The following is a 112093-nucleotide window of genomic DNA, read 5'->3' on the forward strand; positions in this document are numbered from 1 at the left end:
GAAGGAGCCGCGATGGATGCCGCGCAGTGGGACGAGCGATACCGCGCCTCGGCCGGGGGAGTGTGGGCCACCCAGCCGCCCGCCGCTGTGCGCGAGATCGCGGCGACGCTGCCGCCGGGAACCGCCATCGACGTCGCGACCGGCGACGGGCGCACGGCGCTGTGGCTCGCCGGGCGCGGCTGGACCTGCACGGGAGTCGACTTCTCGGGCGCCGGTCTCGCGCTCGCCGCGGCGCGGCCCGGGGGCGACGCGGTCACCTGGACGCGCGGAGACGTCCACGAGTGGGAGCCCGCGACTCCCGTCGACCTCGTGGTGTCGTGCTACCTGCACCTGCCCGACAGCGCCGTCGCCGTCGCACGGATCGCGGAGTGGGTCGCACCCGGGGGTTCGCTCGTCGTGATCGGTCACGATGTCGACAACATCGCCGCCGGTGGTCACGGACCGACCGACCCCGCGATCCTGTACACGCCCGAACTGCTGCGCAGCGCCCTCGACGAGAGGTTCCGCATCGAGCGCTGCGAGCGCATCACGCGCACGAGCGCCGATGCCGAGCTGCGGGGCGGGCACGCTTCCGCCGCGATCGACACCCTTCTGCACGCGGTGCGGGTGGGCTGACGAGCCGGGCCGACGGCCCCGACCTCGTGGAGTCCTCGCTCGCGGAGCCGTCGACGGGCGAGCCGCCGTGCTGCGCGGGGGAGCGAGGCGTCGGCGCGAGCGCTCGCCTCACAGCATGATGTCGTCGGCGCTGCGCAGCTCGCGCGCCGCGACCGGGCGCAGCCCCCGCCGCACGAACGTGTCGGCGGCCTGCAGCGGCCCCACGTCGACACCCGCCTCGGCCGCGATGTCGGCGATGGGCACCTGGAACGTGCGGAACGCCCCGAGCGGCGCCACCGTCAGAGCCTGCCGCGTGTCGACGAGCGCGCTCTGATCGAGCACGAAGCCCGCTGCCGCCAGGGCGTCGCCGTCGCGCCAGGCGGCGATCTTCCAGAACCGCAGGGGCACGCGGATGCCGCGATACGGCGGGTCGTCGGCGCCCCGCACCGGGGCGGTGAACACCGCAAGACGCCGGTCGGTCGTCTCGGCGTAGGCGAGCACGTGGTCTTCGAGGCCCAGCCAGAGCTCTTTCGATTGGTTGAAACCCGCAGCCTGGGGAGCGGCGTTCGTGTAGAAGAACGTCGCCTCGGTGGCAGCTCGAGCCTCGGACGCCGAGCCCCAGCCCGGATCGCGCCGCCGCACGAGATGGCCGCGGTCGAGGTCGTTGCGGCTGTAGACCTCGGGACCCGCCTGCGCGTCGGCGGAGACGCGCGGATCGAGCCGCCACTCGCCCGTGCGCGGCTGCTCGCGCAGCGTCGCCCCGTCGATGACCACGCCGGTGACGGCGGCGAACCGCCGCTCCTCGTCGAGGAGCACCGAGAACCGCGGGTAGTCGAGCCGGGTGACCGGCGTGGTGGGGGAGGGGAGGGGCAGGGGGATGCCGAGGAAGTCCGGGTCGTAGCCGTCGCTCATGCCCCCATGCTGCCCGGGGCCTCCGACATCGCGACAGACGCGTGCCGAGAACATCGTATGAAGACCCGGCCCGCGTCGGCGTTACGCCCGGGGTCCGGCATCCGCCGCCGACGATCAGCCCCGCGACGCCACCCGGCGCTTCGCGCGACGCGCCAGCACGAGATCGATCCCCACGCCGATCCCCACCGCCACGACGATCGACACGACCACCGCGACGACCGGCCCGCCCGGCACCACCGCGGCCACGATCGCGCCGATCACGGCCTGGTACGCCGCCCAGGCGAGCGCCGCGACCGCCGCCACCCCGAGGTAGCGCGCCGGAGCCACCCGCGCGGCGCCCGCGGCCAGGTTGACCGCGAGGCGAGCGAAGGGCACGAACCGCGCGGTGAACAGCACGACCGCGGCGTTGCGTTCCAGGCGTGCCCGCGCCCAGTCGAGGGCGGCGCGCACACGGGGGCGGCGCATCCACGCCCAGCGCTCGACGCCGACCCTGCGACCGACCAGGTAGCAGCAGGCGTCGCCCGCGAAGGCCGCGGCTGCGGCGACGAGCACGACCCCGAGGAGCGGCGGCGTGCCGTGCGACACCGCCAGTGCCCCGAAGGCGGTGACGGCCGCCTCGCCCGGGATGACGACGAGGAAGGCGTCGGCGAACACGAGGACCGCCATGCCGAGCAGGGCCCACGGGCTCGCGGCGATCGCCTGCAGCCACCCGTCGACACCGTCCATTCCGTCACTCTCCGCCGCCGATCGAGACGCCCCGCCCACGCGGCGGTGACGCCCAGCGGAGCATCGGGTGAACATCGCGAACCTGGCCCCGATCCGGCCCCCACCGGCCCGCCCGAGGTCTCACCCTGGAGACGTGAGAGTCGCGCTGCTGGCCGAATCCTTCCTCCCCCACATGAACGGGGTCACCGGTTCCGTTCTGCATGTGCTGCGCCATCTGGCCGAGGCGGGGCACGAGACCCTCGTCATCGCTCCGAAGTCGGGCGATGTCACCGCCGATCTGCACGGCGCGCGCACCGAGCTGCTGCGCTCGGTGCCGCTGCCGTCGTACCCCGAGGTGCGCGTGGTGTTCGCCCGGGCCGCCCGCCTCGGGGCCCTCCTGCGCGACTTCGATCCCGACGTGGTGCACCTGGCCTCCCCGTTCGTGCTCGGCTGGCAGGGGCTCGCCGCCGCCGACGCGCTGAGGATCCCCTCGGTCGCGGTGTACCAGACCGACGTCGTCGCCTACTCGCAGAAGTACGGCCTGCCCCACGCCACGGCGCTCGTCGCGGGGCACGTCGCCCGCCTGCACCGCCGCGCCACGCTCACCCTCGCCCCGTCGTCGGCGTCGACGCGCCAGCTCGAAGGTCTGGGCGTCGACCGCATCCGCCGCTGGGGTCGGGGAGTGGATGCCGTCCGCTTCGCGCCCGAGCACCGCGACGACGCGTGGCGGGCCGAGGTGGCCCCGAACGGTGAACGCATCGTGGGGTACGTCGGGCGCCTCGCCCCCGAGAAGCAGGTCGACGACCTGCGCGCGCTCGCCGACGTACCCGGCACGCGCCTGGTGATCGTCGGCGACGGCCCCTCGCGGCCCGCGCTCGAGAGGGCGATTCCGGATGCCGTCTTCACCGGGCACCTGTCGGGTGCGGCGTTGGCGCAGGCCATGGCCGGCTTCGACGTGTTCGTGCACCCGGGTGAGAGCGAGACGTTCGGCCAGACCATCCAGGAGGCCCTCGCCAGCGGTGTTCCCGTGGTGGCGACCGGCGTGGGCGGGCCGCTCGACCTGGTGCGCTCCAGCGTCGACGGCTGGCTGTACCGTCCCGGTGACCTCGACGACCTGCGCGCCCGCGTCGCCGATCTCGTCGGCGACGAGTCGAAGCGCCGCGCGTTCGCCCGCGCCGCGCGCGAGGCGGTACAGGGGCGCACCTGGCAGGCCCTCACCCGCGACCTGGTCGGGCACTACCAGGATGCCGTCGCCCTCCGCGCCGTCGACGACAGCATGCTGCTGCGCGGGGGAACGCGACCGGCCACCCTGTCGGCATCCCGCACCCGGGGGCGGTGGACGCGCTTCGTCGCGCTCGGCGACTCGCTGACCGAGGGCCTGTGCGACGCGTCGCGCATGCCGGCGGGGCAATACCGCGGGTGGGCGGATCGTCTGGCCGAGCTGCTGGCGCACACCAGCGACGCGGGGCCTTTCCGCTACGCCAACCTGGCCGTGCGCAGCCGTCGGGTGCGTCACCTGATCGACGAGCAGGTCCCCGCCGCGCTCGCTCTCGAGCCCGACCTCGTGTCGATCCTCATCGGCGCCAACGACCTCGTGGGACCGGCGCCCGTCATCCCGGCCATCGTCGCCGAGGTCGAGTCCGCCGTGCGCGCGATCCGCCGGACGGGCGCCGACGTGCTCCTGGTGACGACCTTCCTGCCCCGACGCGCGGCGGCCCGCATCTTCGCGCGACGCTTCGCGACGTACAACGTCGAGCTGCGGCGCATCGCGCAGGAGCAGGGTGCGATCCTGCTCGACCTCGAGGCCGTCGCCGACCTCGGCGAGCTGCCGCACTGGGCCGACGATCTGGTGCACCTGCGCTCGGCCGGGCATCGCCTGGTGGCGTATCGCGCGGCCGAGGCCCTGGGGGTACCCGACGCGTCGGCGCTGCTCGGACTCGACGAGGCGCTGCACGCCGACGACGACGCCCCGCACGGCGCCTGGCTCACGCGCGACGCCCTGCCGTGGGTGTGGCGCCGCGTCCGCGGACGCACCGCGGGCGACGGCATTCTGGCGAAGCACGCGGGCTACGTCGAGCTGCCCACCCGCGGCGATCGCGAGCGTACCCGCGCCGTCTGACGAGGGCCTTGTCGCGGACGTCGTGGTGGCGTCGTCGAGAGCACACGCCACGGCCCGTGCGTTCGCGAAGGACGGGTGGTCTCGTGAGCTAGCGGGCGGCGGGGCCGCGTCAGTACCAGCCGGTGCGTTCCGAGTGCGCCCAGGCGCCGCAGGGGCTGCCGTAGCGGTCGGCGATGTAGCGCAGGCCCCACGAGATCTGCGTCGCCGCGTTCGAGCGCCAGTCGAGACCCGCCGAGGCCATCTTCTCGCCGGGAAGGGCCTGGGGGATGCCGTAGGCACCGCTCCAGGGGTTCAGCGCGTCGGCCCGCCAGCCCGACTCGCGGTTCCACAGCGACACGAGGCACGAGAACTGGTCGTCACCCCAGCCGTAGCCGCTGATCGCTCCGCGCGCGTGGGTGCGCGCCTCGCTCGGGCTCATCACCGGGCCGGCGGGGGCCGTCGTGCCGCCGTCCGAGCCGCCGCCCGAGCCGTCGCCGTTTCCGCCGCTGCCGCCGCCGGAGTTCCCTCCGCCGCCGGAGTCCCCGCCGCCGCTGCCGGAGCCGCCGCCGTTCCCGCCGCCGGGATTCGACCCGCCCCCGGAGCCGCCGCCGTCGCCGGACCCGCCGCCGGGAGTGGACCCGCCGCCCGAGTCGCCGCCGCCGGAGTCCGAGCCGCCGCCGGACCCACCGCCCTCGCCCCCGGAGCCCGGACCGCCGCCGGTCGATCCGCCGGGCTCGGCGGCGTCGCGTTCGGCCTTCTCGCGCTCGCGCGCCGCGCGCTCCTGCTCGGCGGTCGTGCGCCGCAACTCGGCCAGCTGCGCGTACAGGTCGTTCAGCTGGGCCTGGGCGGCGGCGACGGTCGCCGTCTCGGTCGCGGCCTCGGCGGCGGCGGTGGCCGCCGTCGTCTGCGCCTCGGCCGCCAGGCGCGCGGCTTCGGCGCGGGCCTGCTCCGCCTGGGCGCGCAGAGACGTGGCGACGTCGGCCGCGCTGCGGGCTTGGCCGGCCGTGCGCGCCGCCACGGTCGCCATCCGATCCAGGATGCCCAGACGCGACAGCAGGGAGTCGGGATCGGCGCCCGTCAGCAGCTGCGCCACGAGGGGGCCGCTCCCGGTGGTGCGGTAGAGGCGTGAGGCGCTGGCGCCCGCCCGGGTGCGGGTGGACGAGAGGTGCGCGTCGGCGGCGGTGCTCTGCGCCGTCAGCGTCTCGGCGCGGGCGGCGGTGGACTCCGCGAGCAGTCGGGTGCGCTCGGCGGTCGCCGAGGTGTCGAGCGCGCGACGCGACGCCGACGCGGCGGACTGCTCCGCGGCATCCAGCGCCTGCTTCACCTGGGCGACGGCCGCCTCATCGACGGCGGCGGTCACGGCCCTCGTCGCGGAGGCGGGTGAGGCGGCGGCGGCCGACAGAGGGGCCATCGCCGCGCCGAGGAGCACGCACACGAGGAGCGTGTGACTGCTGCGACGGATGATGCCCATGAGGTCACGCTAAAGCACGAATCCGTGCGGTGACCACCCCGTTCCGCGCGGCGCTGGTAGGGTGAGGACGATGCCGTCTTGGCATCCGCTCAATTACACATGAGCTCACGGAGCAGGCCGGCAGACGCTGGTCCCCTGTGGTGGACTCCCCGTCGTTTGCCGGGTGGTCGTCTACTGGTGGCCAGTCGCCGGGATTTCCGGGCCGACACGTCGGCGCGCCCTTTCTGCCTGTTCCTGCTCCTTCGCATGCAGCTCGTCGCCCACACGGGGCGGCGAGCCTAAACAAAGAAGGAGGGACCTCTTGGAAGGTCCAGAAATCACCGCCGCTGAAGCCGTTCTCGACAACGGCCGTTTCGGCACCCGCACCATCCGCTTCGAGACCGGACGCCTCGCTCAGCAGGCCCAGGGCGCCGTTGCCGCCTACCTCGACGAAGAGACCATGCTCCTGTCGGCCACCAGCGCCGGCAAGCACCCGCGTGAAGGCTTCGACTTCTTCCCGCTGACCGTCGACGTCGAAGAGCGTTCGTACGCCGCGGGCAAGATCCCCGGCTCGTTCTTCCGCCGCGAGGGTCGCCCTTCGACCGAGGCCATTCTCGTCTGCCGCCTCATCGACCGCCCGCTGCGCCCCTCGTTCGTCGAGGGCCTGCGCAACGAGGTCCAGATCGTCGTCACCGTGCTGTCGATCGCGCCCGGCGAGTTCTACGACGCCCTCGCGATCAACGCCGCGTCGCTGTCGACCCAGATCTCGGGTCTGCCCTTCTCGGGTCCCATCGCGGGTGTGCGCCTCGCGCTCATCCCCGGCCACGGTGAGAACGCCGACCAGTGGGTCGCGTTCCCGACCGTCACGCAGCTCGAAGAGGCCGTCTTCGACCTCATCGTCGCGGGCCGCGTGCTCGACGACGGCGACGTCGCCATCATGATGGTGGAGGCCGAGGCCACCGAGGGCAGCTGGAACATGATCAAGGGCGGCGCCACCAAGCCCAACGAGCAGGTCGTGGCCGAAGGCCTCGAAGCGGCCAAGCCGTTCCTGCGCCAGCTGGTGGACGCGCAGAACGAGGTCGCCCGCACGGCGGCCAAGGAGATCCAGTCGTTCCCCGTCTTCCCGGCGTACAGCCAGCAGACGTACGACTTCGTCGCCGGTCGCGCCTACGACCGCCTCGTGCCGGTGTACCAGATCGCCGACAAGCAGGAGCGTCAGAACGCCGACGACGAGATCAAGACCTCGGTCAAGGCCGAGCTCATCGCCGCCGTCGAGTCGGGTGAGCTGCCCGCCGTCGCGACGCTCGAGTTCAGCGCCGCGTACAAGTCGGTCACCAAGACGATCGTCCGCGGTCGCATCCTCGCCGAGGGCGTCCGCATGGACGGCCGCGGTCTGGCCGACATCCGTCCGCTCGACGCCGAGGTGCAGGTCATCCCGCGCGTTCACGGCTCGGCGATCTTCCAGCGCGGCGAGACCCAGATCCTTGGCGTCACCACGCTGAACATGCTCAAGATGGAGCAGCAGATCGACTCGCTGTCGCCCATCACGAGCAAGCGCTACCTGCACCACTACAACTTCCCGCCGTACTCGACCGGTGAGACCGGTCGCGTGGGCAGCCCCAAGCGTCGCGAGATCGGGCATGGCTTCCTGGCCGAGCGCGCGCTCGTGCCCGTGCTGCCCAGCCGCGAGGAGTTCCCGTACGCGATCCGTCAGGTGTCCGAGGCCCTCGGGTCCAACGGCTCCACCTCGATGGGCTCCGTCTGCGCCTCGACCCTGTCGCTGCTGAACGCGGGTGTGCCGCTGCGCGCTCCCGTCGCCGGTATCGCCATGGGCCTGGTCACCGACCAGGTCGACGGACAGACGCGCTACGCCGCCCTGACCGACATCCTCGGCGCCGAAGACGCCCTCGGTGACATGGACTTCAAGGTCGCGGGTACGTCGGAGTTCATCACGGCGATCCAGCTCGACACCAAGCTCGACGGCATCCCGTCGTCGGTGCTCGCCGCTGCCCTCACCCAGGCGAAGGAGGCTCGTCTGACGATCCTCAACGTCCTGAACTCGGCCATCGACGCCCCCGACGAGATGGCGCCCACCGCGCCCCGCGTCATCAGCGTGCAGATTCCGGTCGACAAGATCGGTGAGCTCATCGGACCCAAGGGCAAGACGATCAACTCCATCCAGGACGAGACCGGCGCCCAGATCTCGATCGAAGACGACGGCACCGTGTACATCGGCGCGACCGACGGCCCCTCGGCCGAGGCTGCCCGTGCGCAGGTGAACGCGATCGCCAACCCGACCAACCCCGAGGTCGGCGAGCAGTTCCTGGGCACGGTCGTCAAGATCGCGACCTTCGGTGCGTTCGTGTCGCTCCTGCCCGGCAAGGACGGACTGCTGCACGTCAGCGAGGTCCGCAAGCTCGCCGGTGGCAAGCGCGTCGAGAACGTCGAAGACGTGCTGTCGGTCGGTCGCAAGATCCTCGTGCGCATCACGAAGATCGACGACCGCGGCAAGCTGTCGCTCGAGCCGGTCGTCGACGAGGCCGCTGACGCGACCGAGCCCGCCGACACGCAGAGCTCGGCCGCCGCGAGCGAGGGCCCCGAGGCTCCCGCCGAAGGCTGATCCTCTCGTCTGATCGGATGCCCGTCCCGCTTCTCGCGGGGCGGGCATCCGTCGTGTGACGGGTGTGACGCGTGGGGTGATCGGTGCACAAGCGTTACGCAATGTTTATCGCCGTGGCGGGCGAATCGGCGGCCCACCGCGGGCGAAGCTTTAGCCTCGAAGTACGTCGGGGGGCGTGCAGTTACGGGTTCGCCGTACCGTCGCCCGGCATCGAGGGGATTCACCATGAGCGGCCCGGGCGTCGACGAGACGGCCTCGCCACGCCTGCGTCGTGATCGCGCGTCGCACCCCTCTTCTCCGATCACCCTGCAGGGGCCCGGTCTGGGCTCCCACGTGCGGGTTCCGCTCGGTGAGACCGGCTTCGAGGTCTTCCCGCTCTTCCTCGGTGGGGGGGAGTTCGGCTGGAACGTCGACGCCGGCGCCAGCCACGACATCCTCGACGCCTACGCCGAGCTCGGTGGGAATGCGCTGCACACCGCCGACAGCTACGCGGCCGGCCGCAGCGAGTTCATCATCGGCGAGTGGCTGCGCACCCGGCGCATGCGCGACGAGGCCGTGGTCACCGTGCGCATCGGAGGACACCCCGACAACCCCGGGCTCGACTCCGTCAACCTCGTGCGTGCCGTCGAGGCGTCGCTCACGCGCCTGGGCACCGACCGTATCGACGTGCTGTCGCTCGACGCCGCCCGCGGCGACACGGCCCTGCTCGAAGACACGCTCGCCACCAGCGAGTGGCTCGTCGATTCGGGCAAGGTCCGGGCGATCGGTGCGCACGGGTACACCGCCGCGCAGCTCGTCGAGGCCCGCATCCTGTCGTCGGCGGGCTACCCGCGCATCTCGGTGCTCGACGTTCCCTACAACGTGCTGCGCCGGAACGAGTTCGACGGCGACCTGCGACTGATCGCGTCGGCGCAGGGGATGGCCGTGACGCCGTCGCACGCCCTGGCGCACGGTTTCCTCTCCGGCGAGACCCGCACGCGCGACCAGTCGTCGCAGTCGGTGCGGGGGTTCCAACTGGCCGCCAACTTGAACCGCCGGGGGACTCGTGTGCTGCGCGCCCTCGACACCGTCGGCACCGAGCTCGGCATCCCGGATGCCGCGGTGGCCGTCGCCTGGCTGCTCGCGCAGAAGATCGTCACCGCCCCCATCGTCAACGCCTTCGCGCCTCGTCACGTCGTCGAATGCATGCGCGCCGTGGGCGTGCGCCTCAGCCGGGCCCAACTGGCGGATATCGCACGCGCCGCCGAGTGACCGGTCCGCGCGCGAGAGCGTGACGTAGGCTGGAACACGGGGCCGGGGGACGGCAGATCGACGACGAGGTGAGCTGACGTGACGCACTACATCTATCTGGTGCGCCACGGCGAGCACCAGGATGCCGAGCACGGGCTCACCGACGGCCCCCTGTCTCCGCGTGGTCAGCGTCAGGCGGCCCTGCTCGCCGACCGGCTGTCGGGGCTTCCGCTCGACGCGGTGTGGCACTCTCCGCTCGAGCGTGCGGCGCAGACGGCGCGAGCCGTCGCCGAGCGTCTGCCGTCGGTGGCTCCGGAGTCGTCGGCCCTGCTGTTCGACTGCGTGCCCACGGGGATGACGCCCGAAACGCCCGCGGCATACGAGTCGTTCTTCGGGTCGGTCTCCGAGGCCGAGATCGAGGCCGGCCGCGCGCAGATGGCCGACGCCACCGCCGAGTTCCTCGCCCGCAAGGCGGGGGAGGTGCACGAGCTCGTCATCACCCACAACTTCGTCATCTCGTGGTTCGTCCGCGAGGTGCTGCAGGCCCCCGACTGGCGTTGGATGACGATCAATCAGGCCTACTGCGGCTTGACCGTCATCGCGCAGAAGAAGGGCCGGCCCTGGACGCTGCTCTCGCACAACGACCTGGCGCACCTGCCGGTCGAGCTGCGCACGGGGCTGATGGACCCGCTCCCGGTCTGACGGACCGCGCACCGTACATCTGTGGACAGCGCGTCGAACGTGTGCGCGCCGCCTAGGCTGGACGCATGACGACGCGTGTGGCCATCGTGGGCGGTACCGGCAAACTGGGCGGGGTGATCCGCGAGGTCGTCGAGGCCGAGGACGGGTACGAGGTCTCGGCGATCCTGACGTCCACCTCCGACCTCAGCGAACTCGACGGCGCCGACCTGGTCGTCGATGCCTCGACCCCCGCCGTCTCGATCGATGTCGTGCGCGCCGCGATCGAGCGCGGCATCAACGTGCTCGTCGGAACGTCGGGCTGGTCGAACGAGCGCATCGCCCTCGTCCGCTCGCTCGTCGAAGCCGGTGGCACGGGTGCCGTGTTCATCCCCAACTTCTCGCTCGGATCCGTCATCGGCAGCGCCCTGGCGGCCGCGGCCGCCCCGTTCTTCCCGTCGATCGAGATCGTCGAGGCCCACCGCGAGACCAAGATCGACTCGCCGAGTGGAACCGCCGTACGCACCGCCGAGCTCATCGCCGCGGCGCGCGCCGAGGTCGGTCCCGTCGACTCGCCGCACGTCGACCAGCGCGCACGGGGTCAGCGGGTGGCCTCCGTGCCGATCCACTCGCTGCGGCGACCGGGCGTGGTCGCTCGCCAAGAGACCGTGCTGTCGGGGGCCGGTGAGTCGCTCACGATCGTGCACGACACGGTGGAGCCCGCCACCGCCTATGCCCCCGGCATCCGCATCGCCCTCGCGGCGGCGCGCGAGGCGCGGGGCGTCATCGTCGGGCTCGACAGCTTCATCGACATCGGCGTGCGCACCCGCCCGATCGAGCCGGGGGCCCCGATCGCCGACGGCGACGTCTCGGGCCAGGTGGCGGGCGCCACCAGCGCATGAAAACGCGCATCGCCGTCGCCGTGATGACGGTGCTGCTTCTGCTGTACGTTGTCCTGGCCGGACAGCGGGCCATCGTGCTGCTCACGAGCGGCGACGGGGTCGGGATCGCGATGGGCGTCGCGCTCCTCGTGCTTCCGCTGCTGGCGCTCTGGGCCATCGGCCGGGAGCTGTGGTTCGGCGTGGGCGCGCAACGCCTGGGGGAGCGCCTCGATGCCGAGGGCGGGCTGCCCGACGAAGACCTGCCGGTGCGTCCCAGCGGGCGCATCGAGCGCGAAGACGGTGACGCCCTCTTTCCGCAGTACCGCGCCGACGTCGAGGCGCACCCCGAAGACTGGCGGGCCCGATACCGCCTGGCCCTCGCCTACGACGCGGCGGGTGATCGACGCCGTGCACGCGAGTCGGTGCGCACGGCGATCCGACTCGAGGGCGTGGAGCGCCGCGCGCGCTGAGTCGCAGCCGGGGCGCCGACGGCGCCGCGACCGCACCGCGCCGGGCGAGAAGCACTGCCCGGCGCGGGCGTCTCAGGCGGCGTCGTGGGCGGGGACGGCCGAGGCCACGGCCTCGTCGACCGTGCGGTGCGTGAAGGTGAAGCCGTCGTTCTCGAGGGCGGTCGGACGCACGTCGGCGTCAGAGGTCAGCAGCGCCTCGGTGGCGTCGGCGCCGAGAGCGAGCTTGACGCCCCAGATCGGGGCGCGCAGGGCGTAGGGCCGGTTCATGCGTCGGGCGAGGGCGAACCCCAGATCGTTGGCGGTCGCCCGCGTGGGACCGGTGAGGTTGACCGGACCGTCGAGGTCGGAGTCGATGACGTGCCGGATGGCGCGCACCTCGTCTTCGAGCGTGATCCACGGCCACACCTGGGTGCCGCGGCCGATGGGGCCCGAGATGCCGAGCTTGGTGAGCAGCAGCAGGGGCTTGAGCACCCCCTGCTCGTGCACGACGGGAGCCGTGCGCAGGAACGCGACGCGCGCCTTGTCGCCCGCCCCGCGCGCCGCGGCCTCCCATTCGACGCAGATGTCGACGAGCAGACCCCGACCCGAACGGGCCTCCTCGGTCAGTACGACGCCGGGCTGCGAGCCGTAGAACCCGGTGGCACTCGCGTTGATCAGGGCCGGAGCGTCGTCGCCCAACGCGCGTACGGCCGCGGCGAGGGTGCGCGTCGGCGTGACGCGCGACCACAGCAGCTGGCTCTTGTACGACGGCGTCCAGGGGAAGTGCCCGATCGATGCGCCGTTCAGGCACACGACCGCGTCGGCTCCGGCCAGCACGTCGGGATCGAGCGGAGCGGCGTTCTGGAGCCACTGCACCTCGTTCGCGTCGCGTGGCTCGTGTCGGACGAGAGCGGTGACCTCGACGCCGTCGGAGCGCAGCGAATCGGCCAGAGCGGAGCCGATGAGGCCCGACGCGCCGGCGATGACGACGCGTCGGGCCGAAGACTCAGGCAAGCGTGGCCTCGAGGGTGATGTCGATGCCCGCGAGCGCCTGCGACACGGGGCAGTTGGCCTTCGCATCGGCGGCGATCTTCTCGAACGTCGCGGCGTCGAGACCGGGCACGACGGCGTTGACGTTCAGGTGGCTGCCGGTGATGCCGGTGCCGGGCTTGAACGTGATCGACGCGGTGGCGTCGACCGACTCGGGAGGGGTGCCGTTCTCGGCGAGGGCGTTCGACAGCGCCATGCTGAAGCACGCCGAGTGCGCACCGGCGAGAAGCTCTTCGGGGGTCGTGACCGAGTTCGACCCCTCGCTGCGGGCCTTCCAGTTCACACCGAAGGTGCCGATGCCGGACGAGGTGAACGTCACCTCACCCGAACCTTCGAACAGGCTGCCCTTCCAGGCGGTGGCTGCTTCGCTCGTGACGGCCATGGGGACCTCCATCATCACGCGCGGTCCGGAGCGACCGCGACGCGGCCAGCCTAACGAGGGTCTGCCACACCGCTCGGGTCTTGACAGCCTCCGCGAAGGTGGCTGTCAGGCGGATGCCGTGCCCCGGCGCCCGATGAGGCCGACGCGCTGCAGAACGAGGTAGAGCTGGCATCCGAGGCACAGGCCGAACGCGGCGTTGAGGAAGGCGGCGACGAAGGCCATGGCGGCGGCGATCGGCAGGGCCCAGGGGACCCCGGCGAGGTGCAGGACGAGACCGACCGCGGTGACGAACAGGCCGACGCCCTGGGCGAACCGCGGGGGACGCGGGTCTTCGAACTCGGTCGGCGGCGACAGGCGCGGTCGGACGACCCGGCGGAAGAGCACACCCCAGGGGGCGGTGCGCGGGGAGGCGACCCCCCAGACGAAAAGCAGGGCGATGACGAGCAGCAGCAGGAAGCCCGGGTCGACGATCCGCGCGACGACCGAGACCTGCGGCAGCAGCCAGCCGTTGGGGGAGGACGTCTCGTGCGCCGTCGCGACGCCGATCAGGCTGAGCACCGTGGCGATCAGTAACAGGACGGCGGTGATCGACGCGGCGAATCGGGGGCCGCGGACGTCGATGCGGGCGTTCTCAGACATGCGGGGCCTCTTCGTGCAGACGATCGAGTTCGGTTTCGACGACGGCGCGGGTCGGTGCGCCGGCGATACGGGTGCGGATGGTGCCGGTGCGGTCGAGCACGAGGGTCGTAGGGGTCTGGAGCACGCGGAACCGCTGGGCGAGGTCGGGGCGATGGGTGAGATCGACGTCGAGGTGGCGGACACCGGTGCGCTCGTCGGCGACCGCCGACAACAGGCGATGGACGCCCGGGCAGCGCGAGCACAACTCGGTGCTGAACTGCAGAAGGGTCGCGTCCTCGCCCAGGGGGCCCGTGCCGAGCGTGCGCGGGTCGATCGACTCGGCGGAGTCGACGGCGCGGACGCGCCCCTGGCCGCGCCGCAGGAGCAGGCCCACCGCGGCGGTCGCCGCGAGAAGCGCGGCGGCGATCACGAGGGCGAGGGTCAGGTCCACGATCGTCAACGGTAGCCGCCGCCACCGACACCGGGGCGGATGAGTCGTCGCGTGACGGGAGGACCCCTCCTCCCCAGATGGCGGATGTCCGCGATGCCGTAGGGGCAGGGTCGTCGCGGGCCCCGCGCGGGTATCGTGAAGCGCGTGACCGCCGACATCCTCACCCCGTACGAAGACCTGCTGCGCGACGTGTTCGAGAACGGCACGCACAAGTCCGATCGCACCGGTACCGGCACCACGAGCGTCTTCGGCCGACAGATCCGGTTCGATCTCGCCGACGGGTTCCCTCTCATCACGACCAAGCGCGTGCACCTCAAGTCGATCGTGTACGAGCTGTTGTGGTTCCTGCGCGGTGAGTCCAACGTCGGCTGGCTGAAAGAGAACGGCGTCTCGATCTGGGACGAATGGGCCGACGCCGACGGCGAGCTCGGACCCGTGTACGGCGTGCAGTGGCGCTCCTGGCCCACCGCCGACGGCGGCACGATCGATCAGATCGCCCAGGTCGTCGAGCAGATCCGGCGCGACCCCGACTCCCGTCGCCTGATCGTGTCGGCGTGGAATCCCGCCGACATCCCCGACATGGCTCTCGCGCCGTGCCACGCGCTGTTCCAGTTCTCGGTCGCCGACGGCAAGCTGTCGTGCCAGCTGTACCAGCGCAGCGCCGACATGTTCCTGGGGGTGCCGTTCAACATCGCCTCCTACGCGCTGTTGACCCTGATGGTCGCTCAGCAGACCGGCCTGGAGCCCGGCGAGTTCATCTGGACGGGCGGCGACTGCCACGTCTACGACAACCACCGCGCGCAGGTGCAGGAGCAGCTCACGCGGGAGCCGTACGCCCTGCCCACGCTGCGATTCGCCCGCACGCCCGACTCGATCTTCGACTACCGCTACGACGACGTGATCGTCGAGGGCTACCAGCACCACCCCGCCATCAGGGGAGCCGTCGCGGTATGACCTCGATCGGGCTCGTGTGGGCCGAAGCCCACGGCGGCGTCATCGGCGCCGACGGCGGAATGCCGTGGCACGTCCCCGAAGACCTCGCGCACTTCCGCGAGGTCACCGGGTCGTCCGACGTCATCATGGGTCGGCGTACGTGGGAATCGCTCCCGCCGCGCTTCCGGCCGCTGCCCGGCCGGCGCAACATCGTGGTCACGCGCTCCGACGACTGGTCCGCCGAGGGTGCCGATCGCGCGGGGTCGCTCGACGCAGCACTCGACCGCACCGAGGGAGAGCGTGCGTGGGTCATCGGGGGCGGGCAGCTCTACGCCGAGGCGATCGGCTATGCCGACCGCGTCGAGCTCACCCGTCTCGACGTCGCCGTCGACGGGGACACCCACGCTCCGAGCCTCGACGGATGGTCGCTGGCCGCCGCCACCCCTGTCGAGGGATGGCACGTGTCGCGCAGCGGCATCCGGTACCGCTTCGAGACCTACGAGCGCCGGGGCGCCTGAGATGACGCGCAGCGCTCTCATCACGGGCGCGAGTTCCGGTCTGGGCGCGGAGTTCGCCCGCCAGCTCGCCGCGCGCGGCGCCGACGTCGTGCTCGTGGGCCGCAATTGCGAGGCACTCGAGGCCGTCGCCGCCGACGTGCGGGCCGCGCACGGCGTCGGGGTCGAGGTCGTCGTCGCCGACCTCCTCGACGACGATGCCGTGGCCCTCGTCGAGAGGCGGGTGGCCGCGGGCGTCGACATCCTCGTCAACAATGCCGGTTTCGGACTCGACCTCGCGTTCGACGAGAACGCCGTCGACGACGAGGTGCGTCACCTGCGTCTGCACGTCGAGGTCGCCCTGCGTCTCACGCACGCCGCGCTGCCGGCGATGCTCGCGCGGGGGAGTGGACGCATCGTCAACGTCGCCTCGGTGGCGGGTTTCGTGCCGCGCGGCACCTACGGCGCGGCGAAGGGGTGGCTGATCTCCTTCAGCCGCTGGGCCAACGTCGCCTACCGCAAGCGGGGCGTCAGCGTCACCGCGGTGTGCCCGGGGTTCGTGCACACGAACTTCCACGAGCGTCTGGGCCTGCCTCCAGGCGAAGAGGGGGTGCCGCCGGGAATGTGGTTGACGGCCACAGACGTCGTGCGCGAAGGACTCCGCGATGCCGCGCGCGGACGCGCGGTGTCGGTGCCGTCGCTGCGGTACAAGGCGCTGGTCGCCGCGTCGCGGCTGCTGCCCGACGGGCTGGTCGTGCGCGCCGCCGCCGGAGGGCGCTGAAACGCCCCTCGCCGCGGCCGGCTCGGGTCACCGCGACGGCCGGGTCGCTGCTCAGCGGAAGCGTCCCAGGTGGATGCCGGCGAACGCGAGGGCGGCGATCGTCTCGCCGTCCGAGACGGTGCCGTCGGCCACGAGGGCCAGCAGCTCCGCGAACGGGATCCATCGCACCTGGTCGATCCCCTCCTCGTGCTGGGACGTCGTGGCATCCGTCGTCTCGAGACCCCGCGCGAGGTACACGTGCTCCGGGGCGTCGGCGATGCCGTTGAGGGCGTTCATGCGGCCGAGGTAGTGCCACTCGGATGCCGTGACCCCGGTCTCCTCGAGGAGTTCCCGCTTCGCGGCCTCGAGCGGATCCTCGCCGTCGGAGCCGCCCGCGGGCACTTCGAGCGAACGCCCGGTCGTGTAGCGCTCGAGCTCGATGACGCACACGCGCTCGTCGTCGTCGAGGGCGATCACGAACACCGCCGGGTGCTGCACGCGGACGACCCCGTAGATGCCGTCGCCGTGGGGCCCCGTCACCTCGTCTTCGCGCACGTGGATCCAGCGGTTCTCGTAGACGGTGCGCGATGCGCGGGTGGTCCAGGCCATGAGGTCACCCTACGGCGCGGCTCGTGCCGGGGTTCAGATACAGGAGCGGGCTGGGCGCGACGGCTCCATTCGCCACATCTGTGCGCAGGCGCACCAGCGATCATGCATATCGACCGCGCGCGCCGCATGCCGGGCAGGCGGGGCAGGCGGGGCCGGCGGGCGGGCTGTTATCCACAGCCGCGCCGGAGGCGCGCGAGCGCGGATCGCGCTCGGGCACGCTGCACGAGTGCGCACATCCACCGCCATCGAACTCGTGGCGCGAGCCGGGGGCGTGATGCGGCGTGCCGACCTGATCCGCCGCGGTGCCACGCATGCCGACGTCCGCCGATTCGTGCGGGGCGAGGTGTTCGAACGCCTGCGCGACGGCGTGCTCGCTCTGCCCGAGACCGATCCGCTCGTCGCGACGGCGGCGATGCACGGCGGATCCGTCGCGTGCGCCTCCGCCCTCCGCCGGTACGGGGTCTGGTTGTGGGAGGACGATGCGCGCGTCCACGTGTGGCTGGGCACCTCGGGTCGCCGCCACGGTCATCCCGGATGCCGGTGCGTCAACCACCACGATGCCGGGACTGCCTCGTTCGGTGTCGTGTCGATCGTTCAGGCTCTCGTGCAAGTGGCGACCTGCCTCGGAGACGAGGTCTTCTTCGCCGCCTTCGAGTCCGCATGGCGCAAGGGGCTGATCGATCGTGCACAACGGGCCGAGGTGAGGGCGGGACTGCGCGCTGGACGACGATGGCTCGTCGACCTCGCGCGTCCCGATGCCGACAGCGGCCTCGAGTCGATCCTTCGGCTGCGGTTGAGTCGTCTCGGCATCCGCCTGGAGAGTCAGGTACGCATTCCCGGCGTCGGCGTGGTCGATTTCCTGCTCCACGGGCGGATCATCCTGGAGGTCGACGGCCGCGAGAACCATGACGGGGTGTCGCTGCGGCACAAAGATCTGCGTCGGGACGCGATTGCCGCGGCGCAGGGCTTCGAGACCTTGCGCTTCGACTATGCGATGGTGCTGCACGAATGGCATCTGGTGGAGGCGGCGGTCCTGGCGCGCCGCGCACACGCGCGCGGTGGTCGGTATGCATGACCGGCATCATGCAGCGGGGGCACTTCGACGCCCGATGTTCACTGCTGCCCCACCGATCATGCAGACGGACGCCGCGGAGAGCGGGCCGCGAACCGATATCCTGGGTGCATGACGCACTCCGGCAATCCCTTCGGTCAGGTGCTCGTCGCGCTCATCACCCCGATGACCGCCGACGGCGAAGTCGACTGGCCCGCCGTCGAGAAGCACATGGACGACGTCATCACCGCGGGCGCCGACGGCATCGTCGTCACCGGCACCACCGGTGAGACCTCCACCCTGACCGACCCCGAGAAGCTGCGTCTGGTCGAGGTCGGCAAAGACGTCTCGGCGGGCCGCGCGAAGATCCTCACGGGTGGCGGGTCCAACGAGACCGCGCACGCGATCGAGCTCTACAAGGCCAGTGAGAAGGCCGGCGCCGACGGCATCATGATCGTCACGCCGTACTACAACAAGCCCACCCAGGCCGGCATCCTGACGCACTTCCGTCTCGTCGCCGACGCGACCGACCTGCCGGTCATCCTGTACGACATCCCCGGCCGCACCGGTGTGCCCATCAAGTACGAGACGATCCTCCGACTGGCCAAGCACCCCAACATCCTCGCGATCAAAGACGCCAAGGGCGACTTCAGCGAGGTCAGCCGGGTGCTCAACCAGACCGACCTCATGTACTTCTCGGGCGACGACGCCAACGTGCTGCCGCACCTGTCGATCGGTGCGAGCGGGCTCATCGGCGTGACGGCCAACATCGCCGCCGCCCCGTACCGCACGATCGTGGATGCCGTGAACGCCGGCGATCTCGCCACGGCCACCGCCGCGCACAAGGGCCTCGAGCCGCTCGTGCGCGCCGTCATGACGCACGTGCCCGGCACGGTCGCCGCGAAGTACATCCTGCACGGCCTCGGGCGCATCGCCAGCCCGCGCGTGCGCCTGCCCCTGGTCGGCCCCGAAGAGTGGGAGGCCGCGGTGATCGAAGACGAGCTCGCCCTGGTCGCCGACGTCGCGGGTGCCGATTTCTCCAACTTCCGCCCCGACCGCAACGCGGCCGCCGGCGGTGCCCTGCCGAAGGTGCACGGCACCACGAGATAGACATGGGCGTCCGCCGATCCGCGGCCTGGGACGCCACACGAGGGGATGCCACGCGGTGGCATCCGAGGAGGCACTTATGCCCACGACTGTTTACGATCCCCCCGCACTCGCGCCCGGCACGCTGCGCGTGGTCCCGCTCGGCGGTCTCGGCGAGGTCGGACGCAACATGACCGTCTTCGAGTACGAGGGCAAGCTGCTCGTCGTCGACTGCGGCGTGCTGTTCCCCGAGGAGCACCAGCCCGGCGTCGACCTGATCCTGCCCGACTTCGAGCCGATCAGGCACCGTCTCGACGACATCGTCGGCGTCGTTCTGACGCACGGACACGAAGACCACATCGGCGCGGTTCCCTACCTGCTCAAGCTCAAGGGCGACATCCCCCTCATCGGGTCGGGGCTCACGCTGGCGCTGATCGAGGCGAAGCTCAAAGAGCACCGCATCCGCCCCTACACCCTGACGGTGAAAGAGGGGCAGCACGAGAAGGTCGGGCCCTTCGACCTCGAGTTCATCGCGGTGAACCACTCCATCCCCGACGCGCTCGCCGTGGCGATCCGCACGCCCGCCGGCCTCGTGCTCGCCACCGGCGACTTCAAGATGGATCAGCTTCCGCTCGACGGCCGCATCACCGACCTGCGCGCGTTCGCCCGCCTGGGTGAAGAGGGCGTCGACCTGTTCCTCGTCGATTCCACCAACGCCGACGTCCCCGGGTTCACGCCCACCGAGCGGGCCATCGGTCCGGTGCTCGATCAGGTCATCGCGCGCGCTCCGCGCCGCGTGGTCGTCGCCAGCTTCTCGAGCCACGTGCACCGCGTGCAGCAGGTGCTCGACGCCGCGCACGCGAACGGTCGGCGCGTGGCGCTGCTGGGTCGCAGCATGGTGCGCAACATGGGCATCGCCGCCGACCTCGGGTACCTCAACGTCCCCGACGGCGTGCTGATCGACTACAAGAAGGCCCGCGACCTGCCCGACGACAAGATCGTCTACATGTCGACCGGTTCGCAGGGCGAGCCCATGGCCGTGCTCAGCCGCATGGCCAACCTCGACCACGCGATCGAGCCGGGCGAGGGCGACACGATCATCCTGGCCTCCAGCCAGATCCCGGGGAACGAGAACGCGATCTACCGCGTGATCGACGGGCTGACCAAGCTCGGCGCGACCGTAGTGCACAAGGGCAACGCCAAGGTGCACGTGTCGGGTCACGCCGCCGCGGGCGAGCTGCTGTACTGCTACAACATCCTCAAGCCCAAGAACGTCCTGCCCGTGCACGGCGAGTACCGCCACCTCATGGCCAACGCGAAGCTCGCGCGCGAGACCGGGATCCCCGAAGAGAACACGATCCTCGGCGAGAACGGCACGGTCGTCGACCTGCGCGACGGTGTCGCCCGCGTGGTCGGTCAGATCGACATCGGCTTCGTCTACGTCGACGGCTCGTCGGTGGGCGAGATCACGGATGCCGACCTCAAGGACCGTCGCATCCTGGGCGAGGAGGGCTTCATCTCGGTGATCGTCGTCGTCGACTCGGCGACCGGCAAGATCATCTCGGGTCCCGAGATCCACGCCCGTGGTTTCGCCGAAGACGACAAGGTCTTCGACAGCGTCAAGCCCAAGATCGCCGCGGCCCTGGCCGAAGCGGCCAAGTCGGGTGTCCGCGACAACCACGCGTTGCAGCAGGTCGTGCGCCGCACGATCGGTCGCTGGGTCAACCAGTCGCTGCGCCGTCGGCCGATGATCGTGCCGATGGTCATCGAGGCCTGACCCGCATTCCGAAGCGCCGCCGGACGACCCTCGGGTTCGCCGGCGGCGCTTCGTCGATTCACCCGGCGCGGGAGCGGCGCGCCGCCGCTATCATTCGGGCATGCCCGGTCTCCCGATCCGCGCGGCCGTCGCCTCCGACGGCGCCTTCCTCGCCGACATGACGGTCGAGGCCGCCCTGTGGCGCGCGGGAGCGGCACGTGCTCGTCACGAGATCGTGAGCAGCCCCGAGTACCGCCGGTACATCGCGGGATGGATGCGTCCCGGAGACGCCGGCTTCATCGCCGAGTCGCCCGGGGGAGATGCCGTCGGCGCGGCCTGGTACCGGATGCTGCCGCGCGACGAACCCGGGTTCGGGTGGGTGGGTACCGGGGTGCCCGAGCTGATCATCGGCGTCCGGCCCGTCTGGCGTGCCCACGGCGTCGGGCGCGCGCTCCTGCAGCGCCTCGTCGATCATGCCCGTGCGCAGGGCTACGCCCGGATCAGCCTCAGCGTCGAGCGCGGGAACTACGCCGTCAGCCTGTACCGATCCGAGGGCTTCGCGGTCACGCGCCCCGGGATCGGACGCGACGTGATGGTGAAGCGCCTGGCCTGAACCCCGCGTCGGTGCGGGCGAATGTCGGGGGTCCCGCCTACCGTGGAGGCATGGCTCGCAGTTCGTCCCCCACCGGCGGTCGCGCCCCCGCGAAGGGGTCTCCGCGATCGAAAGCTTCGGCTCCGGCGCCGAAGCGCTACGTCGACGAGCCCGAGAAGCCCTCGGCCGCCGTCCGCGCCTGGATGGCGCTCGCCCACGGGGTGGGCGGGATGTTCCGCACCTTCGGCCCCGAGAACCTCGAGCGGGATCAGCGTCGAGACGGCTTCCCGTTCTTCCTCGTCGTGCTCGCCGTCGTCGGTGCCGTCGTGGAGTGGTTCTTCATCGGGACCGAGGCGGCGGCGCTGATCAGCGCGTACAGCTTCGGGCTCCTCTTCGGGCGGGTCGCCTTCGTGCTCCCCGTGCTGTTGCTGCTGCTCGCGGGATGGCTCTTCCGGCATCCCTCCTCCGTCCACGACAACGGCCGGGTCGGCATCGGCTTCGGCCTGTTCGTCGTCACCGTGTCGGGCTTCTGTCACGTCGCGGGCGGCCGACCAGCCCCCAACGAGGGCGGACCGCCGGTCCTCAGCCGCGCCGGGGGGGTCGCCGGCTGGATCGTCGGAGAACCGCTCACCCTGCTGACCGAGGTGGGCGCGTACATCGCCCTGTCCCTGCTGGCCGTGCTCAGCGTCCTCATCCTCACCAAGACGCCGCCCAACCGCATCGGCCGTCGCCTCGGCGACCTCTACGCCTGGATGTTCGGCGCCGAGCGCGTCGAGCGCGACGCGACCACCAAGGTCCTCCCCGTCGACGATCATGACGACGAGCCGGCCGAGAAGTCGCTGCCCTGGTGGCGGCGCAACAAGTCCGGTCGCGAAGAAGACACCGACGGCGCCCTGGGGTCGGACGACCTTACGACCCTGCTCAGCCCCGGCACCACGCAGGGCGGCTTCGAATCCGCGGTCGTGGCACCTGAGCCCGTCACCGCCCCCCTTCGTCCGCCGGTGCCGTCGACCCCCGCGCCCGATGCCCTCACCGAGGTGTTCGACGCGCGCGCCCTCGCCGGAGCCGCCGCCGGTCGGGGGCTGCACGACGACTCGCCCGTCGACGACGCACCCGACCACGAACTGCCCGGCATCTCGGGCCTCGGCGGCGACAATGCGGGGGCCCCGCCCGCGGCGAACTACCGTCTGCCGGCGGTCACGGCGTTGGCCGCCGGAACCCCGCCGAAGGCGCGTTCGGCCGCCAACGACGCGGTGGTCAAGGCCATCGAGAGCGTCCTCGAGCAGTTCAAGGTCGACGCCCGGGTGACGGGCTTCTCGCGCGGCCCCACGGTCACGCAGTACGAGATCGAGGTCGGACACGGCGTGAAGGTGGAGCGCATCACCGCGCTCACCAACAACATCGCCTACGCCGTCGCCTCGAACGAAGTGCGAATCCTCGCGCCCATCCCCGGCAAGAGCGCGATCGGCGTCGAGATCCCCAACGCCGACCGCGAGATCGTCACCCTCGGCGACATCCTGCGCTCCGATGCGGCCACGTCGTCCACGCACCCGATGACGATCGGCGTCGGCAAGGACGTCGGCGGGGGATTCGTCGTGGCGAATCTCGCGAAGATGCCCCACCTCCTGGTGGCCGGCTCCACCGGATCCGGAAAGTCGAGCTTCGTCAACTCGATGATCACGAGCCTGCTGATGCGGGCCAAGCCCTCCGACGTGCGCATGGTGCTCATCGACCCCAAGCGCGTCGAGCTGACGTCGTACGCCGGCGTTCCGCACCTCATCACTCCCATCATCACGAACCCCAAGAAGGCCGCCGAAGCGCTGCAGTGGGTCGTGAAAGAGATGGACATGCGTTACGACGACCTCGCGTCGTTCGGCTTCCGTCACATCGACGACTTCAACAAGGCCGTCGTCAACAACGAGATCACGCTGCCCGCGGGCAGCGAGCGGGTGCTCAAGCCGTACCCGTACCTGCTGGTGGTCGTCGACGAGCTCGCCGATCTCATGATGGTGGCGCCCCGTGACGTCGAGGACTCCATCGTGCGCATCACGCAGCTCGCCCGCGCGAGCGGCATCCACCTCGTCCTCGCCACGCAGCGTCCGTCGGTCGACGTGGTCACCGGTCTCATCAAGGCCAACGTGCCTTCGCGTCTCGCGTTCGCCGTGACGAGCGTTACCGACTCCCGCGTCATCCTCGACCAGCCGGGCGCCGACCGTCTCATCGGTCAGGGCGACGGGCTCTTCCTGCCGATGGGGGCCTCGAAGGCCGTCCGCGTGCAGGGGGCGTGGGTCAGCGAGCAAGAGATCGAGAAGGTCGTCGCGCACGTCACCCAGCAGGCGCGGCCCGAGTACCGGTCCGACGTGCAGGTGGCCGCCGAGAAGAAAGAGATCGACGCCGACATCGGCGACGACCTCGAGCTGCTGCTCGCTGCGGCGGAGCTCGTGGTCTCGACGCAGTTCGGGTCGACCTCGATGTTGCAGCGCAAGCTCCGCGTCGGCTTCGCGAAGGCCGGCCGCCTGATGGACCTGCTCGAATCCCGAGAGATCGTGGGACCGTCCGAGGGATCGAAGGCCCGCGACGTGCTCGTCACCAACGAGCAGCTTCCCGCGGTGATCGCTCGTCTGCGCGGCGACGACGCCCCGTCGGCACCCGCGCCGGCAGCGGCTCCGTCGGCGGCATCGGCCCTCGCCGATGATGACCGCTACGGTACCGATGCCATCGCGTCTCAGTACGATGGCCTCCCGGTCGTCGAGAGCGACGACGACGAAGGCTCGGAAGACGCCTGGCAGCTGACAGGACGCGACTGATGGCAGTGCACCCCCAACTCCCCAACGCGATCACCATCGCGCGCATCCTGTGCGCGCCGGTGTTCCTGTGGTTGCTGCTGGCCGATGACGGACGGGGCGGAGGACTCCGGTGGGCGGCCGCGGTCGTCTTCATCGTCGCGATCGCGACCGACGGCATCGACGGGTACATCGCCCGTCGGTACGACATCGTCAGCGATCTCGGCAAACTCCTCGATCCGATCGCCGACAAGGCTCTGACGGGCGTGGCGTTCGTCGGTCTGTCTCTGCTCGGCGAACTGCCCTGGTGGGTGACGATCATCGTGCTGATCCGAGAGATCGGCATCACGATCTACCGCTTCATCGTCGTCAGCGACCACGTGCTGGCGGCCGCTTGGATGGGCAAGCTGAAGACCGTGGCCCAGGCCGTGGCGCTCTCGATCGCGTTGGTTCCGTTCGCCGGTCTGTCCGACGCGAGCGCGTGGCAGAACACCGTCTGGTGGGTGAGCGTGATCACCATGACGATCGCGGTCGTGCTGACCATCGCCTCGGGCCTCGATTACGTCGTCACCGAGATCAGAGCGGCGCGCAAGGGCCGAGTCGCCCGATGATCGACGGCGTTCCCGAGGACTTCGACGAGACCTTCGTCCGAGACCCTCGTGAGAGTGCGGCGTCGTTGATCGAGCGGCTGGTGGAGCTGGGGTGGACCGTCGCGGTCGCCGAGTCGCTCACGGGTGGGCTCGTGGTGTCGTCGCTGGTCGATGTGCCGGGGGCGTCACGCGTCGTGCGGGGCGGAGTCGTCGCGTACGCGACCGATCTGAAGCACAGCGTGCTGGGCGTCGATGCGGCTCTGCTCGAGGCGCACGGGGCCGTGCATCCCCGCGTGGCGCGCCAGATGGCTCGCGGTGTCCGTGACGTGCTCGGCATCGATGGCGCGGCGGCTCAGGTGGGGATCGCGACCACCGGCGTCGCCGGTCCCGACGAGCAAGACGGACAACCGGTGGGTACCGTGCACATCGCCGTCTCCACGCCCCTGGGAACGCGAGTCGACTCGCTCGTGATCGCGGGAGATCGTGATCGCATCCGTCACGAGACGGCCCACCAGGCGATCCGACGGGCTCTGGCGGCGCTGTGACGGCGACTCGCGACCGGACGCCGAGACCGTCCGCGAGCCGTCGCGAGAACCCGCCCGAATTCGCGGGAACAAATGGTCGCACATCCCGGTTTCGTCTAGCGATTCCCATCCGGTGCACAGCGCGCGGCATTAGGGTGACACAGACGGTGTTTGCAGTTGTCCACCCGGACAGCGACGGAATCAGCAGTGAGGAGGGCCCGAAATGATCCTGGTTCGTCAAGAGATCGGCGAAGTCCTGCGTGACCTCCGCCAGCAGAAGGGTCGCACCCTCCGCCAGGTCGCGAGCCGCGCGAGCGTGGCCCTCGGCTACCTCAGCGAAGTCGAGCGTGGTCAGAAAGAGGCGTCGAGCGAGATCCTCGCCTCGGTGGCCGAGGCCCTCGACGTTCCCATCTCCACCATCATGCGCGAAGTCGGAGACCGACTTTCCGTCCTCGAGGGGCTCCAGACGTTCCCCGACGTCGTTCCCGACGAGCTCGTCGCATCGGTCGAACCCGAGCTCTCGCTGCGCTGAGCAGCCGACTCGTCGTCTTCCATGCGTCGTAGCGAGTTCGATCGCGCCGTGGCAGATGAATTCGGCGCACGCGGCGGCTCTCTGCTGACCGACCTCGTCCTGTCCGCGGTCGGCGGCCGCACGAGCGTCGACGCATTGGCGGCGGGAGTCGACCCGCGCGACGTCTGGCTGGCGTTGTGTGCCGAGACCGACGTGCCCGCCGACCGTCGGTACGGCGTCGGACGCCTCGAGCCGCGACGACACTGAGGTTTCGGGAGTCGGACACGCCGGGCGCGGCGGTCATCGAATCTTCGTTCGATTGTCGGTAGGCTTCTTCACAAGAGCGATTGCGACGCGTTCATCCCCATCGGGGAGGTTCTCCTCCGCCAATGTCGGAGGCCCTCCCTAACGTGGACAACGTCGAACGACACTCTGAACGCCTTGTCGGGCAGCCCCATCGTCGATGGGGAGCGCGACAGCCTATAGGCGACCGGAACGCGAGCAGAAAGAAGACGTCATGCCCTCACCCGCAGAGCGCGAAAAGGCCCTCGAGTCAGCCCTCGCCCAGATCGACCGGCAGTTCGGAAAAGGCTCGGTCATGCGCCTGGGCAGCGACGACCGTGCGCCCATCGCGACCATCTCCACCGGTTCCGTCGCCCTCGACGTCGCTCTGGGTATCGGCGGACTGCCCCGCGGCCGCATCATCGAGATCTACGGCCCGGAGTCCTCGGGTAAGACCACGCTGACCCTGCACGCGATCGCCAACGCGCAGCGCGCCGGCGGCATCGCCGCGTTCATCGACGCCGAGCACGCGCTCGACCCCGAGTACGCCAAGAAGCTCGGCGTCGACATCGACGCGCTGCTGGTCTCGCAGCCCGACACCGGTGAGCAGGCGCTCGAGATCGCCGACATGCTGATCCGTTCCGGAGCCATCGACCTCGTCGTCATCGACTCGGTCGCCGCTCTCGTGCCCGAGGCCGAGATCAAGGGCGAGATGGGCGACTCGCACGTCGGTCTGCAGGCCCGTCTGATGTCGCAGGCGCTGCGCAAGCTCACGGGTGGGCTCAACACCACCAACACGACCATGATCTTCATCAACCAGCTGCGCGAGAAGATCGGCGTGTTCTTCGGCTCGCCCGAGACGACCGCCGGGGGTAAGGCGCTGAAGTTCTACGCGTCGGTTCGCCTCGACATCCGTCGTATCGAGACGCTCAAGGACGGCACCGAAGCAGTCGGAAACCGCACGCGCGTCAAGGTCGTGAAGAACAAGATGGCTCCGCCGTTCAAGCAGGCGGAGTTCGACATCCTGTACGGCGTGGGCATCTCGCGAGAGGGCAGCTTGATCGACTTCGGTGTCGAGCACGGCATCGTCAAGAAGTCCGGGGCCTGGTACACCTACGACGGCGAGCAGCTGGGTCAGGGTAAAGAGAACGCCCGAAACTTCCTGATCAAGAACCCCGACATCGCCGGAGACATCGAGACGAAGATCAAGAACAAGACGGGCATCGGCGCACCTCCCGTTGTTGCCGAAGCTCCCGCTGACGACGAGCTGGCTGCCCGCCGCCCGGCCTGATGACGGAACACGAATCGGGTTCTGGTCTTCGTCCGTTCAGACGGGCGGGCGGCGACCAGAACCCCGACGATATCGACGACCGGGACCTGGGCGCCGTCGATTCGGGCTCCGTCGGTGAGGTCGCGTCGAGCGACGAGGCCGCGCTCGGCGTCGACGACGCACGGGGTGCGCGGCCCGCGCTGCGCGCCCTGGACGACGACACCCTCGCTCCCGTCATCCCGCTTTTCGGGAACGGCGAAGGGGCGCACCCCTCGCGAGGCGGATCGGGCGACGCTCCCGCCGGATCGTCGTCCTGGCGCGACCGGAACGAGCACCCGGCGCAACGCGGCTCACGAGGATCGAGACGAGGGTTCTCACGAGTCGACGGCCCCGGCGACGCCGACGAAGGTCTTGTCCCCGAAGAGGCTGCGCCGAGCCCCGAAGAGATCCGCGAGCGTGCCGAATCCGTGTTGCTGCGCAAGCTGAACTCCCGCTCGCTGTCGTTATCTGAGGCGCGAACGGTTCTGCGCGGTGTCGACGGCGTCGACGACGCGATCACGGCCGAGATCATCGATCATTTCCTCGACCTCCGCTATCTCGACGACGCATCGTTCGCCGAGCAGCTGGCCATGTCGGCGACCGAGCGCCGCGGGCAGGGTCGTCGTGCGGTGGCCGAGACTCTGCGCAAGCGCGGCATCTCGCGCGATGTCGCGGAGGCGACGATCGCCGAGATGCCCGACGACGACGCCGAGCGAGCGTTGGACTTCGCTCGATCGAAGGTGCGGTCGGTGGGCGGCAAAGACTTCGACACCGATCTGCGCCGCCTGGTCGGCCAGCTCGCGCGACGCGGCTACCCCTCGTCGGTGGCGTTGACGGCGGCGCGGACGGCGCTCGACGAGGCCGGACTGGGCCGCAGCCGTTCGACGTTCCGGTCTTCGCCGTCGACGAGCGTTCGTTTCACACCCGACGACTGAGTGTCGCGCGTCGCCCGACGGGTCGCGCACGCCAGACGTCGGCGGGCCCGCTCACCGCGGCCCGGGCGGCTCGCTCACCGTGGGTCCGTCCACCGCGGGTCCGCCCACCGCGGGCCCGCTCACCGCACGCCCGGCGGGTCCGCTCGCCGCACGCGCGGCGGGCCTGCTACCGCACCCCGGGCGGCACAGGCACCACACCGGCGGCCACCATACGGCCCAGATCGCGTCGACTCGCCGCCCCGACCTTCAAGCGCGCCTGGTACACGTGCGATTCGACCGTGCGTACCGACAGGAACAGTCGTGTCGCGATCTCTCGGTTCGTCAGGCCCTCGACGACCAGCACGGCGATCTCGTGCTCGCGTCGGGTCAGTTCTTCGCCCGAGGCCAGGGCAGGGGAGTGCGCGGGGAGCCGCTCGATCCCTCCCGGTTCCGTCCACCGCTCGCCGTGATCCGCGGTCCACAGGTTGTGCAAGCGCAGCTCGTCGACGGGAGTCGATTCCTCTTCCACCGAACGGGCCGACAACCGCCGCACCGCTTCGGTGGCGAGGGGGAGGTCTGTGGTGGCGGCGAGCTGGATGAGTTCGTCGGTCTCTTCCCGGGTGGCTGCTCCCAGGGTCGAAAGGCGGAAGAGGTCGCGGATCCGCAGCGCCGCAGCGGTCGTCCCGGCCGTCACTTCGGCCGCCGCGCGAGCTGTCGCCCGGGCCTCCTCGTCTCGCCCTTCGGCCGCGAGGATGGTCGTTTCGACGTACCGCATGCCGTGAACGAGCAGCGGGCTGGCTTCCAGGTCGAGACCCGCCAAAGAGGCGCGTGCCTCCTTCGTGCGCCCGCTCATCGCGAGTTCCTCGGCGACGCCCAGCTCGATCATCGCGGCATTCGAGTCCGTGACGGCGAGCGGCTGCCGCCCGAGCGCCGCTTCCAACTCCCGCTGCGACTCGACCGGTCGGCCCTCGCTGGCGAAGGCGATGCTGGCCGCAGCGCCCGCGAGCGTCAGCTCTGCTGCCCCGCCCTCGCGTGCCGCGGTGCGCAGCTCTTCGTCGAGCCGCTGGCACACGTCGCTGCCGTCGGCTCCCGCCACCTGATACCCGGCGAGCATGAACATCACGGCGGACAATCGGTCTTTGGCGGAGATCCCCGTGACCTTCTGTCGGGAGTCGAGGAGTCTTTCCGCGGCGCGGTAGTACCGGCATGCGGCGCTCCACCCGCCACGGAAGGCCGCCGATGTTCCGGCGGTGATGAGTGCGCGCAGACGTGCCTCGGGCGACGCGGCCTGCACCGCCACGGCTTGGGCCGCAAGGTCGGCAGCCGCAGCCCAGTCGAGGGCGTCGCCCGCCTGGCCGGATCGCACCAGCAAGACCTCGATCTGGGTGTCCGCGTCACCCTCGTCACGCGGGGCTGCGGAGTCAGCGGCTCCGTCGCGCGGTCGCGCGCGCAGCCGCGCGAGTCGCCGAAGGACGTCGCGATCAGACGCGTCGACCGCGTCGACTCCGGACTCGGAATCGTTCCACCCCCCGGAGGCGAGCACGGCCTCCAGCCGGAGGTCGGGATGATCGTGGGCGCGCAGGCCCCGCGCGGCGTGTGCGGCCGCGTGAGCGGAGTCGCCTCGATCGTTGGCGATCCGCGCCGCGTCGAGCGCGATCCGCGCGCGGACGAGGGGATCGATCTGCGGGGCGTCGGCCGACGAGGACCCATCCCGGTGCCACTTCTCGGCGATGTGGAGCGAGATCGGCAGGCTCCACCACTCGTCGGCCTCGGTCAGCATGCGGTCAGATGCGGCGTCGATGATCGCGCGCGCGCACGCCGACCCGAGCTGACGTTCGGCCTCACGCGCGATGAGCTCGTTCGCCGTGAGGCGCCGAGCCGCAGTGCCGTCGGCGTGCAGCAATCCGCTGGCCACCAGGCCGTCGACGGTGTCGGCCGGGAACAGGCGCGTGGCCACGCTGAGCTCGAGGTGCGGGAGTCGGTGGACGACGGAGAGGCAGACGAGGTCGTCGGGGGCGATGTCGGCGACGTGATGCTCGACAGCGACGGCCAGGCGGCTCTGCGGTGCGATGTTCTCGAGCGCGCGGAGGGGATCACGTCCCGCGGCCACGGCCGAGAGGGCCTCGAGAAGGAGGTGCCGCAGAAGCGTGCGGGAGCCGTCAGCGCGCCAGACGAGCCCCGCGCGGGTGGCACTGTCGAGAGCGTCGCTCCCGGGGAAGAGGGACACGAGCTCCTCGGCGTCGACGGCGATGAGCTCGCCGAGATCGATCCGCTTCGCGAAGCCGTCGTGCCAGAGCCCCAGGGCGAGGCGCTGCGCGTCGGATTCCGCGGTGGGGCGGGCTGCCCGTGCCCGCGCGGTGCGCACGCCGATGAGGACGGTGACCCGCCGCGCGGCCGCCGCGCGGACGATCGCGGTCGTGGAGGCGGTATCGAGCGCGTCGACGTCGTCGACGATCACGATGGTGCGGGCGGAGTCGGGTGGCGGGCCGTCCCGCAGAGCTGAGGCTCGCGGATCGTCGGTGGCGTCGATCGCGCCGAACGGGATGTCGCTCAGGAGGGTGGACGGCCGCAGCACCACGGGCGCGGAGCCCCAGCGTTCGAGCTCGGCGGCGACGGCGCGGAGCAGGTAGCTCCGTCCACTTCCTCGTGGCCCCGCCAGCACGAAAGAGGTGCCCTCTCGCAATCGGGATGCCAGCACGCCGGCGTTCCGGTCTGCCCCCACGAGGGCTTTCGCCCACTCCCGCGATCGTTCTTTCCGCATGCCCATCTCCCCCCGGAAAACCCGCAGGCGGACGGGTTATGGCTACGACCGCAAGGCTACCTACTGAGCGCAGCGTCTTCCGGCCTCTATCCGAAGCGTATTGCGCCTTTTGCGCCAAAGGTGGCACACAGGTAGTCCGCGGCTTTCGACCAGTAGTGCCCCTCAGTAGTCTCCGGTGACCACGGTCGCTCCGCGCCTGCCCGGGTGACGCCGAGTCCGGCCCGAGGCTCGTCCCGCCCCGGCGCTTAGACTTGCTCGCATCATGACGACCCCCGTTTCCTCCCCGACGCTCATCGCTCCCTCTCCCGCCGCACAGGGCGAGACGGGCGCTCGCACCTACGAGGTGCGCACCTTCGGATGCCAGATGAACGTCCACGATTCGGAGCGCCTGTCGGGATCGCTCGAGAGCGCGGGATACGTCCGCGCCGTTGCCGGGTCCGAGGCCGACGTCGTCGTGATCAACACGTGCGCCGTGCGCGACAACGCCGCCGGCAAGCTGTACGGGACGTTGGGGCACCTGAAGTCCCGCAAGGACGCCCGCGCGGGCATGCAGATCGCGGTCGGCGGGTGCCTGGCGCAGATGGACAAGGACGCCGTGCAGCAGAAGGCCCCGTGGGTCGACGTCGTCTTCGGCACGCACAACATGGGGTCGCTGCCCGGCATGCTGGAGCGCGCCCGACACAACGGCGAAGCCGAGCTCGAGATCCTCGAGTCGCTCGAGATCTTCCCCTCCACCCTGCCCACCAAACGCGATTCGGTGCACAGCGGGTGGGTGTCGATCTCGGTGGGATGCAACAACACCTGCACGTTCTGCATCGTGCCGAGCCTGCGCGGCAAAGAGAAGGACCGTCGCCCCGGCGACATCCTGAACGAGATCCGCCTGCTGGTCGACGACGGTGCCATCGAGGTCACTCTGCTGGGTCAGAACGTCAATTCCTACGGCGTCGAATTCGGCGATCGCCTCGCCTTCGGCAAGCTCCTGCGCGCGGCCGGCGAGATCGAGGGCCTCGAGCGCATCCGGTTCACGAGCCCGCACCCCGCCGCGTTCACCGACGACGTCATCGCGGCGATGGCCGAGACGCCCGCCGTCATGCCGCAGTTGCACATGCCGTTGCAGTCCGGTTCCGACCGCGTGCTCAAGGCGATGCGCCGGTCCTATCGGAGCGAGAAGTTCCTCGGCATCCTGGATCGGGTGCGCGAGCGCATGCCGCACGCGGCCATCACCACCGACATCATCGTGGGCTTCCCCGGCGAGACCGAGGAGGACTTCCTCGAGACGTTGCGGGTCGTCGAGGCATCGCGGTTCGCGACCGCCTTCACGTTCCAGTACTCCATCCGCGAGGGGACGCCGGCGGCCACCATGCCCGACCAGGTCCCGAAGGCCGTCGTGCAGGAGCGCTACGAGCGGCTCATGGCTCTGCAGGACCGCATTGCGGCCGAAGAGAACCAGAAGCAGCTCGGGCGCACGCTCGAGGTGCTCGTCTCGGCGGGTGAGGGCAAGAAGGACGCCGCGACACACCGCCTCACCGGTCGCTCCGAAGACAATCGTCTCGTGCACTTCGAGGTGCCGGCGGGCTCTCCCGTCCCGCGCCCCGGCGACGTGGTCTCGGTCACCGTGACGCGCGCCGCGCCCTTCCACCTGCTGGCCGACGCGCCCGATGCCGCGCCCCTGCGCATCCGCCGGACGCGCGCGGGAGATGCCTGGGACCGTTCGCAAGCGGAGTCCTGCGGCGTCCCGGCGCCGGTGGGCGACGCCGCGACCCCGCGCGCGGTCTCGCTCGGTCTGCCGTCCCTGCGCGTCGGAGTGTGAGTTCCGCCGCACCGCGCCTGTGGGCCGTCGTCGGGGCCACGGGCACCGGCAAGACGGGGCTCTCACTCGATCTCGCCGAGGCCCTCGCCGCCCGGGGACGCGCGGCCGAGATCGTGAACGCCGATGCCATGCAGCTGTACCGGGGCATGGACATCGGGACCGCGAAGCTCCCGGTCGGCGACCGCCGCGGCATCGCGCATCACCTCTTCGACGCCCTCGCCGTCACCGAAGAGGCGGCGGTGGCCTGGTATCAGGATGCCGCCCGCGCGGCGATCGCCGAGATCCACGGCCGCGGAGCCGACGCGATCCTCGTGGGCGGCTCCGGCCTGTACGTCTCGGGAGTGCTGTGGGACTTCCGGTTCCCCCCGCGCGACGAGGCCGTGCGGGCACGGCTCGAGGCGGAGCTCGACCGTCTCGGCGCGGGTGCGCTGTACGCGCGACTGCGCGAGGCCGATCCCGCCGCCGCCGAGCGCATCGATCCGCGCAACGGTCGCCGGGTGGTGCGGGCGCTCGAGGTGCTGGCACAGGGCGGCGAGACGCACGGCGGCGCCCTTCCCTCCGCGCCGGAGTTCTGGCATCCCGATACCCGGATCATCGCGACGACGGTCGACCGCGAACAGCTCGTGCCGCTCCTCGACGCCCGCGTCGAGGGCATGTGGGCGGCCGGGATGCTCGACGAGGTCGAGCGGCTGCGCGGTGACGGGCTCGAGCGCGGCGTCACCGCGGCACGGGCGATCGGGTACGCACAGGCCCTCGCTCAGCTCCGCGGCGACCTGACGCGCGACGACGCCGTGGCCGAGACGCAGGCCCTCACTCGCCGGTACGCGCGGCGACAGGTGTCGTGGTTCCGCCGCTACGCCCAGGCGCGATGGGTCGACGCCCGCACCGTGGATGCCACGACCCTGGTGTCCGCGGGGGAGGCGGGGGAGTGAGCGTCGTCGTGCGGAGCTTCGAGCTCGACGACGAGGACGCCGTCGTCGCCCTCTGGGAGGAGGCGGGCCTCACGCGACCGTGGAACGACCCCCGAGCCGACATCCGCCGCAAGCTCACGGTGCAGCCGGAGTTGTTCCTCGTGGCCGTCGACGGCGACACCGTGGTCGGCAGCGTCATGTCGGGCTACGACGGCCACCGCGGGTGGCTCTACTACCTGGCCGCGGCGGCGTCGCACCGTGGTCGGGGCGTCGGTCGCCTGCTCGTGGCCGAGGCGGAGCGGCTGCTCGAGGCGCTCGGCTGCCCGAAGGTGCAGCTCATGGTGCGTCCCGACAACACGGGCGCCCGGGGCTTCTACGACGCCCTGGGGTACGAACCGTTCGAGACGTGGGCCACCGGCAAGAGGCTCGTTGTCGACGGACCGGGCGGACCGCCGCCACCCGGCTGAGCGCGGCGGTCAGCTCTCCCGGCGCCGGCTTCACGCGTCGGGCTCACGGCCGATCGCCGACCCGCGCCCGCTCGTGTCAGTCCCGGACGGTGATGCCGCGGTCCGCGGCCAGGAGCGGGGCCAGCTGCTGCAGCTGCATCGACGAGATGGTCGCGCCCCGCAGCGCCGACAGACCCGCGAGGCCTTCCAGCTCGGCGCCGCGGAGGTCGGTGTGCTGCAGCGTCGCCTGCTCGACGATGAGCTGCGAGATCCGGGTGCCGTTCGCGGCGAAGCGGGTGACCCGGGACTGCCCCAGGTCGAGTTCGTCGATCGTGCAGTCGGTGAAGGCGACGTCTTGCAGGTGGGACCCGCGCAGGTTCACGAATCCGAGTCGGCAGTTGACGAAATGCACGCCGTTCCAGGTCGACTCGTAGGCCTCGAGCGATCCCGTACGCGACCCCTCGATCTCGACGTCGCGCCACGTGGTCCGCGCCGACCGGACGATCGGCACGTCCCAGCCCGACAGCGCGGATTCGGACAGGTGCGCATACCGCAGCGTGACCTCGGGCGCGCGGAGGCCCTCGATGCGGCACAGCGTCAGTTCCGCGCTCTCGAGGTCGAGACCGTCGACGCGGAGGTCGCGGAACGACAGCCCCTCCAGGGCCGCCCGGGGAGCGAGGGCCGCGGGCTCTCCCGGATCGAGATCGTCCAGCGGAGGGCGATCGAACGAGGGCGCGACCAGGGCGGGGGGCTTCGGCATGGGTCTCCTCGAACGGAAGGGCGGAGGGCTGGGACAGCCTAGCGACCGCCGCGAAGAGCGCGTGCCGTCACCCGCGCGGTGCCGTTTCGCAGACGCCCCGGGAAGCGACCCCGACGCCCGCTCCTAGACTGGTCGCATGGCGACTCTCGCGTTCACCAAAGGCCACGGCACCGGCAACGATTTCGTGGTCGTGGCCGACCCCGACGGCGAGCTCGACCTGTCCGCCGCGCAGATCGCCGCGCTCTGCGACCGCCACTTCGGCATCGGTGCCGACGGTCTGCTGCGCGTGGTGCGCTCCTCGGCGATCGACGAGGGGGCGGATGCCATGGCATCCGGCGCCGAGTGGTTCATGGACTATCGCAACGCCGACGGGTCCGCGGCAGAGATGTGCGGCAACGGCACACGCGTGTTCGCCCGCTACCTCACCGACACCGGCCTCGCCTCGATCGAGGGGGGCCTGCGCATCGGCACCCGCGCGGGGGTCAAGACCCTCACCCGCAGCGATCGCGGCTTCGAGGTCGATCTGGGGGCCTACGCGATCGAGGCGGAAGAGACCCTCGTCCGCGCGAAGGGGCTTCCGGTGGCGCGACCGGGCGTGGGCATCGACGTGGGCAACCCGCACGTCGTCGTCGCGCTGTCGTCCGAGGCCGAGCTCGACGGCCTCGAGCTCGCCTTCCAGCCGGTGCTCGATCCCGCGCCGCGGCACGGGGCGAACGTGGAGTTCGTCGTTCCCGCCGATCCGCTGGTGCGTGACGGCGTCGGCGCGATCCGCCTGCGCGTCTTCGAACGCGGAGTCGGCGAGACGCTCAGCTGCGGCACCGGCGTCGCGGCCGCCGCTCTGGCCGTGCGGCACTGGGCGGGCGCGGCTGCTCCCGACTCGTGGGTCGTGGACACCCCCGGCGGCACGCTCGGGGTGCGGGTCGCCGAGGGGCGCGTGTTCTTGTCGGGGCCGGCATCGCTGGTGTTCACCGGCGAGGTCGCACTGGCCTGAGCCCGTCGATGGGCCGCGGTCCGGCGCGCGTCGAGGGGTCGTGGGAACCCCGCTGGTGGCCGGGATCGTTCCGTGCGCCTGAACGACGGCGACTCAGGCGATGATGTCGATCGGCTCGCTCGGCGGCGAGCCGTGACGGCGCACCCGGAGCACACGGAAACCGCGCCCGGTGGCGGCGCGCTGCACGCTGTAGCCGTTCTCGAACGTCGTGGACAGCCAGCGCTGCAGCGAGTCGGAGCCGAGGTTGCGCTGCACGACGAACCACCCGTCGCTGCGCTCGGTGAGCCGAGGGACCCAGTGCTCGAGCATGCCGTGCAGTTCGCTCTTGCCCACGCGGATCGGCGGGTTCGACCGGATGGTCCGGAACGACACGTCGTCGGGAACATCTTCCGGTCGCACCGCGTTGATGTTGGTGAGGCCGAGGGACTGCGCGTTCCGCCTCACGAGATCGAGAGCACGTTCGTTGACGTCGACCGCCCAGATGGTCGCGTGCGGTGAGGCGAGCGCGAGCGACAACGAGATCGGACCCCACCCGCACCCCAGGTCGAGGAAGTCCCCGCCGGCGGGAGGGGGAGGGGTGTTGTGCAGCAGCACCGAGGTTCCGGCATCCACGTGATCGGGACTGAAGACGCCACCCGCCGTCACGGCCTCGAATTCGCGCCCCGCGAGTGTCACTCGGATACGGCGGAGCTGTTCGGGACTCGACGGCGACGCGCTGAAGTAGTGCTCGCTCCCCATCCCCACAGAATATCCGACCCGGCCGCGCGACGCCGCGGGCGGCTAAAGTGCGAGAACACCAGGAAAAACCGTGGGAACACCCGCGGACGGAAGGAACACATGACCGAACAGACCACACCCCCGAGCACGGACGCGACGCCGGTCGACCCGGTGGACCGCGTGCTGTCGCGCGCCGAAGCGCACCGCGGGGTCCGGGTCTTCGGTGCAGCGCAGGCGCTTCAAGACGCCTCCACGGCGTACGGCGGCGACGCCGACGGCGACCAGTGGGACCGCGAGGAACGCGCAGCGCTGCGCCGCGTGGCCGGTTTGTCGACCGAGCTCGAAGACGTCACCGAGGTCGAGTACCGCCAGCTGCGCCTCGAGAACGTCGTTCTCGTCGGCGTGCACCCGCAGGGCGAGCAGGCCGATGCCGAGAACTCCCTGCGCGAGCTGTCGGCGCTCGCCGAGACCGCGGGGGCCGTCGTGCTCGACGGCGTTCTGCAGCGTCGTCCCCATCCCGACCCGGCGACGTACGTCGGCCGCGGCAAGGCGGCGGAGCTGCGCGACATCGTCGCCGCCGTCGGCGCCGACACCGTCATCGCCGACACCGAGCTCGCCCCGAGCCAGCGTCGCGCGCTCGAGGACGTCGTGAAGGTGAAGGTGATCGACCGCACCACGGTGATCCTCGACATCTTCAGCCAGCACGCGAAGAGCCGCGAGGGCAAGGCGCAGGTCGAGCTCGCGCAGCTCGAATACCTGCTGCCGCGTCTGCGCGGCTGGGGTGACTCGATGTCGCGCCAGGCCGGTGGACAGGTCGGTGCCGGAGGCGCGGGCATGGGCTCGCGCGGTCCGGGTGAGACGAAGATCGAGCTCGATCGTCGTCGCATCCGCACGAAGATGGCTCTGCTGCGCAAGCAGCTGCGCGACTTCGCCCCGGCGCGCGAGGCCAAGCGTGCCGAGCGCAAGCGTCACACCATCCCGTCGGTCGCGATCGCCGGGTACACCAACGCCGGAAAGTCCAGCCTGCTCAACCGCCTCACCAGCGCGGGCGTGCTGGTCGAGAACGCGCTGTTCGCGACCCTGGATGCCACGGTCCGCCGTTCCGAGACGACCGACGGGCGCGTGTACACGCTGACCGACACGGTCGGCTTCGTGCGCAACCTGCCGCACCAGCTCGTCGAGGCGTTCCGCTCGACGTTGGAAGAGGTCGGCGACGCCGACGTCATCCTGCACGTCGTCGACGCGTCGCATCCCGATCCGGCCGCGCAGCTGATGACGGTGCGCGACGTGATGGGCGATGTCGACGCGAACTTCGGTCAGGAGATCGTCGTCTTCAACAAGGCCGACCTCGTGACCGAGGACGAACGCCTGGTGCTGCGCGGCCTCGCCCCGAACGCGAAGTTCGTCTCGTCGCGCACGGGCGAGGGGATCGAGGAGCTTCGCGCCGCCATCGAGGACGCTCTGCCCCTGCCCGCCGTCGAGGTGCAGGCGGTCGTCCCGTACGACCGTGGTGACCTCGTGTCGGCCGTGCACGAGAGCGGACTCATCGTGGCGCAGGAGCACCGCGACACGGGGACGTTCCTGCACGCTCACGTGGGGGCGCGCCTGGCGGCCGAGCTGGAGCAGTTCGCGGCCTGACGGCCGTCGCACGACGGGCCCCCTCCGATCGCGGTGGGGGCCCGTCGGCGTGCGGTTCGGGGGCGCGCACCGTGCACGCCGACCTCGCCCCCGACGCTGTCCCGACGCGCGCGCCGACGCCTCGGCTTCTTCCGCACCGAGAGCCTGCATCGCCCGCTTCAGCCGCGCGACAGCCTCAGCTCAGCTCGAGCGGCGGAATACCGGGGGTCTCGAAGCCGAAAACCGCCCCGAGGAAGCCCAGTTCGCGTCGCAGGGAGTCGACTACCGTCTCGGCGCGGCGGAAGCCGTGGCCCTCGCCCTCGTACAGGACGTACGCGTGGGGAATCTCGTGCGCCGCGAGGGCGTCACGGATCGCCTCGGCCTGCGACGGCGGCACGACCCGGTCCTCGCTTCCCTGCAGGATGAGCAGGGGAACGCGGAAGCGCTCGGGATGGCTCAGAGGCGAGCGCTCCACGTACACCGCTTCGGCCTCGGGCAGCGGTCCGATCAGGCCGTCGAGATACCGGGCCTCGAAGTCGTGAGTGTCTTCGGCGAGGGCACGGGCGTCGCCCACGCCGTAGCGCGAGATCCCGGCCGAGAACACGTCGGTGTTCGTCACGGCGGCGAGCACCGTCCATCCGCCGGCGGAGCCCCCGGCGATCGCCAGGCGCTCGCGGTCGGCCAGACCCGCTTCGGCGAGGGCGGAGGCCGCGGCGGCGACGTCATCGACATCGACCACGCCCCACTGACCCTTCAGCCGGTCACGGTAGTCGCGACCGTATCCGGTGGAACCGCCGTAGTTCACGTCGAGCACGCCGATGCCACGGCTCGTGAAGAACGCCGTCTTGGCTGACGGCGCCGGACCCACGTGCGAGGTGGGGCCACCGTGCACGAGCACGACGTAAGGCGGGCGCTCGTTCTCGGGCGCGGCGACGTCGGGGTTCGTGGGCGCGTAAGCGAAAGCGTGCACGGGTCCGTGCGGCCCCTCGGTCTCGAGGGCACGGGCCGTCGGCATCCATTCGTCGCCCCAGGCCCCGGATCCACCGGTCACCAGGTCGACGGTGCCGGCGTCGAGGTCGACCGCCCACAGCCCCGAGCGGCCGCCGGCGTCGGAGCCCGACACGAGCACGCGGTGCCCGCGCACGTCATCGATCGCCGCGCCGGCCACGACGGGCACGTCCACCGGGCGCACGCCGGACGGCGCGATCTCGACGATCTCGTCGGCACCGTCGGTGCGGACGGCGACGATGCGCCCGTCGTCGGTCGCTCCGAACCACCGCGTCCCGAGCACCCACAGCCCGCCGCCCGTGTCGGCGTCGACCGGCGACACCGGCTGCGGCTCGCCGTCGAGGGGACGGCGGAACAGGTTCCACCGGCCGTCGGGGTCGTCGGCGTACAACAGCTCGTCGTCGCCGAGCCACACGGGCTGGAGCGGGGCGCGGCGCGGGGTGTCGGCGATCTCGCGCACCTCGTCGGTGCCGATCTCGGTCACGCGCAGGGTCGTGGCGTCCCAGGGCATGTCGGGGTGGTTCCATGCCACCCACGCGAGAGACCGGCCGTCGGGCGACAGCGCGGGCTGCGCGACGAAGTCGCTGCCCTCGGCGAGCACGTCGACGGCGCCGTCGAGCGAGATGCGCACGATGGCGCGGGCGGGAACGCGGTCACTCCCGTGCGTCTCGCGGACGGCGAGCAGGGTGCCGTGCTCGAACCGCAACCCGCCGTGGCGCACCGTGTCGTCGGCCGGCGTCAGCGCGCGCGCCTCGCCGCCCGGGCGAAGGGCGTAGACGCGCTGGTCGGTCTTCTCGACGTAGAACAGCTCCCCGTCGTCGGAGGCGGTCCAGGCCCCGCCGCCGTATTCGTGAACGGCGGAACGGGCGTTGGCGGGTGCGGGCAGCACCGTCTCGACCGCACCGTCGGTGCGGCGCCGTTTCACCGCGACGCGACCCGCCTCGGCGGGCACGGATTCCGCCCACCACACCTCATCGCCGACGAACAGCGCGCCGTCGATGCGGGGGGAGGACTGCGCCACCGACTCGGGAGTGATCGGGGAGGGCCAGGAACCGTAGGGGAGGGTGTCTGCCATCACTCCAGCGTAGGCCGGGGCTCCGACATCCGTCGGGGGCGGGCACGCCGGACGAGCAGGACGCCCGCGATGCCCGCGACGAGGCCGATGCCCAGAACCGTGTTCGCGGTGCCCACGAGACCGGACGAGAGCTGCCGCACCACGGCGTCGATCCCCGCGGCGTCGAAGCCCCGCAGAACGGCGGTGCGGTGCGCCTGCGCCGCGCCCACGGCGACCGCCACGAGCACGGCGGCCGAGCCGACGGCGACCGCGATGCCGGCGCCGATCAGCGCGCGCCGTCGACGGGGAGCGACGACGACCCCGCCGACCAGGAGCACGCCCACGAGCAGGGGTGCCGCCACTCCCGCCGTGGTGGCGGCCGCGTACGCCGACCGCACGGCCTGCAGCGTCGTTCCGTCGCCGAGGACCACGACCCGGTCGATCGGGGGGACCAGCGCGGCCACGGGCGATCCCTGCAGGTCCAGCTCGGCGACGATCGCCGAGACCACCCCGCCGATCTGCACGCCCAGGCCGTCCGGGGTCTGCACGATGATGCCGCCACCGTCGGAGGTGGCTCCGAAGACGAAGGCGCGGTGCGCGGTGCGCACGACCCCCGACCAGACGTCGGAGAACCGGTCGGAGTGCACCACGTCGGTCACCGCCTGCTGCGTGATCGATCGCAGCGAGTCGGCCGACGGCTGTGCCACCAGGCCGAGGACGCGCGCCGCTTCCTGCGGCACGCCGAGGGCGACGAGACCGTCGACGCCCGCGCCCGCGATCGCCGAGAAGTCGACCGACGCCGAGATGGCGCTCGTCGTCTCGGCGATGACGAGGTCTTGCACGGCGGGGTCGGACGAGAGGGGCGCGAGCGTGGCGACGAAGGAGTCCTCATCGACGAGCTGCACGCGCACCCAGGAGGCGACGAGGGCCACCGGCGTCAGCAGGGCCACCACGATCAGCACCACGACGGATGCCGTGACGCGCACCACGGTTGACGGCTTCGCGACGCGTTTCGTCGAGGTCGATGCGGTCGAGGGCGGGCCGACGGTCATGGCGCCATTGTGGTGCGCCCGCCGCCGCGACGCACGGTTCACACCGCGCGCAGCACCGCCACGATGCGCCCGAGCACGACGGCCTCGTCGCCGAGGATGGGCTCGAACGCGCTGTTGCGGGGGAGCAGCCAGGTGTGGCCGTCACGGCGACGGAACGTCTTCACCGTTGCCTCGCCGTCGAGCATCGCGGCCACGATCTCGCCGTTCTCCGCATTCGCCTGCGAACGCACGACCACCCAGTCGCCGTCGCAGATCGCCGCGTCGATCATCGAGTCGCCCGAGACCTTGAGCATGAACAACTCGCCCTTGCCGACGAGCTGGCGGGGGAGGGGGAAGATCTCCTCCACGTGCTGGTCGGCGGTGATGGGCACGCCCGCCGCGATCCGGCCCACCAGGGGCACGAGGGCGGCGTCGCCCACCGCGGGGGCGGAGTCGGCGGGGTTCTCGGCGGCGGTGCCGGGAAGGTCGATCAGCACCTCCATGGCGCGGGTCTTACCCGGGTCGCGGCGCAGATAGCCGCTGAGCTCGAGCTGGTTCAGCTGGTGCGTGACGCTCGACAGCGACTTCAGGCCGACGGCGTCGCCGATCTCGCGCATGCTCGGCGGATAGCCGTGCCGCGCGATCGATCGCTGGATGACTTCGAGGATCGCGAGCTGCTTGTCGCTGAGGTTCTTGCGCCGTCGCGTCTGCGGTCGTTCGCGCCCTGCGGCGGTCGTCGCGTCGGTCATCTGTGCTCCCCTCGCGCCGCGGGAAGGGCGGCGGAAATTCGAATGTCGGAGGTTGGTGATGAGGTCTCCGTGTCGAAACCGTATCCGGTCGACGACACGAATGACACGGAGCCGCACGCGTGTCGCGTTCGATTCGTTTCCGACAACCGGTGTGTTGACACCGTCGCAGTATCGAAGATAGATTCGGAATACAGATTCGCACACCGCCCTCCCGGCCGAGGGCGGGGTGCGAATCTCTCCCCACCAAGGAGCACACCATGAGCAGCATCACCTCCACCGCCTCGACGACCCGCCTGCGTATCACCGCCCGCGGGCGCCGTGTCGTCGCCTTCGTCGTCGCCCTCCCGCTCGCCGTCGCCCTCGGCGTCGCCGCCGTCGGTGGGGGAGCAGCACTCGCCTCGGGCGACGCCGGCGCACCGGCCGGTTCGTTCACGGAGATCACGGTCATGAGCGGCGAGACCCTGTGGTCGATCGCCGAAGACATCGCCCCCGCGGCCGATCCGCGCGACGTCGTCGCCGAGATCACGCGTCTGAACGCCCTTCAGGGCGGCTCGCTCGCGGCCGGTCAGCGCATCGCGATCCCCACCGAGTACATCCAGGCCGGCTGACCTCCGCGGGTGCGCGATGAGCCGCTCCTCGGCACGCCGCCTACGATGGGTGGGGTGACCGTACGCCTCGATGACCTGCCTCTTCGCGACGATCTGCGGGGGATGACCCCCTACGGAGCCCCGCAGGCCGCCCTGCCCGTGGCTCTCAACGTGAATGAGAACACGCATCCGGTTCCGCCCGAGGTGGCCGATGACATCCTCGACGCCGTGGCTCGGGCCCTGCGCGACGTCAACCGGTATCCCGACCGCGAGTTCACCGCTCTCCGAGAGAGCTTCGCCGCATACCTCGGTCATGGCCTGACGCGCGAGCAGATCTGGGCGGCCAACGGCTCCAACGAGGTGCTCCAGCACATCCTGCAGGCCTTCGGTGGACCGGGCCGGACGGCCATGGGCTTCGCGCCCACCTACTCGATGTACCCGATCCTCACCCGCGCGACGGGCGCGCGATGGATCGCCGGGGAACGCGCGCACGACTTCTCGCTGAGCGCCGAGGCCGCCGCGGCCCAGGTGCGTGAGCACCGCCCCGACATCGTCTTCCTCTGCGCGCCGAACAATCCCACGGGTACCCCGCTGCGTCTCGATGTGATCGAGGCCGTGTACGCCGAGACCGACGGCATCGTGATCGTCGACGAGGCCTACCAGGAGTTCGCTCCGCGTGACGAGCCCTCGGCCGTGTCGCTGCTGCCCGGTCGCCCGCGTCTGGTGGTGTCGCGCACCATGAGCAAGGCCTTCGCCTTCGCCGGCGCACGCGTGGGGTACCTGGCCGCCGATCCTGCTCTGGTCGACGCGCTGCGACTCGTCCGTCTTCCGTACCACCTGAGCGCGCTCACGCAGGCCGCCGCGACGGCGGCCCTCGTGCACGCCGAGACGATGCTGTCGATGGTCGACGAGATCGTCGCGCAGCGCGACCGCATCTCGGCCACCGTGGCCGCCCTCGGGTACACCGCCCACGAGTCGTGGACGAACTTCGTGCTCTTCGGCGGCGTCGACGACCCCGCCGCCACGTGGAAGGCGCTGTACGACCGCGGTGTGCTCATCCGCGACGTCGGCATCGCGCACCACCTGCGTGTCACGGCCGGTACCGACGACGAGACCACCGCGTTCCTCGACGCCCTCGCCTCGGTAGGATCGCGGTCATGACCGGCCCCGCCATGCCCCGTACCGCCTTGATCACGCGCGAGACGAGCGAGTCGCGCATCGAACTCGAACTCGACCTCGACGGTCGCGGGGTCAGCGACATCCAGACCACGGTGCCGTTCTTTGACCACATGCTCACGGCCTTCGCCAAGCACTCGCTGACCGATCTGCGGGTGCGCGCGACGGGCGACACCCACATCGACGCCCACCACACGGTCGAGGACACCGCGATCGTGCTCGGTCAGGCGATTCGTCAGGCCCTGGGCGACAAGTCGGGGATCGCCCGCTACGGCGACGCGCTCGTTCCCCTCGACGAGGCGCTGGCGCAGGCGGTCGTCGACATCAGCGGTCGCCCGTACCTCGTGCACACCGGTGAGCCCGTGGGCTTCGAGCACCACCTCATCGGCGGACACTTCACCGGTTCGCTCGTGCGTCACACGTTCGAGGCCATCTCGATCCACGGCGGCCTCACCGTGCACGTGCGCGTTCTGGGTGGGCGCGACCCGCACCACATCGCCGAGGCCGAGTACAAGGCGTTCGCGCGCGCCTTCCGTCAGGCCAAGGCGCTCGACCCGCTGGTCGACGGCATCCCCAGCACCAAGGGTGCGTTGTGACGCGCAAGCCCGTCGTCGCGGTCCTCGACTACGGTTCCGGCAACGTCCACTCGGCCGTCAAGGCGCTCATCGAAGCCGGTGCCGACGCGCGACTGACCTCCGACCGCGCGCTGCTCCTCGACGCCGACGGGCTCCTCGTGCCCGGCGTGGGTGCCTACAGCGCGGTCATGGGCGCCTTGAACGCCAGCCGCGGGGGAGAGATCATCGACCGGCGGCTCGCCGGGGGTCGCCCGGTGCTCGGTATCTGCGTCGGCATGCAGGTGATGTTCGAGCGGGGTGTCGAGCGCGGTGCCGACACCCCCGGGCTCGGTGAGTGGCCGGGCACGGTGGGCGAGCTCGAAGCGCCCGTACTGCCGCACATGGGCTGGAACACCGTGGCGTCCGGAGACGGGTCGCGCCTGTTCCAGGGCATCGAGAAGGAGCGCTTCTACTTCGTGCACTCGTATGCGGCGCAGCAGTGGTCGCTCGAGGTCACGCCGCCGTTCCCGGAGCCCGTACTGACGTGGTGCACGTATGGCGCACCGTTTCTCGCGGCGGTCGAGAACGGTCCGCTGTCGGCGACGCAGTTCCACCCCGAGAAGTCGGGCGAAGCCGGCATCCGGCTCCTGGCCAATTGGATCGACGGGCTGCGCACGACTACTGTGTGACCTCGTGCCCAGGCTCGGCGAAGTGCGCTGACGGGTGCGAGGAGCCATGAACGATTTCGCGTCGACGCCCGAACTTGTCCTGCTTCCCGCGGTCGATGTGGCCGACGGCAAAGCCGTCCGCCTGACCCAGGGTGAGGCCGGCACCGAGACCAGCTACGGCGACCCCGTCGACGCCGCCGCGGACTTCGCACGCCAGGGCGCGCAGTGGATCCACCTCGTCGACCTCGACGCCGCCTTCGGTCGCGGCAACAACGCCGCCGTGATGCGCAAGGTCATCAAGCAGGTCAAGGGCGTGCAGGTCGAGCTGTCCGGCGGCATCCGCGACGACCGCTCCCTCGAGGCCGCCCTCGAGAGCGGCGCGAGCCGCATCAACCTCGGCACGGCCGCACTCGAGAACCCCGAGTGGGCCGCCGATGTCATCAACCGTTACGGCGAGGCGATCGCCGTCGGCCTCGACGTGCGCGGCACCACGCTCGCCGCGCGCGGCTGGACCCGCGACGGCGGCGACCTGTGGACCGTCCTCGACCGGCTCGAAGACGCCGGCTGCAGCCGCTACGTCGTCACCGACGTCACCAAAGACGGCACGCTCCGCGGCCCGAACATCGAACTGCTGCGCGAGATGACGCAGCGCACCCCGAAGCCGATCGTGGCGTCGGGCGGGGTGTCGAGCCTCGACGACATCGCGGCGCTGCGCGACCTGGTACCGCTCGGCGTCGAAGGCGCGATCGTGGGCAAGGCACTGTACGCGGGGCAGTTCACGCTCGCTGAGGCACTGGATGTCGCCGGACACTGACGGTCCGCACGGCCACGGCGCGCACGGGCACGACCAGCGTGCGCACGCTCCGCACACGGACGCCCTCCATTCGGATGCCGCGAACGCGGATTCCGCCGGCGTCCCGTGGGAGGGACGCAGCTTCCAGTCCAACCCGCACTCGGGTGACGACGGTTCTGCCGACCCCGCCCTACTCGCAGCTCTTCTGGCGTTCCGCGCCGGTGAGGGAGACGCGCGTGCGGTGGTCGACGCCTACCGCGAGGCGCGCCTGCTGATCCCGCTCGTCGCCGAGAAGGGCGACCACGGCATCGGCGCGCACGGCCTCGAGGTCGACAAGACGCAGGAGCTGTCGATCGTGACGGTCGCCGCTCCCGACGGCCGCAAGGTTCTGCCGGTGTTCACGTCGGTGACGGCGCTGCAGACCTGGGACGCCTTGGCCCGACCGGTTCCCGCCGACGGGCGTCGCACGGCCCTGGCCGCAGCCTCCGAGGACACCGAGCTCATCGTCGTCGATCCGGGGTCGGAGACGGAGTTCGTCATCCGCCGCCCCGCCGTCTGGGCGATCGCACAGAGCGAGGCGTGGGAGCCCGCGCACACGTCTCCCACGATCTTCACCGGCCTGCAGGAGAGCATCTCGGGCGAGCTGGCCGTGCTCGACCTGGCCGTCGAGGCGGGAGACCCGACCGGACGCCTGCGCGGTCCCGAGCTGGTGGTGCATCTGCAGCTGATGTCGGGTCTCGCGCAGGAGGAACTGGATGCCGTGCTCGCCCGCGTCGCCCGCCGCTGGGCCGCCGACGACCGCATCGCCGTGCTCGTCGACTCCCTGACGGTCAAGCTGCACCGCAGCACCGAGGCCTGAGTCCCGCGTTCTTCCGGGAGCCTGCCTGCCGGGAGTGGGCGGCGTCGTCGATCGGGGTGGGGGCCGCTGCCCCCCACCTCCCGGGTGTCACGGAGGAGTCGGCCTGCGGCACAGGGCGCAGGGATGCCATCCTCCCGGGTCAATCAGGGAAGGGACAACGCCTCATACCCCTACGGGTGTCACGGTGGAGTCGGCCTACGGCGCAGGGCGCAGGGATGCCATCCTCCCGAGGCAATCGGGGAAGGGGCCCCGTTCTTGCCTCGGGAGGATGGCATCCCGGAGCCCGGTACCCCCAGAACGAACGACCTACGTGACGGGCCCCGTCCACTTCTCGCCCGGCCCCTTACCGATGGGGTCGGGGATCACCGACGCCTCGCGGAACGCGAGCTGCAGGGAGCGGAGGCCGTCGCGCAGGGAGCGGGCGTGCATGTCGCTGATCTCGGGGGCTCCGGCGGTGATGAGGCCGGCGAGGGAGTTGATGAGCTTGCGGGCCTCGTCGAGGTCGAGCTGCTGCGCGGGGTTGTCGGCCAGGCCGGTCTTCACGGCGGCGGCGCTCATGAGGTGCACGGCGGCGGTGGTGATGACTTCGACGGCGGGGACGTCGGCGATGTCGCGGGTGGCGGAGGCGGAGGCGCGCTCCTGCTCTTCCCAGCGGGCGAGGCGCTCGTCTTCGGCTCCGTGGCGGTGTGCGGCGCTGTCGTCGGCGGGCTGGTCGGGGGGGATCGTGTCCACGTGAATCTCTCTGCTAGACTATGGCGGGCTTCGGAGTGCTTCACTCCGGACGAAAGAGGATGAAATCCCACCCGCGCTTGCCGCTCCAGGCTACCGGGTTCCCGCACTCCGCTCCGTTTCGCACGGGGTTGTCTGGGTGCAGAAGCCGGTGCTGGTAGCACTGTGCCGGGTGGCGTGTTTCTCCTCTTCGCCCGCGATTCCCGTGGATCGCGGCGGCCGTCATCCGTAGACAAGAGGAGTTCCGCATCAGCGATCCCCGCACCAACGAGCGCATCCGAGTCCCGGAGGTCCGTCTCGTCGGACCCAACGGCGAGCAGGTCGGCATCGTCCGCATCGAAGCTGCGCTGCGCCTGGCCCAGGAAGCGGACCTCGACCTGGTCGAGGTTGCGCCGAGCTCGAAGCCGCCCGTGGTCAAGATCATGGATTACGGCAAGTTCAAGTACGAGGCCGCTCAGAAGGCCAAAGAGACGCGCCGTAACCAGGCCAACACCGTGCTCAAAGAGGTTCGGTTCCGCCTGAAGATCGAAGCGCACGACTACATAACCAAGCTGAAGCGCGCCGAGGGCTTCCTCCAGGCGGGCGACAAGGTCAAGGCCATGATCCTGTTCCGCGGTCGCGAGCAGTCGCGTCCCGACCAGGGCGTGCGTCTGCTCCGCAAGTTCGCGGAAGACGTCGCCGAGTTCGGCACCGTGGAGTCCAGCCCCACGATCGACGGTCGCAACATGGTCATGGTGGTCGCGCCTCACAAGAACAAGTCCGAGGTCAAGACCGAGCAGAACGCGCAGCGCACGGCGAACCGTGAAGCAGCACGCAGCGCCGCCCGCGGCGACTCGGACTCCGAGGGTGAGCCCACCGCGGCTCCCGCAGACCAGCCCACCTCGGCCCCCGCCGAGTAAGGCCCCCCAGACTCCCGCCCGGCGGGAAACACAACGAAGGAAGAGACATGCCGAAGCAGAAGACCCACTCCGGTGCCAAGAAGCGTTTCAAGTTGACCGGCAGCGGCAAGCTCATGAAGCAGCAGGCCGGCATGCGGCACAACCTCGAGGGCAAGGCGTCCAAGCGCACCCGTCGCCTGAACCAGGAGCAGGTCCTGGCCAAGGGTGACGCCAAGGTCGCCAAGAAGCTCCTCGGCCTCTGAGCGCCGACGCACGTTAGGAAGAAGAAGAAATGGCTAGAGTCAAGCGGGCAGTAAACGCCCACAAGAAGCGTCGCGTCATCCTCGAGCGCGCGTCCGGTTACCGCGGTCAGCGTTCGCGCCTGTACCGCAAGGCCAAGGAGCAGGTCACCCACTCCCTCGTCTACGCGTACCGTGACCGTCGCAAGCGCAAGGGCGACTTCCGTCGTCTGTGGATCCAGCGCATCAACGCGGCGTCCCGCCAGAACGGCATGACGTACAACCGCTTCATCCAGGGCCTCGGCCTCGCGGGTGTGCAGGTCGACCGTCGTATGCTCGCTGAGCTCGCCGTGAACGAGCCGGCCGTGTTCGCCTCGCTCGTCGCGACCGCGAAGGCGGCGCTGCCCAGCGACGTCAACGCCGCGAAGACCGCGTAATACGCAGTTCCTCGTCGAACGGGCGTCCTCTTCGGAGGGCGCCCGTTCGTCGTTCCTGCGCGGCGTCCGGAGCGCATACCGCAGACGCCATACACTGAGGACGTGCTCGAGAACCCCCGTTCGCCCCGGGTGCGCGCCGTGGCAAAACTCAGCAAGCGCGCCGCCCGTCAAGAGACCGGTCTGTTCCTCCTCGAGGGACCGCAGGCGGCCCGCGAGGCGTTGGCGTGGGCACCAGAGACGGTGATCGAGATGTACGCGACCCCGACAGCCCTCGAAAAGCACGGCGATCTGCGCGAGGCCGCCGAGGCCGCGGGCGTCGACCTGCAGTACACGACCGAAGCGGTCCTGGATGCCATGGCCGACACCGTCACGCCGCAGGGCATCGTCGCCGTGGCCCGCCAGTCGCCGACCGCCCTGAAGGACGTTCTGGCAGCGGGCCCCCGCCTCATCGCCATCTGCGAGGAGGTGCGCGACCCCGGCAACCTCGGCACCATCATCCGCGCGGCCGACGCGGCGGGAGCCGACGCGGTGATCCTGACCGGTCGCACGGTCGACCCGTACAACCCCAAGGTGGTCCGCTCGACCACGGGGTCGCTCTTCCACCTGCCCGTCGCCGTCGACCTCGAGCTGGCCGACGTCGTCGCGCGGGTGCACGAGGCGGGGATGCGGGTGGTGGCCGCCGACGTCGAAGGCGGTGACTTCTTGGCATCCCGCGACATGCTCGCCGAACCCACGGCATGGCTGTTCGGGAACGAGGCGCGCGGTCTCGACGACGAGGCGTTGGCGCACGCCGACATCGCGTTGCGGCTGCCGATCTACGGGCGTGCCGAGTCGCTCAACCTCGCCACCGCGGCCAGCGTCTGCCTCTACGAGACGGCGTTCGCGCAGCGCGATCGCTGAACCCCTGCTGTTACAGATCGGTTAAGGCGCGCGCCGGAATGTGGTCGGGCGCCCAGCATCCTCATAGGGTGTTGACATGGCATCCGTTCCCCCGAAGACCGAGCCCCTGGTCGTCGTCAGCGACGTCCAGAAGCACTATGGACAGTTCCAGGCTCTGAAAGACATCGACCTCACCGTCGACCGCGGCGAGGTCGTCGTCGTCATCGGACCCTCGGGTTCGGGCAAGTCGACGCTGTGCCGCACCATCAATCGCCTCGAGACCATCACGAGCGGGACGATCACCATCGACGGCAAGGAGCTTCCCAAAGAGGGGAAGGGCCTGGCCGAGCTGCGCGCCGACGTCGGCATGGTGTTCCAGTCGTTCAACCTGTTCGCCCATCTCACGATCCTCGAGAACGTCACGCTCGGCCCCCTCAAGGTCCGCAAGATGAAGAAGGCGGATGCCGAGAAAGAGGCGCGCGCGCTCCTCGAACGCGTGGGCGTCGGTCACCAGGCCGACAAGCTCCCCGCCCAGCTCTCGGGCGGTCAGCAGCAGCGTGTCGCGATCGCCCGCGCCCTGGCCATGAAGCCCAAGGTCATGCTCTTCGACGAGCCCACCTCGGCGCTCGACCCCGAGATGATCAACGAGGTGCTCGACGTGATGGTCGGTCTCGCCAAAGACGGCATGACGATGATCGTCGTGACGCACGAGATGGGCTTCGCGCGCAAGGCCGCGAACCGCGTGGTGTTCATGGCCGACGGGCAGATCGTCGAGCAGGCGACGCCCGAACAGTTCTTCACGAAGCCCGAATCCGATCGGGCGAAGGACTTCCTGTCGAAGCTCATCACCCACTGACGCTCTTCCCCTTGACGGCGATGAACGAGGAGGTTCTCCCGCCGACCGCCTGGTTGCCGTTCCCCCCGGTCTATCTCGCGCGCCGTCACCGACGACCCTTATCCGCACAGCACACGTAACCAAGGAGACATCACATGCGTAAGACACGTTTTCTCGCCGGCGCGAGCATCGTCGCCGCCGGCCTTCTGGCCCTGACGGCCTGTAACAGCGGCACCCCGGGCGCGGCTCCCGGCGCCGACGGCGGCACCGAATCGACGCAGCTGTGGGAGGTCGCCTCCGACGTCTCGCTCGACGGCAGCCCCACCTACGACCGCATGGTCGCCGCCGACAAGGTCATCGTCGGTGTGAAGGAAGACCAGCCCGGTCTCGGCTTCAAGGACCCGGTCAGCAACGAGCGCGGCGGCTTCGACGTCGAGATCGCCCAGTGGATCGCGGCCTCGCTCGGCTTCGACGCGGACCAGATCGAGTACAAGACGATCCCCTCGGCCAACCGCGAGCAGGAGCTCGTGAACGGCAACGTCGACTACTACGTCGGCACCTACTCGATCACCGACAAGCGCAAGGCGCAGATCGACTTCGCCGGCCCCTACCTGATCACCGGTCAGGGCCTGCTCGTCGCCGCCGACAACGAAGACATCACCGGCCCCGACGACCTCGCCGGCAAGATCGTCTGCTCGGTCACCGGTTCGACGCCGCTGCAGCGCATCCGCGACGAGTACGCCCCCGGCGACACCGTCGAGTACGACACCTACACGCAGTGCCTCGAGCAGCTGCGCGCGGGTTCGGTCGACGCGGTGACCACCGACCAGGCGATCCTCGCCGGTTACGTCGCCCAGGAGCCCGACGCGTTCAAGATCGCTGGCGACACCTTCAGCGAGGAGCGCTACGGCGTCGGCCTGCCCAAGGGCGACACCGTCCTGAAGGACCACATCAACACCCTGTTCAACGACGGCGGCGACGTCTGGACGGCGCTGTTCGAGAAGAACCTCGCGCCCGCCGGTATCAAGGGCGACCAGCCCACCGCCGACGAGTGATCCGTTCGGGGGCGGTGCACCGCACCGCCCCCGAACCCCCGACCAAGATAAGGAGCACGCATGGGCGTCATCACCGACAACCTCGACGTGTGGAGCGAGGCGCTCGGCGGAACCCTTCTGCTGTTCTTCGCGGGCGGAGCGCTGGCCCTCGTGCTCGGCCTCATCGTGGGCGCCATGCGCGTCTCGCCCGTGCCGATCGCCCGCGGTGTCGGCACGTTCTATGTGAGCGCGATCCGCAACACCCCCCTCACGCTCGTCTTCTTCGCGTTCGTGTTCGCGCTGCCCCCGCTCCTGGGGCTGCGTCTGACGGGCGACGTCTCGCTGACGCTCGGGATCTGCGCCCTCGGCATCTACACGGCGACGTACGTCGCCGAGGCGATCCGGTCGGGCGTGAACACCGTCCCCGTCGGTCAGGCCGAGGCCGCTCGAGCGCTCGGCCTGGGCTTCGGCCAGGTCATGACGCTCGTCGTGCTGCCGCAGGCGTTCCGTTCCGTGATCCCCCCGATGATGAGCGTGTTCATCGCGCTGCTCAAGAACACGACCGTCGCCGCGGGCTTCTCGATCGTGAACCTGGGTTCGGTTCGCAACTACCTCAGTGAGCGCGGAGAGAACGCGTTCGTCGTCATCCTGTGGGTGATGGTCATCTTCGTCGCGCTCGTCCTGCTGCTGTCATGGCTGCAGCGAACGCTCGAGAACCGATGGAGGGTCGCACGATGAGCAGCGTCCTGTACGACGTCCCCGGTCCCAAGGCCGTCGCCCGCAACCGCGTCCTCGGTGTCGTCACGATCCTGGTCGTGCTCGGCATCATCGGATTCTTCGTCTGGCGTCTCGCCGACACCGGTCAGTTCACTGCCCAGAAGTGGTCGGCGTTCACCTACACGAACGTGTGGGCGCAGATCGGCGAGGCCACGATGCGTACCATCGCCGCCTTCGTCGTGGCCGCCCTCGGTGCGCTGGCCCTGGGCTTCGTGCTCGCGATCGGCCGCCTGTCCGATCACAAGTGGGTGCGCTGGCCGTTCACCGCCGTGATCGAGGTCTTCCGCGCGATCCCGGTGCTCGTGTTCATGTTCCTGCTCTACTACGGCTTCCCCGTCCTCGGCATCCGCATGGAGCCGTACTGGGCCGTCGTCATCGCCCTCATCTGCTACAACGGCTCGGTGCTCGCCGAGGTCATCCGCGCGGGTGTGGAGTCGCTGCCCAGCGGGCAGGCCGAGGCGGGCTACGCCGTGGGCCTGCGCAAGGCCGGGGTCATGCGCCTCGTGCTGCTGCCGCAGGCGATCCGCGCGATGATGCCCGTCATCATCGCCCAGCTCGTCGTGACCCTGAAGGACACGGCTCTCGGCTTCATCATCACGTACCCCGAGCTGCTGTTCTACGCGAAGTACATCGGTGCGCAGCCGAGCGTGGGCTCGCCCATCATCCCGGCGACGATCATCGTCGGTGCGATCTACATCGCCCTCTGCCTGCTGCTGTCTTACGTGGCGACCCTGGTCGAGAAGCGTCTGCGCCGGTCGCCGCGCGTCGGCCAGGTGGCCGCCCCCGTGCAGCCCCCGCAGCAGGGCGGCACCGACACGGCGCTCATCGTCGCCCAGCGCGGCGGTCGGGCGATCTGATCGAATCCGCCGACGGGCGGGGGAGTGTCCCCGCCCGTCGGTAGACTCTCATCTCGTGTCCGACGCACCCGAGATCACCCCCGAGGCCGTCGCCTCCGCCGTCGAAGCCGCACTCGCGGCCATCGCCGCGGCCGCGACCACGGCCGACCTGAAAGCCGCCCGCTCCGCGCACACGGGGGAGCAATCCTCCCTCGCGCGACTGAACGCCCAGATGCGCGCCGTCGCCCCCGAGCACAAGGCCGCCTTCGGCAAGCTCGTGGGTCAGGCCCGCGGCCAGGTCACTCAGGCGCTCGCCGCCCGCGAGGCGGAGCTTGCCGAAGCCGAGACCGCCGCCCAGCTCGAAGCCGAGCGCATCGACGTGACGGCGCTGCCGCAGCGCGCGCGCGTGGGGGCACGGCATCCGATCTCGCTCCTGCAGGAGCAGGTGTCGGACATCTTCGTCGGCATGGGATGGGAGATCGCCGAGGGGCCCGAGCTCGAGCACGAGTGGTTCAACTTCGACGCCCTCAACTTCGACGTCGACCACCCGGCGCGCCAGATGCAGGACACGTTCTTCGTCGACCCGGTCGCGCGGCACTTGGTGCTGCGCACGCACACGAGCCCCGTGCAGGTGCGCTCCATGCTCGAGCGCGATCTGCCGATCTACGTGCTGTGCCCCGGCCGCGTGTACCGCACCGATGAGTTCGACGCGACGCACCTGCCGGTGTTCACGCAGTTCGAGGGCCTCGTCATCGACAAGGGCATCACGATGGCCCACCTCAAGGGCACCCTCGACCACGCCGCGCGCGTGCTGTTCGGGCCCGAGGCCAAGACGCGTTTCCGCGCGAACTTCTTCCCGTTCACCGAGCCGAGCGCCGAGCTCGACCTGTGGCACCCCACCTTCAAGGGCGGGGCGCGCTGGATCGAGTGGGGCGGGTGCGGAATGGTGAACCCCAATGTGCTGCGCGCCGCCGGCATCGACCCCGAGGAGTACTCGGGCTTCGCCTTCGGCATGGGCATCGAGCGCACGCTCATGTTCCGCAGCGACGTGCAGGACATGCGCGACATGGCCGAGGGCGATGTGCGCTTCAGCGAGCAGTTCGGAATGGTGGTCTGATGCGCGTCCCTCTCTCCTGGTTGCGCGAGTACGTCGACGTACCCGCGACGGCCACGCCCGAAGACGTCCTCGCGGCGTTGGTCTCGGTCGGATTCGAAGAAGAAGACGTGCACCGCTTCGAGCTGTCGGGCCCGATCGTCGTCGGCGAGGTGAAGGAGTTCACCGCCGAACCGCAGTCCAACGGCAAGACCATCCGCTGGTGCCAGGTCGACGTCGGCGCCGACAACGGGGGAGTGCGCGGCGTCGTCTGCGGTGCCGGCAACTTCTTCGAGGGCGACAAGGTCGTGGTGACCCTGCCCGGTTCGGTGCTGCCCGGCCCGTTCCCCATCGCCGCGCGCAAGACCTACGGCCACGTCTCCGACGGCATGATCGCCTCGGCGAAGGAGCTGGGTCTCGGCAGCGAGCACTCCGGCATCCTGCGTCTGATCGACCTCGGCATCGACGCGCCCGTGGGAACGGATGCCATCGCGCTGCTGGGGCTCGACGACCTCGCGGTCGAGATCAACGTCACCCCCGACCGCGGCTACGCCCTGTCGCTGCGCGGGGTCGCCCGCGAGTACTCGCACGCCACGGGTGCCGACTTCCGTGACCCCGGTGCCGGTCACGACGAGGCCGTCTCACGCACGCCCTCGGGCTTCGCGATCACCGTCGACGATCAGGCGCCGATCCGCGGTCGTCACGGCGCCACCGAGTTCGTGGCCCGCATCGTGCGCGACGTCGACCCCTCGCGTCCGACTCCGCCGTGGATGATCACGCGGCTCTCGCTCGCCGGTATCCGCTCGCTCGGCGTGCTGGTCGACATCACGAACTACGTCATGCTCGAGCTCGGCCAGCCGATCCACGGCTACGACCTCGACCGCCTGCAGGGCGGCATCACGGTGCGACGCGCCACGGCGGGCGAGAAGCTCGAGACCCTCGACGGCCAGGTGCGCACCCTGAACGCCGAAGATCTGCTCATCACCGACGAGTCGGGCCCCATCGGCCTGGCCGGTGTCATGGGCGGTGGCCCCACCGAGATGAGCGACGCCACCCGCAACGTGCTGATCGAGGCGGCGACGTTCGACCAGGTCTCTATCGCGCGTACCGCGCGGCGGCACAAGCTGCCCTCCGAAGCGTCGCGGCGTTTCGAGCGCGGCGTCGACCCGCTCGTGCCCTACGTCGCCGCGGAGCGCGTCGCGTCGCTGATGGTGGAGCTCGCCGGCGGCACGCTCGACACCGAGCTCGGTGGGTCGCTCTCGTCGGCGTACCGTCGCGACGCGATCACCCTGCCGGCCGGGTTCGTCTCGGGCCTGATCGGCGTCGAGTACACCGACGACGAGATCGTCTCGGCGCTCCGGCTCATCGGATGCACCGTCGACGAGCGCGAGTCGGGCTGGTCGGTCGTCGCCCCCTCGTGGCGCCACGACCTCACCGACAAGTGGACGCTGGCCGAAGAGGTCGCCCGCATCGAGGGATACCACCGCATCCCCTCGGTGCTGCCGACGCCTCCCTCGGGCCGGGGCCTCACCGCCGCGCAGCAGGGTCGTCGTCGGGTGACGAACGCGCTGGCCGCGGCCGGTTTCGTCGAGACGCCGTCGTTCCCGTTCACCACCGACGAGCAGAACGCCCTGCACGGCTCCCCCTCGGGCGACGCGCTGCCGAGCGTGAAGCTCGCCAATGCGCTCGACGGTCTCGCGCCGTACCTGCGCCGATCGCTCGTGCCCGCGCTGCTGCAGGTCGCGCACCGCAACGTCTCGCGCGGCATCGTCGATCTCGCGCTGTTCGAGATGGGCACCGTCTTCCTGCCGAAGCCGGGCGTGCAGTACGGCACCGCGTCGGTTCCGCCGCTGGCCGTGCGACCGGATGCCGCGACCCTCACCGCTCTGGACGCCTCGATCCCGCCGCAGCGCCGACACGTCGCCGTGCTGCTGGCCGGAAACACGGTCGCCAAGCAGCCCGGGCAGCCGGCCGTCGCGGCCGACCTGGCCGATGCGGTCGACGCCGTGCGCGTGCTGGCCTCGGCGGCGGGCCTCGACATCGAGCTCGTGCAGGCCCAGCGCGCAGCCCTGCACCCCGGCCGCACCGCACGCGTCCTGGCCGCGGGGCAGGACATCGGCTACGTCGGCGAGCTGCTGCCCGCCGTCTCGGCCGACGCCGACCTGCCGGGCCGGGTGCTCGTGGCCGAACTCGATCTCGACGCGATGCTCGAGCTGGCGCAGGCGCGCGTGGTCGCGGCATCGCTCTCGGGCTTCCCGGCGGCGACGCAGGACGTCTCGCTGACGGTCCCGGTCGAGGTGTCGGCGGGATCGGTGCGTGCCGCCCTCATCGAGGGTGGAGCCCCGCTGCTCGAGGGGGCGCGTCTGGTCGACGACTACCGCGGCCCCGGGGTGACCGATGGCACGAAGAGCCTGACGTTTGCCCTGCGCTTCCGCGCCGACGACCGCACCCTGACCGCCGCCGAGGCGACGGAGGCCAAGCTCGCCGGCGTCGCGGTGGCCGCGGAGCGCTTCGGCGCGGCCATTCGCGACTGACGCCCTGATCGAACGGAGCGCCGCCGGCTCATGCCGCGCGGCGCTTCGTCGTCTCGGCGGGCGGGTCGGCGACACTGGCGCGCGCCGTGGCGATCGTGCGGCGCGCACGCGAGAGGACCGCGCGGCCCACGGCCTGCACGCGCAGCCACGACTGGTCGCGCACGAGCAGCAGATCGAGCGCGATCATCGCGAGCGAGAACGGCCACAAGCCGAGCAGCAGACCGATGCCGAAGTGCGTGAGGGCGAGGCCGGCGACGGCGATGTAGCGGGTGGGCTTCCACAGCAACGCCACCGGGAACGTCAACTGCACGACCACGGCGAACCAGGTGCCGAGCATGACGAACGGCGTCACCTGCCAGACCGCCTGCCCGAGCGCCGGGAGCACTTGGAACTCGGTGATTGACAGCGCGTAGTAGAGCGCTGTTCCCGCGATCCATTCCTCGCCCTGGAGCTTCAGGATCGACGAGACGAGGTAAACGAGCAGGATCTGGTAGCAGCACAGGATCAACGCGGTGTTGTGCAGCAGCGGCGACAACCACTCGGGCAGGCGTCGACGGATGCCGTCGAACCGACCCGCGCGATCACCCCGACGGCGTCGCAGCCAGGCGTCGACGGAGAGGTGGCGGCTGAGGTCGGCGACGAGCGCGAACACGAGCACGATCCGCATGAGGGTGTCGCCGCCGTTGGTCAGCAGCGTGGTGTTCGTCGACAGGCCGACCCAGAAGAGCAGCAGGACCGGTGTGACCCACCGGGTCTTGAACCCGACGAGGAAGAGCAGCGCGAGGGCGATGAGCACGAAATACGCCACGTCGAACAGCACCGGGTCGTTCTTCGAGAAGATCAGGCGGAATGGTTCCCACCACCCGCGCCGGCGCGCTTCGGGTTCGACCCACCATGAACCGGCGCCCCACAGGTAGTGCCGGTCCGCGAAGCTCGGGAGCAGCACCAGCAACATCGCCACGGCGAAGATGATGCGCAGCAGCGAGAAGCCGATGGTGGCGTGGGGCGCGGAGGTCAGCCACGACTGGAAGCCGTTCCACGCGCGCACCGGGCTGAGGCGCTCGCGCCAGCCGGCGCGTCGGGTGAACTGAAGGGTCATGGCCGCTCCTCGCCGGTGTAGCGCGTCTGCACGTCGGCGAAGACGTCGCGCACGGATGCGTCATCGGGTTGCTCGGCCTGACGCCACCCGAAAGTGAGCTGCGACAGCGGGAACTGCCGCTCGTCGTCGAAGCGATACAGGAACTCGTTGGGGCGGTCGAACTGCGCCTGCCACCGCACGCGTTCGACGTCGCGGCCGAAGTAGGCCTCGGTGAAGACCGTCGAGTAGCGGTTCATCATGTAGTCGTAGCGCACGAAGGGCACGGCCGCGCCGCTGTCATCCGCGTCGCCGAGTGACTCCAGATCGTCGAGCAGCTCGGCATCCGGAATCGCCGAGAAGCTCCCCTCGGCGGTGCGCTCGATGAACGAGTCCTGTACGCGTTCCTGCTGCGCGTCGGACAGTTCGTCGTAGCGCTCGATGTAGGAACTCAGCGCGTTGATGCTGTTCTTCGAGATACGAGAGGGGGCGGGGATGCCGCGGACGGCGGCCAGCTCCATGTCGGTGACGTCGACCCAGTCGCTGGTGACGAGTTCTCCGTCGTCGTCGCGCCACTGCGCCTGCACCTGGAGCGCGCTGTTGACGCGCAGGAGGTTGGGGGCGAAGACGTCCCACCGTTGCGAGAAGTACGGAGCGAAGCCGTCGCTGACGGCGGCGCGGGCGGGGGAGGGCGGCGCCGTGAACGCCGCACTCACGAACACGTAGGCCCCGACGACCGCCACGGCCGCGACCGTCGCGATCGTGGGCGCCAGGCGGCGCGGCGCCGCCTGCGATGAACCGGGGGCCGGGGCCGGCCGCGTGGTGCGGCCGACCCCTGTCTTCTTCGAGGTCATCTCAGCCGCTCAGCGATTCCGAGTCGGTCCCGTCCGCGGGACGTCCACCGTCACCGCGTCGGGGACTGTCTGGTCGGAGTCCCTCTCGGGCTCGGGATGCCGTCGGCGCCTGCGCTCGCGGCATCCCCCTCTCAGCGACTCGGTGCACGCGGCCGTCCGAGCGAGGCGTCGTCGCGGCGACGGCGGTCGGTGCCGAAGGTGCGGCGGCCGATGCCGACGACATCGCGGGGCGAGCCGAGGAACCACGTCGGCGAGCCGACATCAGCGCCAGGCCGGCGATCAGCAACGCACCGGCGAGGAGCGAGAACGACGCGGCGCTGGTTCCCGTGTCGGAACCCGTGATGGCGAGGTGCGAGCCGGTCGTGGGAGCAGCGTATCCCGCAGGGGTGCCGGAGCGGTTCGAGGAGTCGGTGGAGTCCGTGGCGTCGCGGGAGTCCGTGGAGTCCGTGGAGTCAGCCGAGTCGGTGGAGTCGGTGGCGTCGGCCGAGTCGGTCATGTCCTTGGAGTCGGTCGAGTCCTTGGCGTCCCAGGAGTCGGTGGAGTCCTTGGAGTCGGTGGAGTCGGTGGAGTCTTTCGAGTCGGTGGAGTCGGTGGAGTCGGTGGAGTCTTTCGAGTCCTTGGAGTCGGTGGAGTCCTTGGAGTCAGTCGAGTCCTTGGAGTCGGTCATGTCCTTGGAGTCGGTGGAGTCCTTGGAGTCAGTCGAGTCCTTGGAGTTCCTTGGAGTCAGTCGAGTCCTTGGAGTCGGTCATGTCCTTGGAGTCGGTGGAGTCCTTGGAGTCAGTCGAGTCCTTGGAGTCGGTCATGTCCTTGGAGTCAGTCGAGTCCTTGGAGTCGGTCATGTCCTTGGAGTCGGTGGAGTCGGTGGAGTCCTTGGAGTCAGTCGAGTCCTTGGAGTCGGTCATGTCCTTGGAGTCGGTGGAGTCCTTCGAGTCAGTCGAGTCCTTGGAGTCGGTCATGTCCTTGGAGTCTTTCGAGTCCTTGGAATCAGTCGAGTCCTTGGAGGTGGAGTCCTTCGAGTCAGTCGAGTCCTTGGAGTCGGTCATGTCCTTGGAGTCTTTCGAGTCCTTGGAATCAGTCGAGTCCTTGGAGTCGGTGGAGTCCTTGGAGTCGGTGGAGTCCTTGGAGTCGGTCATGTCCTTGGAGTCTTTCGAGTCCCAAGAGTCAGTCGAGTCCTTGGAGTCGGTCATGTCCTTGGAGTCTTTCGAGTCCCAAGAGTCAGTCGAGTCCTTGGAGTCGGTGGAGTCCTTGGAGTCGGTCATGTCCTTGGAGTCTTTCGAGTCCCAGGAGTCAGTCGAGTCCTTGGAGTCGGTGGAGTCCTTGGAGTCGGTGGAGTCCTTGGAGTCGGTGGCGTCGTGCGAGTCCTTGGAGTCTTTCGAGTCCTTGGAGTCAGTGGAGTCCCAGGAGTCGGTGGAGTCCCAGGAGTCGGTGGAGTCCTTGGAGTCGGTGGAGTCCCAGGAGTCGGTGGAGTCCCAGGAGTCGGTGGAGTCCTTGGAGTCRGTGGAGTCCCAGGAGTCGGTGGAGTCCTTGGAGTCGGTCATGTCCTTGGAGTCTTTCGAGTCCCAAGAGTCAGTCGAGTCCTTGGAGTCGGTGGAGTCCTCGGAGTCGGTCATGTCCTTGGAGTCGGTCATGTCCTTGGAGTCGGTGGAGTCCTTGGAGTCGGTTGCGTCGTGCGAGTCTTTCGAGTCCTTGGAGTCCCAGGAGTCAGTGGAGTCTTTCGAGTCCTTGGAGTCGGTGGAGTCCCAGGAGTCAGTGGAGTCTTTCGAGTCCTTGGAGTCAGTCGAGTCCCAAGAGTCAGTCGAGTCCTTGGAGTCGGTCATGTCCTGGGAGTCTTTCGAGTCCTTGGAGTCGGTGGAGTCCTTGGAGTCCTTGGAGTCGGTCACGTCATGCGAGTCCGTGGAATCCTTGCCGTCGACGCTCGTGTCCGTGTGGCCGTCGACGCTCGTGTCCGTGTGGCCGTCGGTGGTTCCGTCCACGTGACCGTCGGTCGTGCCGTCGGAGTGGCCGTCCGTGGTGCCGTCGGTCGTGCCGTCCACGTGACCGTCGGTCGTTCCGTCGGTCGTGCCGTCCACGTGACCGTCGGTCGTTCCGTCGGTCGTGCCGTCGGTGTGCCCGTCGGTCGTGCCGTCCACGTGACCGTCGGTCGTTCCGTCGGTCGTGCCGTCGGTGTGCCCGTCGGTCGTTCCATCGGTGTGCCCGTCGGTCGTTCCATCGGCGTGCCCGTCGGCCGTCCCGTCGGTGTGCCCGTCGGTCGTGCCGTCGGTCGTTCCGTCGGCCGTCCCGTCGGTGTGCCCATCGGTGGTGCCGTCGGTCGTGCCGTCGGTGTGCCCATCGGTGGTGCCGCCCGTTGTGCCGTCGGTGTGCGACCCGTCGGTGGTCTGCGGCTCGATCGTCGCCGCTGACGACTCCTCCGTGACCGATTCCCCGAGAGCCGAAGCGCTCAGCGGCGCTCCGAATGCTGCGAGTGCGCTCAGAGCGAGCACAGCTGTCGTCTTGATGATGGTCCGGCGCACTCGCATCGTGCGAGATGCGCGAACTCCGTGAAAGTTCGTGCGAAGCACAAGAATCCTCTGGTTACCTAGGCCCCCCTAAGCACCACGTGGTCGAAGCTAGAGAGCTTTATGGATCATGCGGGGGTGGTTGACTCCGCCGTCGGCACCCGTCATAGTTCGCGATTCGCGGGGCGAACGGTGCGTCGATCTCGTCCACCGGTGGGCGTGACGATGCCCCCATCGCCGGTAAGGGGAGCACGGGGAAGTGCACGGCGATGGGGGCAGCGCGGATCAGCGTAAGACCCCTGGCGGTGAAGGCCATGCCTTTGTGTGGCCGGTCATTCGCTGATATCACGCGGGCGTGGATACGGTCGCTGATTTGCCCTCGCCCGGGCGCGGCGGATAACCTCGCCACATGTCGTCGACCGTCGTGTGCACCGAGGAGCTCTCCGTGAGCCCCGTTGCCGTGCGTCGACGTCGGGTCGCACGCCGAGTTTCGGCGACCTCGTAACCCGCCGACGGTCGGGCATGCGGGCGTCGCCGCCCCGGTTATCGCTGAGTTCAGCACCAGCCCCGACTCCTAAGGTGGACACATGACCCTCTCGGTCGCCGTTTCCGGCGCTTCCGGCTACGCGGGCGGCGAGATCCTCCGTCTGCTGGCCGATCATCCCGACGTCCAGGTGCGAACGGTCACGGCGCACTCCAGTGCCGGCCAGCCCCTCGTCGCCCATCAGCCGCACCTGCGCTCTCTCGCGCATCTCGAACTGAAGCCGACGACACCCGAGGTGCTCGCCGGTCACGACGTCGTCTTCCTCGCCCTCCCGCACGGCCAGTCCGCGCAGTACACCGACGCGCTGGCCGACACCCCGCTCGTCATCGACGCGGGTGCCGACCACCGCCTGACCTCGCCGGACGACTGGGCGGAGTTCTATGGCGGAGCGCACCCCGAGCCGTGGGCCTACGGCGTTCCCGAGCTGCCCGTCGGGCGCCGCAAGCAGCGTGAGCTGCTGCGGGGCGCCGCACGTATCGCCGCTCCGGGATGCAATGCCTCGACCGTCGCCCTCTCGCTCGCGCCGGGGATCGCGGCGGGGGTCATCGAGCCCGGCGACATCGTCTCGGTGCTCGCGGTGGGCCCGAGCGGGGCAGGAAAGTCGGCCAAGACGAACCTCCTCGCGAGCGAGATCCTCGGGACCGCCAACCCATATGCCGTCGGCGGCACACATCGTCACATCCCCGAGATCCGCCAGGCGCTGGCCGCCGCGGGCACGCCTGCCGCCGGCATCCGCATCTCGTTCACCCCCGTCCTGGTTCCCATGGCGCGCGGGATCCTCGCGACGTCGTCGGCCCCGATCCGTGAGGGGGTCTCGGATGCCGAGATCCGCGCCGCGTGGGAGCAGGCCTATGCCGACGAGCCCTTCGTCGAGCTGCTTCCCGAGGGTGTGTTCCCGCGCACCGCCGACGTGCTCGGCGCCAACGTCGCCTCGCTGGGTCTCGCCATCGACCGCGCGGCGAACCGCGTGGTCGTGGTCGCCGCCGTCGACAACCTCGTCAAGGGCACCGCCGGTGCCGCCGTGCAATCCATGAACATCGCGCTGGGCCTCGCCGAGACCACCGCCCTCCCCTTGAACGGAGTCGCCCCGTGAGCGTGACCGTCCCCGCAGGATTCGAGGCAGCCGGAGTCGCTGTAGGCCTGAAGCCGACCGGTGCGCGCGATGTCGCCGTCGTCGTGAACCGCGGCCCTCTCAAGGTCGGTGCGGCCGTCTTCACGTCGAACCGTGCCAAGGCCAATCCGATCCTCTGGTCGGAGCAGGTCGTGAAGGACGGCGTCATCGAGGCCGTCGTGCTCAACTCGGGTGGGGCCAACTGCTTCACGGGCGCATTCGGGTTCCAGACGACGCACCAGACCGCCGAGCGTGCCGCCGAGCTGCTGGGTGTCGGCGCCGGAGACGTGGTGGTCTGCTCGACCGGGTTGATCGGCACGGGCGACGAGGTCTTCCGCGCCAAGGTGCTCGCCGGTGTCGACACGGGTATCGCCACTCTCTCGACCGACGGGGGAGAAGACGCGTCGCTGGCGATCATGACCACCGACTCCCGCCCCAAGCGCGCCGTGCACGTCGGCGACGGATGGAGCATCGGCGCGATGGCGAAGGGCGCCGGCATGCTGGCTCCGGGCCTCGCCACCATGCTCGTCGTCGTCACCACCGACGTCGTGCTCGACGCCGACGAAGCCGACGCGGCTCTGCGGGCGGCCACGCGCGTGAGCTTCGATCGTCTGGATTCCGACGGCTGCATGTCGACCAACGACCAGGTGACGCTGCTCGCCAGCGGGGCCAGTGGCATCCGTGTGCCCGCCGATCAGTTCGCCACGGCGCTGGCCGCGGTGTGCGACGACCTCGCCGCGCAGCTGCAGGGCGACGCCGAGGGGGCGAGTCACGACATCACGATCCGGGTGACCCAGGCCGCCTCCGAGGACGAGGCCGTCGAGGTGGGCCGCTCCATCGCGCGCAACAACCTGTTCAAGGCCGCCGTGTTCGGCAACGATCCCAACTGGGGGCGGGTCCTCGCGGCGATCGGCACGACCTCGGCCCGGTTCGACCCGTACGACGTCGACGTCTGGATGAACGGCGTGCGCGTGTGCACCGCGGGTGGCCCCGACCGCCCTCGCGAAGACGTCGACCTCACCCCGCGCGCGCTCGACCTCGTCGTCGACCTCCGTGCCGGCTCGGCCGAGGCCACGATCCGCACCAACGACCTGACGCACGATTACGTCCACGAGAACAGCGCCTACTCCTCATGACACACATCGACCTTCAAGACACCGATCCCGCCCAGGCCAGTGACCGGGCGGTCACGCTCGTCGAGTCGCTGCCGTGGGTGCGCAAGTACCGCGACCAGGTCGTGGTGGTGAAGTACGGCGGAAACGCGATGGTCAGCGACGAGCTGCAGGACGCTTTCGCGGCCGACATCGCCTACCTGCGTTACGTCGGGGTGAAGCCGGTCGTCGTGCACGGTGGCGGACCTCAGATCTCGTCGATGCTCGACCGCCTCGACATTCCGAGCGAGTTCCGCGGCGGCTACCGCGTGACCTCCACCGAGGCCATCGGCGTCGTGCGCATGGTGCTCACGGGACAGATCAACCCGCAGCTCGTCGCGAAGGTCAACGCCCACGGACCACTGGCCACCGGACTGAGCGGTGAGGATGCCGGCCTGTTCGGCGGTCGTCGTCGCGGTGTGGTCGTCGACGGCGTCGAGCACGACCTGGGCCGCGTGGGCGATGTCGTCACGGTCGACCCGCAGCCGGTGCTCGATCACCTCGCCGCGGGCCGCGTGCCCATCGTCTCGAGCATCGCGCCCGACCTCGACCACCCCGGCGCGTCGTTGAACGTGAACGCGGATGCCGCGGCCGCGGCGCTCGCGGTGGCGTTGAACGCCAAGAAGCTCGTGGTGCTGACCGACGTGCCCGGCCTCTACGCCGACTGGCCCAACCGCGACTCGCTCGTGTCGCACCTGACCTCGACCGAGCTGCGCGAGATGGTGCCGCGTCTGGAATCGGGCATGATCCCCAAGATGCAGGCCTGCCTCGACGCGGTCGACGGGGGAGTGCCCTCCGCGGCCATCATCGACGGTCGTGTGCCGCACTCGGTGCTCGTCGAACTGTTCACCAGCAAGGGAATCGGAACGGAGGTGGTGGCATGACCACCGCAACCTGGCAGGAAGACGCCGGACGCGACCTCGTCCGCAGCTTCGGCGACCGCATGGCACTGTTCGTGCGCGGCGAGGGGGCCTACGTCTGGGACGCCGACGACACGAAGTACCTCGACTTCCTGGCCGGAATCGCCGTCAATGCCCTCGGTCACGCGCACCCCACCTTCGTCGAGGCGCTGACCGCCCAGGCATCCACCCTGGCGCACGTGTCGAACTACTTCGCCACGCCGCCGCAGCTCGCGCTCGCCGCGCGTCTGAAGCGTCTCGCGGGCACGGGCGAATCGGGCCGGGTGTACTTCGGCAACTCGGGTGCCGAGGCGAACGAGGCGGCGCTCAAGCTCGCGCGTCTGCATGGTCGCGGCACCGAGCGCACTCGGATCCTGACGCTCAAGGGCGGCTTCCACGGGCGCACCATGGGCGCCCTCGCGCTCACCGGCAAGCCCGCGCTGCAGGCCGACTTCCTGCCCATGGTCCCGGGGGTCGAGCACATCGACGCCACGATCGAGGCGCTGGAGAGCGCTGTCGATGACCGTGTCGCAGCCCTGCTCGTCGAGCCCATCCAGGGCGAGGCCGGGGTCGTGGAGCTGCCCGAGGGCTACCTGCAGGCGGCCCGCGAGATCACCGCCCGCCACGGCGCGCTGCTGATCATCGACGAGATCCAGACGGGCGCCGGCCGCACCGGTGCCTGGTTCGGCTTCCAGCACTCCGGGATCGTGCCGGATGCCATCACCGTGGCCAAGGGCATCGGCGGCGGCTTCCCGATCGGCGCGCTCATCACCTTCGGGGCGGCCAGCGATCTGTTCTTCCCCGGTACGCACGGCTCGACCTTCGGCGGCAACGCGCTGGGGACCGCCGTCGGCGGCGCCGTGCTGCACGAGATCGAGTCGTCCGGCCTCGTCGAGAACGCCGCCCGCCGCGAGACCGAGCTGCGCGAGGGTATCGCCGGGCTGGGCTCGCCCCTGGTCGCCGGCGTCCGCGGGCGTGGCCTGTTGCTCGGCATCGGTCTCACCAGCCCCGTCGCGAAGGCCGTCGTCGCCGCTGCCCAGCAGCACGGGCTCATCATCAACGCGGCGAACGACGACACCATCCGCATCGCGCCGCCCCTCACGATCGGCGATGCCGAAGTGGCCGAGTTCCTCTCGCTCTTCGGCGCCGCGCTTGCCACCGTTTCTGACGCCCTCATCCTCGAAGGAGCCCCCGCGTGACCCGCCACCTGCTGCGCGACGACGACCTGAGCCCGGCCGAACAGGCCGAGATCCTCGACCTCGCCATCGAGCTGAAGAAGGACCGCTGGGCGCAGAAGCCGCTCGCCGGCCCTCAGACCGTCGCGGTGATCTTCGACAAGTCGTCGACCCGCACGCGCGTGTCGTTCGCCGTGGGCATCGCCGACCTGGGCGGCTCGCCGCTCATCATCTCGACGGCCAACAGCCAGCTCGGCGGCAAGGAGACCCCCTCCGACACCGCCCGCGTGCTGGAGCGGCAGGTCGCGGCGATCGTCTGGCGCACGTACGCGCAGGCGGGCCTCGAAGAGATGGCGCGCGGCACGCGCGTTCCCGTCGTCAACGCGCTGAGCGACGATTTCCACCCGTGCCAGCTGCTCGCCGACCTGCTGACGATCCGTGAGCACAAGGGCGAGCTCGCGGGGCTGACGCTGTCGTTCTTCGGCGACGGGCAGAGCAACATGGCCCACTCGTACGTGCTCGCCGGCGTCACGGCCGGAATGCACGTCCGTGTCGCAGCTCCCGCCGACTACGCGCCCCGCGCCGACGTCATCGCCGATGCCGAGCGCATCGCCGCCACCACCGGCGGATCGGTGACTCTCACCAGCGACCCCGAGGCCGCGGCATCCGGAGCCGACGTCGTCGTCACCGACACGTGGGTGTCGATGGGCAAAGAAGAAGAGAAGCTCGCGCGCATCCGCGACCTGGGCGACTTCAAGGTCACGAGCGAGCTCATGACGCGCGCCGACGAGGGGGCGATCTTCATCCACTGCCTGCCCGCCGACCGCGGCTACGAAGTCGACGCCGAGGTCATCGACGGTCGCCAGAGCGTGGTGTGGGACGAGGCCGAGAATCGGCTCCACGCCCAGAAGGCGTTGCTGGTGTGGCTTCTGCGCCAGGGCTGACCACGCGGATCGGCCGCACCTGGACCCGCTTCGACGGGCCGGGGCGGCTGATCGGTGTCGACCTGGCCCGGGGCCTCGCGGTCCTGGGCATGCTGGCCGCGCACCTGCTCGACACCGAGGACTTCGTCGCGCGCGACCCGTCGTCGTGGCTCGACGTGGTCAACGGGCGCTCGTCCATCCTCTTCGCGGTGCTGGCGGGCGTGTCGATCGCGCTGGTGACCGGCGGTCCCCGTCCGCTCGAGGGACCCCGGCGCGCTCGCGCGGCCGCGCGGTTGGCGCTGCGCGGGGCGCTGCTGTGGGTGATCGGCATGCTGCTGGTGTTCACCGGGGTGCCGGTGTACGTGATCCTTCCCGCGTACGCGCTGCTGTTCGCGCTGTCGCTGCCGTTTCTGGGAATGCGTCCGCGCGGGCTGTTCCTCACGGCGGGGGCCGTCGCCCTCGTCATGCCGTGGATCCAACCCGTGCTCGATGCGGCCCCCCTCTGGAGCGGCCGGTTCGGCGAAGAGATCTCCGCCGCGCTCGGCTGGAACTACCCGTTCCCGGTGTGGATCGCGTTCCTGCTGGCGGGCATGGGGCTCGGACGCCTCGACCTGCGTCTGCTGCCCGAGCAGACCCTGATGCTGCTGTCGGGTGGTGCCCTCATGCTCGCGGGTTACGGCCTGGCCCTGGTGACGGAACCCGCCGTCGCCGGCGATCGGTACCTGTCCACCGTCCTCACCGCCGAGGACCACTCGGCGGGGCTGTGGGAGGTCATCGGATCGGGCGGTTTCGCGATCGCGACGATCGGGCTGTGCCTGCTGCTGTGCCGGACGCCGGTGCGGTGGCTCGCGATCCCGCTCCGCGCCGTCGGTTCCATGCCGCTCACGGCCTACGTGCTGCAGCTGATCGTGTGGGCGTTCGTCGCGCTCGCGGTGCTGGGCGACACGTCGGACCTGTGGGGGATCCGCGCCCTGGGCCTCTTCGGGCCGCTGACCCTCGGCCTGGTCGTCGGCTGCACCGCGTGGGCGCTGACGGTGGGGCGCGGGCCTCTCGAGGCGCTGATCGACGCCGTGGTGCGCTTCGTCGTGGGCCGGGATGCCGCGACCCCGGCCGCGGTTCGCTGAGACGCCTCGGTAGGCTGGGGGCATGAGTCACGAGAGCGGTCAGTCGACGAACGAGGGCGCCCTGTGGGGGGCCCGTTTCTCGGGCGGCCCCTCTCCCGAGCTGGCGGCCCTCAGCCGTTCCACGCACTTCGACTGGGACCTCGCCCTGTACGACATCGCGGGCTCGCACGCGCACACCGCCGCCCTCGAGGCGGCGGGCTACCTCGACGCCGATGAGGCCGCGGCCATGCACGCCGGTCTCGACGACCTGGCGGCGCGCCTGCGCGCGGGCACCTTGGTCGCCGCTCCCGGCGACGAAGACGTGCACGGCGCCCTCGAACGCGTGCTGATCGAGACCGTGGGTCCCGCGCTCGGGGGCAAGCTCCGCGCCGGACGCAGCCGTAACGACCAGATCGCCACCCTCGTGCGGCTGTACCTGCTCGATCACGCACGCACGATCACCCGCGAGGTGCTGCGCCTCATCGACGCGCTCGTCGCCCAGGCCGAGGCGCACGACACCGCGATCATGCCGGGCCGCACCCACCTGCAGCACGCGCAGCCGGTGCTGCTGGCCCACCACCTGCAGGCCTACGGTTGGGCCTTCACACGCGGCATCGAACGCCTCCGCGACTGGTCGGTGCGCGCGTCGGTGTCGCCCTACGGCGGCGGGGCGCTCGCCGGGGCGACCCTGGGCCTCGACCCGCAGCTGGTCGCCGATCACCTGGGCCTGGCCCGACCTGCCGAGAACTCCCTCGACGGCACCGCGTCGCGCGACGTCGTGGCCGAGTTCGCGTTCATCACCGCCATGATCGGCGTCGACCTGTCGCGCCTGTCCGAAGACGTCATCCTGTGGAACACGCGCGAGTTCGGCTTCGTCACGCTCGACGACGCCTACTCGACGGGCTCGAGCATCATGCCGCAGAAGAAGAACCCCGACATCGCCGAACTCGCGCGCGGCAAGGCCGGCCGCATGATCGGCAACCTGTCGGGCCTGCTGGCCACTCTCAAGGGTCTTCCGCTCGCGTACAACCGCGACCTTCAAGAAGACAAGGAGCCCGTGTTCGACTCGGTGCGCACGCTCGAGCTCGTGCTGCCGGCCTTCTCGGGCATGATCGCGACGCTGCGGTTCCACACCGAGCGCATGGCCGAGCTCGCCCCCCAGGGGTTCTCGCTCGCGACCGACGTGGCCGAGTGGCTCGTGCGTCAGGGCGTGGCCTTCCGCGACGCGCATGAGATCTCGGGGGAGCTCGTGCGCGCCTGCGAGGAGCGCGAGATCGGCCTCGAAGACGCCGATGACGCTCTGCTGGCCTCGGTCTCTCCCCGTCTCACTCCGGCGGTGCGCGAGGTGCTCTCGATCGAGGGGTCGGTGTCGAGCCGCACGGGCGTGGGGGGAACGGCGCCCGCACGCGTGAGCGAGCAGCGTCACGAGCTCGTCTCGCGCGCGCAGGCCGCCGCTCGCACACTCATCGAATAAGTATCAGCTTTTCGCTTATCAAACCGTAAAGATAAGCGATACGCTTATGTCATGAGTATCGCCGTGATCGCCGACATCGTCGCCTCGAGGCAGCTCGTCGACCGCGCCGCCGCACAGCGACGCATCGCACGGGTCGTCGGCGACGCCGACCGCGATCTGCCGGTCGCGAAGCAGCCCCTCGCGGCCGTCGTGGGCGATGAACTGCAGGGCGAGTACGACCGACTCGGCGACGCGCTCGCGTCGCTGCTGCTCGTGCGTCTGGCGCTCCCCGACGGGATCGACTGCCGCTTCGGTGTGGGTGTCGGCGCGGTACGACCCATCGAGCTCGACGGACGCACCGTGCCCGAGGGGCCGGCCTGGTGGGCGGCCCGCGCCGCGATCGAGAGAACCGCGCGACTGCAGCAACGCGCCGCGCCGTTCGCGCGCACGTGGATCGAGGCCGCCGAGGGAGAGGATGCCGCCATGGTCGACACCATCTCGCTCGCCAACGCCTACGCGCTCAGCCGCGACCAACTGGTCTCGACGATGAGCGAACGCACGCGCCGCCTCACCTACGGCCGGTGCCTGGGTCGCTCGCAGCGGGAACTTGCCGAGACCGAGGGCGTCAGCCAGTCGGCCGTCTCGCAGGCCCTGGCCTCCGCCGGCTCCGCCGCGATCGTCGAGGGCTTCGCCGCCCTCACCCGCGGAGCGCGCTCGTGATCGCCGCGGGACTCCTGCTGCTGGCCGTCGGGTCGGTCGACCTGCTGCGCCAGATGATCCGATCCCGCCGCTGGATCGCCTTCGCTGCGGCGGCGGTGGCGCTCGTCGTGGTGTCGGCGGGACTGGATGCCGTGATCGCGGGCCTGCTCGCCGTCGCCGTCGCCGCGATCTGGACGTGGGTCGTGCCCGAGCACGGTCCCGCGCGCGCGGGCCTCTGGCCCGTGGCCCTGCTGGCGCTCGCCGCGGCGGCCTGCGTGGTCATCGCCCCGGGCCGCGTCCGCCCCGGCATGCTGGGCGAGATGTGGACCACCTACCGACCGGCCGACGCCGTGTCGGTCGACGTGATCGTGCTGGTCGTCGGGTGCCTGGTGTTCCTGCTCGAGTCCGGCAACGCGGTCGTGCGCATCGCGCTCCGCTCCGAGATGGGTGGCCGCGTCGCCCCCGACGAGACGGCGACGCCGACGCTCAAGGGTGGACGCCTCATCGGACCGCTGGAGCGCATCCTGGTCTTCGTGCTGACGCTCGCCGGGGCGTACACGCTCATCGCCGCGGTGCTCGCCGCGAAGGGCATCGTGCGCTTCCCCGAGATCTCGCGCGACGGCGACGGGGGAGACCGCGCGGAGTACTTCCTGATCGGCAGCCTCGTGAGCTGGGTGACGTCGTTGGCGGCGGCGTTCCTCGTGTGGTGGGGCGTGCACGCGGGCTGACGGCAGTGTGCGGCCGCGCGTGCGGCCGAGCGGCAGGGGGCGATCGCGCGGCACGCGGGGCGAGCGCGTCGGCGGCGGGGTCTCGGCATCCGGAGGCCCACGACCCCGCTGATACCCTGGGCCGGTGTCTGCACCGATCGACGCGGCGCCCGTGAGCGCCCTCACCCCCGCCAACGACCCGACCTTCGACAACGTCTGGGACGAGCTGGTCTATCGGGGGCTGATCCACGTGTCGACCGACGAGGGCGAGCTGCGCGAACTGCTCGGCGGAGCCCCGATCGTGTTCTACTGCGGCTTCGACCCGACCGCGCCGAGCCTGCACCTGGGCAACCTCGTGCAGCTGCTCACGATGCGTCGCCTGCAGCTCGCCGGCCACCGCCCGCTGGGCCTCGTCGGCGGCTCCACCGGTCTGGTGGGCGACCCGCGCCCCACGGCTGAGCGCACGCTCAACACGCGCGAGACCGTCGCCGAGTGGGTCGCCAGCCTGCGGGCGCAGGTCGAGCGCTTCCTGAGCTTCGAGGGCGACAGCGCCGCCCGCATCGTGAACAACCTCGACTGGACGGCGCCGCTGAGCGCCATCGACTTCCTGCGCGAGATCGGCAAGTACTTCCGCGTCGGCACGATGCTCAAGAAAGACGCGGTGAGCGCGCGCCTGAACTCCGAGGCGGGCATCAGCTACACCGAGTTCAGCTACCAGATCCTGCAGGGGCTCGACTACCTCGAGCTGTACCGCGCCTACGGCTGCGTGCTGCAGACCGGCGGCAGCGACCAGTGGGGAAACCTCACCAGCGGCACCGACCTGGTGCGGCGCGCCGAGGGCGCCTCGGTGCACGCGATCGGCACGCCGCTGATCACCAACAGCGACGGCACGAAGTTCGGCAAGAGCGAGGGCAACGCCATCTGGCTGGATGCCGAGATGTGCAGCCCGTGGGCGATGTACCAGTTCTGGCTCAACACCGACGACCGCGACGTGCTCGAGCGCCTCAAGGTGTTCACGTTCCTCACGCGTGCCGAGATCGAGGAGTACGCCGGCCAGGTGGAGGCCGAGCCCTTCCGGCGCGCGGCGCAGAAGCGTCTCGCCCGCGAGGTCGTCACGACCGTGCACGGCGCCGAGGCGACCGAGGCCGTCATCGCCGCCACCGAGGCCCTGTTCGGTCAGGGCGACGTGACGGCCCTCGACGCCGCCGTGCTGCGCACCGCGCTCGAGGAGCTGCCACACGCGACCGTCGCCCGGGGCACGACCGTGGTCGAGGCGCTCACCGCCACCGAGCTGTCGGGCAGCCTCAGCGAGGCCCGCCGCGCGATCGCGCAGGGCGGGGTGTCGCTCGACGGCCAGAAGGTGACCTCCGACGACGCGGTCGTCGAGGGGGCCCTCCCGGGTGGAGTGTCGGTGCTGCGCCGCGGCAAGAAGACGCTCGCCGGCCTGTTCCTCGACTGACATGCCGTTCACGGTCAGTCACGCCGTCGTCGCGCTGCCGTTCCTGCGCACACCGCTCGTGCCGGCGGCCATCGCGATCGGCGCGATGACGCCCGACCTTCCGCTGTTCCTGCGCGGGATCGTGCCCCCGTACGCGGTGACGCACGATCTCGCGTGGCTACCGGTGACGGTGGTCATGGCGTTCGTGCTGCTGCTGGTGTGGAGGTGCGTCCTGCGCCCCGCGACGCGGGAGCTGACTCCCCGCGTCGTCGCGGACCGTCTTCCCGACGGGTGGGATGCCGGGGCTCGCGCCGCCGCCCGCGAGACGCTGAGCGGGGGAGTGCGCGGCATCGTGTGGCTCGTGCTCTCGCTCACGATCGGTGTGGTCACGCACGTCGTCTGGGACTTCTTCACGCACGAGGGACGGGCGGGCGAGGGGCTGCTGCCCGTGCTGGAGCAGCAGTGGGGGCCGCTGCTCGGCGTGAAGTGGCTGCAGTACGGCTCGGGGGTGTTCGGGCTGGCGGGTCTTGCGGCGTTCGGGCTGTGGTGGTGGTCGCGGCGCGCGGCGACGCCCGTGCGCCGCGTGCTTCCGGATGCCGTGCGCGTCGCGTGGTGGCTGTCGCTGCCGGCCGCCCTGGTCGTCGCGTCCATCGTTGCGCTCGCTGTCGCGGGCGGCTTCGACGCGGGCTACACCCCGACCCACCTCATCTACGGTGTGCTGGTGAAGGTCGCCGCCGCCTGGGGAGCGGCGACGCTGGTGCTCGCGCTCGCCGTGCAGGCCCGCGGCGCCGCGGTGCGTCGCAGCCGCTGACCCGCGCCCGGCGACCCCGCGCCCACGCGCCCGGCACCGCCCGGCGCCGAGACCGCATGCGATTGTCGAGGCCGCACGGCTTCGACGCCCATCCCGTGCGTCCTCGTCAATCGCGTGCGTCTCCGGGGGCTTCGCCCGCGTCCGGCGGCACGCCCCCCGCCCGACGGTCGCCCCCTGCGGCCTCCCAGCGGTCTCGGCACCGACCGGGCCGGCGTCCGGCGCGTGCACCGGGCGGGGGAGCGGGCGGCGGTTAGACTCGGGGGCGTTATGACGAAGGCGGGAGACTCGGTGTCGGCGAGCACGAAGGGCAAGAAGACGGTCGCGGACGAGGTCATCCTCGGACCCACCGGTCGCCCCTACCAAGGGTTCCCCACCCCGGCCGCCCTCGACAGCCACGGTCCGGCGCGCATCATCGCGCTGTGCAACCAGAAGGGTGGCGTCGGTAAGACGACCACCACCATCAACCTGGCCGCCGCCCTCGCGGGGTACGGGCGCCGCGTGCTCGCCATCGACTTCGACCCCCAGGGTGCGCTGTCGGCGGGTCTCGGCATCCAGACCCACGACGTGCCGACCATCTACGACCTGCTGCTCGACACCAAGCGCGACCCGCGCGAGGTCATCGTGGCGACGCGCGTCGAGGGCCTCGACATCCTGCCGGCCAACATCGACCTGTCGGCGGCCGAGGTGCACCTCGTCAACGAGGTCGCCCGCGAGACGATCCTGGCGCGCGTGCTGCGCAAGGTCGCGGCCGACTACGACGTCATCCTCATCGACTGCCAGCCCTCGCTCGGCCTGCTGACCGTCAACGCGCTGACCGCGGCGCACGGCGTGCTGATCCCGCTCGAGTGCGAGTTCTTCGCCCTGCGCGGCGTCGCACTGCTGGTCGAGACGATCGACAAGGTGCGCGACCGCCTCAACCCGGCGATCGAGCTCGACGGTGTGCTGGCGACGATGTACGACCCCCGCACGCTGCACTCGCGCGAGGTGCTCGAGCGCGTGGTCGAGGCATTCGGCAACGATGTGCTCGAGACGGTCATCGGGCGCACGGTCAAGTTCCCCGACGCCTCGGTGTCGGGCATGCCGATCACGGAGTTCGCGCCCGAGCACGCCGCAGCCCAGGCCTACCTGCGGTTGGCGCGGGAACTGGTCGCCCGTGGCGCCGTCGCCTGACGACACCGCCTCCGCCGCGCCGCATGACGGCGCCCCCGCCGCGACGCTCGATGCTCCGGCCTCGGACTCCCGGCCGGCGTCGGTGCCCGAGCCCGCGCCGGTGACCGAGCCCGCCTCGGCCCCCGAGCCCGCGGGCTTCCGCGTCACCCTCCCCGATTTCGACGGTCCCTTCGACCTGCTGCTCACGCTCATCTCGCGGGCCGAGCTCGACATCACCGAGGTCGCCCTCAGCCGCGTGACCGACGAGTTCATCGCCTACCTGCGCGCGATGGGGCCCGACGGCGATCTCGATGAGGCGTCGGAGTTCCTGGTGGTCGCCGCGACCCTGCTCGACATGAAGATCGCGGGTCTGCTGCCGCAGGGCGAGCTGGTGGATGCCGAGTCCGTGGCGCTGTTGGAGGCACGCGACCTGCTGTTCGCCCGCCTGCTGCAGTACCGGGCGTTCAAAGAGGTGTCGGCGTGGTTCGCCCGCTGCCTGCAGCGTGAGGACCGCCGCCATACGCGTGCCGTGCGCCTCGACGAGAAGTACCGCAGCGCCGTGCCGGAGCTGAAGTGGACGCTGAACGCCGCGGACTTCGCGGCGCTGGCGGTCGTGGCGCTCGCCCCGAAGCAGATCCCCACCGTCGGCCTCGATCACCTGCACGCCCCGCTCGTGAGCATCCGCGAGCAGGCCGCCATCGTCGTGACCCTGCTGCGCTCCGCCGGTACCCTGAACTTCCGCGACCTCGTGGCCGGGGTCACCGAGACCGGGGTCGTCGTGGCACGCTTCCTGTCGATCCTCGAGCTGTACCGCCACGCCGCCCTGTCGTTCGAGCAGCTCGAACCCCTGGGAGAATTGACGCTGCGCTGGACCGCCGAACGGTGGTCGGAAGAGAACCTCGCCGCCCTCGGAGCCGACTATGACCGTTGATCCCCCCGCCGTCGCCGTCGACGCCGCGGCGACCCCCGTCGACGCCGTCGCGCCCGCAGAGCACCCGGTGCCCGCGCCGGCCGCCCGCCCGACCGATCCGGCATCCGTCGCCCGTCGCCTCGAGGCGATCCTGCTCGTGCTCGACGAGCCGCAGAGCCTCGTGAGTCTGGCCGCCGCGGTCGCCGCTCCCGTGCCCGCGGTGCGCCAGGCCGTCGCGGGCCTCGTCGCCGACTACGACGGACAGACGGGCGGACCCGTGCGCGGCTTCGAACTGCGCGAGGTCGGCGGGGGATGGCGGTTGTACGTGCGCGAGGAGTACGACGACGTCGTCGGCGAGTTCGTCAACACCCAGGCGCCCTCGCGCCTGTCGCAGGCGGCGCTCGAGACCCTGGCCGTCATCGCGTACAAGCAGCCCGTCACGCGCGGGCAGGTGGCATCCATCCGCGCGGTGAACGTCGACTCGGTCGTTCGCACCCTGCTGTCGCGGGGGCTGATCGCCGAGGTCTTCACCGACCCCGACACGGGCGCCATCCACTATGGGACCACCGACCAGCTGCTGGTCAACCTCGGCATCAACTCGCTCGACGAGCTGCCGCACATCTCGCCGTTGCTCGACGACGGCGCCGACGGATTCGACGGAGAGGTACTGAAATGAGCGACGCTTCGACAGGCGCAGCGACCGGGGGCGCGGGCTCCGCGAGCGACGAGGGCATCCGCCTGCAGAAGGTGCTCGCCAACGCGGGCGTGGCCTCGCGGCGCGTGGCCGAGAACATGATCGTCGAGGGCCGCGTGCGCGTGAACGGCGAGACCGTCACCGAGCTGGGCTCGCGCATCCACCCCGAGACCGACCTCGTCGACGTCGACGGCGTCGCCATCCAGCTCGACGAGTCCAAGCGCTACGTGGTGCTGAACAAGCCGACCGGTGTCGTCAGCTCGATGAACGACGACCGCGGTCGCCCCGACCTGCGGGAGTGGGCCGACGAGTGGGAGGAACGCCTCTACAACGTCGGACGACTGGATGCCGACACGAGCGGCCTGCTCGTGCTGACCAACGACGGCGACCTCGCCCACGTGCTCGCCCACCCCTCGTTCGGGGTGACGAAGGTGTACATCGCCAAGGTCGAGGGGCTCGTCACGCCGCAGACCATCGCGAAGCTGACCCGGGGCGTCGACCTCGAGGACGGGCGGATCGCCGCCGACAAGGCACGCCTGCTCGACGCGTCGCGGGGCGAGAGCCTGGTCGAGCTCACGCTGCACTCGGGGAAGAACCGCATCGTGCGGCGCATGATGGACGAGGTCGGACACCCGGTCATCGAACTCGTGCGGCGGCAGTTCGGTCCCCTCCACCTGGGAACTCTCCCGGTGGGCAAGGCACGCGAGTTGACTACAGTAGAACGCGGCGCCCTTCTCACGCTGTCTCGTCGAGACGGCGACACCTCGGCCGATCCGGCTGAGTGACGTGCGGCGCGTCTCGCGGTGCGAGCGGCGCCGCCCAGGGCAGCAGGAGACCCGATGACCGAACCGAAGGAAACGTCCGCGCGCGCGGCCGGGCCTTTGGCGACCCGCACGAGCGGCACCGTCCGCATCGTCGGCTCCGGACTCCTCGGCGCGAGCATCGGTCACGCGCTCACGGCCCGCGGCGTCGACGTCGTGCTCGTCGACGCGTCTCCGTCGCAGCTGCGTCTGGCCATCGACTACGGCGCCGGCCGCGCCGAGCGCGCCGATGACGCGCCCTCGCTCATCGTCGTCGCCACGCCTCCCGACGTCGTCGCCGACGTCGTGCAGCGCGAGCTCGCGGCGTTCCCCGATGCCGTGATCACCGACGTCGCGAGCGTGAAGCTCGAGCCGCTGCGCACCCTGCGCGAGCGCGGCGTCGACCTCACGCACTACATCGGCTCGCACCCCATGGCCGGGCGCGAGCGCGGGGGAGCCATCTCGGCCCGCGCCGACATCTTCGTGGGGCGTCCGTGGGTGGTCTGCCGCGACGGCGAGACCTCGGCTCACGACCTGTCGCTCGTCGAAGGGCTCGCGCTCGACCTCGGCGCGACGCTCATCGAGATGACGCCCGAAGAGCACGACGAGTCCGTCGCGCTCATGTCGCACGTGCCGCAGCTGGTGGCGAGCCTGCTCGCCGGGCGGTTCATCGAGGCCCCCGACGGCTCGCTGCGGCTCGCGGGCCAGGGCGTGCGCGACACGACACGCATCGCGGCGTCGGCCCCCGAGCTGTGGGTGCAGATCCTCGGCGCGAACGCCGCCCCCGTGGTCGAGGTGCTCGATCAGCTCGCCGCCGACCTCGGCGACGTCGCCGACGCCCTGCGCGACCCCGACGTGCCGGGAGCCCGCCGCACGGTCGCCGACACGATCCGCCGCGGCAACGAGGGCGTCGAACGCCTGCCCGGCAAGCACGGCCAGAACCGCCGTTTCGATACTTTTGTCGTCATGGTCGACGACACCTCCGGCCAGCTGGGTCGCCTGTTCGGCGAACTCGGTGACCTCGACGTCAACGTCGAAGACCTACGCCTCGAGCACTCGCCCGGTGCCCCCTTCGGCTTGGCCGAGATCAGCGTCGTCCCCGACGCGGTCCGCCGGGCCGTCGACGGACTCCAGCAGCGCGGATGGCGGATTGCGAGCACCACCCATGACTGACTCCACCCCCTCGCTGACCACGACGCCCGCGGGAGCAGCAGCTCCCGTCGTCGTGGCCGTCGACGGCCCGGCCGGCAGCGGGAAGTCGAGCGTGTCGAAGGCCACCGCGACCCGCCTCGGGTACGGCTTCCTCGACACCGGCGCCGCCTACCGCGCGCTCGCCTGGCACGCGCTGCAGCACGGGATCGACACCTCCGACGCCACGGCCGTGGTCGAGGTGTTCGGCGACTTCGACTACGCGATCTCGCTCGACGCGTCCGACCGCTGGGTGCGCGTCGGTGGCACCGACGTGACCGCCGCGATCCGCGAACCCCGCGTGACCGACGCCGTCAGCGGCGTCGCGCGGGTGGCCACCGTGCGGCACGCGGTGAACGAGCTGTTCCGCCGGCTCGTGGCATCCGCGGGTCTTCGCGGCGTCGTCGTCGAGGGCCGCGACATCACCACGGTCGTGTTCCCCGACGCGCCCGTGCGCATTCTTCTGACCGCGGCGCCCGAGGTGCGCGCCGCGCGTCGCAGCGCCGAGCTGACAGGGCACGACGCCGCCAAGGTCGCCGCAGCTCTGTACCAGCGCGACGCCGCAGATTCCACGGTCGTCGACTTCCTCACCGCCGCCCCCGGCGTGCAGGTCGTCGATTCGACCCACCTCGATTTCGAACAGACCGTCGACGCCGTGCTGAGCGTCGTCGACTCCACGATGGGAGCCCGCGATGGGCGTTGAAGACGAGTACGAAGGCGGGCCCGACCAGCTCGCCGAAAAGATGGAGCAGCTCGACGAGGTGCTCGCCGAACAGCGGGCCGAAGCGTTGCGCGCGGGACTCGAGGATTTCGACCTCGACGAAGAGGATGCCGCGCTGCTCGCGGGCCTCGCGTCGGGCGAAGGAGCCATCGAGTTCCTGCCGGCGCTGCCGGTCGTCGCGATCGTCGGCCGGCCGAACGTCGGCAAGTCGGCGTTGGTGAACCGCATCCTCGGGCGCCGGGAGGCGGTCGTCGAGGACACTCCCGGTGTCACCCGCGACCGCGTCACCTACAAGGCCGAGTGGCTCGACCGGCGGTTCTCGCTCGTCGACACCGGCGGGTGGGAGCCCGACGCGCGCGGCATCGACCGTTCGGTGGCAGCTCAGGCCGAGGTCGCGATCGACCTCGCCGACATCGTGCTGTTCGTGGTGGATGCCACGGTGGGGGCGACTTCGACCGACGAGCACGTCGTGAAGCTGCTGCGCAAGAGCGGCAAGCCGGTGTTCCTCATCGCGAACAAGGTCGACGACGCCCGCCACGAGCCCGAGGCCGCCGCCCTCTGGAACCTCGGCCTGGGCGAGCCGCACCCCGTCTCGGCCATTCACGGCCGCGGCGTGGCCGACCTGCTCGACGAGATCATGAAGGTGCTTCCCGAGGTCTCGGCCGTGGCACGGTACGAGATCGGCGGCCCGCGTCGCGTCGCGATCCTCGGACGCCCCAACGTCGGCAAGTCCTCGCTGCTCAACAAGGCGGCGGGCGAAGAGCGCGTCGTCGTCAACGAGCTCGCGGGCACCACTCGCGACCCCGTCGACGAGGTCGTCGAGCTCGGCGGCAAGCTCTGGACGCTGGTCGACACCGCCGGCATCCGTCGTCGCGTGCACCTTCAGCAGGGTGCCGACTTCTACGCGTCGCTGCGCACCTCGACGGCGCTGGAGAAGTCGGAGGTCGCGGTCGTCGTGATCGACGTCTCGCAGCCGATCAGCGTGCAGGACCTGAACATCATCGACCTGGTGCTCGAATCGGGCCGCGCGCTCGTGCTGGCGTTCAACAAGTGGGACCGTCTGAACGACGACGACATGGAGAACCAGGACCGTCGTCGGTACCTCGAGCGCGAGATCGAGCAGGACCTCGCGCACGTCGCGTGGGCCCCGCGCGTGAACATCTCGGCCCGCACCGGCCGCCACCTCGACAAGCTGGTGCCGGCGCTCGAGACGGCGCTGGAATCGTGGGACACCCGCATTCCGACCGGCAAGTTCAACGCGTTCCTGTCGGAGCTCGTGGCCGAGCACCCGCACCCGCTGCGCGGCGGCAAGCAGCCCCGCATCCTGTTCGGCACCCAGGCGGCGACGCGTCCGCCGACATTCGTGCTGTTCACGACCGGATTCCTCGACCCGGGCTACCGCCGCTTCATCCAGCGTCGCCTGCGCGAGATCTACGGCTTCGACGGCACCCCGATCGTGCTGAACATGCGTATCCGCGAGAAGCGCCAGCGCTGACGCGCGTGTCGAATGCCCCGGTCCCCGCGAGGGATCGGGGCATTCGTCGTCTGCGGGCATGGCCTGGGCACACGGGAGAGGCATACAGCACACATGTGTCGTGTGCACAGCCAACACTCAGGTTCGATAAGGTTCATTCGCGGCGGTGCAATACCCGCCCGCACCGTCGTGATCGAAACTTCAGCCTGGGGGAACCATGAGCAATTCCACGATCGAGCCGCCTCTGGCTCAGCCGTACTACGGGGCGCCGATCGGCGCCGCCGTCAAGCGCTTCTTCAAGAAGTACGCCACCTTCTCGGGCCGCGCCAGCCGCAGCGAGTTCTGGTGGTGGGTGCTGGTTATGTTCATCGTCGGCGGCGTCCTGAACGTGCTCGCCGCGGCCACCGGCGGCGCCGGCACGGTCGACGAGTACGGAATGATGGCCACTCCCTCGGGCGTCGGCCTCGTCTTCTACATCGTCTACATCATCTGGTCGCTCGCGACGATCGTGCCGTACCTGGCCCTGGTCGTGCGTCGCCTGCACGACTCCGACAAGAGCGGCTTCTGGATCTTCATCGGTCTGGTTCCGCTGGTCGGTGGCATCGTGCTCTTCGTGTTCATGCTGATGGGCCCGAAGCCCGAGGGTGCGCGCTTCGACCGCTGATCCTCGCTCTCATCGCGCCCCGGTTCCCTCGTGGAGCCGGGGCGCGTGGCGTTTGCGGAGGAACGCCGGCCGATGACGGCGCCGTATGACGACCGAGGGTCCACGCGCGGCCGGGGTGTGTCAGGCTGGGGAGGATGACGATCCAGCCTCCCGCCCCGGGCGAACCGCGGCGCCCGCATGGGCCCCGCGACCCCGGCGATGCCTGGGTGGTCGCCCCGACGGGCGAGAAGTACTGGGGTCGTTTCGGCGCGGCGGGTCTGCTTGCGCTCGATCCGCGGCGGGGCGTGCTGCTGCAGCACCGGGTCTCGTGGAGTCACTTCGGCGACACCTGGGCTCTGCCCGGGGGTGCGCGCCACGAGAACGAATCGGCCCTCGACGGCGCCCTGCGCGAGTCGGGCGAAGAGGCCGGAGTGCCGGCGGATGCCGTGCGGGCACGTTTCGAGAGCGTCCTCGACCTCGGGATCTGGTCGTACTCGACCCTCGTCGCCGACGTCACGGTGCCGTTCGAGCCCGTGATCAGCGACCCCGAGAGCGTGGCCCTCGAGTGGGTCGCCGTCGACCGGGTCGACGCGCTGCCCCTGCATCCGGGCTTCGCCTCGGCGTGGCCCGCGCTGCGCACCGCGCTGTCGACGCGCCCCGCGGTGGTCGTCGACGTCGCCAACGTCGTCGGGTCGGTGCCCGACGGCTGGTGGAAGAATCGCGCGGGAGCAGCATCGCGACTGCTCGCGCGCGTCTCGGCGAGGGCTGTGGCGGGAATGGATGCCGACACCCTCGGCCTCTCGGCGACGCGCTGGTTCCCGCCGGTCACCGCGGTGCTGGAGGGTCAGGCGCGCTCCGCCACCGTCGACGAGGCGGGGGTCTCGGTGCGTATCGCCGAAGGCTCCGGCGACGATGAGATCGTCGCCGTCACACGCGAGCTGGTCGCGCTGCACAGCCCGGTGATCGTCGTGACGAGCGATCGGGGCCTCGCGGCGCGGGTGCAGGAGATTGGCGCCGTCGTACAGGGCACGCGGTGGCTGCTGGAGCAGTTGGACTGAGCTCGCGCGTGCGTCGGGCTCGTTTTCGGCGCTGCGGGGTTGTCGCTGGGGTCGTGGCGCGGCGCACGCTCAGCGATGCGCGCAACCTCTGTGCGATTCAGGGGTGGGTGGCTGAGGTTGTGCGCATCGCGGAGGTTGTGCGCGGGGTTGCGACCGCCGGGTCGTGTGTGTGGCTGGTTCGGTGCGGCGCGGCGGTGGGGTCGTGGCGCGGCGCACGCTCAGCGATGCGCGCAACCTCTGTGCGATTCAGGCGTGGGTGGCGGAAGTTGTGCGCATCGCGGAGGATGTGCGCGGGGTTGCGACCGCCGGGTCGTGGCGGCTGATGCCTCACTCGCCGTCTCGGCCGCGCAGTTTCTCGATGTCGCGACGATCACGCTTGGTCGGCCGACCGGCTCCCCGGTCGCGGACGGGAACGAACGGCACGCTCTCGCGCGGGGGCGGTGGGGGAGTGCGGTCGTCGACCGACTCGGCGACGAGGGCTGCTCCCACGCGCTTGGCGATGGTCTTCTTCACCACCAGGATGCGGTCGAAGCCCTGAACGCGCACGCGCAACTCGTCGCCCGGACGCACCGGCTGCGCCGCCTTGGCTCGGTCGCCGTTGACGCGCACGTGACCCGCGCGGCAGGCGGACGTCGCGGCCGACCGGGTCTTATAGACGCGCACCGCCCACAGCCACGCGTCGACGCGGGCGCTGGTGGGGGCGTCGGTCATGTCGGGTCTCTCGTCGGGGGAACTCCCATCGTAAGTGGGGTGCTGCGGGTGGGCGTCTCGGGCGCCGTTACCGACACGGGTCGGTGCTGCTGGCGTACGGCGCGGGGGCTCACACGGGCTCGGGCCGTGGCGTGACCGCGCGGGTCAGTCCCGCAGGGTGAGCGAGACGAGCGCGCGGTCGGGCTTCGGCCGGTCGACGATGGTGAACCCCGCGTCTTCGAACACCGACACCGTGCCGCGGAAGAGCTGGTTCGACGAGCGCTTCGCCGCTTTCGGGTCGAGGGGATACCCCTCGACCACCCGGGCGCCGGCTTCTCGGGCGGTGGAGATCGCGGCATCCAGCAGCTTCGCCGCGAGGCCCCGCCCGCGGTGCTGCGTGCGCACGACGAAGCACGAGACCGCCCAGACGTCATCGGCGTCGAAGGGCTCGGCGGTCGACGAGGTCACGTCGCGCGTGCGCAGCAGACGGGGCTGCGCGACACGGGGGCCGACGCGCACCCATCCCGCGGGCTCGCCGTCGACGTAGGCGATGAGGCCCGGCGGGCGCGGCCCGTCGAGCTCGGCGCGAAACAGCTCGGTGCGCTGCTCGACGGACGCCTCTTTCCAGGGGCCGTTCGGCAGCAGCCACCACTGGCATTGGCACTCGGGGCCGTCACCGCTGTCGAGTGCCGTCTCGGCGTCGTCGAAGCGGTCGCCGGTCGCGGGGAGGATCTCGATGGTCATGACGCGACGGTAGCGAGGGGCTCCAACATCGACAATCCTTCGCGCGCAAGAACGGGCCGCCGAGCCCCACACGCCCGGGGCGTGCGCTGGTTCGCGGCGGGGTCGGGGAGGGGCTAATATAGGGGAGTTGCCCGCTCGCGGGTAACGGGATGTGGCGCAGCTTGGTAGCGCACTTGACTGGGGGTCAAGGGGTCGCAGGTTCAAATCCTGTCATCCCGACCATATTGAGAATGTTCCAACCTTTAGGCAAAGGGACCTTCTCGGAGGTCGAAAGAGAATCCCTCGCAGAAATGCGAGGGATTCTCTTTTTTGTTGGCGCCTCAGTCCGCGGGTCAGTGATCTGGCGCTGCGCGTTCCAGGCGTGGAGGGCACCGTTCACTTCGGTGCGTTCGTCATCGATGACAAGGGCGTCGTCGTCAACTTGCACGACGAGCTGAGTGAACATCGCGCCGAGCAGATCGCGACGGACATGGTCCGGCACTCGGTTGTAAAGCTCGATCGGGTTCGCCAGCATGTCGACGTAGGCGAGGACTAGCTCGGCGCCGTAGTTGAGTCGCTCCTGCGTCTGCACAAGCTTCTCCTCGATGACTCCCTTCTTCAGAGAGACCTGCTCGAGCCGTTCGCGCAACTTGTCGATTGCCATCGCGCCGTCCGCAGCGAGTTCGATCAGGCGGTCGGGCGTAAGGAACGGATCGGTGACAACTGATCGTTAGTGCTGGTAGGCGCTGGCGGGGAGGATGTCATCATGCCCGGTCCTTATCCCAGAGAGTTCCGTGAAGACGTTGTCGCGGTTGCTCGTCGCCGCGAGAGCGGCGTCACCATCAAACAGATCGCCACTGATTTCGGGATCAGCGAAGCGACGCTGCAGAACTGGCTCCGCCAAGCCGACGTCGAAGACGGCAACCGTCCCGGTCAGACCGCAGCCGATGCCGCCGAGGCGCGGGAGCTGAAGAAACGGATCCGCCTGCTCGAGCAGGAGAACGAGGTCCTTCGCCGTGCGGCGGCGTATCTGTCGTAGGCGAACCTGAAACTCGGTGGCTCCCCAAAATGACGTACCCGCTCGTTGCTGAGCTCGCCGATGCGGGGATTCCCGTGACGGTGTCGTGCCGGGTTCTCAAGCTCGCCCGCCAGCCCTACTACCGGTGGCGCAACAACCCCGTCCGTGACGCGGACGTGTTGCGTGCGTATCGGACAAATGCGCTGCATGACGCGCATCACGACGACCCGACGTTCGGTTACCGATACCTCGCCGACGAGGCTCGCCGGGCGGGGTGGCGGATGAGCCGGCGGACGGCGTGGAAGCTGTGCTCGCAATCCGGAATCCTGTCGTCCGCGCAACGCCGGCGCCGCGGGAAGGGCAAGAAGGCCGGCCCGCCCGTGTTCGACGACCACGTGCAACGCGTGTTCCGCGCTGACGCCCCGAACCGGCTCTGGCTCACGGACATCACGGAGCACTGGACGAGCGAAGGCAAGCTCTACTGCTGCCCGATCAAGGACGTGTTCTCCAACCGCATCGTCGGCTACTCGATCTCGGATCGGATGACCGCGAAGCTCGCCGTCAACGCCGTCCGAAACGCCATCGCGCGCCGCGGTGAGGTCGCCGGGTGCATCCTGCACGCCGATAGGGGCAGCCAGTTTCGGAGCAGGGCGATGGCCCGTGAGTTGCGCCGCCACGACATGGTCGGATCGATGGGAAGAGTCGGCGCAGCAGGCGACAACGCCGCCATGGAGTCGTTCCGGTCCCTGTTGCAGACGAACGTACTCAACCAGCACCGGTGGGCCACACGGAAGGAGCTGCGGCTCGCAATCGTCGTATGGATCGAGCGGAAGTATCACCGACAGCGAGCACAGGACACCCTCGGCGGCTTGACGCCCACCGAGTTCGAAGCCAAGCTGACCGAGCCGCTCACACTCGCGGCCTAAACCGAACCTGTCACCAGTTCGTTCCTCACGCCCCTGTCATCCCGACAGAAAGACCCGGTGAGAAGTTATTTTCTCGCCGGGGCGTCATCGTCGGAGTTCACGAGGTCACGCGCACGCGTGCCGTCTGAGGCGCGTTGTGTCGCGAGGTTGCAGCCGGAGGGCTGTCACGCACCGCAACACAGTCGGGACGCCGCGCCCGGTTCGACGCTCCCGATGCGGAAGAGCGGGGAGCGGAGGCATCGGCGTCCCAGCATGCCCGCGTGTGTCCCATTCTCGGTTCGCTGAGCTGGCCTGCTCGGCGCAGCGACCGCCGCGCTCGATGTCGAACATGAGCCTTGACAGATTCTTCCTCGGTCCAATAACATCCAGTCATACGATTAACCGGTCACGAGGAAGTGATGAGATGGCGGGCAGGAAGCGACAGACGGCCACGATGTGGCAGGTTGCTGAGCGTGCGGGCGTCTCGCAAGCCACGGTCTCTCTCGTGCTGAACAACGTCGGCGGAAGTCGCGTCAATGACGCCACTCGCGAGCGGGTGATGAACGCGGTCGTCGAACTCGGCTATCGCACCAACGCGTTCGCGAAGTCACTGCGAAGCGGCGAGTCGGGCATGATCGGTTTCATCTCCGACGAGGTGGCGAGCTCGCCGTTCGCCGGCCGCCTCTTGAAGGGCGCCCAGCTTCGAGCGTGGGAGTCGGGGAACGTCATCCTGAGCGTGGATACGTTCAACGACCCCAACCTGGAAGCGGCTGCGATCGACATGATGCTGTCGTATCGGGTCAAGGGAGTCGTCTACGCGTCGATGTACCACCGCGCCGTCGACGTCCCCGCCGAGCTGCAGGCGATCCCGACCGTGGTCGTCAACGCGCAGGATCGCGCCGGTGGCGTGCCGAGCGTCTTCCCCGACGAAGAGGGCGGTGGCTATGCGGCGACCCGCCACCTCATCGACGCGGGGCACACCCGCATCGCGATGATCAACATCCAACCCCCCGAGAGCGACCTTCCGGCCGGTATCGGTCGTCTCGCGGGCTACCGTCGCGCGCTCGCCGCGGCGGGTATCGCCGATGACCCCCGCCTGATCCGAAGCGGGACGGGCGTCGTCGAAGACGGGTTCTCCTTCACTCTCGATCTCCTCGCAGAGGCAGATCCCCCCACGGCGATCTTCTGCGGCAACGACCGCACCGCGTGGGGCGCGTATCGCGCGCTGGAATCTCGAGGTATGCGGGTCGGCGAGGACTGCTCGATCGTCGGGTTCGACAATCACGACATGCTGGCCCCGTTCCTCGACCCCGGATTGACCACCGTCGAGCTGCCCTACGAGCAGATGGCGCGGCAAGCCCTCGGCATCCTCCTCAGCGATGCCCCCGACAACCCCCCTCACACGTCCGTCGAATGCTCACTGATCCTGCGCGGGTCTGTGACGAGTGCAAAGGTGCGCGCATGACCATCGAATCCCCACCCCAGGCCGAGGCGGCGAAGATCACGCCACCGCAGAAGAAGGGCCGGCTCCGTCTCGCGGCTCGCCGCGCCCTCCACTCTTGGCAGTTATACGTACTACTTGCGCCGGCCGTGCTCTACATCGTGATCTTCAAGTACTGGCCGATGTACGGAGCACAGATCGCCTTCCGCGACTACAACCCCGCACTCGGCTTCGGCGGCAGCCCATGGGTCGGGCTCGAGCACTTCGTCCGCTTCATCGGCTCGTTCCAGTTCGAACGCCTGATCGTGAACACCCTGACGGTGAACTCGCTCGGACTGCTCATCGCGTTCCCCGTGCCGATCATCCTGGCTCTCGTGGTCAACCAACTGCAGAGCGCGCGATTCAAGAAGTTCACGCAGACGGTGCTGTATGCGCCCTCGTTCATCTCGGTCGTCGTCGTCGTCGGAATGATCTTCCTTCTCTTCTCGCCGCGGTCGGGCATCGTGAACAACGCCATCGTCGCCTTCGGCGGCGAACCGGTCTTCTTCATGGGCTCGCCCGATTGGTTCCGACCGCTGTACATCGGCTCGGACATCTGGCAGACGGCCGGGTTCTCGATGATCGTGTACCTCGCGGCGCTCACCGCGATCGATCCTTCGCTGCACGAGGCCGCACGCGTCGACGGGGCGAACAAGTGGCAGCGCATCCGTCACATCGACATCCCCGGCATCATGCCGGTGATCACGATCCTGTTCATCCTCGCCATCGGCAATCTCTTCAACCTCGGATTCGAGAAGGTGCTGCTCATGCAGACCGACCTGAACCTCCCGACCTCCGAAGTCATCCAGACCTACGTCTACAAGATCGGACTGCAGCAAGCGCAGTTCAGCTACTCCGCCGCAATCGGCCTGTTCAACTCCCTGATCAACCTCGTCCTGCTGCTGACCTTCAACTGGATCGCCAAGCGGGCCGGACAATCGACCCTTTGGTGATGACGCCATGACACACACGATTCCCGCCTCGAAGACCGCGGCATCCGTGCCTTCCTCCGACGGCTCGCCACGGCGCTCGCGTCGTCCATTGCCCCGCAGCGGCCGCTGGCGCGACCGCGCCGCCGACCCGATCTTCAACGTCGTGGCGATCGGGATGCTGCTCCTGGCCATCGTCGTCATCCTCTACCCGCTGTACTTCATCGTGATCGCGTCGGTCAGCGAGCCCTCCGAGATCCTCAACGGCAACGTCTGGCTGTGGCCGCAGGGATTCACGCTCGAGGGGTACGCGCGGATCTTCTCCGACTCGACGATCATCCGGGCCTTCGGCAACTCCGTGTTGTACACGGTTCTCGGCACGGGGATCAGCGTGGTCGCCATCCTCTGCGCCGCCTATGCGCTCTCACGCAAGGATCTCTACGGCCGAACGTTCTTCATGCTGCTGTTCATCATCACGATGTTCATCGACGGCGGCCTCATCGCCCGCTACCTGGTCGTTCGAGACCTGGGCATGCTCGACACCATCTGGGCGATCGTGCTGCCCGGGGCCATCGGCGTCTGGAACCTCATCATCGCCCGGGCGTTCTTCGAGAACAATGTGCCGGCCGAGCTGCGGGAGGCGGCGCAGCTCGACGGCGCCAACGACTTCCGGTTCTTCCTTCAGATCGTGCTTCCGCTCTCCAAGCCCCTGATCTTCCTGATGATCATGATCCACCTCGTCGCCAACTGGAACGCGTTCTTCGACGCGCTGATCTTCCTCAACGACGAGAGCAAGTACCCGCTCCAGCTGGTGCTGCGCAACGTACTGATCCAGTCGGAGGTGAACTCCGCCGGTGGCACAGGGGCTCTGGACTCGTATGCCGCAGCTCAGCGCCTGGGGGAGCTGATCAAGTACGGAATGATCGTCGTCTCCACGATCCCCCTCCTGATCGTCCTCCCCTTCATGCAGAAGCACTTCACCAAGGGCGCCCTCCTCGGCGCGGTGAAGAGCTGATCGTGTCCCGCTCGCTTACCGCTGCCCGCCGTCCCTTCACACCGTTCCCTCACCCGACAAGGAAGAACACCATGAGACACCGTCGTTTCCTCACCGCATCCGCCTTCGCCCTCACCGGCGCCGTTCTCCTCGCCGGCTGCTCCGCCGGGGGAGCCGACACCGAGATCGTCGACAAGTCCGCCGACTTCGGCTTCAACGAGGAGGGGCTCCCCATCGTCGACGACACCCTCTCGCTCACCTTCGGCGGCAGCAAGACGCCGCTGGCGCCCGACTACTCCGAGATGGAACTCGTGCAGCAGTGGGAGGCCGACACCAACATCGCGATCGAATGGGAGAACCTTCCCGATCAGGTGTACGCCGAGAAGAAGAACCTGATGCTGGCCAGCGGTGACCTTCCCGACGTCCTGTTCAACTCGGGACTCTCGGATGCCGAGATCGTGCAGAACGGCAGCAACGGCACGCTCCTTCCGTTGGAAGACCTCATCGCCGAGTACGCCCCGACCCTCACCGGCATCCTCGACGCGCGACCTGACATCCGCGCGGCGATCACCGCGTCAGACGGGCACATCTACACGCTCCCGTCCGTCGAAGAGCTCGGGCTCGTGCAGTACCCGAACTTCCTCTACATCAACACCGCGTGGCTGCGCGCGCTCGGATTGCCGATGCCGACCACGATCGAGGAGTACCACGCCGCGCTCGAGGCCTTCAAGACGCAGGATCCGAACGGCAACGGCGCCGCAGACGAGATTCCCCTCTCGTTTCGCACGGACTCGTTCTGCGCCAACCCCAACGACCTGATCGCCGCTCTCGGCGGGCAGCCGGAGAACAACGATCACCGCATCGTGCGTGATGACGAGGTGCAGTTCACGGCCAACACCGACGGCTACAAGGACGGCGTGAACGCGCTCGGCGACTGGTACGCCGACGGGCTCATCGATCCCGAGTCGTTCTCGCAGGACGACGTCGCGTACCTCTCCAAGGGGAAGTCGGGCACGCCGATCCTCGGGTCGTTCTTCTGGTGGGAGGCGAAGGAGATGGTCGGTGAAGACCGGGTCGGCGACTACGCTCTCCTCGGCATCCTCGAGGGCGTGGACGGGCAGAAGCTTGCGAGCGTCGCCAACAACCAGGAGATCGCCCGCGGGGCGATGGCCATCACCAGCGCCAACGAGTACCCGGCGGCGACCGTCCGCTGGGCGGATCGGCTCTTCGAGCCCGCGATGTCGGCCCAGTCGAACTGGGGTCCCATCGGCGTCACGCTCGAGGAGGACGCGAACGGCATCCTGGTGCAGATCCCGGCCGGAGCGGGCGAGTCCGAGGGAGAACGACGTCAGCGCGTCGCCCCCGGCGGACCCAAGATCACGACCGCGGAGGACTTCGTGAGCGTCGTCGCGCCGGAGCCGCGAGCGAAGGAACGTCAGGATCTCGTCGCCGAGTTCTACGCACCGTTCCAGGCGAACGAGGCCTACCCGCCCGTCATGCTCTCGAACGAGGAGCTCGACCAGGTCTCTCTCGCGAACACGGACATCAACACACTCGTCAAGGAGAAGTTCGCTTCATGGATCGTGAACGGCACGATCGACGGTGAGTGGGACGCATACGTCTCGCAGCTGCAGACACTCGGCGTCGACGATGTCGTCGCCACGTACCAGCAGGCCTACGACCGGTTCCAGCAGGGCGGCAAGTAACCGTCTCTCGCGCGGGCGGGCCCCGAAATCCGCCCGCCCGCGCGATTCATCCCGACCGGCCGCCGCATCGCCTCGACCACGCCAGGAGCACCCCCGTGACCACGTCCTCGACCACCACACCCGACAGCCTCTCCGTGCGGCCCACGGCGCACTTCACCGCGGAGAGCTCGTGGCTGAACGACCCGAACGGCCTTCTGTTCCACGAAGGGCAGTACCACCTGTTCTTCCAGAACAACCCGCACGGGAGCACCTGGGGGAACATCTCCTGGGGGCACGCGACCTCGCTCGACCTCGTGACCTGGGAAGAGCACGGTATCGCTATCCCGGCCACGGCCGATGAGATGGCGTTCTCCGGAAGTGCCGTGGTGGATGAGCGCAACACGGCGGGGTTCGCAGGACCGGGTCAGTGCGCCCTGGTGGCTGTCTACACGAGTGCCCGTCCGCCGCGGGGCGACGCACCGGCATCCCAAGCCCAGTCCCTCGCCTTCAGCCTCGATGACGGAGCGACCTGGACGCGGTACGCGGGCAATCCGGTACTCGACATCGGATCCGCCGAGTTCCGTGACCCGAAGGTGTTCTGGCACGGGGGCGACGACGGTCATTGGGTGATGGTCGCCGTCGAGGCTGTCGAGCGGCGCGTGGTGCTCTACACGTCTCCCGACCTCATCACGTGGACGTACGCATCGCACTTCGGGCCTGCGCACGCGGTCGGAGGCGTGTGGGAGTGCCCCGACCTCTTCCCGTTGAGGATCGGCGAGAGCGACGAGACACGGTGGGTGCTCGTGGTCAGCATGAACCCCGGCGGCATCGCGGGCGGTTCGGGAACCCAGTACTTCGTCGGGGACTTCGACGGGTTCACCTTCACGGCGGACGGAGTGACCGACTCGACCGACCCCAAGGACTACGACTGGCTCGACTACGGGCGCGACTACTACGCCGCCGTATCGTTCAACAACGTGCCAGACGGTCGACGGCTCATGATCGGCTGGGCGAGCAACTGGGACTACGCGAACGAGACTCCGACGCATCCGTGGCGCTCTGCGATGTCGCTCGTGCGAGAGGTGACGCTCGTCCGGACCGCTGAGGGCAGGCTCCGACTCGTCCAGCGGCCGGTGCTGCCACTCGATCAGGCGGGGCTCACGGACTTCGCGCTGAGCGTGCCGTGCGCACCGGGTGACCGAAACGCCGTCGTACTCTCCAGCGAGGCGGGCGATCGACTCGTGATCACCGTCGACGGCGAAGACCGCAGCATCACCTGCGACCGGACGCAGAGCGGCGCGACCGACTTCCACGCCGAGTACCCATCGGTCGACTGGGCTCCGATTCCCGCCGCATTCGACACTGTCCTGGATCTGAGGATCATCGTCGATGCGATGATCGTCGAGATCTATGCGGGGGATGGTCTGGTCACCTTCACTGAGCAGGTGTTTCCCGCCTCTCCGCTCGATTCCATCCGTGTCGAATCGCGCGACTCGGACGGCTGAGCGGATGGAACCCCCTTTCGACCTCGAGGTTCTCGTGATCGGTGAGGCTCTCATCGACATCGTCGACACGGGCACCGAGGTAACCGAGCACGTGGGCGGCAGCCCCGCTAACGTCGCGCTCGGGCTCGGCCGGCTGGGGGTGTCAGTGGGTCTGCTCACCCACCTCGCTGATGATGCGCGAGGACGAAAGATCGTCGGTCACCTGACCGCCTCCGGCGTGCACACGCTTCCCGAGTCCTACTCGGCGCGGGCGACGTCCACGGCGATTGCGAAGATCGCGTCGGACGGGCATGCGGACTACGAGTTCGACCTGGCCTGGGAGGCCGCCGCCGGTCCGCTCCTGGACTCGCCGCCGCGCATCGTGCACACCGGGTCTGTAGCCGCATTCATGGAGCCCGGCGCGACCGCCGTCCGAGAGTTTCTGCGACGCTCGTCGGCGCAGGAGATCACGTTCGACCCGAATATCCGGCCCGCCTTGGTCGGATCGCACGCGACCGCACTCGCGGTGTTTGAGGCTGTCGCACGGATTGCGACCGTCGTGAAGATGAGCGACGAAGACGCAGCGTGGCTCTACCCGGCGACCTCCGCCGACGAGGTGCTCCGTTCTGTTCTCCAGCTCGGCCCCCGTCTCGTGGCGATCACGCTCGGGGCGGAAGGCGCACTGGTCGCCAATGCCGACAACGTCGCGCACATACCCGCAGTGAAGGTCGACGCTGTCGACACCATCGGAGCCGGTGACACGTTCATGGCATCCCTCATCCTCGATGTCCTGACCTTCGGCAGTCAGGGGCTCGACGACGAATCTCTGGAGCGCTTCGGCCGCAATGCGGTGCAGTCAGCGGCGATGACCGTGTCGCGCAAAGGTGCCGACCTTCCTTGGCTCGACGACCTTCCTGGTCGCCGATGACGCTCGGTGAGGCGATGTTCTTGCGCTCCGAGCTTCACGAGCGCGGCTCGCTGCTGCGCGGGCAATCGGAGTCTCCATTCCGGTTATAGTGAGTAAGCGGAGTATCCACTCCTCTTGATCACGGGAGACCCATGTCGTCATCCACCAAGCGCACCCACCACCAGGTGACGTTCCTCGTTCTCGCACTGGGCGTCGCGGCGTTCGCACTGCTTCAGTCGCTCGTCATACCGGCGCTGCCGACGATGGGCGAGGCCTTGGGTGTCACGCAGAGTGATGTGACGTGGGTACTGACGGCGTATCTGCTGTCGGCGTCGATCTTCACGCCGATCATGGGTCGTCTGGGGGACATGTCGGGCAAGAAGCGGGTGTTCGTGATCGCGCTGATCGCCCTCGCCCTCGGCTCGCTGCTGGCCGCATTGGCGCCGTCTCTCTGGGTGATGATCGTGGGCCGGGTGATCCAGGGTGTGGGAGGCGGGGTGCTCCCGCTCGCGTTCGGGATCATTCGGGACGAGTTTCCCGGTGAGAAGGTCGGGGGAGCGGTCGGTCTGATCGCGGCGCTCTCGGCCATCGGCGCCGGGTTCGGCATCGTCCTCGCTGGCCCTATCGTGTCGGCCTTCAGCTACCACTGGCTGTTCTGGTTCCCGATGATGATGGTTGTCATCGCGGCCCTCGCGGCCGTGTTCTTCGTCCCCGAGAGTGCGGAGCGAAGCCCGGGCCGGATCAACTGGGGAGCCGCTGCATTGATGTCGGGCTGGCTGGTCGCACTCCTCGTCGCTGTCAGCCAGGTGCCCGTCCAGGGTTGGGTCTCAGTCCCGGTCCTCGGCCTTCTCGCCCTGGCCGTCGTTATCGGAGTCGTCTGGGTGATTGTCGAAAAGCGCAGCGCGAATCCCCTGATCGACATGAGGATGATGTCGATTCGCTCCGTGTGGACCACGAACCTCGTCGCCTTCCTGTTCGGCGTCGCGATGTATGCGATGCTCGGCTTCCTGCCCACTTTCCTGCAGACCCCGTCGAGCATCGGCTACGGATTCGGGGCGACTGTCACCCTCTCGGGCGTGATGCTGCTGCCCAACGCGCTGATGATGTTCCTGGTCGGCCTGGTCGCAGGGCGACTGGCCCAGCGGTTCGGCTCACGCTTCGTGCTCGTCTGCGGAACCGTCGTGTCCCTCGCAGGCCTGCTGATGCTGGCGCTCGCGCACACGGAGGTGTGGGAGATCATCGTCGCGACCACGATGACGGGGATCGGCTTCGGGCTGGCCTTCGCGTCGATGTCGAACATCATCGTCAACGCCGTCCCCCGCGAGCAGACCGGAGTCGCGAGCGGCATGAACGCCAACATCCGCACTATCGGCGGCTCCCTCGGTGCGGCGGTGATGGCGAGCATCGTCACCTCCGGTGGCGCGTCTCGGGGATTCCCCGAGGAATCCGGCTACACCGCCGGTTTCCTGGTTCTTGCCGGCGCGATGCTCCTCGCCGGAGTCGCCGGCATGTTCATCCCCCGAATCACGCGCCACGTCGTCGGCTCGCACCGGGAGGAACCCGCCGTGCCCCTGCGGCACGGCGAGATGGCGATGGTCGCGGGCGGTACCGTCGTCGGCGACAAGTCCGAGTAGCGACGCGGAGCGCGTCGCTCCACCCCCCACCGTGACGGAGACTGAAATGACCATTTCGACCGAATCCGGCGAGCCGCACGAGCAGAAGACACCCCGCGCGTTGCGGCGCGACGCGGCCGAGAACCGCCGACGCCTCCTCGATGCCGCCCGGGAGGTGTTCGCCGAACACGGGCTCGAGGCCGGAGTCGAGGAAGTCGCCCAGGTCGCGGGGGTGGGGGTGGGCACCCTGTACCGACGGTTCCTCACGAAGGACGCGTTGATCGCAGAACTCGTCCGCGAGTTCATGGAGCAGGTGCTCGCCCTGGTTCGTGAGGCGACGACGGTCTCCGACGGCCGAGGGCTCGAGCAGTTCGTCTTCGCGCTCGGAGACGTCCAGTCGGCCAACCGTGGGTGCCTCGCCCGGATCTGGACCGATGAGCACAGCACCGCGCTGCGGCAGCAGTATCGGATTCATCTCGCGGAAGTCCTCGAAGACGCCAAGGCTCACGGAGTCGTCCGAACGGATGCCGCCATGACGGATCTCGATCTGCTGTTCTGGGCGTTGCGCGGCATCATCGAAACGACGGGCGCGCTCGCTCCGGGGGCGTGGAGGCGGCACGCGGCGATCCACCTCGCAGGCCTCCGTCCCTCCGCCAGTGAACTCTCGCACCCGCCCGTCGGTGAGGACGTCGTCGCCCGGTCCCGCGATTCCCTGCTGCAGCAGAGCGGCGCCCCCGTCAACCGAACTGAAAGAGAACGATGACCACCCGCACGCAGATGATCCTCGGGATGCACCTCGGCAACGGATACGGGTCCCAGACATCCGCCTGGCGCGCCCCCGGCGTGGACCCGGCGAACTACACCAGCTTCGACGCCCAGGTGCGCTACGCCCGGGCCGCCGAGCGGGGCAAGTTCGCCTTCCTCTTCCTCCCCGATTTCCTCGGCGAGCACCGCGACCTCGACCGGGAGTCCCTCATGATCACTCTCGATCCGATGTTGACCCTGGCCGCCATCGCGCGCGAGACAACGCACATCGGGCTCGTCGCAACCGGGTCGACCACCTTCAACGAGCCCTTCAACCTCGCCCGCCAGTTCAAAGCCCTCGACATCATGAGCCACGGCCGCGTCGGGTGGAACGCCGTCACCACGAGTGATCCCGCCGCCGCCGCGAACTACGGTCGGACGATCGCCCCGCGGCCCGAGCGGTACCAGCGCGCGCACGAGACGATCCAGATCGTCCAGGCCCTCTGGGGCAGCTGGGAACAGGACGCGTGGGTGAAGGACACCGCCTCGGGTCGTTGGGCGGACTCCACGAAGATCCGGCCGATCAATCTGCGGGGTGAGTACGTCGCCTCGCGCGGACCCCTGCCCCTTCCCCCGTCTGAGCAGGGGCAGCCCGTGATCTTCTCAGCCGGCGGCGGCGCGAACGGCGCCGAGATCGCTGGACGCTACGCGAGCGGCGTCATCGGAGCCGTCTTCACCATCGACGACGCCCGAGAACAGCGCGAAGCCCTGCGCGACGCCGCGCGGCGGGCCGGCCGCAACCCCGACGAGGTGAAGTTCTTCGCGGGAGTAATGCCCGCGATCGGCTCCACGAAGCGCGAAGCGCTTGACCGTCGTGTCGCCCTGGGCGAACTGACCGCCGCCGACCGCGTCCCCTACCTCAGCGCCATGCTCAGCCTGCCCGCCGCCCTGACGGCAGAGCAGCTCGACCGCCCGCTCACCGCTGCCCAGCTCGCCTCCGCGAGCGCGAACCCCTTGGACCCGAGGTCAGCACGAGCCCTCGAGGTGGCCCGCGAAGGATGGAGCATCCGCGACATCCTCGCCCACGGCGTCATCGACTATCACCCGACCCCGGTCGGGCCCGCATCCGCCACCGCGGACCACATGCAGGAATGGTTCGAAGCCGGAGCCTGCGACGGTTTCTGGGTCTCGATCGACGTGAACGAGGACGGCATCGACACCTTCGTCGACGAGGTCATCCCGATCCTGCAAAGACGAGGGCTCTACCACGCCGATTACGAAGGCAGCACACTACGAGAGAACCTCGGAGTGCCGGCCCAGTACGGCCTCGACCCGCGCGTGACCGTCACCGGCGAATAGTGCGCCGCCGCGCTTCACGCCCAGCCGGCGGAGCGCCTGACGCCGGCACACCGCGCCCGTCCGCTGTGCTCTCCGGCGCCCCGACGGCGAGCCGTGAAGCGTACCCGCCGTCGCCCGCGATAGCGAGGGGGGAGCGTCGCTCCCCGATGCTGCGGACACTTCGAGGACCATTCCCCCTCGGAGGCGCCATGTATTTCCACCTGCAGGAATTCATCAACGAAATCGCCCAGGACGAGCCCGATCCGGCGGCGGCCAATGCCCTCCAAGAGGGCTTGGGCGGCCAGTTCGGCGAAATGCGCACGATGATGCAGTACCTCTTCCAGAGCATCAACTTCCGCGGCCCGTCCGGCAAGGCGTACAAGGATCTGATCCAGGGCATCGGAACCGAGGAGATCAGCCATGTCGAACTCATCGGCACGACGATCGCCCGCCTTCTGGACGGCTCTCCCGCTTATCAGGGCAAGCCGGGCGATCCGGTGGATCAGCCGGGAGCCGGCGGCGCGACTCCGCTGAGCATCGCGGTGGATCACAGCAACATCCACCACTACCTCGTGGGTGCTCAGGGTGCGCTGCCCGTGGATGCGGCGGGCAACCCGTGGTCGGGAAGCTACGTGTACAACTCGGGCAATCTCGTGCTGGATCTGCTGTACAACCTGATGCTCGAATCGACCGGGCGGCTGCAGAAGTGCCGTCTGTACGAGATGACCGACAACAAGATGGCGCGCAGCACCATCGCGTACCTGATCGTGCGCGACCAGGCCCATGAGAACGCGTACGCCAAAGCCCTCGAGACGCTCGGGGTGAACTGGCGGACCTCGCTGCCGATTCCGAAGACGAACGCCGAGCAGTTCCCCGAGGTGAAGCGACTGCTCGACCTCGGCCTGCAGAGCAAGCAGTACTCCTTCGACCTCGGCAACCAGTCCGAGGCGGGCAAGATCTTCCAGGGCGCCTCGCCCTCTCACGACGGAACCCAACTCGACGCCAGCGAGCAGGCACCCGTCGGCACCCCGATGACCGTGGCGCCCGAACGTCTCGAGGAGTTCTCTCCCGGAGCGGATGCCGAACTGCGCGAGCTGATCGAGGCGACGGCCGCGATGGAGATGGCCGACATCGATGCGACCTTCGGACGTATGAAGTAAGGCGTCCCGCCGAAGCGCCGCATCCCGGATCGTGGGGGTGCGGCGCTTCGCGTCTGCACACGTCGATGGCATCGTCGACGAAGTGCGACGTGAAGGCACCCCCACCACAACGGTCGTGATGTCAAGTGCCCCGCGTCGCGGCGGGTGCCGACGCCCCGCCGGGTACCGTGAGGTGTACACGCGCAGAAGCGCCGCGAAACGAACTGAATCGATATGACGAACGAATCCTCCCCTGTCGTTGACGCGCTGAACCGGTATCTCGTGGAACGGGCGCGGTGTCTCGCTGAGGCCCGCCGCATTCTGGGCTTGAACGAGGTCGACGTCGTCGCCGTCCTGCACATCACCCGCAATCCCGGCATCCGCCCCTCGGAACTGCGGCAGCACCTCGGGGTGACGTCGGCGGGAGTGACCACGATCGTCGACCGCCTCGTGCGCCGAGACATCCTGCGCCGCGAGGTCGACCTCGACGACCGGCGCGCGAACCACATCTTCGCCCAGGTCGATCTGAGCGTCGAACCGTGGGACTGCCTCACCCGCTTCGATGACGCCTTCTCGGCCGCCCTCTCGGGGGTCGACGCGAAACAGCAAGAAGCGGTGGCATCGCTGCTGGATAGCGCGACGGCGGCTGCGGCGCTCGACTAGAACGGGTGCCGCGGCTCCTTCGGCCTGACCGAGGTGCCCGGCTGCACCGCATCGCCCCCGGTCCCGGGGTTCAGGCGTGGAAGACGGCGCCCTTGACGATGCGGTCCACGGCGTTGCGCGGACCGCGCACGGCGATGCCCACCAGATCGAGGTCGGCGGCGGCGACGCCGGCGACGGCGGCCCGATTGGCGGCGTCGTGCGAGGTCGTGAACAGTTCGCGCGTGTAGATCGCCAGGGCGATGTCGTCGCGCGCGGCCGCTTTGGCCCGCGCGCGGCCGAGGAGGCCCGCGTCGGCGGTGAGCACCATCACGGGCTGGCGGAGCATCGGCAGGTAGTCGGTGCCGTCGGCGTCGCGGTAGGGCTCGCCGACGAGGTCGGGCGCACTGGTGGCGATTCCGGAGGCGAGGAACGCGGTGACGTTGAGCTCCTGCCAGGCGGTGAGGTCGTCGGCGAGCACCACGACGACCTTCGTGTCGAACAGCGGGGCGGGGGAGGCGGTGTCGTCGGTCATCCCTCCAGCATCACGACCGGGCGCCGCGGCGTCTTGTACGTTTCTTGCATGGAGAACCGGGTGCGCGCGTGGCACCCGGACGTGCCGATGCTGCGCGAGGTCTACCACGCGAGCTTCGCGCACAGCTACCCGATGCACACGCACGAGGACTGGGCCGTCATGCTCGTCGACCGCGGCGCGGTGACGTACGCCCTCGACCGCGCGGAGCACCGGGCATCGCCCGCCGCGGTGACCCTGCTGCCCCCGGGCGTCGCCCACGACGGGCGCCCGGCCGTCACCGGGTCGGGGTACCGCAAGCAGGTGCTCTACCTTCGGCGCGACTGGCTCCCCGACGAGCTGACGGGCCGGATCGCGCACCGGCCCACCGTCACGGCGCCGCCCGCGCACGCGGCCGCGCGGAGGGTGCACGCGGCTCTGGCGCACCCGGGTGACGAGATGGCGGCCGAGCACTGGCTGCTGGCCGTGCGCGATTCCGTGTACCGCCACGCCGGAACGGCCCGCCCGGCGACGCGCGACGTGCCCCTCGCGCGCCGGCTTCGCGTGCTGCTCGACTCCCGCTACACCGAGTCGTTCACGATCGCGGCAGCCGCCGCCGAGCTCGGCGCCCACCCGAGCCACGCGGTGCGGGTGTTCTCCGAGACGTACGGGATCGCCCCGCACCGGTACCTCGTGGGGCGACGGGTCGACGCCGCGCGGCGGCTGCTGGGGAACGGATGCCGTCCGGCCGACGCCGCCGCGCAGACGGGCTTCCACGATCAGGCACACCTGACCCGGCACTTCCGCCGCGTCTGGGGTGTGACGCCCGGCGCGTTCGCGACGCGGTCGTGAGACCCGAGCCCGCTCAGCGCGTGGACAGCAGCGACGCGACGAAGTCGAGCTTGTCGAGCACGCGGTCGGGCAGGGCGAACGGGTAGAGGTCGTTCTTGCCCATGGAGCGGTTGACCATGTTGAGGGCCACGGACAGCGGCATCCACACCTCGGTGACGAACTCGCGGAAGCGCGGGACCTCCCCGGGGCCCGACACGTTCGTCAGCCCGAACGTGGAGGCCGTCTCGATCGTGTCGGTGATGTGCAGGACGTGCGCCCACGTCTCGGCGAAGTCCTCGTAGGGGTGCATGCTCGCGTAGGTCGAGATGTACCGCTCCGCCCAGTCGCTCGGCGGGCCCTCGGAGTAGTGGCGATCGATTTCGGCCTGGTAGTCGGCGGTCTCGTCGCCGAACAGCGCGCGCGCCTCGGTGATGCGGTCGGTGCCCTCGACGAAGACCCACTCGACGTAGTGCCCGACCTCGTGGCGGAAGTGGCCGAGCATCGTGCGATAGGGCTCACCGAGCTGCCTCTGCACGCGGACGCGGTGCGCGTCGTCGCTCTCGGCCAGATCGATCGTGATCACGCCGTCGGCGTGACCGATGGTGACGTTCTCGGCCACGCTCGACAGCAGGTCGAAACAGAGGCCGCGGTCGGGGTCTTCGGCCTTGCTCGCGATCGGGATGCCGAGGCGGTCGAGGTCGACGAGCAGCCACCGCTTCGCGCGTTCGGCGACCGGGTACTGCGACAGACCCCGGGCGTCGGCGTCGTTCGGCCGCACGCGGGTCAGCTCGCAGGCCGAGCACTGGCCACCCTCGAAGCGGGAGAGCCACGTGCAGCCCGACAGGTTGAGGTTGCGGCAGACGTGCCAGATGAGTCCGGCGGCGTCGACGTACCGGCCCCGGGCATCGACCGGCACGATCTCGGCCTCTTCGCGCGAGTAACCGAGGCCGGTGCCGCACGAGAGGCAGACCGAGTTCTCGAAGAACAGGTGATTTCCGCAGACGCGGCAACGGAACGACTTCACTGCCCGAGCATGACAGACGATCAGTCCACCGCCGTCGGGGTTGCGCGGGGCGGCGCGGTGGTCGTAGCGAGATCGCCGCGCGCGAGCGGCGGGCCGGGGCATCGGCATGATCCGCCGCCGCCCCGGCCCGCCGCTCGGCGCACCGCCGTCACTCGTATCGCAGCGACTCCACGGGGTCGGCCCGCGCGGCGCGCGCGGCCGGGAGCGTCCCCGCGAGGAACGCGATCCCCATCACCGCGAGCACGGTCAGCAGAATCGACACCGGGTCGAAGGCGATCAGCTGCAGTCCGGGCAGATCGCTGAACAGGCTCGCCGCGAGCTGCGCGCTGACGGCGGTGCCGACACCGATGGCGATGACGGCGCCGAGAGCGCTGCCCAGCAGACCGATGAAGATCGCCTCGAGGCTGAACAGGGTGAAGACGCGCCCGCTGCCCATTCCCATGGCCTTCATCAGACCGATCTCGCGGGTGCGCTCCTGCACTGACATGAGCAGGGTGTTGACGATGCCGAAGCTCGCCGCCAGGAGGGCGATGACCGCGAACGCGTTGAGCACCAGCACGATGCCGTCGATCACCGACTCGAACGTGCCGAGCTGATCGGCGACGGTGGTTCCGGTGTACCCCGCGTCGGTCAGCGCGGCCTTGACCTCGTCGATCTGCGCCGTCGTCGCCGACGATGACACGGTCGCGCTCGCCGAGGCGTAGCGGTCGAGCTGGTCGGCGGGCACGCCGGTGTTCTGCAGGCTGAACAAGGTCTTCTCGAGCGCGGAGTTGGTCGTCAGCGAGGTCGTCCCGCCGAAGGCCGCCTCGGTCACTCCGCTCACGGTCGCCTCGACGAGGTGCTGCGTGCGCACCGGGTCGGTGACGGCGATCGTCACGGTCGAGCCCACCGCGTCGTTCGCGTCGGCGAACCCCAGGGGTGCGACCAGCGCGTCGGGGAGCGCGACCTGCAGCGCGTCGGAGGCATCGTCGGGCGCCGCCCCTTCGGCGATCTGCGGCGTCTGCCCGGCGACGAGACTGCCCACCTGCGCCGTGTAGGGATCCCCGCCCGGGGCCTCGACGTAGTCGATCGACACCGAGGTCACCGGAACGACCTTCTCCACGCCGGGGAGCTGCGAGACGGTCGCGATGTCCTGATCGGTGAGCGCCGTCACTTCACCCGTGGCGCCGGGGCGGCCCCCCGTCTGCTGCGCCGAGGCGACGGCATCCGGATCGTACTTCTGCGGCCCGGTCGAGGTCGCCGACGTCGTCTTGGTCACCGTGAGCACGTCGGAGGCCCCCATCGAGGCGACCGTCTTGTCGATGAACGCATTGATGCCCGTACCGAGGCCGTTCGTGATGGTCAGGGTGAAGGCACCCACGAAGATCGCCAGCACGGTGAGGATCGTGCGCGTCTTGGAGCGGAAGGTGTTCGCGACGGCGGTCGAGACGAGATCGACGGTTCTCATGCGGCGTTCCGTTCGTCGGCGACGATGAGACCGTCGCGGATCTGCACGCGCCGGTCGCAGCGCGCGGCGAGGTCTTCGTCGTGCGTGACGACGATCAGGGTGATGCCGTGCTCGCGGTTGAGCCGGAACAGGATGTCTTCGACGACGGCCCCGGTGGCCGTGTCGAGGTTGCCGGTGGGCTCGTCGGCGAAGATCACCTGCGGGTCGTTCACCAGGGCCCGCGCGATCACCGCACGCTGCTTCTGTCCCCCCGAGAGCGCGGTGGCCTTGTTGCGCGCCTTGTCGTCCATGTCGAGCTCGGCGAGAGCGGCCCGCCCCCGTCGGCTCCGCTCGGCGCGCCCGACGCCCGCGATCTTCAGCGGCAGCACGACGTTGTCGAACACCGAGGCGCTGGGCGTGAGGAAGAACTGCTGGAACACGAAGCCGAACGTCTGATTGCGGGTGCGGTTGAGCTGACGTCCGCGGAGGGTCGTGGCATCCACCCCGTCGAGGCGCACCGTGCCCCGGGTCGGGGCGTCCATCAGGGCGAGCAGGTGCATGAGCGTCGACTTGCCCGAGCCGCTCTTGCCGATGATCGCGATGCTCTCACCGCGATGGATGTCGAGGTTCACCCCGCGCAGGGCGTCGAAGCGGGCGGAACCGCGACCGTACGACTTGTGCAGATCGGTGATCGAGAAGAGCGGGGGAGGAGGGTCGGATGCCATGACCTCAGCCTCGTTCGCGGCGGAGCCACGCGCGTCCCACCGCCGGGTCGGTCGTCTACCCCCGGTGGGGGATTCGCGAATGCCCCCGCCAGGCGATGGCCGGGGGCCGAAGGACGCGGGAGACTGGAGCCGTGAGGCCCGACGAGACGAACGAGCCGGCGCCGCGCTCGCCGTGGGCCGGTCGGCCCTGGATGATCGACGTCGTGCTGATCGTGCTCGTCGCGGTCCCGGCCCTCGCGCCCGTGCCCTTCGCCGAGATGCGGCCGTCGCACCCGTTCGTGCTCGTGCTCGTGCTGCTGCCCGCCCTGGCGCTGCCGTTCCGTCGCCGGGCGCCGCGGGTCGTGCTGGCCGTGAGCGTCGCCGTCTGGATCGCCGCCCTCGCCCTCGGCACGCTCTCGCCGGGCGGGGCGATCGCGATGGTCGTGGCCACCTACGGCATCGCCCACCGCGCGCAGCGGCGCACGTCGGTGCCGGCGACCCTGGCCGCCGTGGGGGCCGTGGTGTCGGCGGGGGTGATCGTCGCCCTCGTCACCGGCATGGACACCCGTGTGCTGCAGGTGGCCCTCTCGCTCGCGCTCGCGGGAGCCGTCGGCGACGCCGCCCGCTCGCGTCGTGCCTACCTCGAGGCGGTGGTCGAGCGCGCCCGTCGCGCCGAGCAGACGCGCGAGGCCGAGGCGAGCCGCCGCGTCACCGAGGAACGCCTGCGCATCGCGCGCGACCTGCACGATGCCGTCGCCCACCGCATCTCGGTCATCAGCCTGAACGCCGGGGTCGCCTCGTCGACGCTCGAGAACCGCCCCGACCGCGCACGCGAGGCCCTCGCCACCATCCGCACCGCCTCGCGCGACGTGCTCGGCGAGATCGGCACCATGATGAGCCTGCTCCGCGCGCCCGACGACGCCGCCGTGCGCGCGCAGCCCGGGCTCGCGCGCGTGCCCGAGGTGGTCGAGTCGGTGCGGGTCGCCGGGTGGGACGTCGTGGTGCGCGACGAGATCGGAACGGATGCCGAAGCCGCCGGCATCCCGTGGGGGATCGACATCGTGGCCTACCGCGTCGTGCAGGAAGGGCTGACGAACGCCCTCAAGCACGGCAGCACCCGCCGCGCCCACGTGCTGCTGCGTCGCGACGGCGATGACCTGGAGGTGGTCGTGACCAATCCGATCGAGCGCGTGCCCGAGGCCGCCGAGTCGGCATTGCCGTCGTCGGGCTTCGGTCTGGTGGGGCTGCGGGAGCGCGTCGACGCGGTGCGCGGCGACCTCGCGGCGGGTCTCGCCCCCGGCGGTTACCGCCTGGCCGCTCGCCTGCCCCTGCCCGCGCGTGCGGGGGAGTCGGGCTCGTGACCACCGCGATCGTCGTCGACGACCAGTCGCTGATCCGCTCGGCCGTGCGCGACCTCCTCGACGCCGCCGACGGGATCTCGGTGGTGGGCGAGGCCGCCGACGGTGAGACGGGTGTCGCGCTCGCGCGCAGGCTCCGCCCCGACGTCGTGGTGTCGGACATCCGCATGCCACGCATGGACGGCATCGAGGCGACCGCGGCGATCTGCGCCGACCCCGCGCTGGCCGACACGCGCGTGCTGATCCTGACGACCTTCGAGGAAGACGATTACGTCGTCGCGGCCCTGCGCGCCGGGGCGAGCGGTTTCATCGGAAAGGGCGCCGAACCCGACGACATCGTGCGGGCCGTGCTGTCGGTGCACGAGGGCGGCGCGCTGCTCTCTCCCGCCGCGACCCGCGCGCTCATCGAGCGGTACGTGCGGGCCACGGGCGCCGCCGACGTGCCGGCGCCCGCCTCGCTCGACGCGCTCACCGATCGCGAGCGCGAGGTGCTGCTGCACGTGGCCCGTGGTCGCTCGAACGACGAGATCGCGGCGCTGTTGTACATCTCGCCGCACACGGCGAAGACGCACGTGAAGAACACGATGATCAAGCTCGGCGCGCACGATCGGGCGCAGCTGGTGATCGCGGCGTACGAGAGCGGCTTGCTGGCACCCGGGCGGTGAGGCGCGCCGTCGTCCGGTCAGGCCGGCGTGGGCGGCCGGGTCGATGCGCGGGGCGGATACTCGCGGAGCGAGAGCTCGCGGATGTCGAACATCCCGCGTCGCGCTCGCACCATCGTCACCCCCTGGTGGCGCAGGTCGTCGGCGTGGTCGACGGTCAGCGGTTCGTGGTGGGCTCTGCGCCATCCGCCGTCGAGCGTGTAGGTGTGGGTCACGGTGCGTGGTCGAGTCATGCTCACCCCCTTGCGGGGAACGGTAGTCCTCTTTCTCCGGTACTACCGAGATGTTCCCTCTCCGTAACGTAAGGGTTCGCAATGAGGTCTTTTCGGGCGCTGTTCGTTCGGAAAACGAGCCTCGGAGGAGAAACTGGGACGCATGACCACCGCGCGTATCGTCGTTCTCTTCGCCCTCGCCGCGGTCGCCGAGATCGGCGGGGCCTGGCTCATCTGGCAGGCGGTGCGCGAGAATCGCGGGTGGTGGCTCGCGCTTCTCGGCATCCTGGCCCTCGGCGCCTACGGCTTCGTCGCGGCTCTGCAGCCTGACGCGCACTTCGGACGGGTGCTGGCCGCCTATGGCGGGGTGTTCGTGGCCGGCTCGCTCGCGTGGGGGATCGTCGTCGACGGGTTCCGCCCCACCTCGTGGGACTACATCGGTTCGGCGGTGGCGCTCGTGGGGGCGGGCATCATCATGCTCGGGCCGACGGCGACGACGGCGGACTGAGGCTGAATACTTGGCAGGCGAGTAGTTAGCTAGATGAAGTAAAGCTGAATGTCAACCGACGTCGATCTCGGGGTCCGGTCGGTCACACTCGGGGAATGCACAACGAGAACACGCCCCACGAGGGCCTTGCCGACGACTTCGCCACCACCGACGCCTCGCGCCCCTTCGGTGCCTACCTGTCGGTCATCAACGGCGGCAACTGAGGTCGTCCACGTGCGGGCCTCGGGCTCGTCGCGAGAGGGTCGGATGCCGTCAGGCTCCGGCCCTTCGTCGTGAGAATCGAGAAGAGGGAGACGCCATGAGCCCGCTCACCTTGCGCCTCGAGGGATCGCGCGTCGACGGCATCGCCTCGCTCTACCGCGAACTGGGTCGCGTGCTCATGCCCGACGAGCCGTGGACGCTGGGGGAGAGCCTCGACGCGCTCGACGACCTGCTGTACGGCGGGTTCGGTGTGCTCGACGGGGCGGCCCCGGCCCGCGTGACCTGGGTCGACCACGCCGCGTCACGCGCGGCGCTGGGGGTCGAGGCGACTCGGGCGTACTACCGCGCGAAGCTCGAGAGGCCCGAGGTGTACGCCGCGGGACCGGCGCAGAGAGCGCTCGACGCCCTCGACGCGGGAGCGGGCGAGACGTACTTCGACCTCGTGCTGCGCGTGTTCGCCGACCACGAGAACATCGAGCTCGTGCTGGCCTGACGCGGAATCGTCCGCCTGGCGTCGGGGCGTCATCGCGCCAGCGCACGCCGGAGAATCCGTGCGTGACCACCGGCTCCGCGTCGCCGCGTGGAGGTGAGCCCGGTCGAGCCGTCGGGTGCCGCCCGCTCAGTCGTTCGACTTGTCGATCCCGCGCGCGCGGATCTCGTCGAGATCGAGCCCGGCGAGGATCTTGCGCGCGACGAGGTCGTCGATCGTCCCCTCGCGGCGCAGCCGCAGCAGCACCTCGCGCTTGCGGTCGAGCACCGCCAGGCGCAGCCGCACGGCCTCTTTGTGGCGCAGCAGCGGAGAACGCTGCGTCACATCGATGTCGTCGCTGACGGCGATCATCTCGAGCGGGCCGGCGGCGAGCCGCGCGGCGGCGTCGCCGGTGTCCATTCCGGTGGCGTCGGCGCCGCCCAGGCCGCCGTGGGTGCCGTCGGGGGGCGCGGGAAGCCGGCGTCGCGGGCGGCCCTCGTCCTTCGCCTCGGGCGGGACGGGGCCCATCGTCGAGGACTCGCCGGCGTCGTCGTCGAGCGAGGCGTCGAGCTCGGCCAGGTCGCGTTCCTCGATCGCGCGCTGGCGGGCGACGGCGCGTGCGTTGGCGAGTTCGAGGCGCTCGTAGCCTTCGCGCCGGGCACGGTCGCGCACCCGGTCGCTGATGCCGTGTTCGACGGCGAGGTCGTCGAGTGCCGCCAGCGCGGCGCCCGAGATCGCGCGTTCGGCGAGTTCGTACTCCTCGATCGCGGCGTCGTCGTTGGGGAGCTTCGCCCACCGGATCACGGCCGGCAGCAACGGCCCCTGCACGAGCAGCGTGAGCACGATGACGCCCGCGGTGACGAAGACCACGGCGTCGCGGCCGGCGACGGGCTCGCCGTTCGCGGTCGTGATCGGCACCGACAGGGCGATGGCGAGCGAGACGGCGCCGCGGAACCCGGCGACCGTGCTCACCACCCGGGAGCGGTGCCGGAGCGACCGCGATGACCCCGCGGGCGGCCGCGAGAACGGCGAGAAGAGCCACTGGAACAGGTAGCGCACGACGAACAGCACCACCCACGCGGCCACCGTGATCAGCAGCAGCATCCCGATCTCGGACGGCGAGATCTCGTGCAGTACGAGCTGCACCTCGAGACCGATGAGCACGAACAACGCCCCGTTGAGCAGGTACACGCCGAAGGGCCAGGTGGCGTCGGCTGCTCTTCTCGACATCGCCGTGGTGATGCGCGGCGAGACCCAGGCCACGATCAACCCCGCGAACACGACGGCGAGCACGCCCGACGCCTCGATCAGTTCGGCGATGAGGAAGGCGAGGAACGGCACGAGCAGCAGGGTGAGGTTGATCGTGAGTGTCGACTGCATGCGACGCAGGGCGACGTACGCCAGCGCGGCCACCGCGATGCCCGCGGCCGCACCTCCTACGTACGACAGCAGCACCATGCCCGTGATCGACCACGGCGTGACCTGCCCGCCGAGCAGCAGCGACACCGCGATGGCGTAGAGCACGAGGGCCGTGCCGTCGTTGGTAAGGCTCTCGGCCTTGAGCTTCATGAAGGTCTTGGCGGGCAGCAGTCGACCGAGGGCGGCGACCGCGGTGGCGTCGGGCGGGGCGACGGCGGCTCCGATGACGAGGGCGGCCTCCCACGGCACGCCCATCCAGGTCGCAACACCGGCGACGGCGAAGGCCGAGGCGACGACGAGGAGCGTGCTCATCGGGATGATGTAGCGCAGCGACCGGCGGACCGAGCGCAGCGACGTGGTCCACGCCTCGCGGAAGAGCATGACCGGAAGGAACAGCAGCAGCACCGTCTCGGGCGGCAGCTCGATCGCGCGGAGCTCGGGGATGAAGCCCAGCGCCAGGCCGATCACCAGCAGCACGAGCGGCGTCGCCACCCGCAGCCGCGGCGCGAGCACCGTGCCCACCAGCATCGCGAGTCCGAGCAGAACCGTGACTTCGAGTCCCTGCATGCCAACCGCCTTCCCTGCGCCCTCACCACACAGCGTAGAGAGAGGCCCGGACATTCCCGAGGGTCAGGCGGATCCGCGTCGCCCCAACGTCAGCGCGACGAGGCCGGCCACGAGATACAGCGCCCCCTGCACCTGCAGCGAGACGGTGAACGCCGGTCCCGTGCCGATGAATCCGCCGACCAGGGTGCCCACCGCCTGCAGCGCGGTCAGCGCGGCGAACAGCAGGCTGGTGACCCGCCCGCGATGACCGGCGGGCGTCTCGCGGTCGACGATCGTCAGCATCGCGGTCATGGCGAGCAGGCCCGGAGCCCCGACCAGCGCGAACAGGGCGACGTACAGCGGGAACCACGTCGTCAGCGCCGGCAGGTTCCAGATCAGGAGCGACAGCACGCCGAATCCGAGGATCGAGGCGGCGGCCAGGCGCGCGGGTGCGACGCGTCCGACGACGCCGAGCAGTCCGACGCCCGCCACGAGAGCCCCGATCGCCTGGATGCCGCGCAGTACGCCGATCTCGACGTCACCGCCGCCCAGCACCTGGGGCACGAAGAGCACGAAGAGGATCGAGAACAGGCCCTGCGCGAGCGACATGAGCACCGCCACGAGCATGAGACGTCGGAGCACGCGGTCGCCGGCCACGATCGCGAGTCCCGACCCGAGCTCGCCGAAGAACGTGGCGCGCGCGGGGGCGCCCGCGGCGTCGACCTCGAGGGTGCGCAGCGCCGCGGTGTCGTCGCTCACCGGGGTGGCGGCATCCGGTCGCCGTTTCGCCCGCGGGAAGAGCACGACGGATGCCACGGCGTAGGCACCCGCGGTGGCGACGACGAGGGCGTCGACTCCGCCGAGCCCCAGCGCCAGACCGCCGAGCGGTGCCCCGACCAGGCGGGCGAGACCCGAGCCGATGCCGAGCAGCTGGTTCACGGGTGCGACGTGGTCCGAGGGCACGAGAGCGGCGGCCACGCTCGGCCGCGCGGGTTCGATGATCGCCCCGAGCACCGATTGCACGACCGCGACGAGGGACACGATCCACAGGTCGGCGGCCGAGTCGACGAACAGCAGGGGGAGCACGGCGATCACCTGCAGCGCCGCGGTGCCGCCCATCAGGTGCCAGGGGTCGGCCCGGTCGATGAGCAGGCCCGCGAGCGGGGCGGCCGCCACCGTGAGCACGGCCTGCAGGACGAAGACGATCGAGGTGATCAGCGGCGACCCGGTGACCCCGAGCACGAAGAGGGGCAGGGCGACCAGCAGCATCCAGTCGGCGGTCTCGGCGATCGCGCCCCCCGACATCAGGCGTACGACGCCGGGGAACCGCCAGGTGCCGCCGCTCACGTCGCGCTGTCGGGGGAAGGGAGGTCGGGTGTGCGCGGGGGGCCTGTCTGTGGGTCGGTGTTGGTGTCCCGGGCGCGCGGGCCCATCGCGTCCGCGTTCCGGGCGCGCCGGCCGCTCGAGCCCGCGTCGACCGAGCCCGGGTCGACGAAGCGCGGGTCGACGACACCGCGCACCGAGATCGAGGCGACGGCGCTGCCCGCGGGGGCGTCGGCCCGGGTCGCACGCACGTAGGGGCGCACGATCGCGTCGATGCGCGCACCGAGGTCGGCGAGTTCGTCGGCGGTGAGCAGCACGGCGTAGTCGCTGATCACCGCCGCTTCGCGCCAGGGTTCGGGGAGGTCGCTCTCGTGCCGCAGGTAGTCGTCGAAGCGCGCGTCGGTGTCGGCGAACCAGGCCGAGCGCACCGCGGCGCGCGTGAGTTCGTCGGCGGGTCCGCCGCCGGCATCCAGGTCGATGCCCGTGATCGTCGCGCGCCAGGGTCGCTTGCGCGCGTCGCCGGAGTCGTCGTCGGATCGCTCGACGAGGCCGAGCCGGGCGAGTTCGCGCAGGTGCCACGAGCAGTTGGATGCCGTCGCCCCGACCACCTCGGCGCATTCGGTCGCCGTCCGGGGCCCGACCGACAGCAGCAGCGACAGGATCGCGAGGCGCGACGGCACCGCGAGGGCGGCGAGCATGGCCGAGGTGGGGATGACCCGGCGCTCCGGGAGATGTGAAGGCACGACTTCATACTATGCGCCGCGCCGGTACGGCGCTGGACCGCGCCGGACCGCACCGTCCCGCGCCGCGCCGCGCTGAGCGGACCCGGCCCGTGCCCGTTCAGCCCCTCCCGACGTATCCCCTCCACGCTTCGCCGAGACGCTGAATTCCGGCCTCGAGCACCGCGGGCGTCGAGGTGACGGGGATGCGGATGTGGTCGTCGGCATCCATGTCCGACATGAACTGCGCCGACCCGGCCACCGACACGCCCAGCCCCGCGGCGTAGCGCGCGAAGCCGGCCGCCGAGCCCGACGGCAGCTGCGCCCAGAGCCACAGCCCCCCGCGCGGCGGACGGAACCGCCAGTCGGGCAGGTGGACGGCGAGCAGCTTCGCCGCGGCGTCGGCCGCTTCGCGGTGCACGGTGGCCACGGTGCGGCGCAGAACCGGAGCCTGCGCGATCAGGTCGATCGCCAGCAGCTGCGAGGGGACGCTGGTCGACAGGTCGGTGGTCTGACGCAGTCCGCGCAGCCGCCGCACGAGCACGGGGTCCGCCCGCAACCACCCGACCCGCAGGCCTTCCCACGCCCACTTGGACAGCGACTCGACCACGACGATGGGCGCGTCGGGGCGCAGGCTCGCCAGCGAGGGAGGGGTCACGCCGTCGAACGACACGTGCGCGAGCACGCGATCCTCGATCACCGTCACGCCGTGCTCGGCGGCGAGATCCGCGATGCGCCGCCGCACGGCGAGACTCGTCTGTACGCCGGTGGGGTTGTGGTTGTGCGGGTTCAGCGCGATGAGAACGGGTCGGCGCACCACGATCGCCATCTCGAGCGCGTCGATGTCGACGCCGTCGGGCGTGAGCCGGATGCCGTGCACCTGGCCTCCGCGACGACGCACGGCATCGGTGAAGCCGGGCCAGGCCACCTCTTCGGTGAGCACGGTGTCGCCGGGGGAGACCAGCTCGTCGACGAGCAGGCTGAGCGCCTGCTGCGCCCCGTGCGTGACCAGGATCTGCGCCGACGTCGTGGCGGTGCCGTCGTCGGTCATCAGCTGCGCGATGAGGGAGCGCAGAGCGGGGAGGCCCGCGGGGTCGCCCTCGACGGTGCTCGCGTCGAGCACGGGCCGGTGGCGCTGCACGATGTCGACGGCGAGCGGCGAGATCGGGGGGACCGCGCGCAGCAGATCGATGCTCGAGGGCAGGGTGGCGTACAGCGCCTCCGCGCGACCGGCGGTCTGACGCGCGGCCGTCGGGGGCGTCCCCGCGACGCGCGTGCCGCTGCCCTGGCGGCGATCGAGGATGCCGTCGTCGTACAGCCGCGCGTAGGCGCTGACGACCGTGCCCCGCGACACCGAGACCGTCGCCGCAAGCGTGCGTTCCGAGGGCAGCCGGTCGCCGCCGCGCAGTTCCCCCTCGCGCACGAGCCGGGCGATGCCGTCGGCGAGGCTCGCCGAGAGGGTGGCGTCGGTCGTCGCCCAGCGGCCGAGGCGCAACGCCAGCTGTTCCGCCGAGACGACAGCCGTGCGCTGGTCCACCAGGGCGGAAGTGGCTCTGTCGAGAAGGGTCATACCTGGTGATTCTGGTCCAATGACCCTCTCGTTCGCTTCCTCTGATCGCATCCCCAGTCCATTCACTCCCCAGTGGACCATTGCCGCGGTGCTCGAGTGGATCGGTGTCGACGACGAGCGCTGCCACGACGAACGGCTGTTCGAGATCCTGGATGCCGTGGACCAGGCGCTC

The 112093-nt window shown here is 70.1% G+C and carries 111 protein-coding genes and 1 tRNA gene (1 of these 112 running past the window's edge); 81 read left to right on the plus strand and 31 right to left on the minus strand.

Annotated features, from left to right (window positions below):
• Window positions 1–12: 12 nt before the first annotated feature.
• Window positions 13–615, plus strand: a complete 603-nt coding sequence (locus ASG45_RS07695; RefSeq protein WP_055835062.1) for a class I SAM-dependent methyltransferase — start codon at window positions 13–15, stop codon at window positions 613–615.
• Between the two features lie 108 nt (window positions 616–723).
• Here the strand turns inward: ASG45_RS07695 and ASG45_RS07700 are convergent, their stop codons facing one another.
• Together ASG45_RS07700 and ASG45_RS07705 are read right to left on the minus strand one after the other, a co-directional pair.
• The gene (locus ASG45_RS07700; RefSeq protein WP_055835065.1) at window positions 724–1506 is read right to left on the minus strand and encodes a DNA/RNA non-specific endonuclease; all 783 of its coding nucleotides are present in this window, start codon (window positions 1504–1506) and stop codon (window positions 724–726) included.
• A 114-nt stretch (window positions 1507–1620) separates the two neighbouring features.
• The gene (locus ASG45_RS07705; protein ID WP_055835069.1) at window positions 1621–2232 is read right to left on the minus strand and encodes a DedA family protein; all 612 of its coding nucleotides are present in this window, start codon (window positions 2230–2232) and stop codon (window positions 1621–1623) included.
• 133 nt (window positions 2233–2365) lie between these two features.
• On the opposite strand from ASG45_RS07705, the gene ASG45_RS07710 reads away from it, so the two are divergent.
• On the plus strand, window positions 2366–4330 hold the full coding sequence (locus ASG45_RS07710) for a glycosyltransferase (protein WP_055835072.1): 1965 nt from the start codon (window positions 2366–2368) through the stop codon (window positions 4328–4330).
• Between the two features lie 109 nt (window positions 4331–4439).
• On the opposite strand, the gene ASG45_RS16605 is transcribed toward ASG45_RS07710, so the two are convergent.
• A complete protein-coding gene (locus ASG45_RS16605; protein WP_055835075.1) occupies window positions 4440–5780 on the minus strand; it encodes a lytic transglycosylase domain-containing protein in 1341 nt (446 codons plus the stop codon).
• Between the two features lie 301 nt (window positions 5781–6081).
• On the opposite strand from ASG45_RS16605, the gene ASG45_RS07720 reads away from it, so the two are divergent.
• The 5 genes from ASG45_RS07720 (at window position 6082) to ASG45_RS07740 (ending at window position 11638) form a co-directional block, all read left to right on the plus strand.
• Entirely contained in the window at window positions 6082–8379 is a 2298-nt protein-coding gene (locus ASG45_RS07720) for a polyribonucleotide nucleotidyltransferase (protein WP_055835078.1), read from the plus strand.
• Window positions 8380–8604: 225 nt separating this feature from the next.
• Window positions 8605–9630 carry an aldo/keto reductase gene (locus ASG45_RS07725; protein ID WP_055835081.1) on the plus strand — a complete coding sequence of 342 codons (1026 nt, stop codon included), beginning with the start codon at window positions 8605–8607 and terminating at the stop codon, window positions 9628–9630.
• A gap of 78 nt (window positions 9631–9708) precedes the next feature.
• Window positions 9709–10311 (plus strand): histidine phosphatase family protein, encoded by a 603-nt coding sequence (locus tag ASG45_RS07730; protein ID WP_055835084.1) that lies wholly within the window; start codon window positions 9709–9711, stop codon window positions 10309–10311.
• A gap of 65 nt (window positions 10312–10376) precedes the next feature.
• Window positions 10377–11189 (plus strand): 4-hydroxy-tetrahydrodipicolinate reductase, encoded by an 813-nt coding sequence (dapB, locus tag ASG45_RS07735; protein ID WP_055835087.1) that lies wholly within the window; start codon window positions 10377–10379, stop codon window positions 11187–11189.
• Window positions 11186–11638 (plus strand): hypothetical protein, encoded by a 453-nt coding sequence (locus ASG45_RS07740; RefSeq protein ID WP_055835091.1) that lies wholly within the window; start codon window positions 11186–11188, stop codon window positions 11636–11638. The genes dapB and ASG45_RS07740 overlap by 4 nt, the downstream gene beginning before the upstream one ends.
• 72 nt (window positions 11639–11710) lie before the next feature.
• On the opposite strand, the gene ASG45_RS07745 is transcribed toward ASG45_RS07740, so the two are convergent.
• From ASG45_RS07745 to ASG45_RS07760, 4 genes are all read right to left on the minus strand, one after another.
• Entirely contained in the window at window positions 11711–12631 is a 921-nt protein-coding gene (locus ASG45_RS07745) for a TIGR01777 family oxidoreductase (RefSeq protein ID WP_055835096.1), read from the minus strand.
• On the minus strand, window positions 12624–13049 hold the full coding sequence (locus ASG45_RS07750; RefSeq protein WP_055835097.1) for an OsmC family peroxiredoxin: 426 nt from the start codon (window positions 13047–13049) through the stop codon (window positions 12624–12626). The genes ASG45_RS07745 and ASG45_RS07750 overlap by 8 nt, the downstream gene beginning before the upstream one ends.
• A 105-nt stretch (window positions 13050–13154) precedes the next feature.
• Complete coding sequence (locus tag ASG45_RS07755; protein ID WP_055835101.1) at window positions 13155–13688, minus strand: DUF4395 domain-containing protein; 534 nt, start codon at window positions 13686–13688, stop codon at window positions 13155–13157.
• Window positions 13681–14118: a TlpA family protein disulfide reductase gene (locus tag ASG45_RS07760; protein ID WP_055835104.1), complete on the minus strand. Its 438-nt coding sequence runs from the start codon at window positions 14116–14118 to the stop codon at window positions 13681–13683. Before ASG45_RS07760 ends, ASG45_RS07755 begins: the two co-directional genes overlap by 8 nt.
• Window positions 14119–14262: 144 nt before the next feature.
• Here ASG45_RS07760 and ASG45_RS07765 point away from each other — a divergent pair, with 144 nt between their 5' ends.
• From ASG45_RS07765 to ASG45_RS07775, 3 genes are read left to right on the plus strand one after another with little or no spacing between them, the layout of a single operon-like run.
• Window positions 14263–15072: a thymidylate synthase gene (locus tag ASG45_RS07765; RefSeq protein ID WP_055835107.1), complete on the plus strand. Its 810-nt coding sequence runs from the start codon at window positions 14263–14265 to the stop codon at window positions 15070–15072.
• On the plus strand, window positions 15069–15569 hold the full coding sequence (locus tag ASG45_RS07770) for a dihydrofolate reductase (protein ID WP_055835110.1): 501 nt from the start codon (window positions 15069–15071) through the stop codon (window positions 15567–15569). Before ASG45_RS07765 ends, ASG45_RS07770 begins: the two co-directional genes overlap by 4 nt.
• A 1-nt stretch (window position 15570) precedes the next feature.
• Window positions 15571–16326 carry an SDR family NAD(P)-dependent oxidoreductase gene (locus ASG45_RS07775; protein WP_055835113.1) on the plus strand — a complete coding sequence of 252 codons (756 nt, stop codon included), beginning with the start codon at window positions 15571–15573 and terminating at the stop codon, window positions 16324–16326.
• Between the two features lie 51 nt (window positions 16327–16377).
• On the opposite strand, the gene ASG45_RS07780 is transcribed toward ASG45_RS07775, so the two are convergent.
• Window positions 16378–16914 (minus strand): NUDIX domain-containing protein, encoded by a 537-nt coding sequence (locus ASG45_RS07780; protein WP_055835116.1) that lies wholly within the window; start codon window positions 16912–16914, stop codon window positions 16378–16380.
• On the opposite strand from ASG45_RS07780, the gene ASG45_RS07785 reads away from it, so the two are divergent.
• From ASG45_RS07785 to ASG45_RS07835, 11 genes are all read left to right on the plus strand, one after another.
• Window positions 16913–17989, plus strand: coding sequence for an endonuclease domain-containing protein (locus ASG45_RS07785; RefSeq protein ID WP_156459405.1), 1077 nt, complete (start codon window positions 16913–16915; stop codon window positions 17987–17989). The genes ASG45_RS07780 and ASG45_RS07785 overlap by 2 nt on opposite strands.
• A gap of 108 nt (window positions 17990–18097) precedes the next feature.
• Window positions 18098–19075 carry a 4-hydroxy-tetrahydrodipicolinate synthase gene (gene dapA, locus ASG45_RS07790; protein WP_055835123.1) on the plus strand — a complete coding sequence of 326 codons (978 nt, stop codon included), beginning with the start codon at window positions 18098–18100 and terminating at the stop codon, window positions 19073–19075.
• A gap of 76 nt (window positions 19076–19151) precedes the next feature.
• On the plus strand, window positions 19152–20828 hold the full coding sequence (locus ASG45_RS07795) for a ribonuclease J (RefSeq protein ID WP_055835128.1): 1677 nt from the start codon (window positions 19152–19154) through the stop codon (window positions 20826–20828).
• A gap of 100 nt (window positions 20829–20928) precedes the next feature.
• Entirely contained in the window at window positions 20929–21420 is a 492-nt protein-coding gene (locus ASG45_RS07800) for a GNAT family N-acetyltransferase (protein WP_055835131.1), read from the plus strand.
• 50 nt (window positions 21421–21470) lie between these two features.
• Window positions 21471–24206 carry a DNA translocase FtsK gene (locus tag ASG45_RS07805; protein WP_055835134.1) on the plus strand — a complete coding sequence of 912 codons (2736 nt, stop codon included), beginning with the start codon at window positions 21471–21473 and terminating at the stop codon, window positions 24204–24206.
• Window positions 24206–24793: a CDP-diacylglycerol--glycerol-3-phosphate 3-phosphatidyltransferase gene (pgsA, locus tag ASG45_RS07810; protein WP_055835138.1), complete on the plus strand. Its 588-nt coding sequence runs from the start codon at window positions 24206–24208 to the stop codon at window positions 24791–24793. The genes ASG45_RS07805 and pgsA overlap by 1 nt, the downstream gene beginning before the upstream one ends.
• Window positions 24790–25317, plus strand: a complete 528-nt coding sequence (locus tag ASG45_RS07815; RefSeq protein WP_055835141.1) for a CinA family protein — start codon at window positions 24790–24792, stop codon at window positions 25315–25317. Before pgsA ends, ASG45_RS07815 begins: the two co-directional genes overlap by 4 nt.
• A gap of 202 nt (window positions 25318–25519) precedes the next feature.
• Window positions 25520–25828, plus strand: a complete 309-nt coding sequence (locus ASG45_RS07820; RefSeq protein ID WP_055835145.1) for a helix-turn-helix domain-containing protein — start codon at window positions 25520–25522, stop codon at window positions 25826–25828.
• Between the two features lie 21 nt (window positions 25829–25849).
• Entirely contained in the window at window positions 25850–26074 is a 225-nt protein-coding gene (locus ASG45_RS07825) for a DUF3046 domain-containing protein (protein WP_055835152.1), read from the plus strand.
• A 250-nt stretch (window positions 26075–26324) separates the two neighbouring features.
• Window positions 26325–27380, plus strand: a complete 1056-nt coding sequence (recA, locus tag ASG45_RS07830) for a recombinase RecA (protein ID WP_055835155.1) — start codon at window positions 26325–26327, stop codon at window positions 27378–27380.
• Window positions 27380–28333 carry a regulatory protein RecX gene (locus ASG45_RS07835; protein WP_055835158.1) on the plus strand — a complete coding sequence of 318 codons (954 nt, stop codon included), beginning with the start codon at window positions 27380–27382 and terminating at the stop codon, window positions 28331–28333. The genes recA and ASG45_RS07835 overlap by 1 nt, the downstream gene beginning before the upstream one ends.
• Window positions 28334–28499: 166 nt before the next feature.
• On the opposite strand, the gene ASG45_RS07840 is transcribed toward ASG45_RS07835, so the two are convergent.
• Window positions 28500–31073, minus strand: a complete 2574-nt coding sequence (locus ASG45_RS07840) for a LuxR C-terminal-related transcriptional regulator (RefSeq protein WP_156459406.1) — start codon at window positions 31071–31073, stop codon at window positions 28500–28502.
• A 262-nt stretch (window positions 31074–31335) separates the two neighbouring features.
• Between ASG45_RS07840 and miaB the strand changes: the two genes are divergently transcribed.
• Genes miaB through ASG45_RS07855 form a run of 3 tightly spaced genes read left to right on the plus strand, consistent with a single transcriptional unit; the run spans window position 31336 to window position 34261 of the window.
• Window positions 31336–32883, plus strand: coding sequence for a tRNA (N6-isopentenyl adenosine(37)-C2)-methylthiotransferase MiaB (gene miaB / locus ASG45_RS07845; protein WP_055835164.1), 1548 nt, complete (start codon window positions 31336–31338; stop codon window positions 32881–32883).
• Window positions 32880–33815, plus strand: coding sequence for a tRNA (adenosine(37)-N6)-dimethylallyltransferase MiaA (gene miaA, locus ASG45_RS07850; protein ID WP_055835167.1), 936 nt, complete (start codon window positions 32880–32882; stop codon window positions 33813–33815). Before miaB ends, miaA begins: the two co-directional genes overlap by 4 nt.
• The gene (locus ASG45_RS07855; protein ID WP_055835171.1) at window positions 33812–34261 is read left to right on the plus strand and encodes a GNAT family acetyltransferase; all 450 of its coding nucleotides are present in this window, start codon (window positions 33812–33814) and stop codon (window positions 34259–34261) included. Before miaA ends, ASG45_RS07855 begins: the two co-directional genes overlap by 4 nt.
• A gap of 76 nt (window positions 34262–34337) precedes the next feature.
• Here ASG45_RS07855 and ASG45_RS07860 read toward each other — a convergent pair whose 3' ends face one another.
• Complete coding sequence (locus tag ASG45_RS07860; protein WP_055835174.1) at window positions 34338–35000, minus strand: pentapeptide repeat-containing protein; 663 nt, start codon at window positions 34998–35000, stop codon at window positions 34338–34340.
• A 136-nt stretch (window positions 35001–35136) separates the two neighbouring features.
• Here ASG45_RS07860 and dapF point away from each other — a divergent pair, with 136 nt between their 5' ends.
• Window positions 35137–35991 (plus strand): diaminopimelate epimerase, encoded by an 855-nt coding sequence (gene dapF, locus ASG45_RS07865; protein ID WP_055835177.1) that lies wholly within the window; start codon window positions 35137–35139, stop codon window positions 35989–35991.
• Between the two features lie 93 nt (window positions 35992–36084).
• Here dapF and ASG45_RS07870 read toward each other — a convergent pair whose 3' ends face one another.
• Window positions 36085–36729 carry a class I SAM-dependent methyltransferase gene (locus ASG45_RS07870; RefSeq protein WP_055835180.1) on the minus strand — a complete coding sequence of 215 codons (645 nt, stop codon included), beginning with the start codon at window positions 36727–36729 and terminating at the stop codon, window positions 36085–36087.
• Window positions 36730–36828: 99 nt separating this feature from the next.
• Between ASG45_RS07870 and hflX the strand changes: the two genes are divergently transcribed.
• Window positions 36829–38346, plus strand: coding sequence for a GTPase HflX (hflX, locus tag ASG45_RS07875; RefSeq protein WP_055835183.1), 1518 nt, complete (start codon window positions 36829–36831; stop codon window positions 38344–38346).
• A 175-nt stretch (window positions 38347–38521) separates the two neighbouring features.
• Here the strand turns inward: hflX and ASG45_RS07880 are convergent, their stop codons facing one another.
• From ASG45_RS07880 to lexA, 3 genes are read right to left on the minus strand one after another with little or no spacing between them, the layout of a single operon-like run.
• The gene (locus ASG45_RS07880; RefSeq protein ID WP_055835186.1) at window positions 38522–40408 is read right to left on the minus strand and encodes a S9 family peptidase; all 1887 of its coding nucleotides are present in this window, start codon (window positions 40406–40408) and stop codon (window positions 38522–38524) included.
• Entirely contained in the window at window positions 40408–41439 is a 1032-nt protein-coding gene (locus tag ASG45_RS07885; RefSeq protein WP_055835189.1) for a hypothetical protein, read from the minus strand. Before ASG45_RS07885 ends, ASG45_RS07880 begins: the two co-directional genes overlap by 1 nt.
• 38 nt (window positions 41440–41477) lie before the next feature.
• Window positions 41478–42167 (minus strand): transcriptional repressor LexA, encoded by a 690-nt coding sequence (gene lexA / locus ASG45_RS07890; RefSeq protein ID WP_055835192.1) that lies wholly within the window; start codon window positions 42165–42167, stop codon window positions 41478–41480.
• A gap of 257 nt (window positions 42168–42424) precedes the next feature.
• Between lexA and ASG45_RS07895 the strand changes: the two genes are divergently transcribed.
• Genes ASG45_RS07895 through ASG45_RS07920 form a run of 6 tightly spaced genes read left to right on the plus strand, consistent with a single transcriptional unit; the run spans window position 42425 to window position 46804 of the window.
• Entirely contained in the window at window positions 42425–42775 is a 351-nt protein-coding gene (locus tag ASG45_RS07895) for a LysM peptidoglycan-binding domain-containing protein (RefSeq protein WP_055835195.1), read from the plus strand.
• Window positions 42776–42820: 45 nt separating this feature from the next.
• On the plus strand, window positions 42821–43915 hold the full coding sequence (locus ASG45_RS07900) for a histidinol-phosphate transaminase (RefSeq protein ID WP_082509313.1): 1095 nt from the start codon (window positions 42821–42823) through the stop codon (window positions 43913–43915).
• On the plus strand, window positions 43912–44526 hold the full coding sequence (gene hisB / locus ASG45_RS07905; protein ID WP_055835202.1) for an imidazoleglycerol-phosphate dehydratase HisB: 615 nt from the start codon (window positions 43912–43914) through the stop codon (window positions 44524–44526). Before ASG45_RS07900 ends, hisB begins: the two co-directional genes overlap by 4 nt.
• Complete coding sequence (gene hisH / locus ASG45_RS07910) at window positions 44523–45173, plus strand: imidazole glycerol phosphate synthase subunit HisH (RefSeq protein ID WP_055835204.1); 651 nt, start codon at window positions 44523–44525, stop codon at window positions 45171–45173. Before hisB ends, hisH begins: the two co-directional genes overlap by 4 nt.
• Window positions 45174–45219: 46 nt before the next feature.
• Complete coding sequence (priA, locus tag ASG45_RS07915; protein ID WP_055835208.1) at window positions 45220–45966, plus strand: bifunctional 1-(5-phosphoribosyl)-5-((5-phosphoribosylamino)methylideneamino)imidazole-4-carboxamide isomerase/phosphoribosylanthranilate isomerase PriA; 747 nt, start codon at window positions 45220–45222, stop codon at window positions 45964–45966.
• Window positions 45950–46804 carry an SseB family protein gene (locus ASG45_RS07920; protein WP_055835212.1) on the plus strand — a complete coding sequence of 285 codons (855 nt, stop codon included), beginning with the start codon at window positions 45950–45952 and terminating at the stop codon, window positions 46802–46804. The genes priA and ASG45_RS07920 overlap by 17 nt, the downstream gene beginning before the upstream one ends.
• Window positions 46805–47110: 306 nt before the next feature.
• Here the strand turns inward: ASG45_RS07920 and ASG45_RS07925 are convergent, their stop codons facing one another.
• Window positions 47111–47536 (minus strand): DUF1844 domain-containing protein, encoded by a 426-nt coding sequence (locus tag ASG45_RS07925; RefSeq protein ID WP_374754276.1) that lies wholly within the window; start codon window positions 47534–47536, stop codon window positions 47111–47113.
• Between the two features lie 245 nt (window positions 47537–47781).
• Here ASG45_RS07925 and infC point away from each other — a divergent pair, with 245 nt between their 5' ends.
• From infC to pheT, 10 genes are all read left to right on the plus strand, one after another.
• On the plus strand, window positions 47782–48432 hold the full coding sequence (gene infC, locus ASG45_RS07930) for a translation initiation factor IF-3 (protein ID WP_374754282.1): 651 nt from the start codon (window positions 47782–47784) through the stop codon (window positions 48430–48432).
• Between the two features lie 47 nt (window positions 48433–48479).
• Complete coding sequence (rpmI, locus tag ASG45_RS07935) at window positions 48480–48674, plus strand: 50S ribosomal protein L35 (RefSeq protein WP_055835219.1); 195 nt, start codon at window positions 48480–48482, stop codon at window positions 48672–48674.
• A 29-nt stretch (window positions 48675–48703) separates the two neighbouring features.
• Window positions 48704–49087 carry a 50S ribosomal protein L20 gene (gene rplT / locus ASG45_RS07940; RefSeq protein ID WP_055835222.1) on the plus strand — a complete coding sequence of 128 codons (384 nt, stop codon included), beginning with the start codon at window positions 48704–48706 and terminating at the stop codon, window positions 49085–49087.
• Between the two features lie 102 nt (window positions 49088–49189).
• A complete protein-coding gene (locus tag ASG45_RS07945; protein WP_055835225.1) occupies window positions 49190–49987 on the plus strand; it encodes a TrmH family RNA methyltransferase in 798 nt (265 codons plus the stop codon).
• A gap of 76 nt (window positions 49988–50063) precedes the next feature.
• Entirely contained in the window at window positions 50064–50822 is a 759-nt protein-coding gene (locus ASG45_RS07950; RefSeq protein ID WP_055835228.1) for an amino acid ABC transporter ATP-binding protein, read from the plus strand.
• A gap of 134 nt (window positions 50823–50956) precedes the next feature.
• A complete protein-coding gene (locus ASG45_RS07955) occupies window positions 50957–51856 on the plus strand; it encodes a glutamate ABC transporter substrate-binding protein (RefSeq protein WP_055835231.1) in 900 nt (299 codons plus the stop codon).
• 60 nt (window positions 51857–51916) lie between these two features.
• Complete coding sequence (locus ASG45_RS07960; RefSeq protein WP_055835234.1) at window positions 51917–52573, plus strand: amino acid ABC transporter permease; 657 nt, start codon at window positions 51917–51919, stop codon at window positions 52571–52573.
• Complete coding sequence (locus ASG45_RS07965; protein ID WP_055835973.1) at window positions 52570–53469, plus strand: amino acid ABC transporter permease; 900 nt, start codon at window positions 52570–52572, stop codon at window positions 53467–53469. Before ASG45_RS07960 ends, ASG45_RS07965 begins: the two co-directional genes overlap by 4 nt.
• 55 nt (window positions 53470–53524) lie before the next feature.
• Window positions 53525–54565: a phenylalanine--tRNA ligase subunit alpha gene (gene pheS / locus ASG45_RS07970; protein WP_055835237.1), complete on the plus strand. Its 1041-nt coding sequence runs from the start codon at window positions 53525–53527 to the stop codon at window positions 54563–54565.
• Complete coding sequence (pheT, locus tag ASG45_RS07975; RefSeq protein WP_055835240.1) at window positions 54565–57075, plus strand: phenylalanine--tRNA ligase subunit beta; 2511 nt, start codon at window positions 54565–54567, stop codon at window positions 57073–57075. The genes pheS and pheT overlap by 1 nt, the downstream gene beginning before the upstream one ends.
• 28 nt (window positions 57076–57103) lie before the next feature.
• Here pheT and ASG45_RS07980 read toward each other — a convergent pair whose 3' ends face one another.
• The 4 genes from ASG45_RS07980 to ASG45_RS16480 are packed head-to-tail and all read right to left on the minus strand — an operon-like array spanning window position 57104 to window position 61484.
• The gene (locus ASG45_RS07980) at window positions 57104–58174 is read right to left on the minus strand and encodes an HTTM domain-containing protein (RefSeq protein WP_055835243.1); all 1071 of its coding nucleotides are present in this window, start codon (window positions 58172–58174) and stop codon (window positions 57104–57106) included.
• Window positions 58171–59004 carry a DUF5819 family protein gene (locus ASG45_RS07985; protein ID WP_055835246.1) on the minus strand — a complete coding sequence of 278 codons (834 nt, stop codon included), beginning with the start codon at window positions 59002–59004 and terminating at the stop codon, window positions 58171–58173. The genes ASG45_RS07980 and ASG45_RS07985 overlap by 4 nt, the downstream gene beginning before the upstream one ends.
• 1 nt (window position 59005) lies before the next feature.
• On the minus strand, window positions 59006–59671 hold the full coding sequence (locus tag ASG45_RS07990) for an LPXTG cell wall anchor domain-containing protein (protein ID WP_055835249.1): 666 nt from the start codon (window positions 59669–59671) through the stop codon (window positions 59006–59008).
• A 28-nt stretch (window positions 59672–59699) separates the two neighbouring features.
• Window positions 59700–61484, minus strand: coding sequence for a hypothetical protein (locus tag ASG45_RS16480; protein WP_200943400.1), 1785 nt, complete (start codon window positions 61482–61484; stop codon window positions 59700–59702).
• A 602-nt stretch (window positions 61485–62086) separates the two neighbouring features.
• On the opposite strand from ASG45_RS16480, the gene argC reads away from it, so the two are divergent.
• The 20 genes from argC (at window position 62087) to ASG45_RS08100 (ending at window position 82150) form a co-directional block, all read left to right on the plus strand.
• On the plus strand, window positions 62087–63136 hold the full coding sequence (argC, locus tag ASG45_RS08005; RefSeq protein ID WP_055835258.1) for an N-acetyl-gamma-glutamyl-phosphate reductase: 1050 nt from the start codon (window positions 62087–62089) through the stop codon (window positions 63134–63136).
• The gene (gene argJ, locus ASG45_RS08010) at window positions 63133–64290 is read left to right on the plus strand and encodes a bifunctional glutamate N-acetyltransferase/amino-acid acetyltransferase ArgJ (RefSeq protein ID WP_055835261.1); all 1158 of its coding nucleotides are present in this window, start codon (window positions 63133–63135) and stop codon (window positions 64288–64290) included. The genes argC and argJ overlap by 4 nt, the downstream gene beginning before the upstream one ends.
• Window positions 64287–65189: an acetylglutamate kinase gene (gene argB, locus ASG45_RS08015; protein ID WP_055835264.1), complete on the plus strand. Its 903-nt coding sequence runs from the start codon at window positions 64287–64289 to the stop codon at window positions 65187–65189. Before argJ ends, argB begins: the two co-directional genes overlap by 4 nt.
• Window positions 65186–66403 carry an acetylornithine transaminase gene (locus ASG45_RS08020; RefSeq protein WP_055835267.1) on the plus strand — a complete coding sequence of 406 codons (1218 nt, stop codon included), beginning with the start codon at window positions 65186–65188 and terminating at the stop codon, window positions 66401–66403. The genes argB and ASG45_RS08020 overlap by 4 nt, the downstream gene beginning before the upstream one ends.
• Window positions 66400–67323, plus strand: coding sequence for an ornithine carbamoyltransferase (gene argF / locus ASG45_RS08025; RefSeq protein WP_055835270.1), 924 nt, complete (start codon window positions 66400–66402; stop codon window positions 67321–67323). Before ASG45_RS08020 ends, argF begins: the two co-directional genes overlap by 4 nt.
• Window positions 67302–68426: a heparan-alpha-glucosaminide N-acetyltransferase domain-containing protein gene (locus tag ASG45_RS08030; RefSeq protein ID WP_082516507.1), complete on the plus strand. Its 1125-nt coding sequence runs from the start codon at window positions 67302–67304 to the stop codon at window positions 68424–68426. The genes argF and ASG45_RS08030 overlap by 22 nt, the downstream gene beginning before the upstream one ends.
• A 22-nt stretch (window positions 68427–68448) precedes the next feature.
• Window positions 68449–69879: an argininosuccinate lyase gene (gene argH / locus ASG45_RS08035; protein ID WP_055835273.1), complete on the plus strand. Its 1431-nt coding sequence runs from the start codon at window positions 68449–68451 to the stop codon at window positions 69877–69879.
• A gap of 51 nt (window positions 69880–69930) precedes the next feature.
• Window positions 69931–70578 (plus strand): SatD family protein, encoded by a 648-nt coding sequence (locus ASG45_RS08040; protein WP_055835275.1) that lies wholly within the window; start codon window positions 69931–69933, stop codon window positions 70576–70578.
• The gene (locus ASG45_RS08045) at window positions 70575–71285 is read left to right on the plus strand and encodes a hypothetical protein (RefSeq protein WP_055835278.1); all 711 of its coding nucleotides are present in this window, start codon (window positions 70575–70577) and stop codon (window positions 71283–71285) included. The genes ASG45_RS08040 and ASG45_RS08045 overlap by 4 nt, the downstream gene beginning before the upstream one ends.
• A 124-nt stretch (window positions 71286–71409) precedes the next feature.
• Window positions 71410–72723: a tyrosine--tRNA ligase gene (gene tyrS, locus ASG45_RS08050; protein ID WP_055835280.1), complete on the plus strand. Its 1314-nt coding sequence runs from the start codon at window positions 71410–71412 to the stop codon at window positions 72721–72723.
• 1 nt (window position 72724) lies between these two features.
• Complete coding sequence (locus tag ASG45_RS08055) at window positions 72725–73513, plus strand: DUF4184 family protein (RefSeq protein WP_055835283.1); 789 nt, start codon at window positions 72725–72727, stop codon at window positions 73511–73513.
• 267 nt (window positions 73514–73780) lie between these two features.
• Entirely contained in the window at window positions 73781–74683 is a 903-nt protein-coding gene (locus tag ASG45_RS08060; protein ID WP_082509317.1) for a ParA family protein, read from the plus strand.
• Between the two features lie 82 nt (window positions 74684–74765).
• The gene (locus ASG45_RS08065; protein WP_055835982.1) at window positions 74766–75593 is read left to right on the plus strand and encodes a segregation and condensation protein A; all 828 of its coding nucleotides are present in this window, start codon (window positions 74766–74768) and stop codon (window positions 75591–75593) included.
• A complete protein-coding gene (scpB, locus tag ASG45_RS08070; protein WP_235561584.1) occupies window positions 75583–76248 on the plus strand; it encodes an SMC-Scp complex subunit ScpB in 666 nt (221 codons plus the stop codon). The genes ASG45_RS08065 and scpB overlap by 11 nt, the downstream gene beginning before the upstream one ends.
• A complete protein-coding gene (locus tag ASG45_RS08075) occupies window positions 76245–77051 on the plus strand; it encodes a pseudouridine synthase (RefSeq protein WP_055835286.1) in 807 nt (268 codons plus the stop codon). The genes scpB and ASG45_RS08075 overlap by 4 nt, the downstream gene beginning before the upstream one ends.
• Window positions 77052–77105: 54 nt before the next feature.
• Complete coding sequence (locus tag ASG45_RS08080; RefSeq protein ID WP_055835289.1) at window positions 77106–78239, plus strand: prephenate dehydrogenase; 1134 nt, start codon at window positions 77106–77108, stop codon at window positions 78237–78239.
• Complete coding sequence (cmk, locus tag ASG45_RS08085) at window positions 78232–78957, plus strand: (d)CMP kinase (protein ID WP_055835292.1); 726 nt, start codon at window positions 78232–78234, stop codon at window positions 78955–78957. The genes ASG45_RS08080 and cmk overlap by 8 nt, the downstream gene beginning before the upstream one ends.
• Window positions 78947–80470, plus strand: a complete 1524-nt coding sequence (der, locus tag ASG45_RS08090) for a ribosome biogenesis GTPase Der (RefSeq protein WP_055835296.1) — start codon at window positions 78947–78949, stop codon at window positions 80468–80470. Before cmk ends, der begins: the two co-directional genes overlap by 11 nt.
• Window positions 80471–80666: 196 nt before the next feature.
• Window positions 80667–81113: a DUF805 domain-containing protein gene (locus ASG45_RS08095; RefSeq protein ID WP_055835299.1), complete on the plus strand. Its 447-nt coding sequence runs from the start codon at window positions 80667–80669 to the stop codon at window positions 81111–81113.
• A 134-nt stretch (window positions 81114–81247) separates the two neighbouring features.
• On the plus strand, window positions 81248–82150 hold the full coding sequence (locus ASG45_RS08100) for an NUDIX domain-containing protein (protein WP_055835302.1): 903 nt from the start codon (window positions 81248–81250) through the stop codon (window positions 82148–82150).
• Window positions 82151–82477: 327 nt separating this feature from the next.
• Here ASG45_RS08100 and ASG45_RS08105 read toward each other — a convergent pair whose 3' ends face one another.
• A complete protein-coding gene (locus ASG45_RS08105) occupies window positions 82478–82861 on the minus strand; it encodes an RNA-binding S4 domain-containing protein (protein WP_055835305.1) in 384 nt (127 codons plus the stop codon).
• 144 nt (window positions 82862–83005) lie between these two features.
• Window positions 83006–83584 carry a GNAT family N-acetyltransferase gene (locus ASG45_RS08110; RefSeq protein WP_055835308.1) on the minus strand — a complete coding sequence of 193 codons (579 nt, stop codon included), beginning with the start codon at window positions 83582–83584 and terminating at the stop codon, window positions 83006–83008.
• Between the two features lie 145 nt (window positions 83585–83729).
• Between ASG45_RS08110 and ASG45_RS08115 the strand changes: the two genes are divergently transcribed.
• A tRNA-Pro gene (locus ASG45_RS08115) sits at window positions 83730–83806 on the plus strand.
• On the opposite strand, the gene ASG45_RS15890 is transcribed toward ASG45_RS08115, so the two are convergent.
• Entirely contained in the window at window positions 83769–84227 is a 459-nt protein-coding gene (locus tag ASG45_RS15890) for a hypothetical protein (protein ID WP_082516509.1), read from the minus strand. The genes ASG45_RS08115 and ASG45_RS15890 overlap by 38 nt on opposite strands.
• A 102-nt stretch (window positions 84228–84329) precedes the next feature.
• On the opposite strand from ASG45_RS15890, the gene ASG45_RS08125 reads away from it, so the two are divergent.
• From ASG45_RS08125 to ASG45_RS08180, 12 genes are all read left to right on the plus strand, one after another.
• Window positions 84330–85507 (plus strand): IS3 family transposase gene (locus ASG45_RS08125; RefSeq protein ID WP_442922818.1). Its coding sequence is split into 2 segments (ribosomal slippage): window positions 84330–84600 and window positions 84600–85507, totalling 1179 coding nucleotides; the frame shifts between segments, so codons are not numbered across the junction.
• 403 nt (window positions 85508–85910) lie between these two features.
• Window positions 85911–86951, plus strand: a complete 1041-nt coding sequence (locus tag ASG45_RS08130) for a LacI family DNA-binding transcriptional regulator (RefSeq protein WP_156459408.1) — start codon at window positions 85911–85913, stop codon at window positions 86949–86951.
• Window positions 86948–87919, plus strand: coding sequence for an ABC transporter permease (locus ASG45_RS08135; RefSeq protein ID WP_055835316.1), 972 nt, complete (start codon window positions 86948–86950; stop codon window positions 87917–87919). The genes ASG45_RS08130 and ASG45_RS08135 overlap by 4 nt, the downstream gene beginning before the upstream one ends.
• 7 nt (window positions 87920–87926) lie before the next feature.
• Window positions 87927–88910, plus strand: a complete 984-nt coding sequence (locus tag ASG45_RS08140) for a carbohydrate ABC transporter permease (protein ID WP_082516510.1) — start codon at window positions 87927–87929, stop codon at window positions 88908–88910.
• 71 nt (window positions 88911–88981) lie between these two features.
• Complete coding sequence (locus ASG45_RS08145; RefSeq protein WP_055835319.1) at window positions 88982–90595, plus strand: ABC transporter substrate-binding protein; 1614 nt, start codon at window positions 88982–88984, stop codon at window positions 90593–90595.
• 95 nt (window positions 90596–90690) lie between these two features.
• Entirely contained in the window at window positions 90691–92079 is a 1389-nt protein-coding gene (locus ASG45_RS08150; protein WP_055835323.1) for a glycoside hydrolase family 32 protein, read from the plus strand.
• Window positions 92051–92986: a carbohydrate kinase family protein gene (locus ASG45_RS08155; protein ID WP_235561585.1), complete on the plus strand. Its 936-nt coding sequence runs from the start codon at window positions 92051–92053 to the stop codon at window positions 92984–92986. Before ASG45_RS08150 ends, ASG45_RS08155 begins: the two co-directional genes overlap by 29 nt.
• 131 nt (window positions 92987–93117) lie before the next feature.
• Complete coding sequence (locus tag ASG45_RS08160) at window positions 93118–94599, plus strand: MFS transporter (protein ID WP_055835327.1); 1482 nt, start codon at window positions 93118–93120, stop codon at window positions 94597–94599.
• A gap of 46 nt (window positions 94600–94645) precedes the next feature.
• A complete protein-coding gene (locus ASG45_RS08165; RefSeq protein WP_055835330.1) occupies window positions 94646–95341 on the plus strand; it encodes a TetR/AcrR family transcriptional regulator in 696 nt (231 codons plus the stop codon).
• Window positions 95338–96681: an NtaA/DmoA family FMN-dependent monooxygenase gene (locus ASG45_RS08170; protein WP_055835334.1), complete on the plus strand. Its 1344-nt coding sequence runs from the start codon at window positions 95338–95340 to the stop codon at window positions 96679–96681. The genes ASG45_RS08165 and ASG45_RS08170 overlap by 4 nt, the downstream gene beginning before the upstream one ends.
• 188 nt (window positions 96682–96869) lie before the next feature.
• A complete protein-coding gene (locus ASG45_RS08175; protein WP_055835337.1) occupies window positions 96870–97820 on the plus strand; it encodes a manganese catalase family protein in 951 nt (316 codons plus the stop codon).
• Between the two features lie 213 nt (window positions 97821–98033).
• A complete protein-coding gene (locus ASG45_RS08180) occupies window positions 98034–98462 on the plus strand; it encodes a MarR family winged helix-turn-helix transcriptional regulator (RefSeq protein WP_055835340.1) in 429 nt (142 codons plus the stop codon).
• A 70-nt stretch (window positions 98463–98532) separates the two neighbouring features.
• Here ASG45_RS08180 and ASG45_RS08185 read toward each other — a convergent pair whose 3' ends face one another.
• Window positions 98533–98973, minus strand: coding sequence for a DUF2000 domain-containing protein (locus tag ASG45_RS08185; RefSeq protein ID WP_055835343.1), 441 nt, complete (start codon window positions 98971–98973; stop codon window positions 98533–98535).
• Window positions 98974–99021: 48 nt separating this feature from the next.
• On the opposite strand from ASG45_RS08185, the gene ASG45_RS08190 reads away from it, so the two are divergent.
• Window positions 99022–99801 (plus strand): helix-turn-helix transcriptional regulator, encoded by a 780-nt coding sequence (locus tag ASG45_RS08190; protein ID WP_055835346.1) that lies wholly within the window; start codon window positions 99022–99024, stop codon window positions 99799–99801.
• A gap of 13 nt (window positions 99802–99814) precedes the next feature.
• Here the strand turns inward: ASG45_RS08190 and ASG45_RS08195 are convergent, their stop codons facing one another.
• The 3 genes from ASG45_RS08195 to ASG45_RS08205 all read right to left on the minus strand — a co-directional run bounded on the left by ASG45_RS08195 (window position 99815) and on the right by ASG45_RS08205 (window position 102955).
• Entirely contained in the window at window positions 99815–100804 is a 990-nt protein-coding gene (locus tag ASG45_RS08195; RefSeq protein ID WP_055835350.1) for a zinc-binding metallopeptidase family protein, read from the minus strand.
• 148 nt (window positions 100805–100952) lie between these two features.
• Complete coding sequence (locus tag ASG45_RS08200) at window positions 100953–102251, minus strand: ABC transporter permease (RefSeq protein WP_055835353.1); 1299 nt, start codon at window positions 102249–102251, stop codon at window positions 100953–100955.
• Window positions 102248–102955 (minus strand): ABC transporter ATP-binding protein, encoded by a 708-nt coding sequence (locus ASG45_RS08205; protein ID WP_055835356.1) that lies wholly within the window; start codon window positions 102953–102955, stop codon window positions 102248–102250. The genes ASG45_RS08200 and ASG45_RS08205 overlap by 4 nt, the downstream gene beginning before the upstream one ends.
• 131 nt (window positions 102956–103086) lie before the next feature.
• Here ASG45_RS08205 and ASG45_RS08210 point away from each other — a divergent pair, with 131 nt between their 5' ends.
• Together ASG45_RS08210 and ASG45_RS08215 are read left to right on the plus strand one after the other, a co-directional pair.
• A complete protein-coding gene (locus tag ASG45_RS08210) occupies window positions 103087–104295 on the plus strand; it encodes a sensor histidine kinase (RefSeq protein WP_055835359.1) in 1209 nt (402 codons plus the stop codon).
• Window positions 104292–104957 (plus strand): response regulator, encoded by a 666-nt coding sequence (locus ASG45_RS08215; protein ID WP_055835362.1) that lies wholly within the window; start codon window positions 104292–104294, stop codon window positions 104955–104957. The genes ASG45_RS08210 and ASG45_RS08215 overlap by 4 nt, the downstream gene beginning before the upstream one ends.
• A gap of 17 nt (window positions 104958–104974) precedes the next feature.
• On the opposite strand, the gene ASG45_RS08220 is transcribed toward ASG45_RS08215, so the two are convergent.
• The gene (locus tag ASG45_RS08220; RefSeq protein WP_082516512.1) at window positions 104975–105187 is read right to left on the minus strand and encodes a hypothetical protein; all 213 of its coding nucleotides are present in this window, start codon (window positions 105185–105187) and stop codon (window positions 104975–104977) included.
• A gap of 142 nt (window positions 105188–105329) precedes the next feature.
• Here ASG45_RS08220 and ASG45_RS08225 point away from each other — a divergent pair, with 142 nt between their 5' ends.
• Both ASG45_RS08225 and ASG45_RS08230 read left to right on the plus strand, forming a co-directional pair.
• Entirely contained in the window at window positions 105330–105674 is a 345-nt protein-coding gene (locus ASG45_RS08225; protein WP_055835370.1) for a YnfA family protein, read from the plus strand.
• A 298-nt stretch (window positions 105675–105972) separates the two neighbouring features.
• Window positions 105973–106368, plus strand: a complete 396-nt coding sequence (locus ASG45_RS08230) for a hypothetical protein (protein WP_055835373.1) — start codon at window positions 105973–105975, stop codon at window positions 106366–106368.
• 126 nt (window positions 106369–106494) lie between these two features.
• Here the strand turns inward: ASG45_RS08230 and ASG45_RS08235 are convergent, their stop codons facing one another.
• The 4 genes from ASG45_RS08235 to yczR form a co-directional block, all read right to left on the minus strand.
• Window positions 106495–108330, minus strand: a complete 1836-nt coding sequence (locus ASG45_RS08235) for a Na+/H+ antiporter (protein ID WP_055835376.1) — start codon at window positions 108328–108330, stop codon at window positions 106495–106497.
• Between the two features lie 63 nt (window positions 108331–108393).
• Window positions 108394–109656, minus strand: a complete 1263-nt coding sequence (locus ASG45_RS08240; RefSeq protein WP_055835379.1) for an MFS transporter — start codon at window positions 109654–109656, stop codon at window positions 108394–108396.
• A complete protein-coding gene (locus tag ASG45_RS16385; RefSeq protein ID WP_162242841.1) occupies window positions 109653–110375 on the minus strand; it encodes a helix-turn-helix domain-containing protein in 723 nt (240 codons plus the stop codon). Before ASG45_RS16385 ends, ASG45_RS08240 begins: the two co-directional genes overlap by 4 nt.
• A 97-nt stretch (window positions 110376–110472) precedes the next feature.
• Entirely contained in the window at window positions 110473–111921 is a 1449-nt protein-coding gene (gene yczR, locus ASG45_RS08250) for an aminotransferase-like domain-containing protein (RefSeq protein ID WP_055835385.1), read from the minus strand.
• A gap of 19 nt (window positions 111922–111940) precedes the next feature.
• On the opposite strand from yczR, the gene ASG45_RS08255 reads away from it, so the two are divergent.
• Window positions 111941–112093 carry the 5' end (the start) of a hypothetical protein gene (locus ASG45_RS08255; protein WP_156459409.1) on the plus strand. The gene runs 198 nt beyond the window's last position, so the window shows 153 of its 351 coding nt (coding positions 1–153); it begins with the start codon at window positions 111941–111943; the stop codon falls past the right edge of the window.

The sequence above is a fragment of the Microbacterium sp. Leaf436 genome, from assembly GCF_001424715.1.
Classification (GTDB): Bacteria; Actinomycetota; Actinomycetes; order Actinomycetales; family Microbacteriaceae; genus Microbacterium.

What these genes read in the sequence shown, in the direction of transcription:
- ASG45_RS07695 (WP_055835062.1), top strand. Translation starts at nt 13, where the DNA reads ATGGATGCCGCGCAGTGGGACGAGCGATACCGCGCCTCGGCCGGGGGA.
- ASG45_RS07700 (WP_055835065.1), bottom strand. Translation starts at nt 1,506, where the DNA reads ATGAGCGACGGCTACGACCCGGACTTCCTCGGCATCCCCCTGCCCCTC.
- ASG45_RS07705 (WP_055835069.1), bottom strand. Translation starts at nt 2,232, where the DNA reads ATGGACGGTGTCGACGGGTGGCTGCAGGCGATCGCCGCGAGCCCGTGG.
- ASG45_RS16605 (WP_055835075.1), bottom strand. Translation starts at nt 5,780, where the DNA reads ATGGGCATCATCCGTCGCAGCAGTCACACGCTCCTCGTGTGCGTGCTC.
- ASG45_RS07725 (WP_055835081.1), top strand. Translation starts at nt 8,605, where the DNA reads ATGAGCGGCCCGGGCGTCGACGAGACGGCCTCGCCACGCCTGCGTCGT.
- dapB (WP_055835087.1), top strand. Translation starts at nt 10,377, where the DNA reads ATGACGACGCGTGTGGCCATCGTGGGCGGTACCGGCAAACTGGGCGGG.
- ASG45_RS07740 (WP_055835091.1), top strand. Translation starts at nt 11,186, where the DNA reads ATGAAAACGCGCATCGCCGTCGCCGTGATGACGGTGCTGCTTCTGCTG.
- ASG45_RS07750 (WP_055835097.1), bottom strand. Translation starts at nt 13,049, where the DNA reads ATGGCCGTCACGAGCGAAGCAGCCACCGCCTGGAAGGGCAGCCTGTTC.
- ASG45_RS07755 (WP_055835101.1), bottom strand. Translation starts at nt 13,688, where the DNA reads ATGTCTGAGAACGCCCGCATCGACGTCCGCGGCCCCCGATTCGCCGCG.
- ASG45_RS07770 (WP_055835110.1), top strand. Translation starts at nt 15,069, where the DNA reads ATGACCTCGATCGGGCTCGTGTGGGCCGAAGCCCACGGCGGCGTCATC.
- ASG45_RS07775 (WP_055835113.1), top strand. Translation starts at nt 15,571, where the DNA reads ATGACGCGCAGCGCTCTCATCACGGGCGCGAGTTCCGGTCTGGGCGCG.
- ASG45_RS07785 (WP_156459405.1), top strand. Translation starts at nt 16,913, where the DNA reads ATGAGGTCACCCTACGGCGCGGCTCGTGCCGGGGTTCAGATACAGGAG.
- ASG45_RS07780 (WP_055835116.1), bottom strand. Translation starts at nt 16,914, where the DNA reads ATGGCCTGGACCACCCGCGCATCGCGCACCGTCTACGAGAACCGCTGG.
- dapA (WP_055835123.1), top strand. Translation starts at nt 18,098, where the DNA reads ATGACGCACTCCGGCAATCCCTTCGGTCAGGTGCTCGTCGCGCTCATC.
- ASG45_RS07795 (WP_055835128.1), top strand. Translation starts at nt 19,152, where the DNA reads ATGCCCACGACTGTTTACGATCCCCCCGCACTCGCGCCCGGCACGCTG.
- ASG45_RS07800 (WP_055835131.1), top strand. Translation starts at nt 20,929, where the DNA reads ATGCCCGGTCTCCCGATCCGCGCGGCCGTCGCCTCCGACGGCGCCTTC.
- ASG45_RS07805 (WP_055835134.1), top strand. Translation starts at nt 21,471, where the DNA reads ATGGCTCGCAGTTCGTCCCCCACCGGCGGTCGCGCCCCCGCGAAGGGG.
- pgsA (WP_055835138.1), top strand. Translation starts at nt 24,206, where the DNA reads ATGGCAGTGCACCCCCAACTCCCCAACGCGATCACCATCGCGCGCATC.
- ASG45_RS07815 (WP_055835141.1), top strand. Translation starts at nt 24,790, where the DNA reads ATGATCGACGGCGTTCCCGAGGACTTCGACGAGACCTTCGTCCGAGAC.
- ASG45_RS07820 (WP_055835145.1), top strand. Translation starts at nt 25,520, where the DNA reads ATGATCCTGGTTCGTCAAGAGATCGGCGAAGTCCTGCGTGACCTCCGC.
- ASG45_RS07825 (WP_055835152.1), top strand. Translation starts at nt 25,850, where the DNA reads ATGCGTCGTAGCGAGTTCGATCGCGCCGTGGCAGATGAATTCGGCGCA.
- recA (WP_055835155.1), top strand. Translation starts at nt 26,325, where the DNA reads ATGCCCTCACCCGCAGAGCGCGAAAAGGCCCTCGAGTCAGCCCTCGCC.
- ASG45_RS07835 (WP_055835158.1), top strand. Translation starts at nt 27,380, where the DNA reads ATGACGGAACACGAATCGGGTTCTGGTCTTCGTCCGTTCAGACGGGCG.
- ASG45_RS07840 (WP_156459406.1), bottom strand. Translation starts at nt 31,073, where the DNA reads ATGCGGAAAGAACGATCGCGGGAGTGGGCGAAAGCCCTCGTGGGGGCA.
- miaB (WP_055835164.1), top strand. Translation starts at nt 31,336, where the DNA reads ATGACGACCCCCGTTTCCTCCCCGACGCTCATCGCTCCCTCTCCCGCC.
- ASG45_RS07860 (WP_055835174.1), bottom strand. Translation starts at nt 35,000, where the DNA reads ATGCCGAAGCCCCCCGCCCTGGTCGCGCCCTCGTTCGATCGCCCTCCG.
- dapF (WP_055835177.1), top strand. Translation starts at nt 35,137, where the DNA reads ATGGCGACTCTCGCGTTCACCAAAGGCCACGGCACCGGCAACGATTTC.
- ASG45_RS07870 (WP_055835180.1), bottom strand. Translation starts at nt 36,729, where the DNA reads ATGGGGAGCGAGCACTACTTCAGCGCGTCGCCGTCGAGTCCCGAACAG.
- hflX (WP_055835183.1), top strand. Translation starts at nt 36,829, where the DNA reads ATGACCGAACAGACCACACCCCCGAGCACGGACGCGACGCCGGTCGAC.
- ASG45_RS07880 (WP_055835186.1), bottom strand. Translation starts at nt 40,408, where the DNA reads ATGGCAGACACCCTCCCCTACGGTTCCTGGCCCTCCCCGATCACTCCC.
- ASG45_RS07885 (WP_055835189.1), bottom strand. Translation starts at nt 41,439, where the DNA reads ATGACCGTCGGCCCGCCCTCGACCGCATCGACCTCGACGAAACGCGTC.
- lexA (WP_055835192.1), bottom strand. Translation starts at nt 42,167, where the DNA reads ATGACCGACGCGACGACCGCCGCAGGGCGCGAACGACCGCAGACGCGA.
- ASG45_RS07895 (WP_055835195.1), top strand. Translation starts at nt 42,425, where the DNA reads ATGAGCAGCATCACCTCCACCGCCTCGACGACCCGCCTGCGTATCACC.
- ASG45_RS07900 (WP_082509313.1), top strand. Translation starts at nt 42,821, where the DNA reads ATGGGTGGGGTGACCGTACGCCTCGATGACCTGCCTCTTCGCGACGAT.
- hisB (WP_055835202.1), top strand. Translation starts at nt 43,912, where the DNA reads ATGACCGGCCCCGCCATGCCCCGTACCGCCTTGATCACGCGCGAGACG.
- priA (WP_055835208.1), top strand. Translation starts at nt 45,220, where the DNA reads ATGAACGATTTCGCGTCGACGCCCGAACTTGTCCTGCTTCCCGCGGTC.
- ASG45_RS07920 (WP_055835212.1), top strand. Translation starts at nt 45,950, where the DNA reads ATGTCGCCGGACACTGACGGTCCGCACGGCCACGGCGCGCACGGGCAC.
- rpmI (WP_055835219.1), top strand. Translation starts at nt 48,480, where the DNA reads ATGCCGAAGCAGAAGACCCACTCCGGTGCCAAGAAGCGTTTCAAGTTG.
- rplT (WP_055835222.1), top strand. Translation starts at nt 48,704, where the DNA reads ATGGCTAGAGTCAAGCGGGCAGTAAACGCCCACAAGAAGCGTCGCGTC.
- ASG45_RS07950 (WP_055835228.1), top strand. Translation starts at nt 50,064, where the DNA reads ATGGCATCCGTTCCCCCGAAGACCGAGCCCCTGGTCGTCGTCAGCGAC.
- ASG45_RS07955 (WP_055835231.1), top strand. Translation starts at nt 50,957, where the DNA reads ATGCGTAAGACACGTTTTCTCGCCGGCGCGAGCATCGTCGCCGCCGGC.
- ASG45_RS07960 (WP_055835234.1), top strand. Translation starts at nt 51,917, where the DNA reads ATGGGCGTCATCACCGACAACCTCGACGTGTGGAGCGAGGCGCTCGGC.
- ASG45_RS07965 (WP_055835973.1), top strand. Translation starts at nt 52,570, where the DNA reads ATGAGCAGCGTCCTGTACGACGTCCCCGGTCCCAAGGCCGTCGCCCGC.
- pheT (WP_055835240.1), top strand. Translation starts at nt 54,565, where the DNA reads ATGCGCGTCCCTCTCTCCTGGTTGCGCGAGTACGTCGACGTACCCGCG.
- ASG45_RS07980 (WP_055835243.1), bottom strand. Translation starts at nt 58,174, where the DNA reads ATGACCCTTCAGTTCACCCGACGCGCCGGCTGGCGCGAGCGCCTCAGC.
- ASG45_RS07985 (WP_055835246.1), bottom strand. Translation starts at nt 59,004, where the DNA reads ATGACCTCGAAGAAGACAGGGGTCGGCCGCACCACGCGGCCGGCCCCG.
- ASG45_RS07990 (WP_055835249.1), bottom strand. Translation starts at nt 59,671, where the DNA reads ATGACCGACTCCAAGGACTCGACTGACTCCAAGGACTCCACCGACTCC.
- argC (WP_055835258.1), top strand. Translation starts at nt 62,087, where the DNA reads ATGACCCTCTCGGTCGCCGTTTCCGGCGCTTCCGGCTACGCGGGCGGC.
- argB (WP_055835264.1), top strand. Translation starts at nt 64,287, where the DNA reads ATGACACACATCGACCTTCAAGACACCGATCCCGCCCAGGCCAGTGAC.
- ASG45_RS08020 (WP_055835267.1), top strand. Translation starts at nt 65,186, where the DNA reads ATGACCACCGCAACCTGGCAGGAAGACGCCGGACGCGACCTCGTCCGC.
- argH (WP_055835273.1), top strand. Translation starts at nt 68,449, where the DNA reads ATGAGTCACGAGAGCGGTCAGTCGACGAACGAGGGCGCCCTGTGGGGG.
- ASG45_RS08040 (WP_055835275.1), top strand. Translation starts at nt 69,931, where the DNA reads ATGAGTATCGCCGTGATCGCCGACATCGTCGCCTCGAGGCAGCTCGTC.
- ASG45_RS08055 (WP_055835283.1), top strand. Translation starts at nt 72,725, where the DNA reads ATGCCGTTCACGGTCAGTCACGCCGTCGTCGCGCTGCCGTTCCTGCGC.
- ASG45_RS08060 (WP_082509317.1), top strand. Translation starts at nt 73,781, where the DNA reads ATGACGAAGGCGGGAGACTCGGTGTCGGCGAGCACGAAGGGCAAGAAG.
- scpB (WP_235561584.1), top strand. Translation starts at nt 75,583, where the DNA reads ATGACCGTTGATCCCCCCGCCGTCGCCGTCGACGCCGCGGCGACCCCC.
- ASG45_RS08075 (WP_055835286.1), top strand. Translation starts at nt 76,245, where the DNA reads ATGAGCGACGCTTCGACAGGCGCAGCGACCGGGGGCGCGGGCTCCGCG.
- ASG45_RS08080 (WP_055835289.1), top strand. Translation starts at nt 77,106, where the DNA reads ATGACCGAACCGAAGGAAACGTCCGCGCGCGCGGCCGGGCCTTTGGCG.
- cmk (WP_055835292.1), top strand. Translation starts at nt 78,232, where the DNA reads ATGACTGACTCCACCCCCTCGCTGACCACGACGCCCGCGGGAGCAGCA.
- der (WP_055835296.1), top strand. Translation starts at nt 78,947, where the DNA reads ATGGGCGTTGAAGACGAGTACGAAGGCGGGCCCGACCAGCTCGCCGAA.
- ASG45_RS08095 (WP_055835299.1), top strand. Translation starts at nt 80,667, where the DNA reads ATGAGCAATTCCACGATCGAGCCGCCTCTGGCTCAGCCGTACTACGGG.
- ASG45_RS08100 (WP_055835302.1), top strand. Translation starts at nt 81,248, where the DNA reads ATGACGATCCAGCCTCCCGCCCCGGGCGAACCGCGGCGCCCGCATGGG.
- ASG45_RS08105 (WP_055835305.1), bottom strand. Translation starts at nt 82,861, where the DNA reads ATGACCGACGCCCCCACCAGCGCCCGCGTCGACGCGTGGCTGTGGGCG.
- ASG45_RS08110 (WP_055835308.1), bottom strand. Translation starts at nt 83,584, where the DNA reads ATGACCATCGAGATCCTCCCCGCGACCGGCGACCGCTTCGACGACGCC.
- ASG45_RS15890 (WP_082516509.1), bottom strand. Translation starts at nt 84,227, where the DNA reads ATGGCAATCGACAAGTTGCGCGAACGGCTCGAGCAGGTCTCTCTGAAG.
- ASG45_RS08130 (WP_156459408.1), top strand. Translation starts at nt 85,911, where the DNA reads ATGGCGGGCAGGAAGCGACAGACGGCCACGATGTGGCAGGTTGCTGAG.
- ASG45_RS08135 (WP_055835316.1), top strand. Translation starts at nt 86,948, where the DNA reads ATGACCATCGAATCCCCACCCCAGGCCGAGGCGGCGAAGATCACGCCA.
- ASG45_RS08140 (WP_082516510.1), top strand. Translation starts at nt 87,927, where the DNA reads ATGACACACACGATTCCCGCCTCGAAGACCGCGGCATCCGTGCCTTCC.
- ASG45_RS08145 (WP_055835319.1), top strand. Translation starts at nt 88,982, where the DNA reads ATGAGACACCGTCGTTTCCTCACCGCATCCGCCTTCGCCCTCACCGGC.
- ASG45_RS08160 (WP_055835327.1), top strand. Translation starts at nt 93,118, where the DNA reads ATGTCGTCATCCACCAAGCGCACCCACCACCAGGTGACGTTCCTCGTT.
- ASG45_RS08165 (WP_055835330.1), top strand. Translation starts at nt 94,646, where the DNA reads ATGACCATTTCGACCGAATCCGGCGAGCCGCACGAGCAGAAGACACCC.
- ASG45_RS08170 (WP_055835334.1), top strand. Translation starts at nt 95,338, where the DNA reads ATGACCACCCGCACGCAGATGATCCTCGGGATGCACCTCGGCAACGGA.
- ASG45_RS08175 (WP_055835337.1), top strand. Translation starts at nt 96,870, where the DNA reads ATGTATTTCCACCTGCAGGAATTCATCAACGAAATCGCCCAGGACGAG.
- ASG45_RS08180 (WP_055835340.1), top strand. Translation starts at nt 98,034, where the DNA reads ATGACGAACGAATCCTCCCCTGTCGTTGACGCGCTGAACCGGTATCTC.
- ASG45_RS08185 (WP_055835343.1), bottom strand. Translation starts at nt 98,973, where the DNA reads ATGACCGACGACACCGCCTCCCCCGCCCCGCTGTTCGACACGAAGGTC.
- ASG45_RS08190 (WP_055835346.1), top strand. Translation starts at nt 99,022, where the DNA reads ATGGAGAACCGGGTGCGCGCGTGGCACCCGGACGTGCCGATGCTGCGC.
- ASG45_RS08200 (WP_055835353.1), bottom strand. Translation starts at nt 102,251, where the DNA reads ATGAGAACCGTCGATCTCGTCTCGACCGCCGTCGCGAACACCTTCCGC.
- ASG45_RS08205 (WP_055835356.1), bottom strand. Translation starts at nt 102,955, where the DNA reads ATGGCATCCGACCCTCCTCCCCCGCTCTTCTCGATCACCGATCTGCAC.
- ASG45_RS08220 (WP_082516512.1), bottom strand. Translation starts at nt 105,187, where the DNA reads ATGACTCGACCACGCACCGTGACCCACACCTACACGCTCGACGGCGGA.
- ASG45_RS08225 (WP_055835370.1), top strand. Translation starts at nt 105,330, where the DNA reads ATGACCACCGCGCGTATCGTCGTTCTCTTCGCCCTCGCCGCGGTCGCC.
- ASG45_RS08230 (WP_055835373.1), top strand. Translation starts at nt 105,973, where the DNA reads ATGAGCCCGCTCACCTTGCGCCTCGAGGGATCGCGCGTCGACGGCATC.
- ASG45_RS08235 (WP_055835376.1), bottom strand. Translation starts at nt 108,330, where the DNA reads ATGCAGGGACTCGAAGTCACGGTTCTGCTCGGACTCGCGATGCTGGTG.
- yczR (WP_055835385.1), bottom strand. Translation starts at nt 111,921, where the DNA reads ATGACCCTTCTCGACAGAGCCACTTCCGCCCTGGTGGACCAGCGCACG.